This is a genomic window from Paraburkholderia sp. GAS32 (assembly GCF_050434225.1).
In the GTDB taxonomy this organism is placed as follows: Bacteria; Pseudomonadota; Gammaproteobacteria; order Burkholderiales; family Burkholderiaceae; genus Paraburkholderia; species Paraburkholderia madseniana.
Map to the genome: position 1 here is coordinate 115343 of NZ_JBNPVS010000006.1, position 114448 is coordinate 229790.

General features: G+C 61.5%; 113 protein-coding genes (1 of these 113 only partly in view). 50 read left to right on the forward strand and 63 right to left on the reverse strand.

Translation table 11 applies throughout. The features are described from left to right. The first annotated feature begins 79 nt into the window (after positions 1-79). Both P3T25_RS09680 and P3T25_RS09685 read left to right on the forward strand, forming a co-directional pair. The gene (locus tag P3T25_RS09680) at positions 80-703 is read left to right on the forward strand and encodes a trimeric intracellular cation channel family protein (protein WP_154563600.1); all 624 of its coding nucleotides are present in this window, start codon (positions 80-82) and stop codon (positions 701-703) included. Between the two features lie 120 nt (positions 704-823). Further along, positions 824-2572: a peptidoglycan D,D-transpeptidase FtsI family protein gene (locus tag P3T25_RS09685; protein WP_429357996.1), complete on the forward strand. Its 1749-nt coding sequence runs from the start codon at positions 824-826 to the stop codon at positions 2570-2572. 50 nt (positions 2573-2622) lie between these two features. Here the strand turns inward: P3T25_RS09685 and P3T25_RS09690 are convergent, their stop codons facing one another. Then, positions 2623-3738, reverse strand: coding sequence for a diguanylate cyclase (locus P3T25_RS09690; RefSeq protein WP_429357997.1), 1116 nt, complete (start codon positions 3736-3738; stop codon positions 2623-2625). 310 nt (positions 3739-4048) lie between these two features. On the opposite strand from P3T25_RS09690, the gene P3T25_RS09695 reads away from it, so the two are divergent. Then, positions 4049-4306 (forward strand): DUF2866 domain-containing protein, encoded by a 258-nt coding sequence (locus tag P3T25_RS09695; protein ID WP_093632986.1) that lies wholly within the window; start codon positions 4049-4051, stop codon positions 4304-4306. A 22-nt stretch (positions 4307-4328) separates the two neighbouring features. Here the strand turns inward: P3T25_RS09695 and P3T25_RS09700 are convergent, their stop codons facing one another. Then, positions 4329-4967: a glutathione binding-like protein gene (locus tag P3T25_RS09700; RefSeq protein WP_154563597.1), complete on the reverse strand. Its 639-nt coding sequence runs from the start codon at positions 4965-4967 to the stop codon at positions 4329-4331. Between the two features lie 65 nt (positions 4968-5032). On the opposite strand from P3T25_RS09700, the gene P3T25_RS09705 reads away from it, so the two are divergent. The 3 genes from P3T25_RS09705 (at position 5033) to P3T25_RS09715 (ending at position 6424) form a co-directional block, all read left to right on the forward strand. Further along, entirely contained in the window at positions 5033-5713 is a 681-nt protein-coding gene (locus P3T25_RS09705; RefSeq protein ID WP_429357998.1) for a TetR/AcrR family transcriptional regulator, read from the forward strand. Positions 5714-5781: 68 nt separating this feature from the next. Beyond that, on the forward strand, positions 5782-5940 hold the full coding sequence (locus tag P3T25_RS09710; RefSeq protein ID WP_154563593.1) for a hypothetical protein: 159 nt from the start codon (positions 5782-5784) through the stop codon (positions 5938-5940). Positions 5941-6055: 115 nt separating this feature from the next. After that, the gene (locus P3T25_RS09715; RefSeq protein ID WP_429357999.1) at positions 6056-6424 is read left to right on the forward strand and encodes a hypothetical protein; all 369 of its coding nucleotides are present in this window, start codon (positions 6056-6058) and stop codon (positions 6422-6424) included. A gap of 71 nt (positions 6425-6495) precedes the next feature. Here P3T25_RS09715 and P3T25_RS09720 read toward each other — a convergent pair whose 3' ends face one another. Then, entirely contained in the window at positions 6496-7122 is a 627-nt protein-coding gene (locus tag P3T25_RS09720) for a LysE family translocator (RefSeq protein ID WP_429358000.1), read from the reverse strand. Positions 7123-7287: 165 nt separating this feature from the next. On the opposite strand from P3T25_RS09720, the gene P3T25_RS09725 reads away from it, so the two are divergent. From P3T25_RS09725 to P3T25_RS09740, 4 genes are all read left to right on the forward strand, one after another. Further along, positions 7288-7872: an IMPACT family protein gene (locus tag P3T25_RS09725; protein ID WP_429358001.1), complete on the forward strand. Its 585-nt coding sequence runs from the start codon at positions 7288-7290 to the stop codon at positions 7870-7872. A 267-nt stretch (positions 7873-8139) separates the two neighbouring features. Beyond that, positions 8140-8679, forward strand: a complete 540-nt coding sequence (locus tag P3T25_RS09730; RefSeq protein ID WP_168435827.1) for a hypothetical protein — start codon at positions 8140-8142, stop codon at positions 8677-8679. A gap of 153 nt (positions 8680-8832) precedes the next feature. Next, positions 8833-9453: a LysE family translocator gene (locus tag P3T25_RS09735; protein ID WP_154563583.1), complete on the forward strand. Its 621-nt coding sequence runs from the start codon at positions 8833-8835 to the stop codon at positions 9451-9453. 266 nt (positions 9454-9719) lie between these two features. Then, complete coding sequence (locus P3T25_RS09740) at positions 9720-10697, forward strand: 2-dehydropantoate 2-reductase (protein WP_154563581.1); 978 nt, start codon at positions 9720-9722, stop codon at positions 10695-10697. 89 nt (positions 10698-10786) lie between these two features. Here the strand turns inward: P3T25_RS09740 and P3T25_RS09745 are convergent, their stop codons facing one another. The 3 genes from P3T25_RS09745 to oxlT are packed head-to-tail and all read right to left on the reverse strand — an operon-like array spanning position 10787 to position 14579. Further along, the gene (locus P3T25_RS09745; RefSeq protein WP_429358047.1) at positions 10787-12238 is read right to left on the reverse strand and encodes an aldehyde dehydrogenase family protein; all 1452 of its coding nucleotides are present in this window, start codon (positions 12236-12238) and stop codon (positions 10787-10789) included. Beyond that, on the reverse strand, positions 12207-13208 hold the full coding sequence (locus P3T25_RS09750) for a LysR family transcriptional regulator (protein ID WP_429358002.1): 1002 nt from the start codon (positions 13206-13208) through the stop codon (positions 12207-12209). Before P3T25_RS09750 ends, P3T25_RS09745 begins: the two co-directional genes overlap by 32 nt. 30 nt (positions 13209-13238) lie before the next feature. Beyond that, positions 13239-14579: an oxalate/formate MFS antiporter gene (oxlT, locus tag P3T25_RS09755; protein WP_408516391.1), complete on the reverse strand. Its 1341-nt coding sequence runs from the start codon at positions 14577-14579 to the stop codon at positions 13239-13241. A 385-nt stretch (positions 14580-14964) separates the two neighbouring features. On the opposite strand from oxlT, the gene P3T25_RS09760 reads away from it, so the two are divergent. Together P3T25_RS09760 and P3T25_RS09765 are read left to right on the forward strand one after the other, a co-directional pair. After that, positions 14965-15912 carry a LysR family transcriptional regulator gene (locus P3T25_RS09760; RefSeq protein WP_154563573.1) on the forward strand — a complete coding sequence of 316 codons (948 nt, stop codon included), beginning with the start codon at positions 14965-14967 and terminating at the stop codon, positions 15910-15912. Positions 15913-16008: 96 nt separating this feature from the next. Then, positions 16009-16314: a hypothetical protein gene (locus tag P3T25_RS09765; protein ID WP_429358003.1), complete on the forward strand. Its 306-nt coding sequence runs from the start codon at positions 16009-16011 to the stop codon at positions 16312-16314. A 59-nt stretch (positions 16315-16373) separates the two neighbouring features. Here the strand turns inward: P3T25_RS09765 and P3T25_RS09770 are convergent, their stop codons facing one another. The 5 genes from P3T25_RS09770 to P3T25_RS09790 form a co-directional block, all read right to left on the reverse strand. Further along, complete coding sequence (locus P3T25_RS09770; RefSeq protein ID WP_429358004.1) at positions 16374-17021, reverse strand: NAD(P)(+) transhydrogenase (Re/Si-specific) subunit beta; 648 nt, start codon at positions 17019-17021, stop codon at positions 16374-16376. Beyond that, the gene (locus P3T25_RS09775; RefSeq protein WP_429358005.1) at positions 17018-17803 is read right to left on the reverse strand and encodes a fumarylacetoacetate hydrolase family protein; all 786 of its coding nucleotides are present in this window, start codon (positions 17801-17803) and stop codon (positions 17018-17020) included. The genes P3T25_RS09770 and P3T25_RS09775 overlap by 4 nt, the downstream gene beginning before the upstream one ends. 18 nt (positions 17804-17821) lie before the next feature. Further along, positions 17822-19069 carry a formyl-CoA transferase gene (gene frc / locus P3T25_RS09780; RefSeq protein WP_154563565.1) on the reverse strand — a complete coding sequence of 416 codons (1248 nt, stop codon included), beginning with the start codon at positions 19067-19069 and terminating at the stop codon, positions 17822-17824. Positions 19070-19510: 441 nt separating this feature from the next. Continuing rightward, positions 19511-20230 (reverse strand): GntR family transcriptional regulator, encoded by a 720-nt coding sequence (locus P3T25_RS09785; protein ID WP_154563562.1) that lies wholly within the window; start codon positions 20228-20230, stop codon positions 19511-19513. Further along, positions 20208-20444, reverse strand: a complete 237-nt coding sequence (locus tag P3T25_RS09790; protein ID WP_154563560.1) for a hypothetical protein — start codon at positions 20442-20444, stop codon at positions 20208-20210. The genes P3T25_RS09785 and P3T25_RS09790 overlap by 23 nt, the downstream gene beginning before the upstream one ends. A gap of 367 nt (positions 20445-20811) precedes the next feature. Between P3T25_RS09790 and shiA the strand changes: the two genes are divergently transcribed. The 3 genes from shiA to P3T25_RS09805 all read left to right on the forward strand — a co-directional run bounded on the left by shiA (position 20812) and on the right by P3T25_RS09805 (position 24144). Further along, positions 20812-22140 carry a shikimate transporter gene (gene shiA, locus P3T25_RS09795; RefSeq protein WP_429358006.1) on the forward strand — a complete coding sequence of 443 codons (1329 nt, stop codon included), beginning with the start codon at positions 20812-20814 and terminating at the stop codon, positions 22138-22140. A gap of 461 nt (positions 22141-22601) precedes the next feature. After that, positions 22602-24005, forward strand: a complete 1404-nt coding sequence (locus P3T25_RS09800) for an L-lactate MFS transporter (protein WP_429358007.1) — start codon at positions 22602-22604, stop codon at positions 24003-24005. A 10-nt stretch (positions 24006-24015) separates the two neighbouring features. Next, a complete protein-coding gene (locus tag P3T25_RS09805) occupies positions 24016-24144 on the forward strand; it encodes an MFS transporter small subunit (RefSeq protein WP_093633004.1) in 129 nt (42 codons plus the stop codon). A 129-nt stretch (positions 24145-24273) separates the two neighbouring features. On the opposite strand, the gene P3T25_RS09810 is transcribed toward P3T25_RS09805, so the two are convergent. Continuing rightward, on the reverse strand, positions 24274-24699 hold the full coding sequence (locus P3T25_RS09810) for a DUF3830 family protein (RefSeq protein WP_154563554.1): 426 nt from the start codon (positions 24697-24699) through the stop codon (positions 24274-24276). A gap of 606 nt (positions 24700-25305) precedes the next feature. Further along, positions 25306-26217 (reverse strand): helix-turn-helix domain-containing protein, encoded by a 912-nt coding sequence (locus tag P3T25_RS09815; RefSeq protein WP_154563552.1) that lies wholly within the window; start codon positions 26215-26217, stop codon positions 25306-25308. Between the two features lie 184 nt (positions 26218-26401). Between P3T25_RS09815 and P3T25_RS09820 the strand changes: the two genes are divergently transcribed. After that, complete coding sequence (locus P3T25_RS09820) at positions 26402-27403, forward strand: helix-turn-helix transcriptional regulator (RefSeq protein WP_154563549.1); 1002 nt, start codon at positions 26402-26404, stop codon at positions 27401-27403. A gap of 72 nt (positions 27404-27475) precedes the next feature. Here the strand turns inward: P3T25_RS09820 and P3T25_RS09825 are convergent, their stop codons facing one another. The 4 genes from P3T25_RS09825 to P3T25_RS09840 all read right to left on the reverse strand — a co-directional run bounded on the left by P3T25_RS09825 (position 27476) and on the right by P3T25_RS09840 (position 32137). Beyond that, positions 27476-28237, reverse strand: coding sequence for an ABC transporter permease (locus P3T25_RS09825; RefSeq protein ID WP_093633049.1), 762 nt, complete (start codon positions 28235-28237; stop codon positions 27476-27478). Further along, positions 28234-29160: an ABC transporter ATP-binding protein gene (locus tag P3T25_RS09830; protein WP_154563547.1), complete on the reverse strand. Its 927-nt coding sequence runs from the start codon at positions 29158-29160 to the stop codon at positions 28234-28236. Before P3T25_RS09830 ends, P3T25_RS09825 begins: the two co-directional genes overlap by 4 nt. A 191-nt stretch (positions 29161-29351) precedes the next feature. Further along, entirely contained in the window at positions 29352-31034 is a 1683-nt protein-coding gene (locus P3T25_RS09835; protein ID WP_429358008.1) for a tannase/feruloyl esterase family alpha/beta hydrolase, read from the reverse strand. Beyond that, entirely contained in the window at positions 31031-32137 is a 1107-nt protein-coding gene (locus tag P3T25_RS09840) for an OpgC domain-containing protein (RefSeq protein WP_429358009.1), read from the reverse strand. The genes P3T25_RS09835 and P3T25_RS09840 overlap by 4 nt, the downstream gene beginning before the upstream one ends. 398 nt (positions 32138-32535) lie before the next feature. Between P3T25_RS09840 and P3T25_RS09845 the strand changes: the two genes are divergently transcribed. From P3T25_RS09845 to P3T25_RS09855, 3 genes are all read left to right on the forward strand, one after another. Then, positions 32536-33720 carry an acyltransferase family protein gene (locus P3T25_RS09845; protein ID WP_429358010.1) on the forward strand — a complete coding sequence of 395 codons (1185 nt, stop codon included), beginning with the start codon at positions 32536-32538 and terminating at the stop codon, positions 33718-33720. A 191-nt stretch (positions 33721-33911) separates the two neighbouring features. Then, on the forward strand, positions 33912-34706 hold the full coding sequence (locus tag P3T25_RS09850; protein WP_171926452.1) for a sulfite exporter TauE/SafE family protein: 795 nt from the start codon (positions 33912-33914) through the stop codon (positions 34704-34706). Positions 34707-34782: 76 nt separating this feature from the next. Further along, a complete protein-coding gene (locus P3T25_RS09855) occupies positions 34783-34956 on the forward strand; it encodes a hypothetical protein (RefSeq protein WP_154566859.1) in 174 nt (57 codons plus the stop codon). Positions 34957-34996: 40 nt separating this feature from the next. On the opposite strand, the gene P3T25_RS09860 is transcribed toward P3T25_RS09855, so the two are convergent. After that, positions 34997-36901 carry an AAA family ATPase gene (locus tag P3T25_RS09860; RefSeq protein WP_429358011.1) on the reverse strand — a complete coding sequence of 635 codons (1905 nt, stop codon included), beginning with the start codon at positions 36899-36901 and terminating at the stop codon, positions 34997-34999. 576 nt (positions 36902-37477) lie between these two features. Beyond that, positions 37478-37762, reverse strand: coding sequence for a hypothetical protein (locus P3T25_RS09865; RefSeq protein WP_154566857.1), 285 nt, complete (start codon positions 37760-37762; stop codon positions 37478-37480). A gap of 291 nt (positions 37763-38053) precedes the next feature. Between P3T25_RS09865 and P3T25_RS09870 the strand changes: the two genes are divergently transcribed. Then, on the forward strand, positions 38054-39109 hold the full coding sequence (locus P3T25_RS09870) for an AraC family transcriptional regulator (protein WP_266238779.1): 1056 nt from the start codon (positions 38054-38056) through the stop codon (positions 39107-39109). On the opposite strand, the gene P3T25_RS09875 is transcribed toward P3T25_RS09870, so the two are convergent. Further along, positions 39106-40416: an MFS transporter gene (locus P3T25_RS09875; protein ID WP_408516385.1), complete on the reverse strand. Its 1311-nt coding sequence runs from the start codon at positions 40414-40416 to the stop codon at positions 39106-39108. The two genes, P3T25_RS09870 and P3T25_RS09875, sit on opposite strands and share 4 nt — an antisense overlap. A 261-nt stretch (positions 40417-40677) precedes the next feature. On the opposite strand from P3T25_RS09875, the gene P3T25_RS09880 reads away from it, so the two are divergent. Next, positions 40678-41301: an ABC transporter ATP-binding protein gene (locus P3T25_RS09880; RefSeq protein WP_154566854.1), complete on the forward strand. Its 624-nt coding sequence runs from the start codon at positions 40678-40680 to the stop codon at positions 41299-41301. A gap of 48 nt (positions 41302-41349) precedes the next feature. Here P3T25_RS09880 and P3T25_RS09885 read toward each other — a convergent pair whose 3' ends face one another. The 5 genes from P3T25_RS09885 to P3T25_RS09905 all read right to left on the reverse strand — a co-directional run bounded on the left by P3T25_RS09885 (position 41350) and on the right by P3T25_RS09905 (position 47750). Beyond that, complete coding sequence (locus P3T25_RS09885; protein WP_429358012.1) at positions 41350-42390, reverse strand: fimbrial protein; 1041 nt, start codon at positions 42388-42390, stop codon at positions 41350-41352. Continuing rightward, positions 42387-45023 (reverse strand): fimbria/pilus outer membrane usher protein, encoded by a 2637-nt coding sequence (locus P3T25_RS09890; protein ID WP_429358013.1) that lies wholly within the window; start codon positions 45021-45023, stop codon positions 42387-42389. Before P3T25_RS09890 ends, P3T25_RS09885 begins: the two co-directional genes overlap by 4 nt. A gap of 2 nt (positions 45024-45025) precedes the next feature. Further along, positions 45026-45784 (reverse strand): fimbrial biogenesis chaperone, encoded by a 759-nt coding sequence (locus tag P3T25_RS09895; protein WP_233465177.1) that lies wholly within the window; start codon positions 45782-45784, stop codon positions 45026-45028. A gap of 107 nt (positions 45785-45891) precedes the next feature. Further along, positions 45892-46440 carry a fimbrial protein gene (locus P3T25_RS09900; protein ID WP_154566850.1) on the reverse strand — a complete coding sequence of 183 codons (549 nt, stop codon included), beginning with the start codon at positions 46438-46440 and terminating at the stop codon, positions 45892-45894. A 902-nt stretch (positions 46441-47342) separates the two neighbouring features. After that, positions 47343-47750 carry a hypothetical protein gene (locus P3T25_RS09905; RefSeq protein WP_429358014.1) on the reverse strand — a complete coding sequence of 136 codons (408 nt, stop codon included), beginning with the start codon at positions 47748-47750 and terminating at the stop codon, positions 47343-47345. A 79-nt stretch (positions 47751-47829) separates the two neighbouring features. Here P3T25_RS09905 and P3T25_RS09910 point away from each other — a divergent pair, with 79 nt between their 5' ends. Both P3T25_RS09910 and P3T25_RS09915 read left to right on the forward strand, forming a co-directional pair. Next, a complete protein-coding gene (locus tag P3T25_RS09910) occupies positions 47830-49431 on the forward strand; it encodes a hypothetical protein (RefSeq protein WP_429358048.1) in 1602 nt (533 codons plus the stop codon). Positions 49432-49433: 2 nt separating this feature from the next. Further along, positions 49434-49571: a hypothetical protein gene (locus P3T25_RS09915; RefSeq protein ID WP_154567467.1), complete on the forward strand. Its 138-nt coding sequence runs from the start codon at positions 49434-49436 to the stop codon at positions 49569-49571. Position 49572: 1 nt separating this feature from the next. Here P3T25_RS09915 and P3T25_RS09920 read toward each other — a convergent pair whose 3' ends face one another. From P3T25_RS09920 to P3T25_RS09980, 13 genes are all read right to left on the reverse strand, one after another. After that, a complete protein-coding gene (locus tag P3T25_RS09920) occupies positions 49573-49989 on the reverse strand; it encodes a universal stress protein (RefSeq protein ID WP_175050308.1) in 417 nt (138 codons plus the stop codon). A 121-nt stretch (positions 49990-50110) separates the two neighbouring features. Beyond that, positions 50111-50422, reverse strand: coding sequence for a hypothetical protein (locus P3T25_RS09925; protein ID WP_429358015.1), 312 nt, complete (start codon positions 50420-50422; stop codon positions 50111-50113). A 228-nt stretch (positions 50423-50650) separates the two neighbouring features. After that, positions 50651-51349: a response regulator gene (locus tag P3T25_RS09930; RefSeq protein ID WP_154567464.1), complete on the reverse strand. Its 699-nt coding sequence runs from the start codon at positions 51347-51349 to the stop codon at positions 50651-50653. 8 nt (positions 51350-51357) lie between these two features. After that, entirely contained in the window at positions 51358-51939 is a 582-nt protein-coding gene (gene kdpC / locus P3T25_RS09935) for a potassium-transporting ATPase subunit KdpC (RefSeq protein ID WP_154567463.1), read from the reverse strand. Between the two features lie 18 nt (positions 51940-51957). Then, positions 51958-54021, reverse strand: a complete 2064-nt coding sequence (gene kdpB / locus P3T25_RS09940) for a potassium-transporting ATPase subunit KdpB (RefSeq protein ID WP_154567468.1) — start codon at positions 54019-54021, stop codon at positions 51958-51960. A gap of 85 nt (positions 54022-54106) precedes the next feature. Further along, on the reverse strand, positions 54107-55915 hold the full coding sequence (gene kdpA / locus P3T25_RS09945) for a potassium-transporting ATPase subunit KdpA (protein WP_171926459.1): 1809 nt from the start codon (positions 55913-55915) through the stop codon (positions 54107-54109). Further along, entirely contained in the window at positions 55912-56007 is a 96-nt protein-coding gene (kdpF, locus tag P3T25_RS09950; RefSeq protein ID WP_028193906.1) for a K(+)-transporting ATPase subunit F, read from the reverse strand. Before kdpF ends, kdpA begins: the two co-directional genes overlap by 4 nt. Then, positions 56004-56108 (reverse strand): potassium ABC transporter ATPase, encoded by a 105-nt coding sequence (locus P3T25_RS09955; RefSeq protein ID WP_216674217.1) that lies wholly within the window; start codon positions 56106-56108, stop codon positions 56004-56006. Before P3T25_RS09955 ends, kdpF begins: the two co-directional genes overlap by 4 nt. Positions 56109-56354: 246 nt before the next feature. Next, positions 56355-57356, reverse strand: a complete 1002-nt coding sequence (locus P3T25_RS09960; RefSeq protein ID WP_171926460.1) for a hypothetical protein — start codon at positions 57354-57356, stop codon at positions 56355-56357. A 181-nt stretch (positions 57357-57537) separates the two neighbouring features. Continuing rightward, entirely contained in the window at positions 57538-58833 is a 1296-nt protein-coding gene (locus tag P3T25_RS09965; protein WP_171926461.1) for a copper oxidase, read from the reverse strand. Between the two features lies 1 nt (position 58834). Continuing rightward, entirely contained in the window at positions 58835-60268 is a 1434-nt protein-coding gene (locus P3T25_RS09970) for a TolC family protein (protein WP_429358016.1), read from the reverse strand. Further along, positions 60265-60615 carry a hypothetical protein gene (locus P3T25_RS09975; protein WP_171926463.1) on the reverse strand — a complete coding sequence of 117 codons (351 nt, stop codon included), beginning with the start codon at positions 60613-60615 and terminating at the stop codon, positions 60265-60267. The genes P3T25_RS09970 and P3T25_RS09975 overlap by 4 nt, the downstream gene beginning before the upstream one ends. Before the next feature lie 93 nt (positions 60616-60708). Then, positions 60709-61266 (reverse strand): hypothetical protein, encoded by a 558-nt coding sequence (locus tag P3T25_RS09980; protein ID WP_429358017.1) that lies wholly within the window; start codon positions 61264-61266, stop codon positions 60709-60711. Positions 61267-61339: 73 nt separating this feature from the next. Between P3T25_RS09980 and P3T25_RS09985 the strand changes: the two genes are divergently transcribed. The 5 genes from P3T25_RS09985 to P3T25_RS10005 all read left to right on the forward strand — a co-directional run bounded on the left by P3T25_RS09985 (position 61340) and on the right by P3T25_RS10005 (position 65933). After that, positions 61340-61537, forward strand: coding sequence for a heavy-metal-associated domain-containing protein (locus tag P3T25_RS09985; protein ID WP_429358018.1), 198 nt, complete (start codon positions 61340-61342; stop codon positions 61535-61537). Positions 61538-61634: 97 nt separating this feature from the next. After that, entirely contained in the window at positions 61635-62033 is a 399-nt protein-coding gene (gene copM / locus P3T25_RS09990; RefSeq protein WP_154566398.1) for a CopM family metallochaperone, read from the forward strand. 357 nt (positions 62034-62390) lie between these two features. After that, positions 62391-63710, forward strand: a complete 1320-nt coding sequence (locus P3T25_RS09995; protein ID WP_429358019.1) for an MFS transporter — start codon at positions 62391-62393, stop codon at positions 63708-63710. 49 nt (positions 63711-63759) lie between these two features. Further along, positions 63760-64719: a dihydrodipicolinate synthase family protein gene (locus tag P3T25_RS10000; protein WP_171926465.1), complete on the forward strand. Its 960-nt coding sequence runs from the start codon at positions 63760-63762 to the stop codon at positions 64717-64719. 137 nt (positions 64720-64856) lie between these two features. Then, positions 64857-65933, forward strand: coding sequence for a LacI family DNA-binding transcriptional regulator (locus P3T25_RS10005; protein WP_171926466.1), 1077 nt, complete (start codon positions 64857-64859; stop codon positions 65931-65933). A 49-nt stretch (positions 65934-65982) separates the two neighbouring features. On the opposite strand, the gene P3T25_RS10010 is transcribed toward P3T25_RS10005, so the two are convergent. Beyond that, entirely contained in the window at positions 65983-67812 is a 1830-nt protein-coding gene (locus P3T25_RS10010) for an ABC transporter transmembrane domain-containing protein (protein WP_154566394.1), read from the reverse strand. A 148-nt stretch (positions 67813-67960) separates the two neighbouring features. On the opposite strand from P3T25_RS10010, the gene P3T25_RS10015 reads away from it, so the two are divergent. Continuing rightward, positions 67961-68164, forward strand: coding sequence for a hypothetical protein (locus tag P3T25_RS10015; protein WP_266256698.1), 204 nt, complete (start codon positions 67961-67963; stop codon positions 68162-68164). A gap of 168 nt (positions 68165-68332) precedes the next feature. Here P3T25_RS10015 and P3T25_RS10020 read toward each other — a convergent pair whose 3' ends face one another. Further along, the gene (locus P3T25_RS10020) at positions 68333-69193 is read right to left on the reverse strand and encodes a hypothetical protein (protein WP_429358020.1); all 861 of its coding nucleotides are present in this window, start codon (positions 69191-69193) and stop codon (positions 68333-68335) included. 379 nt (positions 69194-69572) lie between these two features. Here P3T25_RS10020 and P3T25_RS10025 point away from each other — a divergent pair, with 379 nt between their 5' ends. The 4 genes from P3T25_RS10025 to P3T25_RS10040 are packed head-to-tail and all read left to right on the forward strand — an operon-like array spanning position 69573 to position 74682. Further along, entirely contained in the window at positions 69573-69893 is a 321-nt protein-coding gene (locus tag P3T25_RS10025; RefSeq protein WP_429358021.1) for a hypothetical protein, read from the forward strand. Next, complete coding sequence (gene mdtN / locus P3T25_RS10030; protein ID WP_429358022.1) at positions 69890-70939, forward strand: multidrug transporter subunit MdtN; 1050 nt, start codon at positions 69890-69892, stop codon at positions 70937-70939. Before P3T25_RS10025 ends, mdtN begins: the two co-directional genes overlap by 4 nt. After that, positions 70920-73112, forward strand: a complete 2193-nt coding sequence (locus P3T25_RS10035; RefSeq protein ID WP_429358023.1) for an FUSC family protein — start codon at positions 70920-70922, stop codon at positions 73110-73112. Before mdtN ends, P3T25_RS10035 begins: the two co-directional genes overlap by 20 nt. Further along, a complete protein-coding gene (locus tag P3T25_RS10040) occupies positions 73099-74682 on the forward strand; it encodes a TolC family protein (protein ID WP_429358024.1) in 1584 nt (527 codons plus the stop codon). The genes P3T25_RS10035 and P3T25_RS10040 overlap by 14 nt, the downstream gene beginning before the upstream one ends. A 41-nt stretch (positions 74683-74723) precedes the next feature. On the opposite strand, the gene P3T25_RS10045 is transcribed toward P3T25_RS10040, so the two are convergent. Together P3T25_RS10045 and P3T25_RS10050 are read right to left on the reverse strand one after the other, a co-directional pair. Next, positions 74724-75797, reverse strand: coding sequence for an NAD(P)H-dependent flavin oxidoreductase (locus P3T25_RS10045; protein ID WP_171926472.1), 1074 nt, complete (start codon positions 75795-75797; stop codon positions 74724-74726). A gap of 29 nt (positions 75798-75826) precedes the next feature. Continuing rightward, positions 75827-76030, reverse strand: a complete 204-nt coding sequence (locus P3T25_RS10050; protein WP_171926473.1) for a tautomerase family protein — start codon at positions 76028-76030, stop codon at positions 75827-75829. A 183-nt stretch (positions 76031-76213) separates the two neighbouring features. Here P3T25_RS10050 and P3T25_RS10055 point away from each other — a divergent pair, with 183 nt between their 5' ends. The 3 genes from P3T25_RS10055 (at position 76214) to P3T25_RS10065 (ending at position 79590) form a co-directional block, all read left to right on the forward strand. Continuing rightward, entirely contained in the window at positions 76214-77188 is a 975-nt protein-coding gene (locus P3T25_RS10055; RefSeq protein ID WP_429358025.1) for a LysR family transcriptional regulator, read from the forward strand. 13 nt (positions 77189-77201) lie between these two features. After that, entirely contained in the window at positions 77202-78128 is a 927-nt protein-coding gene (locus tag P3T25_RS10060; RefSeq protein ID WP_266256706.1) for a LysR family transcriptional regulator, read from the forward strand. 196 nt (positions 78129-78324) lie between these two features. Beyond that, positions 78325-79590, forward strand: coding sequence for an MFS transporter (locus tag P3T25_RS10065; RefSeq protein WP_266256707.1), 1266 nt, complete (start codon positions 78325-78327; stop codon positions 79588-79590). Positions 79591-79789: 199 nt separating this feature from the next. Here P3T25_RS10065 and P3T25_RS10070 read toward each other — a convergent pair whose 3' ends face one another. Further along, positions 79790-80281 (reverse strand): DinB family protein, encoded by a 492-nt coding sequence (locus P3T25_RS10070; protein ID WP_429358026.1) that lies wholly within the window; start codon positions 80279-80281, stop codon positions 79790-79792. A 101-nt stretch (positions 80282-80382) separates the two neighbouring features. Further along, on the reverse strand, positions 80383-80760 hold the full coding sequence (locus tag P3T25_RS10075) for a hypothetical protein (protein WP_429358027.1): 378 nt from the start codon (positions 80758-80760) through the stop codon (positions 80383-80385). A gap of 383 nt (positions 80761-81143) precedes the next feature. Here P3T25_RS10075 and P3T25_RS10080 point away from each other — a divergent pair, with 383 nt between their 5' ends. Beyond that, positions 81144-83348, forward strand: coding sequence for an OsmC domain/YcaO domain-containing protein (locus tag P3T25_RS10080; protein ID WP_429358028.1), 2205 nt, complete (start codon positions 81144-81146; stop codon positions 83346-83348). 2 nt (positions 83349-83350) lie between these two features. On the opposite strand, the gene P3T25_RS10085 is transcribed toward P3T25_RS10080, so the two are convergent. The 8 genes from P3T25_RS10085 to P3T25_RS10120 form a co-directional block, all read right to left on the reverse strand. Then, positions 83351-83608, reverse strand: coding sequence for a hypothetical protein (locus tag P3T25_RS10085; protein ID WP_233468820.1), 258 nt, complete (start codon positions 83606-83608; stop codon positions 83351-83353). 29 nt (positions 83609-83637) lie between these two features. Beyond that, entirely contained in the window at positions 83638-84249 is a 612-nt protein-coding gene (locus P3T25_RS10090) for a MarR family winged helix-turn-helix transcriptional regulator (protein WP_171926449.1), read from the reverse strand. A gap of 108 nt (positions 84250-84357) precedes the next feature. Beyond that, positions 84358-85227 (reverse strand): alpha/beta hydrolase, encoded by an 870-nt coding sequence (locus P3T25_RS10095; protein WP_429358029.1) that lies wholly within the window; start codon positions 85225-85227, stop codon positions 84358-84360. An 84-nt stretch (positions 85228-85311) separates the two neighbouring features. Then, positions 85312-86136 carry an SDR family NAD(P)-dependent oxidoreductase gene (locus P3T25_RS10100; RefSeq protein WP_429358030.1) on the reverse strand — a complete coding sequence of 275 codons (825 nt, stop codon included), beginning with the start codon at positions 86134-86136 and terminating at the stop codon, positions 85312-85314. 10 nt (positions 86137-86146) lie between these two features. After that, positions 86147-87418: a Rieske 2Fe-2S domain-containing protein gene (locus P3T25_RS10105; protein WP_171926496.1), complete on the reverse strand. Its 1272-nt coding sequence runs from the start codon at positions 87416-87418 to the stop codon at positions 86147-86149. A 24-nt stretch (positions 87419-87442) separates the two neighbouring features. Further along, on the reverse strand, positions 87443-88744 hold the full coding sequence (locus P3T25_RS10110) for a Rieske 2Fe-2S domain-containing protein (RefSeq protein ID WP_171926497.1): 1302 nt from the start codon (positions 88742-88744) through the stop codon (positions 87443-87445). Positions 88745-88788: 44 nt separating this feature from the next. Next, positions 88789-89781, reverse strand: a complete 993-nt coding sequence (locus P3T25_RS10115; protein WP_429358031.1) for a PDR/VanB family oxidoreductase — start codon at positions 89779-89781, stop codon at positions 88789-88791. Between the two features lie 32 nt (positions 89782-89813). Further along, entirely contained in the window at positions 89814-90368 is a 555-nt protein-coding gene (locus P3T25_RS10120) for a bacteriohemerythrin (RefSeq protein WP_266238745.1), read from the reverse strand. Between the two features lie 276 nt (positions 90369-90644). Between P3T25_RS10120 and P3T25_RS10125 the strand changes: the two genes are divergently transcribed. After that, positions 90645-91796 (forward strand): porin, encoded by a 1152-nt coding sequence (locus tag P3T25_RS10125; RefSeq protein WP_429358049.1) that lies wholly within the window; start codon positions 90645-90647, stop codon positions 91794-91796. Between the two features lie 128 nt (positions 91797-91924). Here the strand turns inward: P3T25_RS10125 and P3T25_RS10130 are convergent, their stop codons facing one another. Further along, positions 91925-92605 (reverse strand): MarR family winged helix-turn-helix transcriptional regulator, encoded by a 681-nt coding sequence (locus tag P3T25_RS10130; protein ID WP_429358032.1) that lies wholly within the window; start codon positions 92603-92605, stop codon positions 91925-91927. A 505-nt stretch (positions 92606-93110) separates the two neighbouring features. On the opposite strand from P3T25_RS10130, the gene P3T25_RS10135 reads away from it, so the two are divergent. Beyond that, a complete protein-coding gene (locus tag P3T25_RS10135; protein WP_171926499.1) occupies positions 93111-94796 on the forward strand; it encodes a phospholipase C in 1686 nt (561 codons plus the stop codon). A 64-nt stretch (positions 94797-94860) separates the two neighbouring features. On the opposite strand, the gene P3T25_RS10140 is transcribed toward P3T25_RS10135, so the two are convergent. Next, positions 94861-95781 carry a LysR family transcriptional regulator gene (locus P3T25_RS10140; RefSeq protein ID WP_266238743.1) on the reverse strand — a complete coding sequence of 307 codons (921 nt, stop codon included), beginning with the start codon at positions 95779-95781 and terminating at the stop codon, positions 94861-94863. A gap of 130 nt (positions 95782-95911) precedes the next feature. On the opposite strand from P3T25_RS10140, the gene P3T25_RS10145 reads away from it, so the two are divergent. Continuing rightward, the gene (locus tag P3T25_RS10145) at positions 95912-96685 is read left to right on the forward strand and encodes an SDR family oxidoreductase (RefSeq protein ID WP_266238742.1); all 774 of its coding nucleotides are present in this window, start codon (positions 95912-95914) and stop codon (positions 96683-96685) included. Positions 96686-96755: 70 nt separating this feature from the next. Here the strand turns inward: P3T25_RS10145 and P3T25_RS10150 are convergent, their stop codons facing one another. Next, positions 96756-97280 carry a hypothetical protein gene (locus P3T25_RS10150; protein ID WP_266238741.1) on the reverse strand — a complete coding sequence of 175 codons (525 nt, stop codon included), beginning with the start codon at positions 97278-97280 and terminating at the stop codon, positions 96756-96758. A 152-nt stretch (positions 97281-97432) separates the two neighbouring features. After that, the gene (locus tag P3T25_RS10155) at positions 97433-98263 is read right to left on the reverse strand and encodes a class I SAM-dependent methyltransferase (protein ID WP_266238740.1); all 831 of its coding nucleotides are present in this window, start codon (positions 98261-98263) and stop codon (positions 97433-97435) included. Between the two features lie 131 nt (positions 98264-98394). On the opposite strand from P3T25_RS10155, the gene P3T25_RS10160 reads away from it, so the two are divergent. Next, entirely contained in the window at positions 98395-99351 is a 957-nt protein-coding gene (locus P3T25_RS10160) for a LysR family transcriptional regulator (protein ID WP_266238739.1), read from the forward strand. Positions 99352-99386: 35 nt separating this feature from the next. Here P3T25_RS10160 and P3T25_RS10165 read toward each other — a convergent pair whose 3' ends face one another. Then, on the reverse strand, positions 99387-100319 hold the full coding sequence (locus P3T25_RS10165; protein ID WP_168435676.1) for a LysR family transcriptional regulator: 933 nt from the start codon (positions 100317-100319) through the stop codon (positions 99387-99389). A 209-nt stretch (positions 100320-100528) separates the two neighbouring features. On the opposite strand from P3T25_RS10165, the gene P3T25_RS10170 reads away from it, so the two are divergent. Both P3T25_RS10170 and P3T25_RS10175 read left to right on the forward strand, forming a co-directional pair. Further along, a complete protein-coding gene (locus tag P3T25_RS10170) occupies positions 100529-101296 on the forward strand; it encodes an SDR family NAD(P)-dependent oxidoreductase (protein WP_154560240.1) in 768 nt (255 codons plus the stop codon). 39 nt (positions 101297-101335) lie between these two features. After that, the gene (locus P3T25_RS10175; RefSeq protein ID WP_233468822.1) at positions 101336-101953 is read left to right on the forward strand and encodes a glutathione S-transferase family protein; all 618 of its coding nucleotides are present in this window, start codon (positions 101336-101338) and stop codon (positions 101951-101953) included. A gap of 42 nt (positions 101954-101995) precedes the next feature. On the opposite strand, the gene P3T25_RS10180 is transcribed toward P3T25_RS10175, so the two are convergent. Then, a complete protein-coding gene (locus tag P3T25_RS10180) occupies positions 101996-102940 on the reverse strand; it encodes a LysR family transcriptional regulator (RefSeq protein ID WP_171926504.1) in 945 nt (314 codons plus the stop codon). 173 nt (positions 102941-103113) lie between these two features. Here P3T25_RS10180 and P3T25_RS10185 point away from each other — a divergent pair, with 173 nt between their 5' ends. Further along, positions 103114-104331: an FAD-dependent monooxygenase gene (locus tag P3T25_RS10185; RefSeq protein WP_266238738.1), complete on the forward strand. Its 1218-nt coding sequence runs from the start codon at positions 103114-103116 to the stop codon at positions 104329-104331. Between the two features lie 263 nt (positions 104332-104594). After that, complete coding sequence (locus P3T25_RS10190) at positions 104595-104879, forward strand: cupin domain-containing protein (protein WP_171926506.1); 285 nt, start codon at positions 104595-104597, stop codon at positions 104877-104879. Between the two features lie 72 nt (positions 104880-104951). Here P3T25_RS10190 and P3T25_RS10195 read toward each other — a convergent pair whose 3' ends face one another. Continuing rightward, complete coding sequence (locus P3T25_RS10195) at positions 104952-105491, reverse strand: GNAT family N-acetyltransferase (protein WP_266238737.1); 540 nt, start codon at positions 105489-105491, stop codon at positions 104952-104954. 163 nt (positions 105492-105654) lie between these two features. On the opposite strand from P3T25_RS10195, the gene P3T25_RS10200 reads away from it, so the two are divergent. The 5 genes from P3T25_RS10200 to P3T25_RS10220 all read left to right on the forward strand — a co-directional run bounded on the left by P3T25_RS10200 (position 105655) and on the right by P3T25_RS10220 (position 110886). Then, a complete protein-coding gene (locus tag P3T25_RS10200; RefSeq protein WP_171926507.1) occupies positions 105655-106944 on the forward strand; it encodes a M20/M25/M40 family metallo-hydrolase in 1290 nt (429 codons plus the stop codon). Positions 106945-107042: 98 nt separating this feature from the next. After that, positions 107043-108353: an MFS transporter gene (locus P3T25_RS10205; protein ID WP_266238736.1), complete on the forward strand. Its 1311-nt coding sequence runs from the start codon at positions 107043-107045 to the stop codon at positions 108351-108353. 105 nt (positions 108354-108458) lie between these two features. Then, positions 108459-109346 carry a LysR family transcriptional regulator gene (locus P3T25_RS10210; RefSeq protein ID WP_171926509.1) on the forward strand — a complete coding sequence of 296 codons (888 nt, stop codon included), beginning with the start codon at positions 108459-108461 and terminating at the stop codon, positions 109344-109346. A gap of 146 nt (positions 109347-109492) precedes the next feature. Then, the gene (locus tag P3T25_RS10215; protein WP_154560233.1) at positions 109493-110077 is read left to right on the forward strand and encodes a TetR/AcrR family transcriptional regulator; all 585 of its coding nucleotides are present in this window, start codon (positions 109493-109495) and stop codon (positions 110075-110077) included. Positions 110078-110139: 62 nt separating this feature from the next. After that, positions 110140-110886, forward strand: a complete 747-nt coding sequence (locus tag P3T25_RS10220; protein WP_154560232.1) for an SDR family oxidoreductase — start codon at positions 110140-110142, stop codon at positions 110884-110886. Between the two features lie 17 nt (positions 110887-110903). Here the strand turns inward: P3T25_RS10220 and P3T25_RS10225 are convergent, their stop codons facing one another. The 4 genes from P3T25_RS10225 to P3T25_RS10240 form a co-directional block, all read right to left on the reverse strand. Beyond that, entirely contained in the window at positions 110904-111335 is a 432-nt protein-coding gene (locus tag P3T25_RS10225; protein ID WP_154560231.1) for an SRPBCC family protein, read from the reverse strand. A gap of 41 nt (positions 111336-111376) precedes the next feature. Continuing rightward, positions 111377-112405 carry an aldo/keto reductase gene (locus P3T25_RS10230; protein ID WP_171926510.1) on the reverse strand — a complete coding sequence of 343 codons (1029 nt, stop codon included), beginning with the start codon at positions 112403-112405 and terminating at the stop codon, positions 111377-111379. 65 nt (positions 112406-112470) lie between these two features. Next, entirely contained in the window at positions 112471-113718 is a 1248-nt protein-coding gene (locus P3T25_RS10235) for an ABC transporter substrate-binding protein (RefSeq protein WP_154560229.1), read from the reverse strand. Between the two features lie 103 nt (positions 113719-113821). Beyond that, positions 113822-114448: the 3' portion of a DUF1479 domain-containing protein gene (locus P3T25_RS10240; protein WP_266238735.1), read on the reverse strand. The gene runs 618 nt beyond the window's last position; 627 of the gene's 1245 nt are visible here — the last part of the coding sequence; its start codon lies beyond the right edge, outside the window — the gene reads right to left on this strand; the stop codon is at positions 113822-113824.

A 114448-nucleotide genomic window follows, 5' to 3' on the forward strand; every position in this document is an offset into this window, starting at 1 on the left:
TTTTTCAACGCGCGCCTCGCGGCAAGCTCCCATGTGGGCCTCCCCTCTCGCGAGCGCCGTCCCACCAAGGCTCGCCGTCATGTTGCTCCACCTCCTCTACCTCGTTGCGATCGTCGCCGAAGCCATGTCCGGCGCATTGATGGGCATGCGCCGCGGCATGGACCGCTTCGGCCTGTGCCTCGTCGGCACCGTCACCGCGCTCGGCGGCGGCACAGTGCGCGACGTGCTGCTCGGTCACTATCCCCTTGCATGGATCTCGCATCCAGATTACGTTCTGATTACAATCGGGGCAGCGTCGGTTGCCGCGGCCAGCGCCAAATGGCTGCGCAACTGGCAACGGCTGTTCGTCACGGTCGACGCGATCGGCCTGATCGCGTTCACGGTTATCGGTTGCGACGTCGCAGCGACGCTGGACGTGAGCCCGGCGATCGTCGTGCTGGCCGGCGCGATTACCGGCGTGTGCGGCGGCATGCTGCGCGACCTGCTGTGCAACCAGATGCCGCTCGTGTTGCGTGAGGAGTTGTACGCCAGCATCGCGCTCGGCGCAGGCGCGCTGTACGTCGCACTACAAGCCTGCGACGTGGCGCCGGCGCAGGCTTCCATCGTGGTGCTGGCAGTCGGTTTCGCAGTGCGCATGCTGGCCGTGCGGTTTCGTTGGCAATTCAAGGTATTCACCGCCGCCGATTCCGGCGGCGCAGGCTAATCCCGCTGCACGCCACGCGCGTGTGGCTTTCGCTCGAGGAGCACGCTCGACAGTCACGCGCAACGGGCCACCGGCGTCGCCGGTTTCTCGCCTTCGCACTGCTGTTCGTTATCCGCACCCATGATCCAAAAGAAGAAATCGCAGTCGCACGATCCGTACGCGCCCGTCGCGAAGAACCAGTTGCTGGCCGCGCGCCTGCCCATGTGGCGTTCGAAACTTGTCGTCCTGCTGGTGTTCGGCGCGTTCGCGTCGCTGGCGGCGCGCGCGTTCTGGGTGCAGGTGGTCAATCAGGACTTCTACGTCGATCAGGGGCAAAAGCGCTATCAGCGCACGCTCGAACTCGACGCAACGCGTGGGCGAATCGTCGACCGTAATGGCTCGATGCTCGCCGTCAGCCTCGCGACCTACGAGATCTGGGCCTCGCCCAAGCTGCTCGACGAAGCCTCGTTCGCGCCGCTTTCGAAGCTGCTCGACCTGCCGCTGGCGGAACTGCGCCGGCGTCTGAACGGCGACAAAACCTTCGTGCTGCTCAAGCGCCAGGTGGATGCCGACACCGCCGATCATCTCAACAAACTGGGTCTCGCCGGCATCACGCAGATCGCGGATTCAAAGCGCTTTTATCCCGAAGGCGAATCGGCGGCGCACGTGGTCGGCTTCACGGATATCGAGGACAACGGCCAGGAAGGCGTCGAGCTCGCCGCCAACGAGCAACTGCTCGGCGTGCCGGGCCAGCGCGAAGTGATTCGCGACCGCCTGGGCCGGGTGGTGTCCGAGACCTGGCCGCTCGTGCCCGCGCAGAACGGCGACACCATCCACCTGACGATCGATCGGCGCATCCAGCAACTCGCCTATGCGCAACTGAAGGACGCCATCGCCAAACGTCACGCCGAGGCCGGCAGCGTGGTTGTGCTCGATGCGCGCAACGGCGAGATTCTCGCGCTCGCCAACTATCCGAGCTTCGATCCGAACGACCGCGCGCGGCTCACCGGGCGGCAACTGCGCAATCGCGCGGTCATCGACACCTTCGAGCCGGGCTCGACGATCAAGCCGGTCGTCGTCGCGCTGTCGATCGACGAGGGCAAGGTGCGGCCGCAAAGCATCATCGATACCGCGCCGGGGTGGTACAAGATCGGCCCGGCAGTGATTCACGACACGTCGAATCACGGCGCGATGACCGTCGCCGAAGCCGTGCAGAAGTCGAGCAATATCGCGCTCGCCAAGCTCGCCCTGAATCTGCCCGCTGAAAAGATCTGGAACAAGTATCAGGAGTACGGGCTTGGGTTGAGGCCCGAGCTGACCTTTCCGGGCGTCGCGTCGGGCAAGGTGCGTCCGTACAAACGCTGGCGTCCGATCGAACAGGCGACTATGGCGTATGGCTACGGCCTGTCCACTTCGCTACTGCAGATCGCGCAGGTCTATACCGCCTATGCCGGCGACGGCACCATGCATCACGTGAGTCTGTTGCGGACAGACAAAAACGCGGACGGGACCGCGAGCGCGAGTAGCGCGACGCAGGCCATGGATAAGGGCCATGCAGTCACAACGCCCGCCACCGCGCGCGCGATCCGTTCGATGCTTGAAATGGCCACCGGCGCTGGCGGCACAGGGCGCGCTGCGGCGGTGGAAGGCTACCGGATCGGCGGCAAAACCGGCACGGCGCGTAAGCAGGTCGGCGCGACTTACGCGAAAAACCGTTACCGCGCGCTGTTTGTCGGCATGGCGCCGATGAGCGACCCGCGGCTGATCGTCGCCGTGATGATCGACGACCCGGCCGGCAAGGCGTTCTATGGTGGGACGGTGGCCGGGCCGGTGTTCGGCGCGGTAACGGGTGGAGCGCTGCAATTGCTGGGGGTGCCGCCGGATGCGTGAGGAGAACCCGCTGCTCCGTGAAACGCGCCGCGCCGTTCCAGCCGCGACGGTTAGCGTGGCGCGTTATCGCTGCCCGCTTTCGCCAAGGCCTCGATGCGGTTACGGCCATTGCGTTTGGCCTGATACATCGCCCGATCGGCTTCTTCCATCATCGCGTGGCCGAGCGCGGGCGCGTCGGCTGGTGCACCCGTAATCGTGCGCGCCGCCACGCCGATCGACACGGTCAACGCGATGCGTTCGCCATGGTCGTCCTGCAAATCCAGCCTTTCGACAGCCAGCCGCACGCGCTCGGCGACCGTCAGCGCATCGGCCCGATCGCCTTGCAGCAGCGCGGTGAACTCTTCGCCGCCGTAGCGCGCCACGGTGTCGCCCAAGCGCACCTGCTGCCGCACGCACGCCGCCACTGCCGCCAGCGCGCGGTCGCCGGTCTGATGGCCGTAGGTGTCGTTGATCCGCTTGAAGCTGTCGATATCGATGAAAAGACACGCGACCGGCACGCCATACCGGACCGCGCGCATGATTTCCTCGCGCAGCCGTTCATCGAAGTAGCGGCGATTGGCGAGGCCGGTCAGCGAATCGGTCATACCGAGTTGCTTGAGCCGCTCACGATGCGCGACATTGTCGAGACTCGCCGTGACGATGCTCGCAAAGCGCTCCAGAATATCCGTAGCCATGCCTTCAGCGAAACGCGCCGGGTCGTCGCTGCACAGGCATAGATAGCCGCTGACGGTGTCGCCTGCGGCAAGGGGCAGCAAGATCGCGCTCGCCGGCGTGTCGGCGTCGCCGAAGAATGCGCGGCGCACCGTTTCATCCAGTTGGCCAAGCTTGCCCAGCCATGGCCGTCCCTCGTCGCACAAACCTTGGGCCGCAAGCCCTCCTTCGCGTGAAATTCTCAGATTGGTCTGGTCGAGCGCATCCAGAGCGCCCGGATCGAGCAGTTCGAGCAGCATCGGCGCGCGGTCGTCGAGCCACAATGTCACGCTCGCCAACGAGAACTCCTTCGGCAGATGGCTGAACAGCGTGTCGAGAAACGACGCGAAATCCTGCGCGCCGATCAACCTCAACTCGACGTTCTGGAAGCGGCGCAGCGTGCGCTCGTTGTGCTGCACGGTATCGACGAGCGAGCGCAGTCGGTCTGAAAGCGGCGTTTGAGCGAGATTCGTCACGTTATTGATGCGGGCCCGGAGGCGAAGCGGGGTCGGCGGCCCCAACCGCTGTAATAACGGCCAATTCCGCGAGGTCTTGAGGGTTGGATCGCCAGGTACGCAAATCAGCGCTTTAACGGGGCGATCAGGCAGAGGAATCAAGCGCGGGAATTTTGAGCGTGATCTTAAGTTTGGCTTAATTCTTACCTGTAACTATGGCATCCAACATCCCCTGTTGAGCCGCCAGAACATCGGCGGCGCTTTTTTTCTCAAGGGATGTCGCCGACGCGCCGATAGATGGACAGCATGCCTGCGAAGAAGGAGTCAAACGATGGTGGAAGACACGGTATTCGAGCATTTGCGCGCGATGCCCGGCAACGAATGGGTGCGCCAGATCCACTCGTGCAAGGTCTCGGATCCCTTGCAGCCCCCTTGGGGACGCTCGTACAGACTCGTCGAATGGACCATGAAGCACACCCCCGAATCGAGCCGCCGCGTGGTGCCGGCGGAAAGCACGCCACTCGAAATCGCACAGGCGGTTGTGTCGCACATTCCGGGGCGCCGCTTCTGCCAGCACGGCGACGATTAATCCCGTTGCCGGCAACCTGCCCTCAGTTTTTCGCGCTCTTCGCCATTTCTTCCTCAAACAGGGCGAATTCCTCCCCTGCGGCCTTTGCGACACTCGGCCGCTGCATCAACCGCTTGTAGTAAGCCGCCACCGCCGGCCATTGCGACAGATCGATGCCGCCATGCGACGCCCAGTTCAGCACGGTGACCAGATACGCGTCGCCCACGCTGAACGCGTCGAGCAGATACTCGCTTTGCGCCAGATGATCCTGCAGAACGCCTAGCCGCAACGCGGCCTTGTCGCGCGCATAGCGCTTCACATCTTCGGGCGCGCGCGCATCGAGCAGCGGCACGAACACCGCCTTGTGCAACTCCGTACTGATAAAACCCAGCCATTGCTGCAAGCGCGCGCGCTGTGCCGTGCCCGCGGCAGGCGCGAGCCGTGCGGCCGGAAAATGATCGGCCACATACGGCAGGATCGCCGTGTTTTCGGTCAACAGCCAGCCTTCGTCCGTACGCAGCACCGGCACCTGCCCGAGCGGACTGATCGGATAGAAGTCCGAGCCGTCCGACAACTGTTTCGACTTCGTGTCGACCTGAATGAACCCAGCCTGCGCCCCCGCCTCGTACAACGCGATTCGGGTGGCCAGTGAACAAGCGAGCGGCGAGAAGTACAGATCCATGGGGAATCCCCTGTCGTTGGTGTTTTTGTACTATATTGCATATAAATCACTTCCGCCATATTTTTATGCAGACCAGTACAAAAAAAGAGGTCCGCCCGCGCGGCCGTCCGCGTGCCTATGATTCCGACCAGGCGCTCGCCGATGCAAGAGACGTGTTCTGGCGCAGCGGCTATGCGGGCACCTCGCTGGATCAACTGAGCACCGCGACCGGTATGAACCGCCCGAGTCTGTACGGTGCATTCGGCGACAAACATGCGTTGTATCTGACCACGCTCGAACGTTATATCGAGGCCGGCCGGCTCGCGATGGTTCATGCACTCGACGAAGAACTGCCATTGCCGCAGGCCCTGCTGCGCGTTTATGACGGCGCGCTCGCGTGGTACTTGCCCGCCGACGGCGATCCGCTCGGCTGCTTCATGATCGGCACGGCCGCGGTCGAAGCGGTGGATGACGCCGAAGTCCGCGCAGCGCTTGCCGAAGGACTGCGCACCTACGACAAGGCCTTCGAGAAACGCTTCAAGCTGGCGCAGGCCGCAGGCGAACTGGCCGCCGATGCGCAACCGCCTCTTCTCGCAAAGATCGCATCGGCGATTTTGCACAGCCTCGCGTTACGCGCCCGCGCAGGCGATTCGCGCGCGTCGCTGCGGGCGACGGCGGTTGCAGGGGTGGCGTTGATATGTGGCAATGCGGGCGCGTTACCTGTGCCGGCAGCGGGCAAAACCACAGCGAAGGGACGTGGACGCTAGGCGGAAGGGGTTCGCTCGCGTCGTTCGGTTTCCGTTCAGATCACGGGCGGCCGAGGGTAGCCGGGCCTTTGCAATGCTTGACAGTCACGGCGAACGTTTATGCCTATGATGCGTTGATTCGCCCGACACGTCATGGTTTCGACATGAACTATCCGTACGACGTACTGACCGCTGCCTGTCTTTTCATCATCGTGATCTCCAGCTCCATCATGCTCGCGCTCACCTGAGCGAGCGTTGTAACGCCCCCTGCTGTAGGGGCTGCGAGCAGGTCAACGCGCGCTACGCGGTTCCGTAAAAAGACAGGATATACTGTACATATATACAGTACTTTTAGTCTGAACAATGCGCCTCCCTCCCTTCGAACCTCCCACGCTCGCCGAACTGCGCGCCTGGTGGCGCGCGCGCGACGAGCAGGCCATCCAGCGCCTCATCCTCGAGATTCAACGGCAGCGGCTCACGCTGCTGGAGTTGCGCAACCTGATCGACAGCGGCGTCCAGCAGGCGCGCGCCGCCGACCGCACGCTGGTCGAACGCGGCGAACCATTAATGACGTTACGCATACGGATCGCGCAGGAAGTGCTGCGCGTGGGTGATATCGACGATACGCGGCAGATGAGCCGCGCCGAACAGGAAAAGCTCGCCGTGCGCACCGAGGGCCAGATGGAATACGCGCGCGAAGGCCGCCTGAGGCGGCAGCGCCGGAATATCTAGTTCGAGTGTCGCAGCGTGTTTCCGCGCACTCGAACGAAAAACGGTGCGCGGCCCGGGTCAATGCCGCAGGGTCAGCGCGTTTGCGTGGCGACGCGCAGACCGAGCGAAATGAACAGCACGCCGATGATCTTGTTTTGCCAGCGGCCAAGCCATGTCAGGCGCTTGACGAGTTTGCCCAACGGACGAATCGTCAGCACGATCAGCGTTGTATAAAGCGCGCTCATGCCGACGAAGATCAGTCCGAGCGTCGTGAACTGCAGGAACGAAGAACCGTGCTCGGGACGAACGAACTGCGGCAGGAACGCGAGGAAAAACAGCGCGGTCTTGGGATTCAACACTTCGGCAGGGATCGCCTGAAAGAAGGCCTTGGAAGCGGACACCGGCGCGACTGCCGGCACATGCGCGCTCGCCTGCTGTTCGCGCAAGGCGCGAATGCCAAGATAGACGAGATAGGCGGCGCCGACGAATTTCACGGCATTGAAGGCGAGTGCCGACGTCATCAGCAAGGCCGACAGGCCAATCGATGCAGCTAACGTGTGGATGAAATCGCCAACGGCGATGCCCAGACCGGTGAGTATGCCGGCCTTGCGCCCACCATGCACCGTGCGGGTCAAAACCAGCAGCACGGCCGGACCGGGAATCAGAAAGAGCCCTAGTACAACGGCAACGAAGGTTCCTAGCGTAGAAAGATCAAGCATGTCGTCTCCTGGGTGGCGCGCCCGGTTCAGCGGACAGGCGCGCGTTCAGCGGACGATTGTAGATCGTTCGGCGATTCCCCGCCGACGATCCGTTACCATTGCGGGCACAGGGCCGCATACGCTCCAAATGCGGCCCGCATTTTTTCATCCACTGAAGTCTTTGCCTTGCCCACCTACACCTTGCCCGCGCCGCTCTCCGCGGAACTCGAGATTCGCAAGAGCCGTTTCATCGCGCACGCGATACCGGTCGCCGACCGCGACGCCGCGATGGCCGAGTTGCGGCGTCTGCGCGACGAGCATCCCGGCGCGACGCATGTCTGCTGGGCGCTGCTGGCAGGTGGCCAGTCAGGCATGTCCGACGACGGTGAGCCGTCCGGCACCGCGGGCCGGCCGATTCTCGAAGTGCTGCGGCATCATGATCTGGACGGCGTGCTGGCGGCCGTCGTGCGGTATTACGGCGGCGTGAAGCTGGGCGCCGGCGGGTTGGTGCGAGCGTATACCGACGCGATTGCCTCGGTTCTATTGGACGCGCCGCGGGTGGAGAGGGTTGCCCAGGTAACGCTGATCGTCGAAGTGGGCTATGCCGATGAAGCTAAGGTGCGCAGATGGATCGAGGCTGAAGGTTACGGACTTGTGGACAGTGCCTACGGGATGCTGGTGAAGATGACTGTCCGCCTGCCCGTCAATGCGGTAGATGATGCCCGGCTAGCTCTGGTGGATATGACCCAGGGGAAAGCTGGGTTTTTTTGATCACGTTGCCCTCCGAGCGGGGCTGCTTCAATCGCTCGAGAATTCCCGACCCTGATCCAGGTAATGACCCAACTAAGGACCCAACTAAGAAGATGCACGGGATCGGCTCGCTGTTACCATGCTGCTCTGTACCGGAATGACTCCACTTAAAAGGCAATTCCTCTGACCTCGACCGCCGCTTTTTCCAGCACAGCGCCCGAGTCGCCGCAACAGAGTCAGTCTCTGCGGCCGTCGCTCGGTCCCATGCGTCCGGCCCTGAGATCCGCTGTGCTCAAGGGTTGCGGCGTCGTCGCACTGCCGTTGATGCTGTCCGCCTGCTCCTGGTCGTGGTTCGGCCTGAATTGCGCACCGCGCGCAGCCGCCCATCCAACCGGCTGGCTCAGCGTCGCGCCCGCCAGCGATTTCGCCTACATGCCGGCTCGCAACGGCCAGGTTTCGCCGAACCGGATCGAAAACACGGCGATGACCGGCATCGTGCTAAAAAGCGATATCAACGAGGCCGTGCGCAACAGCATTGCCAGCAGCTTGCAGGTCGCGGGCTTTCATCTCACCGAAGACAGGAAGGTGCTGAGCGGCAGCATCGAGAAGTTCACGGTGGACGACGCGCGGTCGCCGGCGTTCTGGACGCTGAAAATGCGCTACATCGTGACCGATGCCGCGACCCAGAAGGTTGTGTTCTCAACCACCAAGACGGTCCGGCAGAAATCGCCTAAATTCACGAGCAATACCATCGCCATCGAAGACACGGTCAAGCTGAGCGTCGAAGCGTTGATCAGCGACCCAGGCTTCGTTAATTCGGTGAATTAAGCGGACGGACTGAATCGGCGCCATCCGCCGATTCGCTACAATCGGGAAATATCGAGGGAAACGCGAAAATCGCGCAGAATCGAAGCGCCGCTGGCGCCTGCCGCCTCGCGTGCCCGATTCGGCAACCCTGCCCCCTTCCCCGTGCGAGCCGTCATGTCTATCACCACCTGGCTGTTCTTCCTGCCCGCCTGCTTCGCGATCAACCTCGCGCCCGGCCCGAACAATCTTCTATCGATCAACGTTGCTGCGCGTCACGGCTTCATGACAGCTTTCGTCGGCGGCACCGGCCGGCTGGTCGCGTTCGCGTTGATGCTGGTGTTGGCTGCGACCGGCCTTGCCGTCGTGCTGCACGCATCCGAGTGGTTCTTTCTCGCGATTAAACTGGCCGGCGCCGCGTATCTGATCTGGCTTGCCATTCAGTTGTGGCGCAGCGACGCGCCCGCTATCGATACGATCCAGCAGGACGACGCGTCGCTCTGGCGGATTGCGCGGCAGGAGTGTCTCGTGGCCGCGGGCAATCCGAAGGCAATTCTGGTTTTCACCGCCTTTTTGCCGCAGTTCGTCGATATCGCCAAACCGATGCTGCCGCAGTTCGCGGTACTCGGCGCGAGCTTTCTGGTCCTCGAATGGGTGGCGATCGCGCTGTATTCGTGGGCCGGGATGCACCTTGGCAAGTGGCTCGTTCGCGCCAAGGTTCGCCGGTGGTTCAATCGCTGCTGCGGGACGTTTCTGGCGGCTATCGGCGTGAGCTTTCTGCTGGTTCGGCGGACATAAAGCGCTTGAACTCAAAGCTTGATATTCAGCTTTCCGAATTATCTGTCCAGCAACACCTCGGCTGTACGACGCCTTCTAGCTCCGTTGAAACCCGAGTGGCAGTCGGCCTGTTCCTGCAACCATAAACAATAGCTAATGCACGATCGCAGAAACTTTAACTGTCAGTAATCGTCCTGCACCCTTATGCTCGAAGAATGACCCGCCGCCTCGGCAGAACCATGCGCGGCATCGGACAAGCGACTTCTCATAGTCATAGGGGCGGCATCATGAAGATCTGTATCTTCGGAGCAGGAGCGATTGGCGGTTTGATGGGCGTGCAACTGGCGCGTGCCGGCGCGGATGTGAGTTTCGTCGCGCGCGGCGCGCATCTTGCTGCAATGCGCGAACACGGCGCGCGCCTGATCATGGACGGCGAGACGATCAGCACGCCGGTACGCTGCACGTCCGACCCGCGCGAACTCGGCGTGCAAGACTTCGTGATCATCACGCTGAAGGCGCACTCGCTGCCCGGCGTAGTCGACGCGATGCAGCCGCTCCTCGGCAAGCACACGGCCATCGTTACCGGCGTCAACGGCATTCCCTACTGGTACTTTTATCAGCACGGCGGAAAATTCGCCGGCACGCGCCTCGCCAGCATCGACCCGGACGGCAGCCAATGGACCAAACTCGGACCAGAACGCGCGATCGGCTGCGTGCTGTATCCCGCTGCGGAGATCGTCGAGCCGGGCGTCATCAAGCACGTGTACGGCAAGAAATTCCCGATCGGCGAGCCGAGCGGCGAACGCACGCCGCGCATTCAGCAGTTGCACGAGATCATGCAGGCAGCAGGATTCGACGCACCGATTCGCGACAATATCCGTGACGAAATCTGGCTTAAGCTGTGGGGCAACCTTTGCTTCAATCCGATCAGCGCATTGACCCACGCCACGCTCGACATCCTCACCAGCGACCCCGGCACGCGTGCGGTATCACGCACGATGATGCTGGAAGCCAAGCGCATTGCGGATCAGTTCGGCGTGCATTTTCGCGTGGATGTGGAAAAACGCATCGACGGTGCGGGTGCGGTCGGCGCGCATAAGACCTCGACGCTGGTCGATCTGGAGAATCGCCGTCCGATGGAGATCGATCCGCTACTGACGGTGGTGCAGGAAATGGGCCGTCTCGTTGCCGAGCCCACGCCGACTATCGACGTCGTGCTCGCCCTCATCAAGCTGCGCGAACGGATGGCATTGCAGGGCGACTGAGATTGAGCGCCAACGCACGCTGCAGCTAACCCCTCTCACAAGCTTCAGAAAAGGATCGAAAGCCACGCGTTCGATCCTTTTTTACATCGCTATTGATCGATCGCGAGCCACACTGCCTTGGGCTCGGTGAAGTTTTCAATCGCCACGTCGCCGTGCTCGCGGCCAAAGCCCGAATCGCCGGAGCCGCCCCAAGGCAAGCGCACATCGGTATAGCCGTAGGTGTTGATCCACACGGTGCCCGCCTTCAGGTCACGCGCGACCCGATGCACGCGACCGATATCCGCGCTCCATACGCCGGCCGCGAGGCTATACAACGTGCCGTTGGCGATACGAATCGCATCGGCTTCGTCATTGAAGCGAATCACGCTGGCCACCGGGCCGAAGATCTCCTCCTGCGAAATGCGCATTTCATGCTCGACGTTGGCGAACACCGTCGGCTCGACGAAGAAGCCGCGCTCGCCCACGCGCACGCCGCCGGTCACGAGCGATGCCCCCTCGGAGCGCCCTGTCTCGACATAGCCGAGCACGGTTTTCATCTGCGCCGCGGAGATAAGCGGCCCCATCGACGTTTCACGCGCCGCCGGATCGCCGACCTTGATCGCCTTCGCACGTGCGGCGAGACGCTCGACCACTTCGTCGTAGACGTCACGGTGAGCCAGAATGCGCGAGCCTGCCGAACATACCTGGCCGGTGTTGAAGAAAATCCCCGACGCCGCGGCTCGCACCGCATTGTCGAGATTCGCATCCGGGAAGATCAGGTTCGCCGACTTGCCGCCGAGCTCGAGCGTGACGCGCTTGAAGTTGCCGGCCGCGCCCTGCAGAATGCCGCGCCCCACGGAAGGCGAGCCCGTGAAGGTCACCTTGTCGATGCCGGGATGCGCCACCAGCGCATCGCCGACCACCCGCCCCTTGCCGGTGACGATGTTCAGTACTCCCGGCGGCACACCCGCCTCGAGCGCGAGTTCGCCGAGGCGCAACGCGGTCAGCGGCGTAATCTCCGCAGGCTTGACGATCAGCGTGCAACCGCATGCCAGCGCGGGCGCGATTTTCCACATGCCGATCATCAGCGGGAAATTCCACGGCACGATCGCGGCGACCACGCCGACCGGCTCGCGCAGCGTGTACGTCAAGGCATCGGGACGTACCGGCACCACCTGCCCATTGATCTTGTCGCACCAGCCTGCGTAGTATTCGAGCGTATCGATCGCCGCAGGAATATCCTGGCGCATCACCGCCGAGATGGGTTTGCCGGCGTCGAGGCTTTCGAGCGCCGCGAGTTCATCCAGATTCGCGCGCATCAGGCCGGCGAGACGCATCAGAATACGACCCCGTTCAGCTGCCCGTATCGCGTTCCACACTTTCAACGCGGCGCGCGCCGCGTGCACCGCGGTATCGACATCGGCTGCACTGCCTTGTGCAACCAGCGCAATCGGCTCTTCGGTCGCCGGGTTGATGTCGATGGAATATTCGCCGGTGCCAGGCGGCAAACGCTTGCCGTCGATCAGCAAATCATGGCGCCTGAGGTCGATTTCGGTTTCCATCATGAAGCTCCTTGCTTGGGATGTTGCGTGGGCTGACCGGCAGCGGATCGGCCGGCGCCGCGCCAGAGGCAGGCGAAGCCACACCGGCGAGCGCGGCAAACTGCGCCCAGGCCGCTGCGGCGTTGGGTCTGAGGGAGCGATTGCGGCGATGCACGAGCAGCGTCGTCAGATTTATCTCGGGAACCAGCGGCCTGCTCACCAGTGACGCGCCGGGCGCGGGCCAATGTCCATCGACGGGTAAAACGCCGACGCCAAGGCCCAATTCGACCATGCGCGACACTGCCGCAACATGGCCGAGTTCCTGCACGGGCCGTCGCTTCAGGCCGTGCGAATTGAAGGCAAGATCGAGCGCGGCGCGCACACCCGCGTCGGCATTCAACGTGACGAGCGCCCACTCGTGTAATGCATGCCATGCGACGCTGGCTTGCCGCGCGAGCGGATGCGCGGATGGCATCACCACATGCAGCGGCGTCGTGAACACCACTTGCGCGTGCAACTGATCGCCGGCCAGGGGTTCCGCCACGGAGACCACGCCGAAGTCCACCTCCCCCTGCTCGACGCTCGCGAGCACGCTGCTTTGCGATTGATCCTTGACGGACACGTTCAGCTCGGGAAACGCTGACGCGCAACGCGCCAGCCCCTGCGCCACCCAACTCGACGACAACACGGGATTGCTCGCCAGCACGACCACGCCAGTGTGTCCGTCGTAAGCGGCACGCTCCTCGCGCAGCGTCAATTCGATTTCGTCGAGCAGGCGGCCGATTCTGCGCTCGAGACTCGCGCCCGCATGAGTCAGTTCTACCTGCCGCGTGGTGCGGTCGAACAGCTTCAATTCAACGGCGTCTTCAAGTTCGCGCACGCAACGGCTCACCGCCGACTGCGTCAGATCGAACTCGCGCGCCGCGCGCGTAAAGCTCCGTTCCCGCGCGACGGCGACAAACACCTTGAGTTGCTGCAGCGAAACATTCATAACGTTACTGCCGGGTGTGGATGGGTCACCCTATTCCCCCGATTGCTCAGGCCAGTGGCTAAGCCGCGAGGCCTTGCTGCCGGCGACGGCCAGCACACCCTGGGGCTCGTTGTGCGCCTCGATCCAGCGCGAACGCATTGGCGCAAGAATGAACTTCGCCGAGATGCCCGCGACAATCGTGACGACGGCGGAAACGATAAACACGAGACTCCAGCCGCCTGTGGCCGACAGTACCGAAGCAATCGGCACGAGCAGCGAGGCCGTGCCCTTCGCGGTGTACAACGTGCCCGCATTGGCCGCCGCATACTTGCTGCCGAAGGTATCGGCGCAAATCGCCGGGAAGATCGAGAAAATTTCGCCCCAGAACAGGAAGATCAACGCGGCGAACGTCATGAACGCATACGGGTTGGTGCCGTACTGCATGAGGCCGAGCAATGCGAGGCCCTCGCCGATGAAGATCACGAACATCGTGTTCTCACGGCCGAGTTTGTCGGAGATGAAACCGCACAGCGGACGGGTGAAGCCGTTGCAGATATTGTCGATGGAAAGCGTGGCCGTGAGCAGTGGCAGGGTCATGCCGAAGATCGTCATAGGAATGCGTGCGAGCCCCCAGTCTTTGGCGATCGGACCGATTTGCGCGGTCGCCATCAGGCCGCCCGCCGCCACCGCGACAAACGACACGTAGATCACCCAGAACACCGGCGTCTTGATCATCTGCCCCGGCGTGTAATCGACCTTGGTGACCGCGAACTTCTTCTTCGGTGCGGCTTGCTGGCGCAAGTTTGGCTTCTTCAACAGCAGCGCGAGCAAAAGTATGCTGACGCCCTGCAGAATGCCGAAGAAAAAGAAGGTGTGCTCGTAGCCCGAGCGCGTGATCATGTTGGCGATCGGAATGACCGTGACGGCCGCGCCCGCGCCAAAACCTGCAGCAGTCAAACCGGCCGCAAGACCCCGGCGATCCGGAAACCACTTCAACGCGTTGCCGACACAGGTACCGTACACGCCGCCTGCGCCGATCCCGGCAATGACCGCCGACACATACAGCATCGGCAAGGTCGTCGCATACGAATTGATGACCCACGCGAGGCCGGCGCATACCGCACCGCCGGCAACCACGGGGCGCGGTCCGAACTTGTCGACCAGCCAGCCCTCCACCGGCACGAGCCACGTTTCTGTGAGGATGAAAATAGCGAACGCGAGCTGAATGGAAGCTTCACCCCAGTGATGCCGCGAATTCATCGGCGTGACGAACAACGTCCATGCGTATTGCAGATTGGCCACCAATGCCATGCACATCATGCCGATGACGAGCTGCCACCAGCGGTTCGCCCAGAATGCGCGAGTCGTGGTCTGTCGAGTGATATCGTCCATGAGCCTTGTCTCCGCTATTTATTGAGTGCGGCCGGCCGTCACGCCGCACTGTATGCGTCTCACCTTATGCTTATGACCCGAACAGCCTTGCCATTCGGGAATATTTAATATTTGCGTCTTTAATTCGAATTCTTTAAGGCCTGTTCCTGCCTGAATCATCGTTTTTCAGACGATTTCTTTATTCCGATCAATTAAGTATCGGCACTGCATCGACGTTGCGCCGCTTCCCCTGCCACGCCTCGAATCCAAGCGTTAACCCGAGTACTGTGCCGAGTGCCGCACCGTCAATTCCGCTCCTTATGCAGCCCCATGCTAGGGTCATTGCTGAATAACTAATAATTAAAGTTTGTTATTATGTCGATTCATATTTGCTTATACATCGGCCATGACGATGCGCAATGCGACTCTGCGGCAATTGAAGGTCTTTGAAACGGTAGCGCGCCACCTCAGCTTCTCGCGAGCCGCGGAAGAATTGCATCTGACGCAGCCCGCCGTCTCCACTCAGGTGCGGCAACTCGAGGAACACGCGGGGCTGCCGCTGTTCGAGCAGCTCGGCAAAAAAATCTATCTGACGCCGGCCGGCACCGAGATGCTTCACTACAGCCGCGCGATCATTCAGCAGTTCCACGAAGTCGACGAGGCGATGAGTCAGCTCAAGGGCGTCTCCGGCGGCAAGCTGAACGTCGCGGTGATCAGCGCCGGCGACTACTTTTTCCCGCGCCTGCTGGCCGAATTCACGCAGCGTTACGCGGGGGTCGTGCTCAATCTCGCCGTGCACAATCGCGCAGAACTGTTGCATCAACTCGCGACCAACCAGACCGATCTCGCGGTGATGGTGCGGCCGCCGCACGAAACCGACGCGACCAACGAACCGTTCGCGCCGCACCCTTATGTGATCGTGGCGGCGCCCACGCATCCGCTCGCGCACAAACGCAACATCAAGATGAGTCAGTTGGCGAGCGAGGCCTTCATCGTGCGCGAACGCGGCTCGGACACCTGGAATTCGATGGAAGAAGGCTTCGCCGGCCGTCTCTCCAATCTCAAGATCGCGATGGAGATCAAGAGCACCGAGACGATCAAACAGGCCGTGATCGCCGGCATGGGCATCGCGTTCCTGTCCGCGCATACGATCAGTCTCGAGTTGCAGCTCGGCCATCTGGTCGTGCTCGACGTCGAGAGCTTTCCTGTCATGCTCAACTGGTACGTCGTACATCGGAAGAACAAGCGCCTGCCACCGGTTGCAGTCGCCTTCAAACGCTTCCTGATGGAGGAAGGCGCGGGTCTCATCGAGAAGATCACGCGCGTGAAGGAATTGAGCGTCTATAAACAGTAGGCTATGGAAAGCCAATGAAACTTTAACTATTGCGGATTGATCAGTATTCCTATGCTGCAAGTGAGTTTCCTTACTTGTCAGCCCTGGAGGCCGATCATGAACCACGCTGCGGTTGAGTCTCACGCCAGCACACGTACTACACGCGCCACCGCGAACAATCCGGACGACGCCCATCTGAGCGCGTTCAACGCGGCCTTCAGCGACCTTGGCCTGCGGTTCCGCTGGGACCAGGCCACACTCGATGTGCTGAAGGAATTCAACAGCGAAGCGGCGCGCATCACCGCCTACATCGAGCGATTTCACGCGCATCTTCACAGCGCGTACGACGCCGAGTTTCTTGCCCAGATGATCCTGAGCAAGAAAGCCAGGTACTACAGCGAATTCGCGGCGACCGGCGAATAAGGGCTTCGGCAGGACGATTCCGCCGTTCGCTCTGCTCGCCGCCCGACGCGTCGGTGTATTCATCTTTGACGGCACATCGCGCGGTGGGTGGCGCGTTGGCGGACAGACCCGCGTTTTTGTACGCTCACCGTCCCAGTGTCATGCCAGCCGCGACGGTGCCGGTATGCTGCCGCGCGCACCATGCCGGGCGTTATCTCGCGCAGCGCCCACGCCTGCTCTTCGCCGCCATGCCATTCGATGCGCGCCAGCAACCCGCGCCGCTCCAGCGCAAATCCATCGCAACGTCCGGCAAACGCATGGCAGTGTGAATCGCGATCGTTCGTCGAGTACTCGCGGCTTGTCATCAGATGCGTACCGAGCGCAACGGCCAGCACACTCATCGCAAGCAGTGCAGCGAGCCCGAACGGCTGCGCCTGCTCCGTGACGAAGCCGTAGCCGAGCCAACCACACAGTAGAAGCGCCGAGACGTTGACGATGCCATGCCCCGGACGCGCGACTTTACTCAGGTCCAGCACGCCACGCAGTTTGCAGAATGCGATGGCGGAGGTGGCGAAGACCAGCGCACCGATGAAGACCGCGGCGCAGAGCTCGATACGCTCGACATTCGCCTGAGCCGCTGCCGACAGGTAGCACGCAAACCCGCCCACCATGACGGCGAGCCCCATGCCACTGCCAAGCAACGCAACGAGCCGCGGCCGTCGCGTCATAGCGCTATCTCACACACAGCGGTCAAGGTATTGCTCAATGTGCCGATCCCTTCGATTGAGACCGTCACGGTCGCGCCGTCCTTGATCGAGCCAACGCCGACCGACGTGCCGCACGCAATCACATCACCCGGTTCGAGCGTCAAGTCCTGTGAAATCAGACTCACCTGCTCGGCAGGCGAAAATACCATATCCGCAAGCGGATAGTTCTGCCGCTCCACTCCGTCGAGCATCGTGACGAGACGTGCCGCATGCCAGTCGAAACCGGAGACGATCGAGGGTCCGATACAGCAGAACGTATCGAAGCCCTTCGCGCGGCACCATTGCGGGAAGTGCGGGCTCTCATTCAGCAGATCGGCGGCGGTCACGTCGTTGACCAGCGTGTAGCCGAAGATCGATTCCGCAGCCTCTTCGATACTCGCGTCGCGGCAGCGCCGGCCAATCACGATGCCGAGTTCGCCTTCGTAGACGATCTTGCCCGCGTAACTGAGCGGCCGACGGATCGGTTCACCCGAACCGATCACCGACCCCGCCGGCTTCAACAGAAATAGCGGATGCACCGGCACAGGCTTGTCGAGCTTCGCCGCAAGCGCGTGAAAGTTATTCCACAACGCGACGATCTTGCCGGGCGCACAAGGCGCGAGCGGCGTGAGCGCACGTGTCGACAACACTGCGCCGGTCGGCACCGGTTGATCGAGACTTTCGTACTCATGCAGATAACCGCCTTCCACCCTGCCGAACACGACACCACCGTCGCTCGACATGAAACGCATCCACGTATCCATACATCGCTCCTTGAGTTCTCAAATCGCGCCGGCGGTCCGCAATGCGCTGATCTGTTCGGGCGAGTAGCCGAGTTCGGTCATCACCTCGTCGGTATGCTCGCCCAGCAGCGGCGAGCGCTTGACTTCGGTCGGGCTGTCCGACAGTTTGATAGGATTGCCAACCGTCAGATACTTGCCGCGGGTTGGATGATCCACTTCGACAATCGTGCCGGTCTTGCGCAGCGACGGCTCTTCGGCGATTTCCTTCATCGAGAGAATCGGCCCGCAGGGAATGTCGTATTTGTTGAGGATCTGCATGGCCTCGAACTTGGTCTTGGTCATGGTCCACCGCTCGATCTCGGCAAAGATATCCTTCAGATGCGGCAAGCGCGCGGCAGGCGTCGCGTAGTTCGGATCGGTGGCCCACTCTTCCTTGCCGATCACGTTGCAGATCTTCGCCCACACCGGCGCCTGCGTGATGAAGTAGATATACGCATTCGGATCCGTCTCCCAGCCCTTGCACTTCAGGATCCAGCCCGGTTGACCGCCGCCCGAAGCATTCCCCGCGCGCGGCACCGCTTCACCGAACGTTCCGTTCGGATATTGCGGATACTCCTTCATCGTGCCGGTGCGTTCGAGCCGCTGCTGGTCGCGCAGCTTCACGCGGCACAGATTGAGCACGCCGTCCTGCATCGCGGCGAGCACCTTCTGACCGCGCCCGGTTAGCGTACGCTGATACAGCGCCGTGACAATGCCGAGCGCCAGATGCAAACCCGTGCCGCTGTCGCCGATCTGCGCGCCGCTCACCACCGGCGGACCATCGTCGAAACCGGTGGTCGAGGCCGCGCCGCCCGCGCATTGCGCAACGTTCTCGTAGACCTTGCAGTCCTCGTAAGGACCCGGGCCGAAACCCTTCACCGAAGCCACGATCATGCGCGGGTTCAACTCCTGAATCCGCTCCCACGTGAAGCCCATCCGGTCCAGTGCGCCCGGTGCGAAATTTTCCACCAGCACGTCGCACTTCTGGATCAGCGCCTCGAGCACCAGCTTGCCTTCCGGGTTCTTGGTATCGATCGTGACCGAGCGCTTGTTGTGATTGAGCATCGTGAAGTACAAGCTGTCCACGTCGGGAATGTCCCGTAGTTGCTCGCGCGTGATGTCGCCGGCGCCGGCCCGCTCCACCTTGATCACGTCCGCGCCGAACCACGCGAGCAACTGCGTGCAGGTCGGGCCCGATTGCACATGTGTGAAATCGAGAATGCGCACGCCGTCGAGTGCTTTGCTCATGTCAAGTCTCCTGTCCTGATCAGTCAGTTGTGTGCAACGGTTATCGACCGACGCGCCCGCTTCGATAACGTCCGCTCGCGCGGATGTCTGGTTAGACTCGGTACATACGGTATGTGATATATCATATTCAATCAAGCGCGATCTCAAAATGCGACTGCTTCGGGATTTCTGCCCTGAACGCCTGCCTGGCTTGCGTTGCAGCGAGATAACGCCGCTCCGGCCCGCTCGATTCGAGGGAAAACACCGAGGTGTGCTGCTTGTCTCGATCGCCTTTGATATATCACATACCATATTTCAGAGACCGTCAAGCCGGGCTTAACCCCACTGCAAGGCGGTGACCAGGAAGGAAAGAAATGGAGCGGAAAAGCAAAAGGCCCGCTGTGACGTGATCACTGCGGGCCTTTTGCCATTCGTTGCGCCAATCAGGCGCCTAAGCCGCCATCAATCCAGAAAATCGCAATTCGCTTCGACGAACGTCGCCAGATCGAGCGAATGCTGGCGTGTAAGACGCTCGGCCAGTTCGGTATCGCGCTGCTCCAATGCCTCAATAATGCGCAGGTGGTCAACGATCGAACGCGACGCGCGGTCGCTTTGCGAAATGGTCATGCGGCGAATCGCCCGCACGTGGATGAAGATGTTCTTGATCGTGTCGAGAATGATCTGCGACTTCGACAGCTCGACGATCGCCTGATGGAACGCGATGTTGGCGTCGGAATACTCGGCGATGTGCTCGGCCGGCGTGGCGTCGCGGAAATTGTCGAACATGTGGCGCAGGCGGGCGATTTCCTCGTCTGTGGCGTGCAGCGTGGCAAGACGCGCCGCCATGCTTTCGAGCGCGGCCCACATCTGGATCATTTCGACGATCTCACGCTTGCTCTTGCGCACGATGTAGATGCCGCGCCGCGGCACCATGCGCAGAAAACCTTCCTGTTCGAGCAGCGTCATCGCCTCGCGCACCGGCGTGCGGCTCACGCCCAGCGATTCGCTCAACACGCGCTCGTCGAGGCGGATTTCTTCGTGAGTCCGGTAGATATCCGCGTCGGCAATGGCCTGGCGCAGCATGGCATACGCCTGATCGCGCAAGCTCACGCTCGCGCCGATCGGCTGCAACGACAACGTCAGGGGTGGGGCCACTGCTTCAGTTTGAAGTTCTGACGACATTCATCGCCTCTTGTTGAACATGCGCACGATACGGCACCACTGCGGGCGCCACTGCGGCCATTCTGCCATCCTGCTCGCCCAGGCCGACGAACCGGCCATGTTGCGCTGCAAGTTGCGCAACCGGCTGCGGGATCCAGCGGGTCAGCAGAACGGTGGCGGCAGAGCCCAAACCTACAAAACCAACGGCGAGCAGCGAGAGAGGAACGAATTCCATTTGTAACTCCGAATGATTGAGTGAATAGATGACTCAATCATATGCTGCAGCGCCGCAAAAATCAATATTCCGTATGTAGTATATCAGTGACTGTTGTTTTTAGGATTGCATGCTCAAGGTAGCACGGGCAACCCGCCGGCGGTTCCTCTGCTTGTCCAAACACACGAAGCTCGGTGTAAACGCGCAAAACGCGCGCTATGCGCGCAGTCGCGTTCGATGATCGCGCAATTTCACCCGAATGCGGATTGTGGGAACTCCTTCGCATCATTAACCTTCGGGGAATCCTGTGATGGGCCGCAGCGTCCCTGCCCTGCATCTGCCGCGCGCTTCCAGACAGCACCCGAGAATTCGAAGGAGACACCCTCATATGAGTACCACTATCCCGCGAGCGCCGAAAACGGCCATCACCGACAACCGCGTGGCGCGCAGCCAGGCACGTAAAGCGGCGCTCGGCAGCTTTGTCGGCGCCGTAGTCGACTGGTACGACTTTCTGCTGTATGGCATCGTCGCCGCGCTCGTTTTCAACGCCGAGTTCTTCCCCAAGGTCAGCCCGGCGATGGGCACGCTCGCCGCATTCGCGACCTTCGGCGTCGGCTTTCTGTTCCGGCCGCTCGGCGGTTTCGTGTTCGGCCACTACGGCGACCGGCTTGGACGCAAGCGCATGCTGGTCCTCACGGTGATGATGATGGGCCTCTCCACCGCGGCAATCGGTCTGCTGCCGGCTTTCTCCAGCATCGGCTGGTGGGCGCCGGTGCTGCTCGTCACGTTGCGCGCGATCCAGGGCTTCGCGGTCGGCGGCGAATGGGGCGGCGCCGCCTTGATGGCGGTCGAAAGCGCGCCGGAGAAGAAGAAGGCGTTCTACAGCAGCGGCGTGCAGGTCGGCTATGGCGTGGGTCTGGTGCTCTCGACCGGATTGGTCGCGATCATCAGCCGCTCGATGGACAACGCGTCGTTCCTGAGCTGGGGCTGGCGCCTGCCTTTCCTGTTCAGTGTGGTGCTGGTGCTGATCGCGCTGTGGATCCGCTCGAGCATGGAAGAATCGAAGGAGTTCGTCGAGAAGGTCGGCGAGCACGGTGAACGCAGCGTGCGGCTGCCGATCGTCGAGGCATTGTTGAAGCACCCCAAGGCTTTCCTGCTGATCATCGCGCTGCGCCTTGCCGAGTTGTTCACGATGTATATCGTGACCGCCTTCGCACTGAACTACTCGACGGCGAATCTGCATATGCCGCGCGCGTTCTTCCTCTCGATCGGTTTGCTGGTCGGCGCGGTGAGCTGCGTGACGATTCCGTGCTTCGCGTGGCTTGCGGACCGTTTCGGCCGCCGGCGCGTGTATATCATCGGCGCGCTGATCGGCATGTTCAGCGCGGTGCCGTTCTTCCTCGCGCTCGAAGCCCGCTCGACGGTGTGGATCGTGATCTTTGCGGTCATGCTCGCCAACGTCGCCCACGACATGGTCGTGAGCGTGCAGCAGCCGATGTTCACCGAACTGTTCGGCACCGAGTACCGCTATAGCGGCGCGGGCGTCGGTTATCAGGTGGCGAGCGTGGTCGGCGGCGGCTTCACGCCGTTTATCGCAGTGGCGCTGGTCAGCTTTGCCGGCGGCTCCTGGCATCCGGTGGCGGCGTATCTGGCGATCGGCTGTCTGATCTCGGTACTGGTGGCGGCGAAGATGCAGACGGGGCGCACGGTCGCCTGATTCCTGCCGATAAGGATTGCGACGGGCCGGCGTGGCGAAAGTGCCGCGGCCGGCCCGTTGGTTTTTGAATGAATGCTGGATTTCTCGCGGGTGGTGGAACCTCACCCGCTTCACGCCCCCTCGCTCACCTCCCCCAGCACTCCGCTTTTTGCCGATTCCACAGGCTGATTACCCTGCGTTCGGTAGTCCGTTCCTCGCGTTCGTGCCGCATTGCCGCATTTCTGAAAATTACGGTCTTATTTCATCAGGCTAATGCATTATGCATTTACATCTCATATTGCAAACGCCAGATTCGCGCCCTATCGTTCGACGGAACACTTTTTGTCTGAATTTGGCGACCGTCATATGAAATGAAAATACATATATCAAGGCCACATGAATCTGCAATTTTTACGCCGCGCCGCTAAAGCATTGCGCATTAAACGCCGATAACAAAGCATTCGTCACACCGGAGACCGACCATGAGCAGTATCACTGAGCCGAGCGGGAATTCAGGCTCTGCCCCATTCTTTTCCAAACAGGCCACCATCGCGAAGCCGGGGTTTTCGCGCTGGATGGTTCCGCCCGCAGCGCTCGCCGTTCACCTTTGTATCGGTCAGGCGTACGCCTTCTCCGTGTTCAACGGCCCGCTGACCAAAGTCATCGGCATTACGCAATCCGCCGCTGACGACTGGTCGCTGACCTCGCTCGGCTGGATCTTTTCGCTCGCGATCGTGTTCCTGGGTTTGTCGGCGGCATTTGCCGGCAAGTGGCTCGAACATGTCGGCCCGCGCCGCACGATGTTTACCGCCGCGTGCTGCTTCGGCGGCGGTTTCCTCGTCTCCGCGCTTGGCGTGCATCTGCACCAGATCGCACTGCTCTATCTCGGCTACGGCGTGATCGGCGGGATCGGACTCGGGCTCGGATATGTGTCGCCGGTGTCGACGTTGATCCGCTGGTTCCCGGACCGTCGCGGCATGGCGACCGGCATGGCGATCATGGGCTTCGGCGGCGGCGCGATGATTGCCGCGCCGTTGTCGGTAGCATTGATGAACCATTTCCGCAGCGCGACCAGCATCGGTGTGGCCGAGACCTTCGTCGTGCTCGGCATTGCGTACTTCATCTCGATGTCGATCGGCGCACTCGCGATTCGCGTGCCGCCGGCGGACTGGAAGCCGGCCGGCTGGACGCCGCCCGCGACCAGCCAGAAGAAGATGATTTCGCGTAACCACGTGCACATCGATCAGGCGTTGAAGACGCCGCAGTTCTATCTGATCTGGCTGGTGCTGTTCCTGAACGTGACGGCCGGCATCGGCATTCTCGGCCAGGCGTCGGTGATGATTCAGGAGAGCTTCAAGGACACCGTGACGGCCGCTGCGGCGGCTGGTTTCGTCGGTCTGCTCTCGCTGTTCAACATGGGCGGCCGTTTCGTGTGGGCCTCGGCTTCGGACTGGATCGGCCGCAAGAACACCTACTTCATCTTCTTTGCGCTCGGCGCCGTGCTGTACTACCTCGTGCCCGGCTTCGCGGCTTCCGGCCAGATCGCCCTGTTCGTGCTCGCGTACTGCGTGATCCTGTCGATGTACGGCGGCGGCTTCGCCACGGTGCCCGCGTATCTCGCGGACATGTTCGGCACGGCGTTCGTCGGTGGCATTCACGGCCGTCTGCTGACTGCCTGGGCCGCGGCGGGTGTCGCCGGTCCGGTGCTGGTGAATTACATCCGTGCCTATCAAGTGGCGCACGGCGTGGCCAAGGCGGATGCCTACACAATGACGATCCACATCATGGTTGTGCTGCTGGTGATCGGTTTCGTCTGCAACCTGCTGGTCAAGCGTGTCGACGACAAGCATCACATGACTGACGCACAACTCGCCAAAGGCGCCTAAGGAGACTCGCATGTCGACCGTTCAAGCCGTTCATCCGACCAACAAGGTCAAGCTCGCCGTCTTCTGGCTGTATGTGACACTGCCGCTGGCATGGGGCGTGTTCAATACGCTCTCGCAAGCGATGAAGCTGTTCAAGTAAGTGTTGAACGGCACCCCGCACGATGCAATGTGCGAGGTGCCAGCAAAGCTTTTCGACGCGCGCGCAAGTTGCGCGCGTTCTCCTACCCTCCGCCTCCGGCTACTGCGGGTACCCCGCACCGCCGCCGCTTCAGATCTTCTCGAACAGCACGTCTTGCGCACCTTCCCACAACACCTTGGTGCCGAGTTCGCGCAGCTTTTCCTTGCCTTCGACGATGGTCAGGAAGTGATTGCCCGCGAGCTGACCCAGCTTGCTTGCGAAGCAGCACGAGCCATACGCAAGAATGATCTCCGTTTCGCTGTAGCCGCCCGGATAGAACAGGATGTCGCCCACCGACGGATGGCTTGTGTGATTTTCGAAGCCGACTGCCACGCCGTCGTTTTCGAGCTTGAAGTCGCCGAGCGGCACCCAGCAGCCCTCGCCGCTCCAGCGCACGTGAATGATCTTCTGACGGTACGGCAGAAGCTTCAGAAAGGCGGCCACCGTTTGCGGCGCGTCGGGATGCGTTTCGGCGGTAAAGACATGGCCGCAGGAGGTGATTCGGAGTCGGGTCATCGCTAGATATCCGGTGTGAAGGGTTGAGTGGAGAGGTCGGTCAGACGCCGGCTCGGGCCAAGCCGTCGGCACAACATTCTGTCGGCCGGTGCAAGGCTTCGACAGATACAGTTGCCGTACAACTGGTCAGGCCAGTTAGTCCGGTGGCAGCGACGGCCACACATCGCGCAGGCTGCCGCGCGCTCATTGCGCCCCACCGTCGGCGACCACAAACCAGCAGGCACAATGGTTGCACGCGGTTCTTTCCTTCACCGCGCATGGAACCCGACGGCTTCGAAATTGGCCGGAACAGCACCGAGGTGCATCCATGCCAGGTCCATCCTCAATCGCGCCACGAAACTTCGTAGTTTGCAAGCCGCGCAATGCGCAGCAAACTGCGAAAAGTGCGTGATTGCCGTTTTCGGCGCTTCATCAAACCTTGCCCTCGACAACCCACCGCGACCGGCCTCGATACACGGTGCCACGCGGCGACTAGGCGTTCCCGCGCTACACAGCAGCATAGCGTGTCGCGACCGACGAATCCCGCGTGCCGTCAACCGTCGGCATGCCGCTCGGGCATCGCATCGTGGCGAGCCGCCCGCACGATCCAGCCGCGCAACCTGACGCTCAGCCGCGCAGCCGGTAGGCAAGCGGCGTTACGCCGTAGCCACGCTTGAACTGCACGGAGAAATGACTGGCATTCTCGAAACCAACCGCAAGCGCGATTTGCAACACCGGCTGATCGGTGGCGCGCAGCAGCCTCGCGGCTTCCTCGAGACGCAAGCGCGTGACGAACTGATGGGGTGTTTCACCGGTCTCGCGACGGAACACACGCGCAAAGTGAAAGCTGCTTAACCCGGCCTGCGCGGCCAGTTCGCTGATGGCCAGATCGGCGGCAAGATTGGCGCGAATGTAATCGGTTACACGGCGGATGCGGCGTGGCACCAGCCGCTCGGGATGCGGCGGCAGGCCGGCCTCGGCATCACGGCCGCGCGAGTAATGTTGCAACAGATGAGCGGCGAGCGCGTGGGCCAGCGCATCGACATACAGCCGCGAGTCGGCGGGATCGCCCGCGGCGCGATGCAATGCGCCAAGCATCTCGGCGATCAGTGGATCGTGAAACTGCATTGCGTCGCCCAGCGACAGCTCGCGTGAACCGTCCAGCTCCATCTGGTCGGCGACGCTGTCGATCAGGCTGCGCTCCAGGTGCAAATGAACGGTCGACAGCGGCTCATCGCTGATCGAACGCCAGCGCCACGAGATCGGCACGGGCGGCACGAACCAGACGGCGCCCACACGCAGGTCGGCGCTCTCCCAGCGTCCGTCGAGGTTGCGCTCGAGGTGTTCGGCGCCGCTGCCGAGCGTCATCAGCGTGACGTCCTGCAGGCCGGGCGCCTCCAGCAGTTCCTGCTCGTCGGGTTCGAGATACGAGCGCAGCACCAGGTGCCGCCATGGGCGATCCACGCTCGACACCAGTTTCTGGCCCGCCATATAGCGGTCGTAGGCAAGCGTCGTTGTCAGCTTTGGAATTTTTGCCATCACGTCACTTTCTGGGAGGTCATATATGCACATGAGCAAACCCTGCCACACCCGAGTCGCCGGTTAGAGGTCAGCGCAAGATCTCAAAAATGATAGCAAGGAACCGGCTACCGTAATATTTGGAAATAGTTAATCATCCAGGTTGTCGTCTTTCACGCGTTTCGAACGCCGGAGCTACCGTTTCATGGAACACGAATGCGATACGTTGCCGCATTGGCTGACCGGTTCGCCGCAAGGCGAAGCCAGCCACGTGTCGGCGGCATACAACTCAGCGGTTACCGCACAACCGGCTTACCCGGCCGGCACGCGGCAACTCGAGAAAACAGCCCACGCGGCTGAAGCATCCAGGACATCAACCCGCATGGCGTCAGGCATATCGCCCACCGGCTTCCTGACGCTCTTCACCGAAGAGGAGATCGGCACACCCTCGCCCGCCGCACGACGTGCAGCGCCCGTCATCAGTCCGCTGGTGCGTTTTGGCAGTGCGCAGGACCGCATCGAATTCGTGCGGCGGCGCATCAAACAACTCGGCTTCGACTCGTTCAGCTATTCGGCCACGCGCACCACCGCGCATCACAAGTCGATGTTCGTGCTGACCAGCTACGAGTCGCAGACATGGCTCACGCGCTATTTCCGCGAGCGTTATTTCGAGCTCGATCCGCGCGTCGCGCTGGCGTCGCCGACCGGCATGCCGTTCCTCTGGAACACCGCCGACATGCGCGCCGATCTGCCGCGCGCGCAGATGCGCAGCGAGCGGCTCGGCGGGCTGATCGACATGCTGGAGGCCAACGGCCGCAAAAGCGGGATTCTCACGCAGATGCCGCTGCCCGAGCCGGAGCTGAGTGCGAGCTTGTGCTTCAACTCGGAGATCGGCAACCCGCGCTGGATGACGGAATCGATCGTGGCCGAAACGCTGATGTTCGCGCACACGATCCATGAATTCATCTGGACGCACGCGAAAAGCGTGATCGGGATCGCACCCGAGCAGCAGCAGCGCGTCGCGTTGAGCGAATTGCAGCATGCAGTACTGAAGGCGGTTGTGCAGGGACAGCGCGACAAGGAAATCGCCTACTTCCTCGGGCTGTCGCCGCATAACGTCGACTACCACTTGCGGCGTTTGCGGCAGTTGTTCAACGTGCGCAATCGCGTGCAGCTGATCAATGTGGCGCAGGGGTATGTGACTTAAGAGAGGGATGAAAGAGCACCGCGGCCGGCGCGCATGTCGAGCCGGCCGCATGCGCTTGAGTCGTGAGCGCTGTCAGCTCTTGAGCCGGTACCCGGTCTTGAAGATCCAGGCAACGATCACGAGAAACACCGCCAGAAACAACGCGGTCATCCCGAGGCTGACACCGACATCCACATCGGCGAGACCATAGAAGCTCCAGCGAAAACCGCTGACCAGATAAACGATCGGATTGAACAGCGTCACGACCTTCCAGAACGGCGGCAACATATTGACCGCATAGAAACTGCCGCCGAGGAACGTCAGCGGCGTAATGATCAGGAGCGGCACGAGTTGCAGCTTCTCGAAGCTATCCGCCCAGATGCCGATAATGAAACCGAGCAGACTGAACGTCACCGCAGTCAACACCAGAAACAGAATCATCCAGAACGGATGCTGCACCTGCAGCGGCACGAACAGGCCGGCAGTAGCCAGAATGATCAAGCCGAGCAGAATCGATTTGGTGGCCGCCGCGCCCACATAGCTCACCACGATCTCGAGATACGACACCGGCGCCGACAGCAACTCGTAGATCGTGCCGGTAAAGCGCGGAAAGTAAATCCCGAACGACGCATTCGAAATGCTTTGCGACAGCAGCGAAAGCATGATCAGACCCGGCACGATGAACGCGCCGTAACTGATGCCATCCACTTCCTTGATACGCGATCCGATGGCCGCGCCGAACACGACGAAGTAAAGCGACGTCGAAATGACTGGCGCGATGATGCTCTGCATCAGCGTGCGCCAGGTGCGCGCCATCTCGAACTTATAGATCGCGCGAATTGCGTAGATGTTCATGAGTTACCTCGGAGCAGACTGACGAAGATGTCTTCGAGCGAACTTTGCGTCGTATGCAGATCCTTGAAGCGGATGCCGGCATCGTCGAGCGCTTTGAGCAGCGCGATGATGTCGGTACGCCCGCCGTCGCCCTCATACGTGTAGATCAACTCATTGCCACCTTTGGCGACATCCAGCCCATATCCGGCCAGCGCCGACGGCACCTCGTCGAGCGAACTTTCCAGTTGCAGCGTCAACTGCTTCTTGCCGAGTTTGCGCATCAACTCCGTCTTCTCTTCCACCAGCATGATCTCGCCCGCATTGATCACGCCGATGCGGTCAGCCATTTCCTCGGCTTCGTCGATGTAGTGCGTGGTGAGAATGATCGTCACACCGCTTGCAGTGAGCGAGCGCACCAGCTTCCACATATCGCGGCGCAACTCGACATCGACACCGGCCGTGGGTTCGTCGAGAAACAGCACGCGCGGTTCGTGCGAGAGCGCCTTCGCAATCAGCACGCGGCGCTTCATGCCGCCCGACAGCGTAATGATCTTGTTATCGCGTTTTTCCCACAGCGACAGATCGCGCAGGATCTTTTCGATGTAAGCGGGATTTTTCGGCTTGCCGAACAGCCCGCGGCTGAACGAGACGGTCGCCCAGACGGTTTCGAACGAGTCGGTGGTGAGCTCCTGCGGCACGAGGCCGATCAGCGAGCGCGCGCCGCGATAGTCCGTCGCGATGTCGCGGCCGTCCACCATCACGCTGCCAACGCTCGCATTGACAATGCCGCAAATGATGCTGATGAGGGTAGTTTTGCCCGCTCCATTGGGCCCAAGCAAGGCGAAGATTTCTCCGCGATTGATCGCCAGATTGATGTTTTTTAGTGCATGAAAACCCGTGGCATAGGTTTTCGACAGATTCGTGACCGAGACGATAGGCTGCATGGATTCGACGATGGCAGACACCGGTATTGGATTAAAAGGGGGCGGGACGAATACGCCGCCGCACCCGCAATGTAATTGAAAGTGGGAAAGCGTGCAGCGCAACCGCGAGATTTCGGAGGAACGGATACCGCCGGCGAGCGTGTCAGCCTTTCAGGGCCGGCCGGGGTTCTTGTCCGACAGGCCGCACCCCGTCACGGTTCGGCGCACGCGAAACTGCTGGCGAGATTCACATTGCCCTTGCCGCTATAGCGGGGAAACAGCGGGTAACGGCACAACGGACGCGAGCGCCCGTTGGTCGCGGCCGCGATATCCGTAGCGGTCAACGTTTCGGGCGATACGCCACGCGTCACCCAATTGTCGAGCGCACCCAGCAGATCCACCGAGGGGATGAACACCCCGCTGCCGTGCTGGAAACCCGGCACCATGTAGAGCCGCATGAACGCATCGACCTGGTCGATGCCGAATCGATCGATCAGCGCTTCGTAATAGGCGATCGTCTGGTTCGGGCTGATGACTTCGTCGGCAAGGCCTTGCAGTGTGATGAGCTTGCCGCCCCGCGCAATGTAGCGGGCCAGGTCGGGGTTCATCGCACCGATCGTCTGTGAGAGCGCGATGAGCTGGCCGCGATATTTGCCGGGATGAAGCGGGTCGAACCTGAGCGAGTCGAACTCCGCATCATGGGCCACGAAGTAGCGGATGTAGCCGTCGCCCTGCGCGAACAGGTAGCCGTTGGCGAAGAAGGTCGGCACGGGCAAGCGCCCGGCTTGATGCCCGAGGCCGAGCATGCCGGTCAGATGCGTGCCCTGAAAGACGTTGTAGCCGCGATAGCCGTTAACATTCCACGCCAGCTTGTAGGGCAACGACAGACCGTCGCGCATCACCAGCAAGGTGGAGAGTTGCGCGTCGGTGAGGCACTCGTCATGCGAGGGGGTTCGTCCGGCGCAGCGCAACGAGGCGATGATTTCCGCTTCGTGTTCCTTGCACCCTTCGACGTCGCTGACGATGCCGTCCGCCGCGCCATCGAGCCGGTCGCAGACCGCGAGCGTGCGTTGATACACGTGCTCGAGCAATAGCGGTGGAATGAAACCGCCGGGCGTCGCGTATTCCGCTTGACCGAGCTTCACGCCCATCAAACGCACGCCGGAAAAATTGAGCGCGGGCGAATTGGCGATCACGCCGTCGTAGTCGTCGGGATAGCGCTGCATCACCGTGTAGCCTTCGCGGCCGCCCGTCGAACCGCCGGCGAAATACATCCGTTGCGGCGGCCGGCCGTAAGCGCGTGCAATCAGCGCGAGCGCGGCGTCGTGCGTTTTCTTCAGATGCGCGTAGCCGAAATTCGTCACCGCTTCATCCACGAGGCCGAAGACCGCGAGCGACGAATCGCCCACGTGCCCCGAGTCGTCGCCGAAGGTTGCATAGCCTTGAGCGAGCGGTGCGCGATCCGGCGAGAACGGCATCACGCCCGTACCGCTCACCACCACGCCGTTATACCCCCCGCCGCCGATCTGCAGCGCGCGGCCGTTCCAGCGGCGCGGCAGATTCAGGTCGAAGCGGATATCAGGCGTGCTGGCCTTGAGCGCCTTGATGCGCCCGGTGATGCGGCAATATTCGCCACCTTGCTGATTGCCGGGTGCCGTGGCCGCGACCATCGCCGCACTTTCGATCTGCACGCCGGCCGTGGGCAAAGCGATCAGTTCCGGAGGCAACACCGCGCCCGCGAATTCCGAGCAACGTATGGCGAGCGGCGCGTCCTTGGGCGCGGCGAATGCCTGTGAGGCGTTCGTCAGCCATAGCACTGCGCCGGCCACCGTGACGGCCGTGCGTGAACGCCCCTTAGAAAGCCCATGACGGACATGGCGCACCCGCGCCCTCATCCGTAACCCGCGCCGTTGACAGCGGCGCGCGAGCGCGGCCCTTTCCAGTCGTTCCAGCCGCGCGCGATCATCAGCACCGCGCCGATGGCGACCAGATCGCCGCCGAGTCCGACCAGCGTGCCGCGAAAACCGTGGAACGTATGCGGCGTTGCCGTATCGACGATCAACGACACCAGCGTGCCGGCGACAAAACACACGAGCCCGGTACGGCCGACCGTCACCACGGCCGGCAACCGCTGTGCGAGCCACGCGATGCTGCCCGTGCGCACGAACTGCGCGGCGAGCCAGGCGATGACGAGAAAGTTGATCACGCGTTCCACGGAAAGGTTCTGTTTATTCACGCCGGGCAGCGGCTGCGTCAGCACAAAGAGTTTAACAATGGCGAACGCCAGCACCGCGACCACCGCGGCACGTGTAAACCAGTGCGCCGTGCGGGTGGCGTGAAAGCGCTCGCTGACGGGTTGCACCCGGCACAGAATGCCGAGCACGAACATCAGTTGCCATGCAAACGGATTAAAAGCCCAGTCGGCCACGTCGTCAATGCTGAATAGCGCGGCCAGCGGCCGGGCAAGCGCCCAAATCGTCACGCTCAGGCCCAGCACCGCGAGCGACGACCGGCGCGCCAACGGCACCATGAATGGCACGAATAGCGCAAAGATCACGTACATGGGCAGCACGCTCGACAAATACGGCTGACGCCGCAGCACGGCAATATCGAACGCTTCGCGCAGCGGTTGAACCGCGAACGGCTGCCAGCCGGTCAGGTCGACCATCGGCTGGTTCAGATGCAATACCGCGAGGACGGCGCCGGACAGCAGCGTCAATACGGCCGTCAACAGATAGGCGCGATAAATCTCCCAGCAGCGCCTGACGAAACGCATCTTCGCCGCACCTTCGCCACGGCCCGCGAGTACCGCTGTAAACGCTGCCGCCGACGCATAGCCGCCAAGGAACACAAACACTTCCGCCGAGTCACACAGGGCATAGGTGTGCAACATCAGATGCGACAGCGCGCTACCGGGAATGTGGTCCAGCACGATGACGATCAACACGACGCCGCGGAAGAAATCCACTTCGATCGAGCGTCCGCGGCGGGTGTCCATTCTGGTTCTCGCAAGATGGCGCGTGCGTGCAATGCGCCGTGAAAAGCGGTCATACACAGGGAGTTCCATGTAGGAACTCCATGAGAATAAAACGTTCCCACCGATACCGTGCGCCACGTCGACACACGCTGACAACCTCCCTCTAAATACGTTCGGAGTGCCAGCAATCTGAAAATCAGATGTCGGCATGCAGTAATACTGAGTCGTCACGCTCCGGTTGGTGGAAACTCTTGCAGCAAGTTTTGCGGCTTTCAAACCATCCAGCACGAGCACGATCGGTAAAGGTCACTGAAAAAAATCAGCGATTACGGCGCGCGATTTTTTTCGCTTTTTTTCATCGTAGTCTCGCCCTGAACGGCAGCGCCTTGCGCACCGCCTTCGCATTGGAAGATAACCACATGAACAACAGGATTGCAGGCTTCGACGGATTGCGCGCGATTGCAGTCCTGATGGTCTTTTTTCAGCACCGTTTTTTCGGCGACATCGGCGAAATTGGCCATCTTGGCGTGTGGATCTTCTTCGCGCTGAGCGGCTTTCTGATCATCGGCATTCTGTCCGCGCAACGCGCTCGCATCGAAACAAACGGCAGCCGGTTCGGTGTGGAATTGAAGCGCTTTCTGTTTCGCCGCACGTTGCGCATTTTTCCGATTTACTACCTGATGCTGGTGGTGATGTGCGTGCTAATGGCGCTCGGGATGGCGAGCCCGGAGCTCGCGAGTGGCATGCCGTTTCATTTCGCCTATCTGTCGAACTTCTGGATCGGCTCGGTGCTGCATTACTGGCCGGGGCGTTACTCGCATCTCTGGAGTCTCGCGATCGAGGAGCAGTTCTATCTTGTGTTTGCGCCGTTATTGCTGCTGGTTGCGGCGCGGCGGCATCGCGCGGTGTGCCTCGCAATCGTCGCGGTTGGACTGGTTTCGCTACTGGCGATGCGTGCCGCACAGTGGCAGGACATTACGATCTATACGCATCCGCTGACCAACTTCTGGCTACTGGCCTTGGGCGGGATTGGCGGCTTGATGATCGCCGGGAAAGAGAGCCGTTCGCGCATCGTGCTCGGGCATGGCATGACGCTGTTCGTGTTGAGCGTTTGCCTGGTGGGCTTTTGTGCGACTGAGCCTATGTGGAGTCAGTTGGACAGTTCGCTTGCCTTCACGACGGTCAGCGCCTTGTATGGCCTCTGTATCGCGGCACTGGTGTGTTCAATTGCGTGCTGCCGCAACGCCGCCGTGATCGGCCTGCTCGAAACCGGCTGGCTGATGAACTTTGGGCGCATCAGCTACGGCTTTTATCTCTATCACAATCTGATTCCGGACCTGACCCGCAACCATCACGCCACGGCGTTCTTCGGCGGTGCTGTGCCGCTGTGGGCGCATGTTGCCGGAATTGTCGCGTCGTTCCTGATTTCGCTGGCGATGGCCGTGTTGTCCTGGCGCCTGATCGAAGCACCCATTCTTCGCTTGAAAACACGGCGTGCGCCGTTGGACACCACGACACCAACTACTACGCAAACACCGGCCTCTTTTGCTGCCCGCAACGGGCATGCGTTGAGAGAAAAAAGCACCGCTTCAGATGCCGCCTGAAGGACTCATTCATTACGTTCTGCTTTCATGCGACATGAGTAAGGGCGCGGTATCATGCGGCCTCACTTAGCCGGCTGCTTCGACCCTTGCGCGACGCGCAGGCACTGAACAGGCCGAACGATAAAAACAAGCCACTACCCGCGCGAACTCCGGTCCACCTGGTCCGCGCGGTGGGCTCGCGGACTTCAACGATGTTTCATTTCAGTTTCGCCAACGGCGTGCTTGGCGCGAGCCTGCAGACGCTCAGCCTTTACGCGCTGCTCGGCATTGTTGCGGCGCTATTGCTGGGCGGAATGGTCAAGGGCGTGGTGAGTATCGGCGTGCCGCTGGTAGCGATGCCGATTCTCAGCCAGTTCATGCCGATCAAGGAGGCCGTTCTACTACTGTCGATGCCGATCATTCTCGGCAATATTCCACAGGCACTGGAAGGCGGCGACATGCTGCCGACGGTCCGGCGCATTGCCGCGCCCTTGATCGGTACGGTGATCGGCAACATCGTCGGCGTGAGCGTACTGATTTCGCTTGCGCCCCATCGCGCGCAGGCTGCTGCTGGCGTATTACTGATCGTTGCTGCGCTGCTCCTGTTGCTTTCGCCGCGGCTCACGCTGTCGCCGAGATGGGCGAAACCGGCGGGCTTCGTACTGGGATTCGGGGCGGCGGTGATGGAGAGCATCGCTTCGGTGCCGGGGCCTTTGCTGGCGATGTATCTGATCGCCACGGGCGCCACGGGAAAAGTCTTTACGAAGCAGATCGCAATTATTCTGGTGGTGTCGATCATCACGCTGGTTGCCACGTTTAGCGGCGGTGCGCATGCCAGCTGGAGCGATCTGGTCATTTCGGTGTGCGCGAGTGTGCCGGTGATCGCGGGAATACTGTTGGTACGGCCGCTTAGAGACAGATTGCCGCCGGGGGCGTTTCGCGTTCTGGTTCTGGTGTTCGTTCTGGCAGCCGCTGCGCAAATGGTCTGGAAATCCGGGGTTTTGTAGGGGTGTGGGCTGTGCGGGCCAGCCGTGGAACGCGCATTGCTGCTCATTGCTCATAGCAATCCACCGGAGAGCCATCGTGGCCAACATGCCCAATCCCCCGAACGAGCACGAAAACAAGCCGGATGAAGACCCCGGCAGCCCGCCTACCGAGGTCTCCAAGCCTATTGGCGACGCCATCCCTACCCCGGTCGAACCGGGTCTCGATCAGCCTCTGCCGCAAAAGGGCGACACGCCACCACCTAAGAAATGACGTTCCCGCTCTCGTGGCGGCAAAACGGAACAAGCGCGGATCAAGCGGCAGCCGGCTCGTGGACGATCTTCAGCGCGCTCTTGTGCTCCTTGATCAGCCGGTAAACCGCTTCGCCCGGAACCGTCTCCCGCTCGAGCAGTTCGTCGGCAATGGCTCGCAGAACGGGCTCATAAGCGTGCAGCAGCCCATAGCACAACTCGTTCAACTCCTTGAGCAGCACGTTGGCGTGCTCGATGGCGCTCTTCATTTGCAGGCCCGCGTACTGCGACGGCAGCGCCGCGAGACTGAACAGATCGCCATCGCGGTTGAAGCCGAACTTCGACACCATGTCGAGGCTGATGCGCGACGCTTCCTGCAGATCCGACGCGGCGCCGCTCGACGCTTCGGAGAACGTGAGAATTTCGGCGTTGCGACCGCCGAGCAGGACCTGAATCTCGTTGCGGATCTCGGTCTCGCGGTACAGGTGCTTGTCTTGCGCCTTGGTGATGAGCGCCACACCCAATGCGCCGCCACGCGGCAAGATCGTGACCTCTTCCAGCACACCGGTGCCGAGCAGCGCGGCGACGAGACCGTGTCCCGCTTCGTGCACCGCGATACGCGTACGCTCGTCCTCGCTCAGTGCCCGCTCTGCCCCGCTCACGTCGCCGATGCGCGCAATCTTGATCGCTTCCATGAAATGCTTCGCGGCGATTTCCGTCTCGCCGGCTTTGCGCGCGACCAGTCCCGCCTGATTCACGACCATCGCGACCGTTGCCGGAGAGAGGCCAGTGGTCAGGCGAGCGAGTTGGTCGTAGTCGATGTCTGCAGCCTTCGACTTCAGTTTCTCCGCATAGAAACGGAAAATTTTCGCGCGGTCTTCGCGGTCGGGCAAACGGATCTGCACCGTGCGATCGAAACGGCCCGGCCGGCGCAACGCCTCGTCCAGATTGTCGGGATGGTTCGTGGCCGCGACGATGATGACGCCTTCATTCGAAGCGAAGCCATCCATTTCCGCCAGCAACTGGTTGATGATGCGATTGCTCTCGGCTTCGACGGGACCGCCGCCGGTATCCGTGCGCTTCGCGAGGCCGTCGGCTTCGTCGATGAAGATGACCGTGGGGGCATTCTTGCGCGCGAGTTCGAACAGGTGTTTGACCTTCTGGATACCGACACCGTAGTACTTCGCACTGAAGTAGCTGCCAGTGATCGAAATGAAGTTCGCGCCGCATTCGCCGGCGAGCGCCTGGGCGAGTCGCGTCTTGCCAACGCCAGGGCCGCCGACCATCAGAATGCCGCACGGTGCACGCACGCCCATCGACGTGAACTGCTTCGGATCGGACAGATAGCCGCGGATGTCTGCGAGCGCCGCCTTCGCTTCACACGCGCCGATCACGTCGTCGAAACGCAGCGTAGGTGCCTTGCTGAGAAGCGACGCGCCGCCTCTCATCTCGCGGCGCATGAACCACACCATGCCGCCGATCAGCAACAGCGGCAACAGCAAACTGATCGCGTCGCGCACCTGATTGAACACCGGCACCCAGCGCGACGCGCCGGTGCGAATGTCGGCGTCGGGCAGCCAGACGAGCTGGTAGGACGCGGCCTGGCCAGCTTTGGGTTCACCGAGCAGCAGTGCGTGCGAGAACGTCGCGTTATGGTCGGTGACGAAGTATTTCGCGCCGTCGCGCTTCGACACGAGAATCGCGTTGGGGCTCACGCCGATCGCGGCCACGTTGACGTCGTGAATATCACGCAGCATTTGTGATGCGTCTTTCTCTTCATGCGTCCATGCCGAGGGATCGTGACGCATCTGATTCGCGATGCCGGTAAGCGCCGGGGTTGTCTGCGCGTCGCGCTGCTGGTAAAGCCCGCCGCTCAGTGCGAGCAATGCCGCGATGAATACAGCACTGACCCCAATGGCGATCTTGCGTGCGCGTCTTTTTCCAAACGAGTTCTTTCCCGGCTTCATGAGTCACTTCCAAAAACGGGCCAAAGGGGGCCCCAATACGGGTCAAATACAGGTGGTATCGGTGGGTAGTCCGGCGATTCGTATCGTCGAATTTGGGGGAGCGATCGCGCCTTGAAAGCGACGACCTGTTGTTCCGGCGCACAGTTTATCAGCGCTATATTCACTGCGTATTCTGCATACCTGAAAGTAACCGCGCCCTATTAAAAAGCGATCAATGTCGCAGTAAATCGCGGAATATTAAAGGTGCCCATCCAGACAGGCTGGCGGCTATATAGGCAGGTGTTGGGTTTGACGCAGGGGTGAGCCGAGCGAGCGCCCGGCGAGGACGACACTTTCGTGGCGATCCCCAGCCGGTTGCTCGGCCAAGTCCGGAGGTCTCTGTTAAAACACCCCCAAACGTCCGATGGGCAAGACACCCAACGGTTTCACAACTGAGCGGCGAACCTCTGTGGGCCCGTCCGCCTCATTACCGCACTCTCAGGTCCTTCTTTTTTATTGCCGGTACCTTGTGGCACCGATCTTCTCTCCTGCAACTACCCCCGATCCTCGCAACCTTTCCCTTCTGCAAATCCGGACTCAGGCAGCGGTGCGCCGCCTCAGCTTCGTCTGCGCTTCACTCCCGAGACGGTCGAGAAGCTTGATGACACGTTTGCGCTGGCTGGCAATCAACTCGTGAGTCTCTTCCAGCGCGCGAATGCGCTTTTCCCAGTACTCATGGTCTAGCGGGACCAGCACGCCAACCGCGTCGCCGCGTGTGACGTACTGAACCATGTTCTCAAGATGCTCCAGTTGGCTATCCACCAGACTGGACGGACGCCGCCCGCCGCGCTGGGCGGTCGGTTGCCTGTTCGTGCCGCTCATCTTTCGATACCCCGTAAATTGGCCGCCTGCAAAGCCTGGGCCTCGCACCCATTGCGCCGCAAATGCCAATCGGCGCGCTTTCTGCGTGCTTTGCGTTTTCCAGCGCGGGGCCTGTTATAAACGGATTGGCGGCGCCGTCGATGAAACCGATCTGCATCTAATCATCCGACGATACCGCAGGTTTTTTGTTAGGCTTTACCATCCGTCTCAATATTCGACGACGGCGTGTTAAATATCTGGTTACCGCGGCTACTCGCCAGAACCACACGCCTCGTTCGCAGCAACCGATCCATGAACCAGCGCACCTTACCGCCGCACCTGGCTGCTGCCGCCGCAGCCGAATCGCGCTCCGCCATTTCTACGAGCAGCTTCAGCACGCACGCGCTCACAGCCGACGAACAATTTCTGGCCTGGCGCCAGCGCGTGGGACATGTGGTGGACGTGCCACCGTCGAAGGAGCAGGTCGCCAAAGGATTTCGCGGTGAGATCGATCTTTATGCGGTCGGCGGTATGGTGTTTACGGACTGCAGCACGGACGCGATGTTGCTGGAACGATCGGTCGCGCGGGTTTCCACGGACTCGCGGCGCGATTACGCCTTTCAACTGTTCGTGGAAGGCGAGGTCGGCCACGTGACGGGCATGCGCAAGAAACGCAGCGAGCAGGGCTCGGTGCAGGGTATCGTCGCGTTCGACCTGAATCAGCCGTTTCGGGCCGAGCGGCCCGAATGCCGGCTTCTGAGCCTGTTCGTACCCGCTGCGATCGTGGATGAGGAACTGCGCGACGCCACAGCGATTCACGGCCGCGTCGTCCAGCAGGGTGCGCCGCTGACCGGTCTCGCGCTGGACCATCTGACGGCAGTCGCCCGGGAAATCCCTACGCTCGACCCGGCCAGCGCGGCGGAGGCATTACATGCCGGCGCCCAACTGCTGATCGCCGCCTTCCGCAAGGAGACGCGACTGACCGGCGCGAGCCGGGCGGCGATGCAGGCAGCCGTGATGGGACAGGTGCGGCGCTACGTCGAAGCCAACCTGCACCAGGGCGACCTCACACCGACCAGCGTGGTTCAGGCGTTACAACTGAAACGCGCCACCATCTATCGCTGGTTCGAGCACGACGGCGGGCTCGGCGCCTACATCCGCAATCGCCGCTTGCGGGAAGCGGCGGACGAACTGGTTCGTTTCCCCCATCTTCAGGTGACGGAAATCGCCTATGGACTCGGCTTTCAGAGCGCGTCCGATTTCACTCGCGCGTTTCGCCGTGCCTTCGACATGAGCCCGCAGGACATGCGGGCGCGCGCCTTGGACCTGCAGCACCGCGGCGCAAAGGAGCGCTGGGGGAGCGTTTAAGCCGGCGGCTGCGAAGCACCGGCAAGGCGCGCATCCGGCGCCTCTGCCTCGGGAAATGCCCTTAACGCAGCAAGCGTAAGCAGGGTCGCGGCCATCAGATACCACGCTGGAACCATCGGATCGCCAGTCCGGCTGATCAGCCACGTCACGAGGAACGGCGAAAATCCGCCGAACAGGACGACGCCGAAACTGTAAATCATCGCAAGTCCCGCCGCGCGCCGATGCGCCGGAAACGCCTCCATCATCAGCACGGAACTCGGGCCGGCATTGTTGACCGCAAGCGCGACGTACCCCGTGATGATGACGAGCGCGGCGACGTCGCCCACGCCGTGGGTCAGCGCCCAGAATGCCGGCCACGCAGCCGCCAGCGACGCTACGAGTGCCGCGTACTGCAACGTCTTGCGGCTCACGAAACGGTCGGCCGCGCGCGCCACGAGCGGCGTCACCACCATGATCACGAGGCCCGACAGGCAGGCGGTCAAGAGGCTGATTGCCGCCGGCCGATGCAGCGTGTGAACCAGGTAGGCCGGCATATAGAAAACGGTGAGGTAGATGCCCACCGACGGCGCCGCCATCATCAGAAGGCCGCAGACGAAGGGACGCGGATATTCCGTGACCATGCGCCTCGGACTGAGCCGCGTACGCGGCAGCGGCGCGGCTACCGGCATGCGGCGACGCAGGTACCAGCCGACCGGTCCGATCAGCCCGCCCAGCACGAACGGAATGCGCCATCCCCAGTCATGCATGGCGGCCGGCGACAGCAGCGCCGTCGTGCACGCCCCGACCAGCGCGGCGGCGAAGGCGGCCGCGCCCTGGCTCGCGCCGCGCCAGCTCACCATGAAACACCGGTGCCGGTAGGCAACCGATTCCATCAGCGAAGCCGACGCCGGCCCGATCTCACCTCCAGCGGCGAGCCCCTGCATCAGGCGCGCGAGCACCATCAATACCGCCGCGGCCGGACCGATCGACGCATAGCCCGGCAGGCACGCGATCAGCCACGTGCCAAGGGTCATCAGCGTGAGCGATACCGTGAGGCCGGCTTTGCGGCCACGGCTATCGGCAATGTGGCCGATCATGATCGCGCCGAGCGGGCGCATCACGAAGCCCGCGCCGAAGGTGGCGAGCGAGAGCAGCAGCGACGACGCGGGATTGCTCGATGGAAAGAACAGGTTACCGATGATGACTGCGGAAAAGCTGTAGACGGTGAAGTCGTACGCCACGAAGCCGTTGCCGATAACAATTGCCGTGACGATACGCCTGAGTTCGGCGCGGGACGGTTGGGCCGCTTTGCGGGCAGCAGTTTGCATGGATTGCGGTCGACGTGGGAAGCGTCGAGGTGTTCAGGAGGTGGACAGAATGGCGGCGAAGCCTTTTTTAACGGCGCAAAAAGACGCAACTTTACACTGCGCGCGCAGATGTCCCTTCGCTTACCTCGTCAGCGGGTGGTGTCATTGTCGGATGCAGCGAAAGCATCTGACCGCACTGCTACACTTGCGAACCGCTAACTTCCCGAAGAATCCTCGCTGCCGTCGTCAGGCACATTCTTCGGCTGACACACTCCGCACGTCATGCTTCGATTCGAAAACCTCAGCAAACGCTATAGCGAACGCATCATCTTTCAGGGGCTGCATTGCGACACGGCTGCAGGATGCGTGGCGCTCAACGATGAATCCGGCAGCGGCAAGTCGACGCTGCTGGGCATCCTCGCCGGCACGATCGAGCCCGACGCCGGCGAAGTGTGGCTCGGCGGCCATTCGCTGCGCACCGCGCCGCGCGAGGCCAAATCCGTACTCACGTACGTGCCCGAAGACTGCATGACGTATCCGGAGCAGACCGGTCGTGAGTATCTGGCGCGTGTGGCGTCGGAGAGAAAGACAACGGTCGACAGTCACACGCTCGATCTGGCCCATCGCTTCGGACTCGATCCGCATCTCGACAAGCGCTTCGAGCAAATGTCGTTTGGCACGCGCAAGAAATTCTTCCTGACCGGGGCCGTAATCGGCGAGACCAAAGTCGTGATCGCGGATGAACCGGTCGGCGGACTCGACGCCTCGGCGCGCGGGGTTCTGGTCGATCTGTTTAAAACGCTGGCCGAAACCCGCACGGTCTTTTTCTCGAGCTACGACACGGCTTTTACGCAAGCATGCGAGGCGAGAACCGTCGGTTTTGCGGACCTGGGTATGCGCGGCTAGAAAGTTTCCGCACGTTGTTGGCGAGTTAACGCGCCGCACCTTCAAGCCTCACTGATAGCTCATCGTGAAGGTGGCAAGCCCCTTCACCGTACCCGGCCCTACCGCGCCGGTGGAGATGTACTGCGCGGTCAACGGAATGCGAGTCGTGCTCGACGATGCACCGACCAGCCATTGGTTCCGATTGCCCGCCACCGCCGAATCCGGCCCGTAGCTGACTGCCGTTCCACCGCTATTAAGCACGCGTAACGCGACACCCGTCGCGGTCGACCCGCTCGCCAGCGTCAGATTGCTGGTCGTATTGCCCGGAGTGGTCGCGTCGGTCAACGTCACATAGACATTCGCGCCGGCCTGACACGATAGTCCGATGCTGAGGTTCGTGTTGCCGACTGTCGTTCCGACGGGGCTCAATGCGCTGGCATTGACGGTAGGCAGCGTGACACTCACCGAAGGCGTGGTCACCGTGCACGTCGTCGCGACGATCGAGGTGTTGTTGACCGAGATCGTCACGAGAGCCGGCGACGTTATATTCACGGGAATATTGTGGCTGACCAGCGTGAGCACCTGCGGGATGTTCACCGCGCCACCCGTCGTCACTTGTGCGGCCGTTTTGACCAGTTGGTAGGTGAACGTAAAGCTGCCCTGGAACGCCGCCGTCGTCGTGATCGGTGCGCCGAAATCGCCCCACTTGCCGACTGCCAGTGAGGACAAAGTCGTGTTGCCGTAGGTCACGTCCACGACCTTGATGCCGATGCCCGCGATACCGGTGTTCCACACGCCCGTTACCGCGCTGCTCGTCAGTTGCGGATAGTACTGGATATACCAGCCGTTGTTGTACGGCGGCACCGTACCGGGATTCGATGGGCAGTTAACAGAAACGGTCGACGACTGCACCGGCCCAATTGCCGTGCCGACCGGCGTGTCGCGCGGCACGGTGAGCGTGCCGAAGCTGATCGCCGCCGAGCCGGTAATCGTGCATTGCAGCGCTGCGTGAGCGGGTACGCTGGCGATCAGGCCGGCACAACCCGCAGCGACTAGCATCAGGATGCCGAAGCATTTCCGTGCGGCTCTGAATGGGAGAGACTTCTTCATTGCGTATTTCCTCCAGCAGACGAGCCCGCCGCTGCCTGGTTCGTCATGCCGCCCGCCGCACCACACACGGCATCGATATGCGCATACGCGCCGCGATCTTCGCCCTTCGGCGGCAAGTGATAACCGAAGGCACACTGCTCATCGGCCGCATCGCCCCACTTCACGGTGAGCGCACCCTCATCGGCCACGCCGCGCACGAAGATGCGGCTGTTCTGGCCGATCGCGCCAACACCCTGCCCCTTCGCGTCGTACACCGTCGCGCCGAATGGCAACGGTGCGCCATTCGGTAAGCGAGCCGAGATCACCGCCGCTCTGCCGGTCACCGTGCCGAAGTGAATCATCACCACCGAGTTGGCACGCGGCGCCACCTGCTGGCTGGTCGACTTGAATTCGACGTCGAGCGGGATTCCCTTCGGATCGATTTCGACCGTGTTCAGGCTGTACGGCGTCAGATACGGAATCACTGCATAACCGAAGTTGTCGATGCGCACGCCGGACGAATTGGTGATGCGGGCACCCTTCGCGTCTTTCGCCTCGACCACACCGATCGTGTCGCCCAGGTCGTTCGCGAAGGTCACGCCGCCCGGATGCGCAACGATCGCGCCGGTCACGCCGGCCGACACTTGCGAGAAGCCGGAGCCGCCGCTTGCGCTCGCCGCCAGCGTCGCGTACGGGCTGCGGTACTGGCCGTTCACGCCGCCTGCACTCGAGCCCGGTGCATGGTTCGCCGTCACGCCATAGGTAAATTCGTTGTCCACGCCGGCGGAGCCGTTCAGCATCGCCTGCTCGGACGACCCGCTCTGACTGTTGTGCGTGAAGCTGGTCGACAGGGTCGGCGCATGCTGGCCCGTGCCGAGCGGAATCGAGACGCTTGCGAAGATCTGGTTGTTCATCTGGCCGGTCAGGCCGTCGCGCTGCCTCGACAGCGATACGTTGTAGCTGAAGTTGGTGCCGAGCGCGCGCAGCACGTTGTTGTAACCGATCTGGAATTGCGTGGTGGTGCCGCTGCGATTCCAGTAGTCGAGCGTCGAGCCGACCACGTAGGCATTGCCCCAGCCGTTGCCGAAGCTCTGGTTCATCGTCAGTTGGACCTGATTGCGTTGGCGATCCACCGAGCTCGGGTCCTGCCCCGCGGCAACCGCGCTGCGCGCCAGCATGGCGTCGCGCAATGCCCAGAAACCGCTCGACGAATAGCGATAAGCGGCGACGGTGAAGTTCGTGTTGGTGGCCGGCACCAGCTTGCTGTAGCTGATTCGCACGCTCTGGCCGGTGGTGTTGGTCACGCCGCGAATGTTGGCGCGGGCCTCGGTTACGTCTAACGCAACCGCACCCAACGGCGTGTTGACCGCCGCGCCGAGCAGCCCGGCGAGATAGCCTTCCGCAACGATCGCCCCCGCGTAGCCGGTGATGACGTTGTTGAAACCGTGCTGCACCGTCCCCTGAAGGAGGTTGTCGTGCTGATTGACCTGCGCATCGCGAAGCTGGCCCGCAGCGACATTGAAACGGGTGATGCCCGGACGCAGCAATTGCGCGACCGACGCATACGGCACGGAGAAACTGTGCTGACTGCCGTCGGCTTCCGTGACCGTGACGAGCAGGTTGCCGCCGTAACCGGTGGCGTACAGATCGTTGATTTCGAATGAGCCCGGTGCGACGGTTGTCTCGTACAGCTTGTTGCCGTTCTGCGTGACGCTCACGCGCGCATTGGTCATCGCCACGCCGCGAATCAGCGGTGCATAGCCGCGCAGCGAGTCGGGCAACATGCGGTCGTCGCTCGCGAGTTCGACGCCGCGAATGCCGATGCTGTCGAACACGGCGCCATCGGTAAAGGCGTCACCGAGCGTCAACTGGCTACGGATCGACGGCAGATCGTGCTGCACGTAGGTCGCGATGTTCTGATACGTGCGCGGTCCGTTCGATTGCCACGTCAGCGCGGAATTCTGGCGAAAGTGCCAACTGCCGACGTTGACGCCGCTATTCAGGCCGAGATAGGTCTGCGTATTTGACAACCCCGCGGAGCCCGAACCCGTCACGCGAAACGAATTCAGGTTGTAGCCCAAGGTGGCCGAGGTCACGCCTTCGTCCCAGAACTCGGGGCTCACATAGCCTTGCGGATTGCGCAGCAGCGCTGCCTGCGGGATGCTCAGGTCGAGCCGCAGATCGGACAGGTCGAAGGATTGCGACGCACCGTCGACGAGATCGGCGACGTTCGCGCATTCGCCCGCCTGGGCTTTCGCGAGTTCGCCACGGCCCTTGTCCGACAGTGCCGAAAAATCCAGGCCGAGGCGCTCGATCAGCGCCTTGCTGAAACACGGCACGGCGTTCCCCGCGCCTTCCCGAGCCACGAAACGCAACGTGTCGTGGCCGACCCAGTTTCCGTTCACGTAGAGATCGACCGTGTACTCGCCGGGCTGCACCGGATTGCCACGCTCGAAACGCGACACGTCGACGCTTTGGCCTTTCGGTTTCATCAGAAATTCGCTGTTGAACTGCACGTCGGCAAGCATCGTGGAGTCGGCGAACGCGGGCGTCGCGCCCCATGCGGCCAGCGCGCCGAGCATCATGGCATGGCTGCGCCTGAGCGCGAACCAGTTTCCGGCTCGCGGCCGCGAAGAATATTCCCGGGTGCGCATGATTACTTGCGGGTCCCGTCACGCAGCGTTTTGCCGGTGACGCCGGCGCCGTAGTCGTTGATAAATGTGTAGTCGACTTGCGCCGGCACGTCGGCGAGCGGTGCAACGTTGCCAATGTCGAAGTCCGCGCTCGCGCCCGGGTCGACCATGCCGCCCTTGTCACTGGTCCAGTTCGTCGTGCCCTCATTGGCGACGATCTTGCTGAACGTCACGTGATAGGGCGTCGGGTTGGTCGCCTCGAGCGCGTAGGCGCCGTAGTCCTTGCGCACAAATTTCCAACTGACTTTCGCGGCCGCTTCGTCCGCATTTCCCGGCAGCCCCGCAGGACGGAAAAACAACTTGATGCGCGAACGGAACGCGAGTTGCAGCGAATTCGGATCGTCCGCTGTGGTGCTGGCGGCTGCGCGCGGCGGCACTTCAAGCACGTTGAGCCAGAACAGGGACTCCTTGTCTTGCGGCAAGGGCTCCTGCGTATAGATCAGGCGCAGGCTCTGCCCTTTCTTCGGATCGAGGCGAAAAAGCGGCGGCGACAGGGTGAACGGCACCTTCGATTCGTCCGGCATCGCGTTCGGATTGCCCGTGTCGAGCCACACCTGAACCAGCGCCGGTGCGTCACCTTCGTTACTGAGCTTGACGGTTACTTCACGCTCTTTTGCCTGATAGATCACGCGCGTGCCGCTGATCACGACACCCGCATGCGCGCTGCTCACCAACCATGACAATGCGAAAACCGTCATCGCCCTTGATAATTTCTTTCGCATTGCCATTTCGTTATCCTGATTGCGTGGCGAACTCGTGGTTCGCTCTGATCTCCTCGACAGCCGGCGCCTCTTGCGGGCGCCGGCCACCGCCCCGTAGCGTCCTGCTTTTACTGGTAGACGATCGAGTACATGACGGTCGTATTGACGGTACCCGCCGTCGACGCGCCATTGGTTGCCACGTATTGCGCGAAGTACTTGAGCGTGGCGGCACCGCTCGCCAGCGCAACGGCCTTCGAGTTCTGCGACGCCTGAGCCGCACCCAGCGTGATCACGCTGCTGTCTCCGTTGAGCAGGCCGATTTCGACATTGGTCGCCGTGCCCGAGGCGTTGATCAGTTGCCCCGTGGTCGTATCGACCGTGGCGCCCGGTTCGAAATAAGTCGACACGTTGCCCGAGTTCGGCGTGCAGTTCGACAGTGCGATGTTGAACGGCGTGCGGCCCGCGGTCGTGCCCGCAGTGGCGAGCGCCGAGGTCGAGACGGTCGGCAGCGTGACGGTGAAGTTCTTGCCGCCGCCGTTACCGCTGATCGTGCAGGTCTGGCTGGTGATCTGGCCGGTGAATGTGATGGTGCCGTCGGCTGCCTGCGAAACGGCCGGCATGGCGGCTGCTGCAGCAATTGCCGCCGTAGCGAGAACGCCTGAGCGCGTGAATTTCATGGTTATCCCCATTGATGAGTAATGCGTCGTATTGAAAGACCGTGTGTGTGGCGGGTTCAGCAATGGCGTTGCGCTCAAACCGACCGCGCCGGGGGCAATTATCGGGACGATGCCAAAAAGGGACAGTCAAGCAGCGTCAAGCTGGACGGGAGAAGTTTGAAGCAGTGTCAAAACGAACGCTTTCTGGAAGTAAGAGCTACTTGCGCGGCCGCTTCTGCTCCTGAAAAGCACGCCTACCCTACCGGCTTTATTCATACGAATGATGCTTAATCGAGCAAAATCTACGTTTAAAACGTGGGTGCAAGTCGATTTTGCTGGAAAGAGCTTCCTGTTGTCCGTTACCGGATAGTCAAATCGACTTAACTAAAGCTCGTTGTCTTCGCTCCCCAGCAGTGATCACGCCTCGGACTGCCTCGACGCATTCAATTGACGCGCGGGCATCACCGACGACATCTATTCGCGGAGTCCGAAATGAAACGCGCGCTTCTGATGCTTGCGCCGGTCGGCGGGATGCTGGTTGGCGCGGCCCACGCGCAAAGCTCATTGACGATCAGCGGAACAACGTACACGTACTGTGCGGCCGAGGGACAATTCTGTTCGTTCACCGGCACGGCGAACGTCGTTTACGGCACCACGTCGCCTACGCTTCAATACGATATCAATGGCCCGTTCACGGGCGGCGTGCAGTGCTCGACGGGCGCGGTGTCGAGTACGGATCCCGCATTCGGGTATGGGAAGAGTTGCTGGTACAAAAGCACTTCGGCGCCCACACCGACTCCGACTCCTACCCCTACTCCGACTCCAACGCCCACCCCTTCTCCGACTCCGAGTCCCTCTAGTGCGTGGACGCAGTGTGCCGTCGAGAACGCGCGCTGTTCGTTCAGCGGCAAGATGACCGTACTCTATGGCGCGAGCACGACTGCCAATAACGTGAGCAAAGTTTTCACCAATGGTGTGACTTGCAGCAATACGGCTTTTGGTACCGACCCGGCGTATGGAGTTTCGAAGTTCTGCTGGATTCCGAAGACACCTGCACCTGCGCCGACACCGACACCGACACCGACACCGACTCCGACTCCGACACCAACGCCGACGCCAACGCCAACGCCAACGCCGACACCAACGCCGACTCCGACACCGACACCGACTCCAACACCAACTCCGACGCCAACACCGACTCCAACACCAACACCTACGCCTACGCCTACGCCGACACCAGCATCCGCCATCGCCTGCGCAGCACCGACGTCAGCAGCCGGAGGCACCGCCAACGGCCTGATCGTCACCGACACGCCAAGCAGCGACGGCACACGCCTCTTCAATCAAGGCAGCGCCTTCCAGGTGTCGTTCGTCACCGCGGCGACATCGGCGGACACCGTCGTCTGGTCGATGCAGGATCAGTTGGGCAATATCAAGGGCAGCGGTTCGTTTGCCGTTGCGAGCGGGACGCGGACCAGTACGCTGTCGTGCCGGAGCAGCGCGGCGGGTTACTTCGCGATCACGGCGACGCTGTCGCACTCAGGCGGCACGCTGCCACAATTCGGCACGCGTCCAACCGGCATCGCCACCTTCGGCATCTTGCCGAACCTGTCCAGCACGATACCGGCAGTCAGCTATGCGCATCAGGAGCAGCACCGCTTCGGCATGCAGGGCTTCAACGACAATGGCCCGATGCTCGCAGCGCTCGGCATCTCCCAAACGATCGACGACCGGGAGCTGTCCACCATGGAACCCAATGCGGCGAATACGTGGACGCCTTCCTTATCGGATCTCGATCCGTTCTATACGAACGGCAAGATCATGCGGCTCATCAGACTGGACGGTATTCCCGCATGGGCGAGTCCAACCGGCGCCTTTCAGGACGACACCAACGCACCGTCCAACGAAAGCTACTACCAGAGCTACATGGCGCGCGTGGGCACCGACAGCGCTGCGATCCGTCAGCAGTATTTTTCCAATCAGCAATACAACTATTACCAGGTGACGTGGGAGCCCCAATGGGCCGATTCGACCGCCAATTTCGTCGCGATGTATGCGGCCGCCTATAAAGGCTTGCATTCGACTGATCCGAACGCGGTTGTGATGGGCACAACCAACGTCTTTCCCGCCAACTGCTCGACGGAATGTACGCAGGGGTATCTCGCCACCTACGCATCGCTAGGGCTCGGCAATTACATCGACGGTGTGACGACGCACGGCTACTACAACGCCGGCACATTCGCCGCGCATCCGCCGGAACAATACGATACCGATCCGAATCCTGCGAATGTCGCGAACGCCCTCGATCAGCAGATGAGGTCGTTGCGTTCGCAGATGCAGATGGTCAAGCCGAACATGCGCCTGTGGATGACCGAGCTCGGCATCACCTACGACTCCGGCGCCGCTTACGGGCCGAGCTATCCGCCGGCCAACCAGTTGTACGGGCAGGCCGCAGTCGCATTGCGCTCGCATCTGATCATTCTCGGCGAAGGTGCACAGGTCACCTACTTCTTCTACGGCGCGGACTATCCTGCTGACGTGGGCATCGGCACGTTCTTCGATCTCGCCGATCCGCAGGGGCAATATGGCGCGACGAATCTGAGTCCCAAACCAGAAGCGCTCGCGTTCGCCGCGCTGACGCGTGTCCTGGACGGCACGCAAACGCTCGGACGCCTCAACAGTCTTCCTTCGATGGTGTATGGCTACGCATTCCAGCAGCTCAACTCGGGTGCGGTGATCGCGGCGCTGTGGACGCACAACAATTCGAACTGGCCGACGTCGTCGGGTACCTACAGTTCGACCTATAGCACCACCTATGCGTTGACCGTGAACTCGACCGGCACGAGCGGCAGCGTAAGCGTCATTGACATGATGGGCAATGTAAGCTCGGTGAGCTACACGAACGGCATCGCGAATCTCACGCTGACCGAGTCGCCGATTTACGTTGTGCTGGCGAACGCGAATGCGATCCAGGGCAAGTACACGGCACCCGTGGGCTATACCGGACAATAATCATGCTTTGGAGAAATCACGCCCACCTTCCTTTCGATATCCTGACGCGGTGGCTTCACAATCACACACCGCTGGAAATCCAGACACGTCTGCACCAGCATGGCAAACAGATGGTGCTGCTGCCGATGAACGTGGGATGAGTCAGTGAACCATCGTTACCGGAGTAACCGTGCGCCTTGACAGCGACGCGAACATGGCCAGTCTTCTAAAAAAGCCCATGTGGCTCGCGTCGATCACCATGACGTCGGGCTGGGTCGTTGCCGCATAGTCGGCGATCGCTTTCGTGCGGTGGCCGAATACCCGCTTCCAGTGGTACGGCACACCGGCTTCTTCGAGAATCGTGCGGGCATCGATCAGCGCCTTGAGCATGGCATGTTTTTCCATCCGCACCAGTGAGCTTCGGGTATGGAAGGCTGCAGCGCGCCCCTGATCGACAGGCTCGAGTACTTCCAGCAATTCGACTTCGGTTACACCGCGCTCCAGAAACATGAACGCCGCATAGCGCGCGGCTTCTATCGCACCGCCGTGGTCGAGAACAGGAATCAGCATGCGTATCATCGAGAACTCCTGGCGGGTACTTTGTACTTTGAGCTTAGCGAAAGCGGCATTAACATCGTGTAAAAAACTGCTGTTTTTGGAGCATGCGCGCACGCAAATTACACGGCGACGGAAGGCATCCTCATGATGCCTGTATCGCAGCCGGATTCAGCTCGATATGCAAGATCACCAGCCACCGCTTCGGACAATCCTCGGCAATTTGCAGTTCCTGTTTCCTGTCACCGCCCGTCTTCACGAAACCTTTCTCACGCGCGAAGCCGAAGGCGCGCCGCGCATCGGATTGCAGCCACAGCGTCAACAGTCCGCATGTCACGCAGCTGAACAGCCAGATCGTTTCATGAGGCAGCGTAGCATCGAGTTGCTGAGCGACGTAGGTAAAAATAGTCGTGAGAACCTGATTGGTGACAAAGGCAATGGCGACGACCTTGCACATTCCCCTGAATATCATCGCGGGTCTTGAAGGCGTCATGGCAGGTCAAAACCCGGTGCGGAAAACACGCGAGCCTCCACGGTCACGTTGCCCTTTGTTTGTTCGAATGCCATACACACTCCAGCAAAAACCAGATTTTCCCTGCGGCGAAACGCCAGACTTGAACTATACGAACGACACCGTAAAGGCCGAGAATCGATTGCCGCCGGCGATATAAAAATCCTGTGAAAATCACCGCACGCCGACCAGCCGGTAGCCCACGCCGGCCTCGGTGACGATGTGTTCGGGGTGTGCCGGATCGCGCTCGAGCTTGTGGCGCAGATGCCCCATGTAGATGCGCAGGTAGTGGTGGTTGTCGGTCTGCAGGGGACCCCATACCTCGCCGAGCAACTGCTCATGCGTCAATACACGCCCAGGATGGCGCACCAGCGCGGAGAGCAGGCGATATTCGGTGGGGCTGAGATGGACGACCCGGCTGCCGCGCACGACCCTGCGCTCGCCGAGATCGATTGTGACGAGGCCGAACTGAACCTGAGGCACGCCGACCCTGTCGCCGTTGGTCTGCCTGCGCAAATGCGCTCTGATCCGCGCGCCAAGTTCGGGCAAGCCGAATGGTTTGGTGAGGTAATCGTCGGCGCCGGCGTCGAGCGCCGCAACCTTGTCTTCTTCGCGGCTTCGCGCCGACAGGACGATCACCGGCATCGCGGACCAGCCGCGCAACTCGCGGATCACCTCGATGCCGTCCATGTCCGGCAAACTCAGATCGATGATGACGAGATCCGCCAGCCGCGTCGCAGCCTGCGCCAGGCCTTGTGCGCCGGTCTGTGCGTCGAAGACGCTCATGCCGGCCGCTTCGAGGCTAGTACGAATGAAGCGGCGGATGGCTTTGTCCGCGTCGATCACAACGACTGTTACGGTGGGATCGCTCATCCGCAGGCTCAATGCATCGGCTTGAGGTCATCCAAAGCCAGGTTGAGCTTCAGCACATTCACGCGGGCCTCGCCGAAAATGCCGAACTGCCGCCCCGACGTATTGCGCGCAACAAGATTGGTCACCTGATCGACCGGCAAGCCGCGGGCCTGCGCCACGCGCGCCACCTGATAGGCGGCAGCGGCCGGACTGATTTCCGGGTCGAGGCCGCTACCCGACGACGTCACGAGATCCACCGGCACCGGTTGCGACATATCGTTACCTGCCGCCTTCAACGCATCGAGACGGCCTTTGATTTCGTCAGCGAGCGCGGGATTGGTCGGGCCAAGGTTCGAACCACCCGAGTTCTGCGCGTTGTACGGCTGGGGCGTGGTGGCCGACAGGCGTCCCCAGAAATAGTACGGCGCGTCGAACTGCTGGCCGATCAGCGCGGAGCCGGCCACTTTGCCATCCTTCTCGAGCATGCTGCCGTTCGCCTGAGCCGCGAAGGCTGCATGACCGATTGCGGTCACAACGATCGGATAGATCACCCCGGTGATCACCGTCATCAGGATGAACAGAACAAGTACCGGGCGAATCAGCGTTTTCATGATCTTCACTCTATTAGGTCAGACCCAGCCGAACACGTTCAGCACCATATCGATCAGCTTGATGAACGGGAACGGCAGCAGAATGCCGCCCAGCCCGTAGATCAGCAGATTGCGGCGCAGCAGCGACGCCGCGCCGAGCGGCCGGTACTTCACGCCCTTGAGTGCCAGCGGAATCAGCGCAACGATGATCAGCGCATTGAAAATCACCGCGGAGAGAATGGCCGATGAAGGCGAGCTCAGATGCATCACGTCGAGCACACGTAATTGCGGATAGGTTGTCGCAAACGCCGCCGGGATGATCGCGAAGTATTTGGCGACGTCGTTCGCAATCGAGAACGTGGTGAGCGAGCCGCGCGTCATCAGCATCTGCTTGCCGATCTCGACGATCTCGATCAGCTTGGTCGGATTCGAATCGAGGTCGACCATGTTGCCGGCTTCCTTCGCAGCCTGCGTGCCGGTATTCATCGCCACCGCCACGTCCGCTTGCGCGAGCGCCGGGGCGTCGTTGGTGCCGTCGCCGGTCATTGCCACGAGCCGGCCCTCGGCCTGGTGCGAGCGGATCGTGGCGAGCTTGGCCTCCGGCGTCACCTCGGCGAGGAAGTCGTCCACGCCGGCTTCGGCAGCGATCGCCGCCGCGGTCAGGCGGTTATCGCCCGTCACCATGATGGTCTTGATGCCCATCTTGCGCAGTTCGGCGAAGCGTTCCTTGATACCGCCCTTGACGATGTCCTTCAACTCGATCACGCCCATGCAGCGTGCGCCGCTCTCGCCGCGTACTTGCTGCGCGACCACCAGCGGCGTGCTGCCGCGCCGTGCGATTTCCGTCACCGCCGCCGTCAACTCCGCGGGGAAACGACCGCCGTGCGCCTCGACATAGTGTTTGATCGCATCGGAAGCGCCCTTGCGAATCTCACGGTCGGGCAGATCGACACCGCTCATGCGCGACTGTGCGCTAAAGGCGAGGAAGGTCGCCTGCAGCGCGTGCATATCGCGCTCGCGGATATTGAAGCGCTGCTTCGCCAGCACGACGATGCTGCGCCCTTCCGGTGTTTCGTCCGCAAGTGAAGACAACTGCGCGGCGTCGGCGAGCTGTTCCTCCGTGACGCCCGGCGCCGGCGTGAAAGCCGAAGCCTGGCGATTGCCGAGCGTGATCGTGCCGGTCTTGTCGAGTAGCAACACGTCGACGTCGCCTGCGGCTTCAACAGCGCGGCCCGAGGTGGCAATCACGTTCGCCTGCATCATCCGGCTCATGCCCGCTACGCCGATCGCTGAAAGCAGACCGCCGATGGTGGTCGGAATCAGGCACACCAGCAGCGCGACCAGCGCGGTAATCGTGACGACATGCCCGGCTTTCGCGGCTTCGACCGAGAACATCGAGAACGGCAGCAGCGTCGCGGTTGCGAACAGCAGCACGAGCGTCAGCGCGACCAGCAGGATCGTCAGGGCGATCTCATTCGGCGTCTTTTGACGCTTCGCGCCTTCCACCATCGCGATCATCCGGTCGAGGAAGGCCTCGCCCGGATTCACGCTGACCCGCACGACGATCCAGTCCGACAGCACACGCGTGCCGCCCGTCACCGACGAAAAATCGCCGCCCGATTCGCGGATCACCGGCGCGGATTCGCCCGTGATCGCCGACTCGTCGACCGACGCGACACCTTCGATCACCTCGCCGTCCGCCGGAATCACGTCGCCGGTTTCGACCAGCACGACGTCGCCCTTGCGCAGATCGGTGGCCGTCGTGATGCGGATCGGCGCCTTGGGATGCGCTTCCTGCAGCAGCTTCGCCATCACGTCACGCTTCGCGCCGCGCAGCGAAGCCGCTTGCGCCTTCGAGCGGCCCTCAGCGAGCGCCTCCGCGAAGTTGGCGAACAGCACGGTAAACCACAGCCAGAGCGCGATCGCGAGAATGAATCCGGCGGGTGCTTCGGCCTGGCCCGCAAGCGCCGCAATCCACAAAATGGTCGTCAGAATGCTGCCGATGTATACGCAGAACATCACCGGGTTACGCAACTGATGGCGTGGCGCGAGCTTCCTGAACGAATCGACGAGCGCCGGCCGGGCAATCGACGGGTCGAACATCGAGCGCGCGGCGTTGCGCGCCTGACCGATGTTGCCCGGCTGATGAACCGGCGGTTGGAGTCCGTTAGTCATGCTGTCCTCTCAGTCAATGTCCCGCGACCATGATCAGATGTTCGACGACCGGGCCGAGCGCCAGTGCCGGCACGTACGTCAGCGCGCCGACCAGCACCACGGTGCCGAGCAGCAGCACGACGAACAGCGGACCGTGCGTCGGCAGCGTGCCGGCGGTCGCGGAGATGCGTTTCTTTGCGGCTAGCGATCCGGCGATTGCCAGCACCGGCACAATCGACCCGAAGCGGCCGAACCACATGGCGATGGCCAGCGTGCTGTTGTAGAAGGGCGTATTGACCGAGAGGCCCGCGAAAGCGCTGCCGTTGTTATTGGCGGCCGAGCTGTACGCGTAGAGAATCTCGGAGAATCCGTGCGGCCCGGGATTGGAGACACCCGCCACGCCGGCCGCCGTCAGCACGCCGATCGACGCACCGACCAGCACGAGCAGCGGCGTGAGCAGCACGGCGATCGACACCATCTTCATCTCGTACGACTCGATCTTCTTGCCGATGTATTCCGGTGTTCGCCCGATCATCAGGCCGGCCACGAACACCGCGAGCAAGGCGAACACGAGCATGCCGTACAGGCCCGAGCCCACGCCGCCGAAGATCACCTCGCCGAGTTCGATCAGCAGGAGCGGAACGAAGCCGCCCATCGGCGTCAACGAATCGTGCGTGTTGAGAACGGCGCCACACGATGCGGCGGTGGTCGCCACGGTGAAGATGCCGGACTGCGCGATGCCGAAGCGGGTTTCCTTGCCTTCCATGTTGCCGCCGGTTTGCGCGGCCGACGCCGTTTGATCGACATGCAGCGACGCATACAGCGGATTGCCGTTCTGCTCAGACGAAATCTCGCCCCAACAGGCGACCGCGAACGCGATCGTCATCGCGGCAAGCACCGCATAGCCCTGGCGCTTGTCGCCGACCATCCGGCCGAACACCAGGCACAACGCAGCAGGGATAACGAGCATCGCTATCATCTGAACGAAGTTGGCGAACGGCGTCGGATTCTCGTACGGATGCGCGGAATTGGCGTTGAAAAAACCGCCGCCGTTGGTGCCGAGCATCTTGATCGCTTCCTGCGACGCAACCGGCCCCATGGCGATAGTCTGCTTGTCGGCCTTGTTGTCCACCATCACCGGGTTGCCCTTGGCGTCCTTGACGGGGTTGCCCTGGGCATCGGTCTTCGGCGTCTGATACGTCGTCACCTGCAACGTCGGCACGTTTTCGTACGACTTGAAGTTCTGAATCACGCCCTGACTGATGAAGACAAGCGCGATGACCGTTGCGAGCGGCGCGAGGATATACAGCGTGATACGCGTGAGATCGACCCAGAAATTGCCGATCGTCGCCGCCGTATGGCGTGCGAAACCCCGAATCAGCGCGATCACGACGGCAATGCCGGTGGCGGCCGAGAAGAAGTTTTGCACCGTCAGCGCGGCCATCTGCGTCAGATAGCTGACGGTCGATTCCGGCGTGTAGTCCTGCCAGTTCGTGTTGGTCACGAAGCTGATTGCCGTGTTGAAGGCGGCGTCGGGCGTCATCGGTCCGAAGCCCTGCGGATTAGCGGGCAACCATTGCTGTAAACGCAGGAATCCATACACTGCGAGCACGCCGAGCGTGTTGAACGCCAGCACAGCCAGCGCGTAGTGCTTCCACGACATTTCCGCGCTGGGGTCGACCCCGGCGAGCTTGTAGAACGCGGTTTCGATCGGCCGCCCTATCCGGCGCACGATGACCGAAGAACCGTCCACCACGCCGGTCATGTAACGGCCAAGCGGGATGGCAAGCGCGATCAGCACGACGATGAACAGGCCGGGCTGAAACAGGTTGTTGAAGTTCATTCGAGAGCCTCCGCGCGTAGCAAGGCATACACGAGGTAAGCGAACAGAATCAGCGTCGAGGCCGCCGCGAGCCAGGTCATCCAGGTGGTCATGGACGGCCTCCGGGCGCACGGCGAAGCTTGTCGCAGCCAATCACGAAGGCCGCGACGAGGCCACTGAATACAATGATGGCGATGAGGTAAAGCAGATCCATGATCGGGTCTCCCACAGGGAACGCCTGCACCGTGAAATTTAGGAAAATCCGCGTAAACGCAGCGTCAATACTTCGCGGAGTTTCGTAAAAACGATGGACGTGGTGCGGGAGACCGCCGCGCTAGCGCAGCGGTATGGTCTTGCTGGGAGACTTTCGGGCAAGCACTTCGACCTGCAGTTTGAGGGAGACTTTCAGGCTTTCGCACTGCTGTTTGAAAGCGGCCGCCGCGTAAGCGGCTTAAAAGGCTTAAGCCGCCTTGGCCGCCTTACTCGTTTGAACCGCTTGCGCCGCTTGAGCGGCTTCGCGCGCAGTCTGTTCGATCCAGAGCTGGCTATCGGGAAACCAGAATGCGTCCGGGCGCGGAGGCGAGACGAGCTTCACCGGAAGGGAGGGATTGAATATCTTCGACCATGCGGACAGATAAGACGGCGTCTTCACGAGGAACCCGCAATTGGCCAGAAGCAGGCAGGACACCAGCGCCTCGCGGCCGATTTCGAGTCCCGGATAGCCGCTGAAGTGAACGGGCGTGCTGCCACAGGCGAGATGCTTTGCCGGCGCGACCCTGACCGGCTTGCTGAATGGCCAGGCGACAAAAAAATCGATAAACGCCCGTTCGTCGCTTGAAACCAAAATATTGGTCAAGTGCGGGTTTTCCGCGAGCGTGGCTTCCACATGGCGGCAAAAGCTTCCCCATGAAACCGGGACGGCTTCCTGCGCCTTGTCGGTCCCTCTGAAATGCGCGCCAAGGGTCGACGCGCCGAGCCCAAGCTTCTGGCAGATCGCGTCGACTTCTTCGCAGATAGACGCGGCCGGACGATAGTGCGCGAAGAAGAGCTCGCTTGCACTGCTGAGTCGAAGCCGGGATTCATAGCGCTGACGAAAGCCCAGTTGAACCAGGTCGCGCACTGTCGACGTTCTGACCTTATGGGTGATCGCGGCGCCGGAGGCGGTGTGGACGGACTCGAAGAAGGCCGAGAACCAGTCCAGTTTCCCTTCGGCGTCGCCATACAGCCCGCCGCGTGCGCTGATGCACGGGGTGAGGCATTTCTCGTCGCAATACATCAGAATAAACAGGACCATCTGCATCACGGAGAAAAAACCGGAGTTCTCCCGAATCTCGATGGAAAAGATGCCCCTGTTCAAACGCTGTGTAGCATGAAGTGAAATCCGGCGCGGCATGGCCACGGAATGCTTGAATCCCTCGCTGCGTCGGATCTGTTTCGCCCGATCGACCACCTTTCTCAACATGCCTGACTCCTAATTAATTAGGTATTTTTAAAAATGGCACGGACCTGTTTTCTGCGAAGGCAGGGACGGCTCAGCATAACACCTCAAAAAATTTGATCACGTAAAGTTTGGCTCATCTTGGTGAGCTAGCGTACAAAGGATCGGTAAGGTTTTCCCTGGATGGGCACGCCGCACTGCCGGCTCAACCCTCCGGCACCTCGCCGGTGTACTCATAGGCCACCGTCCCCCTGGGATGCCTGAACCACCCCGGATCGCGGTAGTCGTTGCGTCCCAACCCCTCCCGCACTTTCACGACGGTGAACATGCCGCCCATCTCCAGCGCGCCGAACGGCCCCGTGCCGGTCATCATCGGCAGCGTGTTGTCGGGCAGCGGCATTTCCATCCCGCCCATCGAACCACCCGTGCTGCCCATCGCCATGTAATCGGGCACCAGCTTGTTGATGCGTTGCGCGAGGTCTTTCTGCGGCACACCGATCAGGTTCGGTACCTGATGGCCCATCGCGTTCATGGTGTGGTGTGACTTGTGGCAATGAAACGCCCAGTCGCCCGGACGGTTCGCCGTGAACTCGATGGCGCGCATCTGGCCGACTGCGACGTCCGCGGTCACCTCGGGCCAGCGGGCGGAAGGCGGAATCCATCCGCCGTCCGTCCCCACCACTTCGAAATGGTAGCCGTGCAGATGGATCGGGTGATTGGTCATCGTCAGATTGCCGACGCGAATGCGCACGCGGTCGCCGGCGCGTACCGGCAAGGAATCGATGCCAGGAAAGACACGCGCATTCCATGTCCACATGTTGAAGTTGGTCATCTCGTTCACGCGCGGCGTGAAACTGCCCGGGTCGATGTCGTATGCGGACATGATGAACACGAAGTCGCGATCCACCTGCATGACGCCCGGGTCTTTCGGATGAACAATGAATGTGCCCATCATGCCCATTGCCATCTGCACCATCTCGTCGGCGTGCGGGTGATACATGAAGGTGCCGTGTTTCTCCAGTTGAAACTCGTAGACAAAGGTCTTGCCCGGTGGAATGTGTGGCTGCGTGAGACCGCCGACGCCATCCATGCCGCACGGCAGGAGCATGCCGTGCCAGTGAACCGTGGTGTGCTCCGGCAGCTTGTTGGTCACGAAGATGCGCACCTTGTCGCCTTCAACGGCCTCGATGGTCGGCCCTGGCGCCTGGCCGTTATAGCCCCACAGGTTCGCGCTCATGCCCGGCGCCAGTTCGCGCACCACCGGCTCGGCGATCAGATGAAACTCCTTCCAGCCGTTCTTCATACGCCACGGCAGCGACCAGCCGTTCAACGTCGCGACGGATGCATACGGCCGGCCGTTCGGCGGCGCGTGCGGCGCCTGCATCGTGGCCCCGTCCATCGTGGGCGCCTCAGGCAATGACGCGGCGCCGGCCTTGCTGACGAGTGCCGCACCCAACAACGCGGCTCCAGAGCCGCCCAGAAAATTTCGACGAGACACCATGTCATTGACCTTCAGAATCTGTGGATGACGCTTGCGGCGTCATGGATGTAAATGGCGCTGCGGCCATCGCGAGAGGCGGCAGACGGCCGCCGAGCGCCTGTTGCAGGTCGGTTTCCGCGAGCCAGTAGTCTTTGAGCGCGTCGATATAGCTGTTCACCGCGCCGATCTGGTCGCGCGAATCGGCGAGCAGTTCGAACACGCTCGCGAGCATGCCGTTATAGCGAAGCAGCAGTTCGTCCGAGATCGTCTTGCGGATCGGCACGACTTCGTCGCGATAGTGCTTCGCAACGTCGTAGTCGGTCACATAGGCCGAATACGATTCTCGAACTTCCGAGCGCGCATTGATCGCGGTTTCGGCGACGCGGTTCGCCGACTGCAGATAGATCGCTTTGGCGCGCGCCACTTTCGAAGCGCCCCAGTCGAAAATCGGAATCTCGACGCTGATCTCGTAGCCCTGCTCGCGGCCGTCGGAGGTCGTGAAATTGTTCTGATAGCCGACGTCCAATGCATTGATGAATCGCGTTGCCTGGCTTAGGCCCAATGAGCTTGCAACGCTCTGCGTTTGCAGTTTCGCTGCCTGGATGTCCAGGCGGTTCTGCATCGCGAAGTGCTCGAGGTCCTGCAATTCGGGCCTCGTTGCAGGCAGGTCAGGCAGACGCTCAGGAAGGTCGTACTGCGCTTGCGAACCCCATAGGCCCATCGTGCGGGTGAGCTTTTCCCGCGCGGCTACCGACTGCTGCCGCGCTTTCGCCAGTTGCGCCACGGCTTCCGCGTAGAAGGCCTGCTCACGCGCATAGTCGAGCTTGCTGAAGTTGCCGGCTTGCTGCATGCGCAATGCGAGTTCGGCGCCGGCTTCCGCCGAATCCTTCACCTGCTCCGCGTAGCCGGCGGACTGCTTCGCCGCGACCGCGCCGATATAGGCGCGTCGAGCATCGGCGGCGACTCTGAGCATGGCGTCCGCCGCAAGCAGCCGGGTCTGCTCGAAACGGCGACTCTCGATGCGTGTCGACAACGGCAGCGTCAGCATGTTCAACAAGCCGAGCGTGAACGTACGGCTGATGCTCAGATCGTTGCCGCCGTGCGTGCGGCTGAATGTGAAGCCGGGATTCGGCAGCCGTCCCGCCTGCACCAGGTCCGCCTCGGCAATGCCGAGTTCGCTATACGAGGCCTGCAATCCGCGGTTATTCAACAGAGCGATCTGGATCGCGTCGTCCATGCCGAGTGGTCGGGATAGCAGTTCCTGTGTGCGTTTGGCGACAGCGTTTCGATCTTCGTCCGTCCTGACTAGCACGGCGTCTTTGCCGAGCCGCTGCGATGCTGTTGTTGAAACGGTGTCGAAGCCGCCGTCCTTCGAAAAGGTCGTGCAGCCGGCGAGGAACGCCAATGCGGTAGTGGCGGCAATGAGTCGGCCAGTGAGAAAGAGATGCTGCTTCATTCTGCCGGCCCCTCTTGATGGGAACCGTGGCTGCTGTGACTAGAGCCTTGGTTGGAGCCGGCGTTGGAGCCGTGGCCGGAGCTGTGGTTGGCATCGGCATCGCCTGAATGCATTTGACCGTGGTCCATCTCGGGCTTGCCCGATCGACTCGCCACCGCACGATTGAGCGCTTGCCAGGTGGGCGCTTTCTGTTCCAGGTATGGCCGATAGTCCGCGAAGGCGGACGGCACATTGACCGCCGGAACTGATGCCGCGGCATCCGCCGGATCAGGAAGTGGTGATATGGCGTGCACGAGCGCCGGCAATACTGCCGTCGCGCCTAGCAGCGCCGCAATAAACGTTCGCATTGATTTTCTCGTCGTATGCCACCCGGACAGCCGACGTGCAACGTGCGGCCATCAAGGCGAAATTGAACATCGCAGCATCACGCTGCGAAGGAACTAGACGAGAGAGATTCGGGGAGGTCGTTCGATGCCGTCAGTCAGAAATGACGCGACACGAACAGAGGGAGCAAGAGGCACAGCGAAGTGGACGGCGTCGGCGGATATCGCCGCAACCGGAGCGACCGGCAAGCCGCCGCCAAAACAGCACGACGCGCAGGTCGAGCAGGCGTGCGCATGATGCGCGCCGCCAGGGTGACTGTCGTTCTGCGAATGGGCACTGGCGATGTCATTGGCGCTATCGGCCATCATCGCAGCATGGTCATGTTGGTGAGTCGCCTCGCCAGCATTCTCATGGAGCATGGACACCCCTTCTCCACCAACATGCGACGAGTCGCATTTCATGGAGACGGCCGCGAACGACTGAACCGGAAGGCTCAGCGCGAGCAGCACGACGAGGAAGAGTTTGCGCCAGTAAGACATGGGAACGGAGTCTAGCACGCTGTTTGAGAAGCCAAGAAGATAAGAGGATAGGAAGGCGGTAAGGCTCGGACCGCAACAGTCCGCGGCGGCTTTTTGCGTCGACAGGGCTACGGTTGGCGGCAGTATCAACAACATGGACGTATATGCTTGACCTTCCCCCCATGGGAAGGTCCAACCTTAAGTTGTGATTTCTCATCGGAGGCAAGAAATGGAACTCCAAATCCCGGACATGTCATGCGGCGGATGCGCCAATGCCATTACTCGTGCAGTGACTGGCCTCGACCCGGAGGCGAAGCTCGACGTCGATGTCGCCATTAAAATCGTGAAGGTCGCATCGACATTGCCGCCGGAACGCGTCATCGAGGCAATCGAAGCGGCAGGGTTTCATCCTTCGCTCAAGCGTTAAAGAGATCGCATCAAGCTGTGTCTATCGATTAAGCTGAGCACCCTGGTCGCGGCATCATGGTCGCCTGATATCACTTTTTCCCAACGGAACATCCAATATGAAAAACCTTCGCGCACTCCGTGCCCTTTGCCTTTTCAGCAGCGTTGCGTTTGCTGTCGCCGCGGCGCCCGTCTACGCCCAGCAGGGCGCGTCGATGCCCGGCATGAACATGTCCGGTTCAGCGGACGCCGGGTCGAGCGCATCGACGCAAGCGTTCAAGGACGCTGACGAGAAAATGATGCAGGCCATGGATGCGCCTGCCTACACGGGCGATGCCGACAAGGACTTCGTCGCCCACATGATTCCGCATCATCAAGGCGCGGTCGAAATGGCGCAGGTGGAACTGAAATACGGCAAAGATCCCGAGTTGAAGCGCCTCGCCCGAAACATCATCAAGGCGCAACACGATGAGATCGCGTTCATGCAGCGCTGGCAGGCAAAGCACGGCGTGAAGTGACAACGGGCAACATCACCGCTTTAACGCTTTAACGCTTTAACACCGCGCTTGACTTCGCGGTGGCGCCTGCGTCGCCATCAACGCCGGAATCCAGCCGCGAATGACTGGTGTTTACCCGCCAAACCCACTCTGACACTTGCCACTTCGTCGGAATGTGGCTCAAAATGTAAGCGCTATCATTTTAAACGAACAGCTTTAACCGGCTGAAATGACCGCCTGACACACGGTCAACACGCCAACATGTAAGCGCTAACATAGCGCGAAGAATTGCAATTGGAGAACCCCGATCTCCCGGCGACCTGACATCGCATCAGCGCGCCCCGCCCCAAACAAACACATGAACCGGAGACAACCAGCATGAGCGCCACCCCGAATCTCGAGCAGGCCCCACCGAAAATCCGCCGCGCCCAGATCGTGGCGCTCACGCTGCTGATGGTGAGCGGCATCGTCAACTATCTGGACCGCGGAACGCTCGCGGTCGCCAATCCGCTGATCCGTCATGACCTGGGCCTCTCACTCGGTCAGATGGGCCTGCTGCTGTCCGCGTTCTCCTGGAGCTATGCGTTGTTCCAGTTGCCGGTGGGCGGCCTCGTCGACCGGATCGGACCGCGCAAGCTGCTCGGCATCGGCCTGATCGTCTGGTCAATCGCGCAGGCCGCCGGCGGATTCGTCTCGACTTTCGGCTGGTTCGTCCTTGCGCGAATCGTGCTGGGCATCGGCGAGGCGCCGCAGTTTCCGTCGGCAGCGCGTGTCGTCAGCAACTGGTTTCCGTTGCGTGCGCGTGGCAAGCCGACCGGCATCTTCAATTCGGCGTCCCCGCTCGGCACGGCGCTCGCACCACTTTGCCTGTCGATCATCGTGGTTCAGTTCCATTGGCGCTGGGCCTTCATCGTGACAGGCGTGCTGGGCCTGGTCGTCGCTGTCGTATGGCTCGCGGTGTATCGCGATCCGGCCAAGGCCACGATGAGCGAAGCGGAGCGACACTATCTCGAAGGCGACGAAGCGGACCGCAAGCCGGCCCCCGCAGTCACGTTCGCCGACTGGCGTTCGCTGTTTTCTCACGGAACCACGTGGGGCATGCTGATCGGCTTCTTCGGCTCGGTCTACCTGAACTGGGTGTACCTCACTTGGTTGCCTGGCTACCTGACGATGGAGCGGCACATGAGCCTGATGCATACGGGCATTGCTGCGTCGATACCGTTCTTCTGCGGCTTTCTGGGTTCGCTCACAGCCGGCTGGTTCTCCGATCTCATCACGAGCGGCAGCACGAACCCGGTCACCAGCCGCCGCAACGCGGTGGTGATCGCGATGCTCGGCATGGTCGCGTTCACCATTCCGGCGGCGCTCGTCGAGAGCAACACGATCGCGATCGTGTGCATCTCGGTGGTGATCTTTCTGGCTAATGCCGCCTCCGCCAGTTCATGGGCGCTTGCCACCGCCGCCGCGCCGCCGAATCGCGTCGGCTCGCTCGGCGCAATCCAGAACTTCGGCGGCTTTCTGGGCGGCGCCCTCGCACCGATCCTGACCGGCTACATCGCGCAGACCTGGTCGTTCGTCCCTGCTTTGCTGACGGCCGCCGGCATCGCGTTTGCCGGCGCGATGAGCTACCTCCTGCTGGTGCGCAAACCGATCGACGACCAGCCCGTCTCCACCGAAACCCTGCGAGCGCCCGCCTGAAGGCGGACGCCGCGCCCATTCATCGAATCCTTCCCCGGAGATCAACAACATGACCACCGCCAAGCACGCCACGACTTCAGTCGAAGGCATCGTCCCCGTGATGCTCACGCCGTTCGACGATTCCGGCGCCATCGACTACGCCGGACTCGAACGCCTGATCGAGTGGTACATCGCGCACGGGTCCGACGCGCTGTTCGCTGTCGCCCAGTCGAGTGAAATGCAGTTTCTGACGCTCGCCGAGCGTGGCGCGCTAGGACGCTTCGTCGTCGAGAAGGTCGCGGGCCGCATTCCCGTCGTGGTCTCGGGCCACATCAGCGACGACGCCGATGCCCAGGCCGAAGAGCTGAACGTCGCGGCGGCCACAGGCGCGCAAGGCGTCGTGCTCGTGACGAACCGGCTCGATCCGAATCGCCAGGGAACGGAGGCCTTCGCGGCGAATCTCAAGCGGCTCCTCACGCGTATTCCGTCGGACATGCCGCTCGGTTTGTACGAATGCCCGGCGCCCTACCGCCGGCTGCTGTCCGACGATGAATTGAAGTTCTGCATCGATACCGGCCGCTTCATCATGTTGAAGGACGTGAGTTGCGATCTCGCGACCGTCAAGCGGCGCGTCGCGCTTGCACAGGGCTCGCCGCTGAAGATTCTGAACGCCAACGCGGCCATCGCGTGGGACGCCATGAAGGCCGGTTCCGCAGGCTTCAACGGCGTATTCACGAACTTCCACCCGGATCTGTACAACTGGCTGCGCAATGACGCGGCACAGGACTCGGCGCTCGCGGAGGAGCTCGCGACGTTTCTCGTGCTCGCCGCCGTATCCGAAGCGCTCGGTTACCCCGCGCTTGCGAAGATCTATCACCAGCGCATCGGCACGTTCGGTTCGATTCGCTGCCGCGCGATCGACTACGACGTGCGCGAACGCTTCTGGGCGCTCGACGCGGTGCTCGACAAGATCGTCGCCGGCACCGAGCATTTCCGTTCGCGCATCGCCGCGCTTGGTCAACGCGGCTAGGTTCATAGGCATCAGCCTTCAGGGACGCCCGGTGACCGGAACGCGAACCCCCACCGCCATGCCTGCTCGCGCTTCGCGCGCGCACGCGGCGGTAAGATGTCGGGCGTTCTCCGATTCACTCTTCGTTTTCTGATCCGATGCCTGACTCCCCCGACTCTCCGGCCACCGTCCGAACTCCGACGAACCGTGCCCGCCGCAACACGGGCCGCACTGTGCTTTCCGATGTCGCCAAACTTGCGGGCGTATCGACGGCGACCGTATCGCGGGTCTACAACGAGCCGGACAAGGTCTCGGCGAACGTACGCGAGCGTGTCGAACATGCCGCGCTCACGCTCAACTGGTTTCCCAACGCAGCGGGCCGCGCGCTCGCGTCCACGCGCAGTCACATTGCCGGCATCATCATTCCAACGCTGGATGACCAGGTGTTCGCTTCGCAGGTGAGCGCCATGCAGGCTGCGTTCGCGGCACGCGGCATCACACTCGTGCTCGGTTGCTCGAACTACGATCCGGCGCAGGCGCTCGTGCAAGTACGCGCCATGCTCGCACGCGGTGTCGAGGCGATGGCCGTCGTCGGCGAGGCTCATCCGCCCGAACTATTCGAGGCGTTGCGGAGCTATCGCGTGCCTTATGCGGTCACGTATGCGTATCGCAAGGACAGCCCACATATCTGCGTCGGCTTCGACAATCACGCGGCCTACACGGAGATCACGGAACATCTGATCGGCCTCGGGCATCGCTCGTTCGCGGTCTGCATCCAGCCGACGCGCGACAACGATCGCGTGCAGGCGCGCGTGGCGGGCATCCGCTCGACACTCGAACGCCACGGCCTCGCGGTGCGGCCTGAGCACATGCTCGAAGGCAAATCAACGATCGAATTCGGCCGACGCTGCCTGCGCTCGATCTGGCAAGCGCCGTGCGAGCGCCCGACCGCGATCATCTGCGGCAACGATCACATCGCGCTTGGCGTCCTGCGTGAGGCGGAGGAACTGGGTATCGCGATTCCCGGCGAATTGTCGGTGACGGGCTTCGACGATCTCGAGATCGCGAAAGAGCTACGCCCCGCGCTGACGACGATGCGAGTCGACACGTACGAGATCGGGCGCCTTACCGCGCAGTATCTGCTCGATGTGCTCGACGGCAAGCGCCCGCAGCACGGACACGAAGTGCATGCCCTATTCCAGCTCAGGCAATCGACCGGGCCGAGCGCACGATAGCTGCGCGGCGCTTTTCTCTGAATGAACAGGGTTGCGTATGGTTGGCTTGTCACACCGAGTCAATCGGATCGCTCACCGCGCCTCGCTGCACCGCATGCCCCAACTGCTCGCCGAACTGCAAGGCGGCAAGCTGGGCATAGAGCGGTGAACTCAGAAGAAGCTCTGCGTGACGGCCCTGCGCGACGATGCGGCCTTGTTCCAGTACGACAATGCGATCGGCCTGTTGTACAGTCGCAAGACGGTGCGCGATAACCAGTGTGGTGCGGTTCTGCGCGGCATTGTCCAACGCCTTTTGCACCAGCCGTTCGCTGGCTGCATCGAGCGCGCTGGTCGCTTCGTCCAGCAGAAGAATGGGCGGATTCTTCAGGATCGCGCGAGCGATCGCAATGCGCTGGCGCTGTCCGCCAGACAGTCGCACACCACGCTCGCCGAGAAAGGTGTCGTAGCCCTGCGGCAGTTCGTCGATAAAGCCGGCCGCGGCCGCCATCTCGGCAGCCCGTTGTACTTGAGCGAGCGTGGCATCCGGTGCGCCGTAGCGAATGTTGTCGAGCACGCTGCCAGAAAAGATCACCGATTCCTGCAGCACCACGCCGATTTCCTTGCGCAATTCGACGAGCGGCACATCACGCGTCGGGACGCCGTTGATCAGAATGCTGCCGGACTGCGGATCGTAGAAACGCAGCAGCAATTGGAACAGCGTGGTCTTACCCGCGCCGGACGGCCCGACCAAGGCGACATGTTCGCCCGGACGGACATCGAGCGAAAGTGCGGAAAGCGCCGCAATGCCAGGGCGCGACGGATACGAGAAGCCGACGTTGTCGAAGCGGATGCCCTCGCCTCGCGCAGGCAACGCGACCGTGGTTTCAGCCTGCACCACCGGCGAGCGCGCCGCCAACAGTTGCAGCAAACGTTCGGTGGCGCCAGCAGCGCGCTGCAGATCGCCCCACACTTCAGCAACTGCTCCCACGGCACCCGCCGTGAACACCGCGTAGAGAATGAACTGAGACAGCTGGCCCGCTGTCATCCGCCCGGCCAGCACCGCCTGCGCGCCGAGCCACAGCACGAACACGATGGCGCTGAACACCAGCACGATCACCACGGCGGTCAACCAGGCACGCGCACGAATGCGCGTGAGCGCTGTATCAAAGGCCGCCTCCACCGCGCCAGCAAAGCGCCGCACCTCAAAGGGTTCCTGCGTATACGACTGCACGGTCGGCATGGCATTGAGCACCTCGCCGGCCAACGCGCTCGTGTTCGCGATCTTGTCCTGGCTCGCACGTGAGAGCCGCCGCACGCGCCGGCCGAAGATCACGATAGGCGCGACCACCACGACCAGCGTCGCGATGATGTATCCGGACAGCACCGGACTCGTCACCGCCAGCATCGCCACGCCACCGGTCAACAGGAAGAAGTTGCGCAATCCCAGCGACAGGCTGGTGCCCACCACCGTCTGGATCAAGGTGGTGTCGGCGGTGAGTCGTGACAGCACCTCGCCGGTCTGCGTGGTCTCGAAGAACTGCGGACTCATCCCCAGCACGTGGTCGTAGACGGCCCGCCGCAAGTCGGCCGTGACCCGCTCGCCCAGCCACGACACGAGGTAGAAGCGCAGCGCCGTGGCGGCGGCCAGTACTAGCGAAACGACGAATAGCGCGAAGAAATAGCGATCGATGTGCGCCCGATCGCCCCCCGCGAAGCCACGATCGATCAGGTATTTGAACGCCACCGGCAACACCAGCGTGGCGCCTGCCGACGTCACCAACGCGAGGAACGCGAGCGCCCAGCGGCCCGCATAGGGGCGCAGGAAGGGAAACAGGGCAAACAAAGGGCCGATACGTCGTGAAGGTGATGCAGGCGGCGAAGACGGGTCAGCGTCTGGCATGGAGATTCCCTGATGAATCGAAGGTCACCCCGATTGTGCCAGTCCTGCGGATTCGAAGGCGGGTCACGTAAAAGCCTCTTTCACGTGCTTGCCGCGACTATCCATCTGTATCAAGATCAAGCCGACTCATCCGGACCAGGCTATTCCCATGAAAGACGACTCTGACTCCGACTCCGATCCCGACAAACTGAAAGGCCCCGGTGGTTTGACGCTGCGCCAGATCCACGAACAGGTGCAGAAGAGCGTCGAGCGCGACCGCGAAGAGCTGGCATCGCGCAACGCTATCGCTCCGCAACGCAGCAGGTGGCAACGTTGGGTACGTTACGTGTGGGGCCGCAGCGGGCGTCGCTAGGCGGCGAAGATAACCGCGCAAACCCAATGCGCGGCTATACCCTAGACGATGGAAACCGGCTCCGCGCTCTGCTTCGCCTCAGAAAGCAGCCAGGCCCGGAAACCTGCATTGCAAAAGTAGTGCGCGAGGACCACAGCGCGCCAGTGCGCGCCGCGGCCCTCAACCGGCTTACTGCTTCGTCACTTGACCGTAGCCGATCACCGAGTTATCGGCTGCCTTGATCAGATAGACGACCGTCCGCTTGTACAACGTCGTGCTGCCGGAAACAGGCAGGAACGTGATCGCGGCGTTACCGGAGTAGGTCACGCCCGAACGCAGCGTGCAGGTGCTCGTCGTGCCGCTCAAGGTCATCGTGTAAAGGTTCTTGCTCGAGCCCGGCGTGGTCAACGCCAGCGTGCCCGATACACCGCAGCCGAGAATCGAACCGGTGAAGCCGCCCGCATCGTCGACCGTCAGCGTCGTCGAACTTTGCGCCCACGTACCTGCGACGCTCGACTGGGTGACCGCGAGCGCATTCGCCGGGTCATACTTCAGCGTCAGATTCACGGTGTTGCCGTTGGCCACGTAGCTGCCATTCAAGACCTGGTTCGCGGTGAAGGTCCCGCTTCCCGATGTTGCCGTGTAGCGAATGCCGCCCAAAGAAGTCTCGAAGCCGGTGATCAAGGTCCAGTTCGGCGCAGCGGGGGCGATCGTCCCGAAGAACGTCGACGTGACGACCGAGAACAGGCCGTTAATGTAAGAGAGGTTGCCGGTCGGGTCTACGAAGGCCGTCATGTTGGCCGTGCCCGATTGGGTCCAGATGCCTTCGGAACCGTTGCCTGCGGCAGCCGTCGAACCAGCCTGCGGGGCGGTCAGGCTCGGCAGTGCCTCACCCGTCAAGGCCGGCGCCGACGCAGCCGCGGGTGCGCTTGCCGGTGTGCTGGCCGATTGGGCGGTCGGCGTGCTGCTGCCGCCACCTCCACCCCCGCCACACGCAGCGAGCACAAGTGAACCCAACATTGAAACGAGTAGAGTTGATTTTGTTTTCATTTTCATTTTATTAGTTCTGGGTGCGGACTCTCAATGCCGCACAGTGATTGATTAGATCTCGATATACCCTGCGCAAAATCGCGCAACCCTGTAAACGGCAGTAAGAGAAAAGTCTTTAACGTTTACTGGATAATCGCCCTTCCTTTGCTGGGGCATGAAAGACGGCATTTTTGACGATTAAGAGAAACAGATACGATGCCGAATATGCGCATCGCATGACATACTCATCTTCAAATCAAAATGTCCGTATCGACATCGACGATCCGGAATAGATGAACGCGTGCGATAGCAGAAAACATCGAAACGAAACTGCCGCGCTGGTAAAGTGCCGGTGATTTCGTTGCTTCCACCATGGATTCACTCACTTCGCGACGCCGCAATGCCGTTCAAGCCAAATCAAAGAAGCGCCTGCGACCCGATCGTGCTCCGCACGCGGCGCCTTCCGGTCGCCGCTGCCCTGAGCCTGTCCTTGCAGGGGTGCACGCTGCGCGGTGCGCCGTCGTATGAAATCTTCGGCGCCTACTTCCCGCTCTGGCTGTTGAGCGCGGTAGTCGGACTCATCGGCGCGCTCGTCGCCCATCGGATCTTCGTGTCCACGGGGTGGGCGCAGATCGTTCCGTTTCAGCTCTCCGTCTGCGTGGCTATCGGTTTGACGGTCGGCGTGCTCTGCTGGCTTTCGGGAACAGGACAGCTCTTATGAAAATCGCCGGCAAGCGCCAAGCCTCCATCAAGGGCCGCGTGATCGCGGGCGTGATCGTCGTACTCGGCCTCGCGGCGGCCTGGTACGGCTATGACTGGACCACCCGGTTTCCATCAACGGACGACGCGACGATCGATGCCGACGTCGTACACGTCGCTTCGCCGGTCGGCGGCCGGATCATCAGGCTGCCGGTGGAAGAAAACCAGCGGGTCGCGAAGGGCGACGTGCTCTTCGAGATCGATCCTGTGCCTTACCGGCTCGCGGTCGCGCAAGCCGAGGCCGACCTCGAACTGGCCCGCGCGACGCTCGACACGCGACGCAGGACGATTGTCGGCGAGCGCGCCACGGCGGTTATCGCCGGCGATCAGACGGGCAAAGCGGCACACAACTACGAACTGGCATCCCGCACCGTGGAGCGGCTTACGCCGCTCGTGGCGAAGGGCTATGTCCCGGTTCAGCAACTGGATCAGGCGCAGGTCGCCCAGCATGACGCGGCGTTATCGCTGAAGCAGGCGCAGGAGCAGAAGCAGGCCACCGCGCAGACGATCGGCGACGAAGCAGGCGCCGTCGCCTCGGTGCATGCGCGTGAGGCCGCCCTCGCGCTTGCGCAGCGCGGCCTCGACGACACCGTCGTGCGTGCGCCGCAGAATGGCTTCGTCACGGGGCTATCGGTACTGGCGGGCGAGACGATCGCGCCGCATCAATCGATCTTCACGCTCGTCCACGCGGACGAATGGTTCGCCGTCGCCAACTTCCGCGAAGGCGCGCTCGCGCGGATCGAGCCAGGCGATTGTGCGACCGTCTATTCGATGATCGACCGCAGCCAGGCGATCCACGGCAAAGTGGTCGGCATCGGCGCGGGCGTGGCCGATTCCGACCGTATCAACCTGCCGCGCACCTTGCCGATCGTGCAGCAGTCCGTCAACTGGGTGCGGGTCGCCCAGCGTTTCCCCGTGCGGGTGCGGCTGGACGAGCCGGCCGCCCGGCTGGTGCGGATCGGTGCGAGCGCGATAGTCGAGGTCCGGCATGGCGCAGCCTGCCGGTGATCTTGCCCGACCGGGCCCCGCCGACATCCTGAAGCTGCTCGCGCCCTATCCCGGGCGCGCGGCGATGGCGGCGCGCATCGCGCTGATCTGCGCGCTGACGGCGTTCGTGACGAGCGCGTACGGCACGCCGGAAGCCGCGATCTCCGCCTATGTCGTGTTCTTCCTGAGCCGGCCCGACCGGGTGCTGAGCGTGATGCTGAGCTCGGCGCTGCTGGTGCTGGTCACGTTGATGATCGGATTGGTCACGGTGGTGGCCATGTTCGCGCTCGACGATCCCATGTGGCGGGTTGCGTGCATCACGGGGCTATCGTTCGGTCTGCTGTTCGTGACCTCGGCGAGCAAGCTGCGGCCGGTGGGCGCGATCCTCGCGATGATCGTCGGCTTTGCGCTCGACGAACTCGGCAGCGTACCGTTCGGCGAAGTGGCGACGCGCGCCCTGCTCTACGTCTGGCTGATGGTCGCGATTCCGGTCGGCATCTCGATCGGCGTCAACCTGTTGATCGCGCCGTCGCCGCGGAAGCTGGCCGGCCGCGCGCTGGCGAAGCGTCTGCGACTCGCGGCGCAGAGCCTGGTCGAACCCGAGGCGACGGCCGACGAACTCAGCGCATGCCTGCGCGAGGGCGACGCGGAAATCGGCACGTGGCTCGAGCTCTCGGTCGTCGACGGGTCGTCGGTGCGTGACGATGTCGGGCCGCTGCGGCAGGCCGTGTCGTCGACTCTGACGATTCTGGTCGCGGCCGATCTCGCGGTGCGCGAACCGTCGGGACGGCTGCCGGCATCGTTCGCTGCGCCTATCGCCGAGGCGCTGGAGAACATGGCGCGGATGCTTGAGGCAGGCGGCTATCCAGTCGACATCGAACTCAAGCTGCCCAGCGGGGCCGAACTGACGCCGCTCGCGCGGCTTGTCGTCGAGGATCTGCACGAGGCGATCACCCGCTTCGCTGTGGTCGAGGCGCAAGCTGATGTCGCAGGCGCAGGCAAAACTGAAACCGATGGGCGGACCGATGCGCGGGCCGAAGCGCAAACTAGTGTCGAAAGCGCGGGCAAAATCGAAACCGAAGCCCAACCCCAAGCGCAAATCAAAGCCGAACCCGCGCCACCCGCCGGCAAGCGCGGCGGATTCTTTCTTCCGGATGCATTCACCAACCCCGAACACGTCCGCTACGCGCTGAAAACCACGGTGGCGGCGATGTTCTGCTATCTGCTCTATTCGCAGATCAACTGGCCCGGTATCCACACCTGCTTCATCACGGTCTACATGGTGTCGCTCGGCACCACCGCTGAGACTGTCGAGAAGATGACGCTGCGGATCGCCGGATGTCTGGTGGGCGCGCTCCTCGGTATCGCGGCGATCGTGTTCGTCACACCCGTGCTGACATCCGTCGCCGGGTTGATGACGCTCGTGCTGGTCGGTGCATGGCTGTCGGCGTGGATCGCTTTCGGTTCGCCACGGATGGCGTATGCCGGCTTCCAGATCGCCCTGGTGTTTTTCATGTGCGTGTTGCAGGGCGCGGCGCCTGGCTACGATCTGACGGTCGCGCGGGATCGCACGATCGGAATTCTGATCGGCAACGTTGTCGTCTATCTGGTTTTCACCCGCGTGTGGCCGGTCACTGTGGCCGCGCGCATCGACGCCGGCCTCGTCGCGCTGCGGCAGCAATGGGAGCGATTGGCGGCGCTGCCGGATGCCGTCACGCGCCGGGCGCAGGCCGCGAGCGCCATGGCTCAGTGCGGCGCGCTGGAACAGGACATCGCGCTGATGCACTACGAGCCATCGTGGGTTCGTCCCGAAGCGCAGTGGATCGCCGAGCGCCGCAGCGCGCTGGCGAAGCTCGATGCGCTGGAAGGGCCGATGTTCCTGCTCGCCGAACGTCGACCGGGCGATGCCGCGATTGAAGGCTGGCTTAAGCGGGCCATGGACGGGCTTCCGGTGCCGTCGGATGAAACCGGCGCTGCGGCTGCTACGTCTGCTGCGGTCGCGAGAGCCCCGGCTTTGCCTTCCGCGCGGAAACCAGCTTCGCCGGTCGCCCCAAATGCAGCTTTACCGGAAGCAGCAGCCAACGACGACACACGCACCGCTTTGCTACGCCTCGGCGATGCACGCCTCACTCAACTCGAACACGCTGCGTCGGACGACGCAGCGAAGGGACTCGCGACCCATGCGCCGGCTTAACCCTTCATTCGCACTGGCGATCCTGGCCGCAGCGGGTTTGGCCGGATGCGCCACGTCATCGCTGGACATGGCGCCGGACAGTCCCGATCGTCCGTGGCAACCGCAGACGGACGCGACGGGCGCCATCGTGCCTGGGCCGGCGTCGGCTTCGACTGCTTCCGCTGCTTCGGCTAATTCGGCGACCTCGACCACCTCCACACGTAGCTACCAACTCCCCGCCAATCCCGCACTCGCCGCCGTGCCACCTCCACCGGCACTCGAGCAGACGCATGCATACGACCTACCCGAACTGATCGATCTGGCGGAGTCGGCGAATCCCCTAACGCGCATCGCCTGGAACGACGCCCGCAACGTAGCACTCGCGGCCGGCATCGCGAAGAGCGCGTACCTTCCGCAACTGTCGGTCGCGGCGATGGGGCAATACGCCGGTTTTCATAATTCGGAGACGTCCGTGCTCGGCGATTCATCGTCGAGCGCAACGGGGCACGGCATGACTTCGGTGGTCGCGCTGCAATGGCTGCTGTTCGATTTCGGCGGACGCGCCGCGCGCGTCGAGGCCGCGTCGCAGGCCTCGGTGATGGCGAACATCGCCTTCACTGCCGTTCACCAACAGGTGATCTTCGACGTCAGCGTCGCGTTCTACGCGTACCAGGCCGCGCGCGCCCGCATCGTCACGACACAACAGGGCCTCGACAACGCCGACGCGATCCTCGCCGCCGCGCAGTCGCGCTACAAACATGGCGTCGGCACCGTCATCGAAGTCGCGCAGGCCAATCAGAATCGCGCGCAGGCCAGGCTCGCACTCGTCCAGGCGCAAGGTGCCGAAAGCAACAGCTATCTCGCGCTGATCGCCGCGATGGGGATTTCTCCGCTGTCGAAGCCCAGAATCGCGGAGATGCCGGCGCACACGCTCCCGGCGATCACGAACGATTCGATCGACCGGATCGTGTCGTCCGCCATCGCTCGCCGCCCGGACGTGTTGAGCGCCTATGCGGCCGAGCGGGTCAATCTGGCGAAAGTGAAGGCGGCCGAGTCGGACTTCATGCCGAAGGTGTTCCTCTCGGCGAACGGCGCGTACAACACCGGCAGTTCGTCGATTTCGGCGGTCCCGGCCATCGGCCAGCAACTGCCGACGGTGAACCTGAGCGGCGGTCGCTACGGCGGTAGTGTGATCGTCGGCGTGACGATTCCGCTGTATGACGGCGGCCTGAGATCGGCCGTGCTCGCACAGGCGCGCAACGATGCCGACAGCGCGTCGACCCGTCTTACACGAAGCCGCGAAGAAGCGGTTCGGCAAATCGTCGCCGCGCAGAATACGCTGCAGACGAGTCTCGCCGCACAGGCTGCGTCCAAAGAGTTGCTTGCTGCCGCGCAAACGACGTATGACGCCGCGTTCGACGCATATCGGCACGGCGTCGGCTCGGTCACCGACGCGTTGCTCGCGCAGAATCAATTGCTGGCAGCGAAGAACGCGGACGCGGATAGCTACAGCAGTTCCTTATCCGCAGCGGCGGCGCTTGCGCTGGCGACTGGCTCGGTTGACTCGATTCCGATGCGGGACAATTGGTGAGCGCGTAGTTGTGGACGCGAGTGCTGATTGAACGCGCGGCGTCACCCATTCGTTTGCGCTTCACGGGTCTCGCGAACTAGCGTCTCAACCAGTTCCGCCGCCGGCATCGCCCGCGAAAGCCGCACGGCCTGCCCTGCCCATTGAGCCGCATACTCAGCGCTTCCCTGCGCCTTCGCGGCCGCATGCAACGCCTTGCCGGCATCATAGGCAATCGGATAGTCAGGCAGCGCGGGTCGCGCTGGATCATCGCCCAACTCACTGAACCGGTTTTTGATGCCGCGCGCCGCCCTTCCGGAAATCGCGCTAATGAACGTCGTGCGGCTATCGGGACTCAGCAGGGCGGCACGATACGCGGCATCGGCGGCAGATTCGGGCGATGCCACGAATGCCGTGCCGAGTTGCGCAGCCTGTGCGCCCAGCGCCAACGCAGCCGCGATGCCCGCGCCGTCCATGATGCCGCCGGCCGCAATCACCGGCAGCGGAATCTCACGAACAATCAGCCGCACGAGCGCCATGGTGCCGAGCAGTTCGTCCGGTGCCGACGGGTCGAAGTTGCCCCGATGACCGCCTGCCTCGGTGCCCTGCGCGACGATGCCGTCCAGGCCGGCCGCCTGGATCTGAGCGGCTTCATCGAGGTTGGTGGCACTCGCCACCAGCATGATCCCGGCTTCGCGCAACGCCGCGATTTTCGTGGCCGACGGCAATCCGAAGTGAAAGCTGACCATCGCCGGACGCTCGTCGAGCAACATCTCGAACATCGCGTCGTCTTCGACAAAACTCGTGTAGATCTCGCGCAGCGCCGTGGGCGGTTTCGCACCGAAGCGCGCGAAGTGCGGCGCCAGATACTCGAGCCAACGCGACTCCCGAACGGGGTCGGCAACGGCCGGGGCATGAGTAAACACATTGACGTTAAACGGCTTGCTGCTCAACGCACGAAATTCGTGGATCGCCGCCCGCGCGCTCTGCGCGTTCATCGCGCCGACACCGAGCGACCCCAGTGCGCCCGCATTCGATACCGCCGCCGCTAGCGCCGGCGTGCCCACGCCCGCCATCGGCGCCTGGATGATCGGCAAGGCGACGCCCAACCGGGCGAGCAGATTCGGAGAGTCCTTCATGTCCTCAGCCCCTTGAAATCGCGACGCGCTCAGCGCTGCCGTGCGCGTATGTCTGTGATCGATTCGCCGCCCCAGCCCCAATTGTCCGTATCGATTTCCTCGATCACGACAAAAGTGGCCGCGGGGTCCTTGTGCAACACGCGCACCATAAGATCGGTGGCGCCCTTGATCAACTCGTTCTTCTGTTCACGCGTGACACCTTCGCGCGTCACCTCAATCTTGATGTACGGCATGATGCACTCCTTTCAGTTGCCCCAGGTTCGACGGGGTGTACTACCAGCGACAGACAGTCGTTCCGCCATCCACAGGCACCGCAGGGCGTCCCGCTTTCTGTCCGGCTCCCATGTAACTCACTATACTTATGCCACTCGCGTCGATAAATACGCCCATGTCGAATTCATTTGATACGCCAAGTAATGAATAACCCGCGGATCGTCGAACGAACCAGTAAGCGCCAATTCGACGACTTGATGCTCGGCAGCATCGAGTTGTTCTGTCTCGCGGCGGAACTGGAGAGCTTTACGGACGCCGCCACCGCGGCCGGCGTCACGCCTGCGGCGGTGAGCCGCTCGGTGTCGCGGCTCGAGGAGCGCCTGGAGGTGCGGCTCTTCGTCAGAACCACGCGCCGTATCCGGCTGACCGACGCGGGCAGGACGTACTACGAGCGTTGCCGCGAGGCGCTCGGACAACTCCTCGACGCCGAGCGCGAAGCGACCGGCCAGCAGTCTGCCGCCGCCGGCATGTTGCGCATCAGCATGCCGACCCCCTATGCGCACTATCGCGTGCTGCCCATCCTGCCGGCGTTCCGCGAGCAACATCCGCAGGTGCGGGTCGACGTGCACATCAGCAATCGCAATATCGACTTCGCCGAAGAAGGCTTCGATCTGGCGATTCGCGGCAGCGCGCCGGGCGAATCGAATCTGATTGCCCGTAAGCTCGAAGACGCGGAACTGGTCGTGGTGGCCAGTCCCGCTTATCTGTCGCGAGCCGGAACGCCCACGTCGGTCGACGACCTCGCGCGCCACGAATGCATCCAGTTCGACCTGCCGAGCAGTGGCCGCAAAATTCCCTGGCTCTTCAAAAGCGGAGAACAGGTGCAGGAGCATTTCACCGGCGGCGGTTATTCGAGCGCGGGCGACGTACTCGGTGGCGTGACGTTGGCGCGCTGCGGCGCGGGACTGTTCCAGACGTATCGTTTCGTGATTGAGCGGGACCTGGCGACTGGCGGTCTGGTGGAAGTGTTGCCGGCGTTCGGCGGCGCCTCGCGGCCGTTCGTGCTGCTCTACCCTCACAAGCGCCATGTGTCCTTGCGGGTGCGACGCTTCGTCGATTTTCTCGTCGAGACGCTCGGTTCCGCCCGGCGCGACGACACCACCTCGCCCCTCCCCTGAAGGCTGACCGGCGATGGATCGAATCGATGCGATGAAGGTATTCGTCTGCGCCCTCGACGAGGGCAGCCTTGCCGCGGCGGGCCGGCGCCTCGGTCGCTCGCCCGCCGCCGTGAGCCGGGCCATTGCGTTTCTCGAAGCGCACGTCGGCATGGCGCTACTGCATCGCACCACGCGCACGATCAAGCTGAGCGAAGCCGGCGAGCGTTACGCCGCCTCGTGCCGGCGAATCCTGACCGACCTCGAAGAAGCCGATCTGATGATTGCCGGCGAACGCGCGGCGCCGCGCGGCACGCTGACGCTGACCGCGCCCGTGGCCGCCGGTCAGGACTTTCTGCGTCCGCTGCTCGACGAGTTTGTGGACCAGTATCCGGAAGTCACCGCGCGGCTTTACCTGCTCGACCGCCCCGCCAACCTGATCGACGAAGGGATCGACGTCGCGCTGCGCATTGCTCACCTGGCCGATTCGACGCTAATCGCGATGCCGGTTGGCGAAGTACGCCGCGTGGTGGTTGCCGCACCGCGCTATCTCGCCAAACACCCGCGCCTCAAGGAACCCGCCGATCTCGCCCAGCACCGGATTATTTCGATGACGCATTTCGGCGTCGATTCGTGGAGCTTTCCGTCGTCGAACAATTCCGCCGCGCCGCAGACGGTGCACTTCACGCCACGACTGATCGTCAACAGCGTGCAAGGCGCGGTGGCCTCCGCCGTCGACGGGCACGGCGTCACGCGGCTTTTTTCGTATCACGTCGCCGAACAGGTCCGCGAAGCGTCGTTGAAGATCGCGCTCACCGGCTACGAGCAGGCGCCGCTCCCTGTTCATCTGATCACGCCGCAAGGCCGTCTCGCGGTGCCGAAAGTCCGGGCCTTCGTCGACTTCGCGGTACCGCGTCTGCGCGCCCATTTCAGCGCGCTCAAAGCGATCACCGACGCGGATTGAACCGCCGCGCGGAAGAATAGCTGCCGCGCTGCGGCGATTCTCTCGCCGCGTGTTTGTTCGTAAACTGCTTGCCATGGGTAACAGCTGCGGCCAAACCTGGCTGCAACGCCAAACGCATGGAGCAGGCAATGGACTCGGAACGGAACGTGGCGCTCATCGCCGGTGCGCAGTTGCACGCCGGATCACGGGGGGCGTTATGAATCAGTCAGCCAATGTGGCGGCCCTCGGGGCCGGGCCCGCGAACGCCGTCAGCTACGCCGCACGAAACACACTCTACTGGCGCCGCAACCTGTTCATTTGCGTGTTCGGCTCGTTTACCACGCTCGTCAGTTTGAGCATGCTGCTGCCGTTTCTGCCGCTCTACGTGCAGCAACTCGGCGTGACGTCGCAGGCCGCGATCGTGCAGTGGTCGGGCGTGGCGTTCGGCGCGACCTTTCTCGGCACGGCCGTCACGGCGCCGCTCTGGGGGCGTCTGGCCGATCGCTACGGGCGCAAGCCGATGCTCGTAAGGGCGGCAGTCGGCATGGCGATTGTGATGTCCCTGATCGGCATGGCGCACAACGTGACCGAACTGGTGGTGCTGCGACTGCTGGCCGGATTGATTGGTGGCTATGCCTCGGCGTCGATTGTGATGATCGGCACCCAAGCGCCGCGCGAACGTGCGGGATGGGCGCTCGGCATCCTGTCGACCGGTTCGCTGGCCGGCAGTCTCGTGGGTCCGCTGGTCGGTGGTGTGCTGCCCTCGTTGATCAGCATTCGCAGTACGTTCTTTGCCGGCGGCGCGATGATCGCCGTTGCCGCGCTGCTGACGATCCTGTTCGTACGCGAAGATTTTCACCCGGACTCCGACGCCAAAGCACGCGCCTCAACCCACGCCACGGCGCCGAAGCTGGCCAACCGTACCGTGATGGTCACGCTGCTGCTTACCGCGATGATGGTGCTGCTCGCCAACATGTCGATCGAGCCGATCATCACCGTCTATATCGCGCACCTCAATGTGCCGACCGACCATCTGGCCCGCACCGCCGGTATTGTGATGGCGTGCTCGGCGTTCGGCAGCATGCTGACCGCGGCGCGGCTTGGCGCACTGGCGGATCGGATCGGCAGTTGGAACGTGATTATCGGTTGCCTCGTGTTGACCGGGCTCGTGATGGTGCCGCAAGCATTCGTCACGCACTGGTGGCAACTGGCGGCCCTGCGCGGGTTGATGGGCATGACGCTGGCCGGTCTGCTGCCGTCGATCGCGAAACTGGTCCGGCACACGGCCACTGAAAGTCAGTCGGGAACGATGCTCGGGTATCTTCAGTCGGCGCAATTCGCCGGTCAGGTTGTCGGACCGCTGATCGGTGGCGTGATCGGCGTCCATCTCGGTCTGCACGCTGTGTTCTTTGTCACGGGTTCGTTGTTGATTGCCTGCGCTGTGCTCGGTCAAGCCGTGCGGAATCGGCCGACGCACGCATGAGGGCCTCCTGCGTGTTTTTCCGCGTCGAAACAATGCCGCCGCAGGGTACGCGCGCTACCGGACTACAACGCCGGCGGTCTCGACGACTGGGACGGATGCTGTGTTGCTTGGGGCGATTGTTTCAGGCGTCGAACGGGGACGCCTTAGGGCTTTTGAACGCCTTGGGTATGCGACTTCGTAGCGCAGCGGTATTCGTCGCTTATTGCCCGATATCAACTGCCTCTGAAAAGGGCTCTCTGCCGCGAAGCCGGCGTGAGGGCTCCGTTGTGTGCAGATGCACGGCGTAGGTGTCCCAAGGCAATTTAATGCCCTGCTCCGATCCGTTGGAAACCTGAACCAGAATTCGCCCTACCTCACCACGGTGATAACCGCCATGGGTCACGACGTGGGTCAGCATCTCTTCACGCGTCATATACCCGTTGTCCCCATCGGTGAACGCGAAGGGTACAGATTCGGACAGCATGGCCGGCGCGACCGTCCCTACATAGTCGAGGTACCAGTGATCCGTAGCCGTGAGGCCAGCGCGCAGTTCCGGGAGCGTTGGGGTGTCGGGTGTATTGTCCGACGCGAAGTGATGACTTTCACCAATGAGATGCGCCGCGAAGATCCTGTTCACTACCAGACAATGATTCATGAGCCGGGTAGCAAGATGAAGTTCCGCCGGATGATGCTCGGCGCTCAATCCATTCATTGCGTCCAGTCAAAGGGGCATCGACGCGCCGCCACGCTTGGCAGCAACGCGTCAATGGTCTCTTCAGCGCGTCTATGCGACTTGCCGTCGCTCCTGGCGAATCAGTTCGGCTCGACAACCAGTCGCTGGGCGGTTTTTGCTCTTGCGCTTGTCGTGTCTTTGGCGGGCTTTTGTTTGCGCTGGCTGACCTTCGTTATCGTAGGCTGCGCTTTGGCTTGAGCTTCGGCTGCGATCTGTGCGGACTCTTCAAGAAGACGCGTCGCACGGTTTGCGGTGATGCGGCTTTGAGCGACACCCTTCGCATCCAGCGCGATCACCTGGAACAGCTCGCGGTCGCAAGCGAGATCCTGCTGATACTGCTCGCCAGTGTGGACGAGTAATTCAAGCAACGTGTTCTGGCGTCGGCGTTCCTCGATCGTGATGGCAGGATTCCTACATATTGTGGCCGCAAAAGTGACAAGCGTTTCCAGTTGACTCAATTGCCGGCTGCAGAGATCGAATGCCTGCAAAGCAAGCTTTTCGTACTGGAGTGCGTCGACAGGTGGACGTGAAGCGGGTTGGTACCGAAGCGGTCCTTCGACCTCGAATGAAGCGGACGTTCATTCTGCAGCGCTGACCGGCGTCGAGATCGCGTGGTTTTGCCGCTCGCGTTGCCACGGCGTTGCCGGTCGCAGATATTCGATGGGCAGCGACGACAACGGAACTCAGCCTGTGCGCACGATAGTCGCACAGGCTGGTTGTCTATCAAGTGGGAGTAGAATCCCCGCCAGGAAACATCATTCGCTAGTCGATTGACTATTAAAGCCCTGTTTTTTTACAGGGTTTTGTATTTTGTCTTGAGCACCATTTTTGGAATTTCCCCATGGAAATTAAAGTCAACTTTCTCGATAAGCTACGCCTTGAAGCCAAGTTTGATGACTTCACGGTAGTGGCCGACCAGCCTATCCGTTATAAGGGCGATGGCTCGGCGCCTGGTCCTTTCGATTATTTTCTGGCCTCATCGGCCCTGTGTGCAGCTTACTTTGTGAAGTTGTACTGCGTAACTCGCAATATTCCTACCGAAAATATCCGCCTGTCACAGAATAATATTGTTGATCCGGAAAACCGGTACCAACAGATTTTCAAGATTCAGGTTGAGTTGCCGGCGGACATCTCCGACAAAGACCGCCAGGGTATTTTGCGTTCCATCGACCGTTGTACGGTCAAAAAAGTGGTGCAAGCCGGACCCGAGTTTGTAATTGAAGAGGTAGAGAACCTGGATGCCGATGCTCAGTCCTTGCTGACGTTGAAGCCGGCTTCTGACGCCAGCACCTATATTACGGGCAAGGATCTGCCGTTGGAGCAAACCATCGCCAATATGTCGGGCATTTTGGCGGGCTTGGGCATGAAGATTGAAATCGCTTCGTGGCGCAATATCGTTCCCAATGTGTGGTCGCTGCATATCCGCGATGCACACTCGCCGATGTGTTTTACCAATGGCAAGGGAGCGACCAAAGAAAGCGCGTTGGCGTCCGCGTTGGGAGAGTTTATTGAGCGCCTGAATTGCAACCATTTCTATGGCGGTGCGTTTTGGGGCGAAGACATCGCCAACTCGGAGTTCGTACATTACCCGAACGAGCGCTGGTTCAAGCCCGGCCGTAAGGATGCGCTGCCGGCTGAGATTCTGGATGCGTACTGCCTGGAGATTTACAACCCGGATGGGGAGTTGCGTGGCTCGCATCTGATCGACACTAACTCCGGCAATGTGGAGCGCGGTATCTGTTCGCTGCCGTTCGTGCGGCAGTCGGACGGCGAAGTGGTGTACTTTCCGTCCAACCTGATCGAAAACCTATTCCTCAGCAATGGCATGAGTGCCGGTAATACGCTGGCCGAAGCGCAGGTGCAATGTCTGTCCGAAATTTTCGAACGGGCGGTAAAGCGCGAAATTCTGGAAGGTGAATTCGCATTACCTGATGTGCCGCACGAAGTGCTGGCGAAGTACCCTGGCATTCTGGCCGGGATAAAGGGATTGGAAGAGCAGGGCTTTCCGGTGCTGGTGAAGGATGCGTCGCTGGGTGGGACTTACCCGGTGATGTGCGTCACCTTGATGAACCCGCGAACAGGCGGTGTCTTTGCCTCGTTCGGCGCGCACCCAAGCTTCGAGGTAGCGCTGGAACGCAGTCTCACGGAATTGCTGCAGGGGCGTAGTTTTGAAGGCCTGAACGATTTACCTCAGCCCACCTTTGTCAGTAACGCTGTGACGGAACCAAATAACTTTGTTGAGCACTTCATCGATTCCAGCGGTGTGGTGTCGTGGCGCTTTTTCAGCGCCAAAGCGAATTTCGAGTTTGTTGAATGGGATTTTTCCGGCCAGGGTGAAAACTCCAATGCCGAGGAAGTGGCAACCTTGTTCGGCATTCTCGAAGACATGGGCAAAGAGGCGTACATGGCGGTGTATGACCAGCTGGGTGCTGTTGCCTGCCGGATTCTGGTGCCCGATTATTCGGAAGTTTACCCGGTAGAGGATTTGATCTGGGATAACACAAACAAGGCGCTGTTGTTCCGCGCCGATATTTTGAACGTGCATCGCCTGGACGATGCCGGCCTGGCTGCTCTGCTTGAGCGGTTGGAGAACAGTGAGTTGGACGAGCACTCCGATATTGCCACTTTGATCGGCATCGAATTTGACGAGAATACGGATTGGGGCCAGCTAACAGTTCTCGAGTTGAAGCTGCTGATTCATCTCGCCTTGCGGCAATTCGAGGCTGCGCAAGAGTTGGTGGGAGCGTTCCTGCAGTACAACGACAACACGGTCGAGCGCGGATTGTTTTACCAGGCCTTGAATGTGGTGCTGGAGGTGCTGCTCGATGACGATCTGGAACTGGACGACTACGCCCTCAACTTCCGTCGGATGTTTGGCAATGCCCGGATGGACGCGGTAATGGGGTCGGTGGACGGCAGCGTGCGCTTCTTCGGGTTATCGCCAACGAGTATGAAACTGGAGGGGCTCGATAGGCACCACCGCCTGATCGACAGCTACAAAAAATTGCATAAGGCGCGGGCCAATGTGGCGGCTACCGCCAGTTAGGGTTACGAGTCATGGCTGGATGCGATGATGCCTTTCATCTCCCGTAGCGCTTTGCTCAATGCATCACGATGTAAATGGGGAGTCTTTTGACGGGCTGGGGACGGAAAGACGTAGCGACCCTTACCGGTAATTGACTGCGATTCGTTCAGCACAGCGATCGCCTGCTTTGGCAATGGCACGATGTGATCGTGCCATATTTTCATCCGTTCGGCTGCACGCTTGCGCGCGATGGCGCGGCGAGCGTTGCGCGCCTCTGACACGGGGCTTCAACAACGCATTGCCGGATTCTTCAAGATTTGGGAGGCACCAATTCTTCTAATAAGGCCAATGTCCGCAGACAGAACTCGTTGCCCGCGGCGCGTTCCGCATCCGAAAAGTGGGCGATCGCAGGCGCGATCGACGACTCTTCCGCAAGCGTGACAATCGCCTTTTCAACGATGTCGAGGCCCTTCCTGGTCAAATGGACGATGAAACCGCCGTTGTGACTCGGGTCTGCCTGACGTCCTACCATGCCGAGTTTCACGAGACGGTCGATCTTTTTGGTCACTGCACCGGAGGTGACGAGTAGTGCGCGATACAAGTCGGTCGGGCGCTTTGCGTACGGGTGACCGCCGCGACGTAGTGCCAGCAGCACACGCATGTCGGACCCGCTAATATCGCCCAGGCCCTGGCACATTTTGTCGAACGCCTGTTCCACGAGTGTGCCGAGCCGCATGAAATAGATCGCGAGCAGGAAGTTGGAAAGATTGAGTTCGCTGTGCTCACTTTGCCATTGCCGCGTAATGAACTCAACGTGGCTGTTACGAGGGACATTCGATGGCCCGGAAGCGTTCGAGTGCTCCGCTACTGCCTGCTTGCGGGATGGGGGAGGCGCGGGTCGCTTTGCGGCGGCGATGCTCATCTCGATGACTTCCTTGGCTAAAGGGCGCAGGCTAAAAGGATCCGATTACGAACTGAAGGGCGCAGCGCCTGCACACAGTGACGTGCTCGAGGCGCCGCGCTTGCATGGCTATGCCGCTTGTACCGCGTGGCGCAACGCGTCGGCTATCTGGCGCTGAGCCAGGGTCGCCGCGTCGACTTGACCGCGCATACTGTAGAACGTATGTAGCATGCCGAGGTAGCGCACGCACGTCGTCGGAACACCCGCTTCGGCCAATTTCCGTGCGTAAGCTTCGCCATCGTCGCGCAAGCCGTCACACTCGGCGGTGATAACGATGGCCGGCGGCAGCCCCGCATGATCGTCGGCGAGGAACGGCGAGAGCTTCCAGGTTGTCGGTGTCACACCATGATCCAGAGCGTACGTGCGAAATGCGTGCTCGACATCGACCTTGCGCTGCACGAAGCCTTCGGCGTAGGTGGATAGCGAGGTCCCCTGCTGCCGGGCATCTGTCGCCGGATAGACGAGTGCCTGGGCGAGAATGCGAGGTTTGGCATGCTCCCGCGCCAGCAGGCATACCGCTGCTGCGAGATTGCCGCCGGCCGACTCGCCGAACACGGTCAAACGCTCGGACGGAAGCCCCAGCTTGTGCCCGTATTCGGCGACCCAGCAGGTCGCGGCCCATACATCGTCCAACGCCGCAGGAAACGGATGCTCTGGCGCGAGGCGATAGTCGACGCTGACCACCGCCAGTCCGGAGTCGTTGGCCAGATGGCGGCATACCGCGTCGAAACTGTCGCGATTGCCCATCAGCCATCCGCCGCCGTGAAAGGCCATCGTGACCCCTGTGGCGTCTTTCGGATGGTAGATGCGTACAGGGATGCCGGCGTCGAGACCCGGAACTATGAAATCGACAACCTTGTCGATATGAGGGCCGGGCTCACGTGCTGCGGTGCGTGCGGCCATGCCCACGCGCGCCTCTTCGGGGCTCACCTCCGCCATACCAGGTTTTGCTGCGGCGTTTGCAGCGATAGCCCGAAGCGACGGGTGGATGTGGTTTTGAGGAGAAGAAGACATCGCTGGTTTTCAGGGAGTCGGGGTTGATGAGGGAGCGAACGTAATGGAGGGAATGGCGGCAACGACGCCAAGGCCGCCATCGACAGCGATGATTTCACCGGCCATATGAGCGCTCAGGTCGGACGCAAGGAACAACAGGTGACCCGCGATTTCTGCCGGCGTGGCAGCCCGTCCAAGCGGAATCGCGTTACCGACTCTCGTCCAGGTCGCTTCGTCCAGACGCTGATTCAGTCTCGGCGTACGGACGAAGCCCGGAGACACTGCATTGATGCGCACATTGTGGGGGGCATACTCGGCACCCGCGCAGCGTACGAGGTGATGCAATGCCGCCTTCGCGGATGCGTAGGCAACCTCGTTCGGCACCGCGAGTTCGCCGGCGAGCGAGCCAACGAACGCAAAGGTGCCGCCACCATCGGCCTTCATCATTTCGCCGCCAATCTGAATCGCGAGATAGGCATGGCGGACGACGATATCGAATTGCTGGTCCCACGACGCATCGTCGACGGCAGCGAGCGGCTTGAGTCCCGCCACGCCGATGATATCGACGACGCCATGCACGCGGCCGAAGTGCTGGCGCGCCGTGTCGAACACCCGTTGCATATCTTCGCGAGATGTTGCATCCGCCGTGCACGGTATGCCGTCCACGGCCTCTGCAATTTTCCGTGCCAGCGTCTCGTCACGGTCGACGCAGAGTACGCGAGCACCGGCCTGCGCCAGTGCATGAACGGTTTGTTCGCCGATACCCTGCCCCGCGCCAAGCACCACAAAACCGCGACCGTCAAGTCGCAGCAGGGACAGGTAGTCCGGAACATCTTGATGGGTATTATCGGTCACGTGAGTATCCTTATTCGGCTGTCACGATGTTGCGATGCGACGGAATCAGCTCTTGCCAGGCTGTACCGTCCACGAGTTCCCGATCGCAGGCGCTCACGCCACGGAGGTCGAGACCGAGCGCGGGTGGTTGCTGGTTCTCCGCCACACGCTTGACGGCATCGAGAAGCACACGGCGTACGCGCACGACGGCCTGGTCGGCGGGCACCAGATGTTCGCGCGAGCGATCGTAGAGGGGGCCCTGAGACAGCCCGATCGCTGCATCTTCTACCTCGACGCCGCGCAAGCCTGTCCAGTTTTCCTTCATCAGTTCGCGGTTCTGGTCGAACATATCCGCCACGCTTGCCGTGAACTGGCAACTCTTGCGGTCATAGTATCGCGGGTCATTCAGTCCTAGCAGCTCGATGATCTTCTCTTCAGTCACCGGTGCGTCGCCGTGCACGATGATGTAGGTGCTCGTGTGCGTGTCGTCTTGAGGGACCTCGAGGACGGTGAACTGAAACGCGGGAGCAGGAATGATGCGGCCGTAGGGGACAATGAATGGCACCACGCGTGCGTTCTGGACTTTCGGATCATTTGTCTTGCGCAGCGCAACGTAGTGGAAACCGAAGGTTGTCTCTTCGATCTTGAGAGCCGGTTCCAGATCATTGGACGCAAGCGCAGCGGGATTGACTACGTCGGAGTTCGGCGTGAACTCGTCGTCCTTCCAGCCGGGGCGCGCCATATTGGTGTGCAGAACGCCGACGTGCGAGCTGTCCTCTCCACCTTCCACCAGTTGCAGATAGTTGCAGTGGACGTTGACGCGCAGCACGACGCGGTGTTTCGGGTCCGCATCCATGAACGCGTAGCGAGAAAACGCCGGCTGCAACTCGCGCGGGCCGACATATGCCCAGACGACGCCGCCTTCCTCGTGCACTGGAAAGGCGGGTGCCTTCATCCGTGTCGCGTACTTCGGATCGGCGTGGTTCGGCGTTTCCAGTACGGCACCAGAGACGCTGAACTTCCAGCCGTGATACAGGCAGCGGATACCGCCTTCTTCCACGCGGCCGAGCGCGAGCGACGCGCCGCGATGCATGCACAGCTCTTCCAGAAAACCTACCTTGCCCTCGGTGTCGCGGAAGGCGACATAATCCTCGCCGAGAAGGCGGACTCGCAGCGGCGCGCAGTCCGGATGTGGCAGTTGGACCGAGGCGCACACGGGGTGCCAGTAGCGTCGCATCAAGGCGCCGCCCGGCGTGCCCGGGCCGACACGGCAGAGAGTCTCGTTGTCTTTGTGGCTCAACATATAAAGCTCCTTAATTGACTTTCGTTATTGGCTGCGCTCTGCGCGCGCGCCATGAGACGAAACGATCCGATGGTGGGGAACAAGAGTGCGCCAGTCTTCGCCAGCACCGATTTCACCGGACACGCCAATTGCACTGCCCGCGTCCGCTCGTAGCGCGGGTATTTCCTGCTTGTCACGGGCCGCCCGGGCGTAGGACAGCAAGCAGCGCTGAAGACGGCTGATCGCGAGGTCGGCGGTGGAGAGCATCTCCTGCGACCGGTCGCGAATCGCACCGCTCGACACGCTGCACGCGGCGTCTTCCTGCGTGATGCCGTCAAACCCCGTGAAGTGGCCGTTGCGCTGCTGCGCGCGGTCCTGGCGGTAGCCATTGGCAACCGACATGGCAGTCGGAGAGTCGCAGGTGTCGATCGTCATGCCGTATTTGCGCAGCGTCGAGTCGTCCAGGCCCACGAACGTGAGTTGCTCATTGCGCAACGGTTCTTCGCCAATGCGTTTTTCGGCATCCCACCACACGTGGTACAGGAAACAGCGCTCGTCGCTGATCGGAACGATCGCAAGCCAGACATCTCCGTTCGCGTTGGCGATGAAGCAAGGCGCGATGAACGAGGTGACGCGTGCGATACGCTGACCCTGGCTTTCGCGGATGGCTACGTAGTGGAAGCCGAAGTCCGTCTCGTCTGCCTCGATTTTGGGAGCCGCGTCGAACTGCATATGCGAAGTCTTCTTCGCGTAGTCGAGATCGGAGTCGTTAGTCCTCGCCAGTGCGGAACTATGCAGAACGGTCAGATGCGACGAATCGACGAGACCTTCCATCACCTGCACGTAATTGGCGTTGATGACCGCGCGGGCGTTGATGCGGTGCACGTCCGGCTGATCCATGAAGGCCCAATGCGGGAACGGCGGCTCTTCATCCTTCGGACCCAGATAGCCCCAGACAATGCCGCCCACTTCGCGCACCGGGTAGGTTCGGCCCTTGATCCGTTGCTTGAATTTCGGGTCCTCGACATTAGGCGTTTCAAGGACAGTTCCATCCACCGCGAATTTCCAGCCATGGTAGATGCAGCGCAGGCCGTCGCCATCCGCGCGGGCTAATTGCATCGATGCGCCGCGGTGCAGGCAACCCTCTGCAAAGAGGCCGGGCTGGCCTTGCTGGTCGCGCCACACGACAAACCGCTCACCCAGCAGTTCAATGGTCTGCGGATCGCCATTCGCCTCCGGCATATCCGACGACTGGATCACGGGCAACCAGAAGCGGCGCATCGCATCACCCATGGCGGTACCGGCGCCAACACGGCACATCAATTCGTTATCTTGCTTGTTCAACATGTCGATCCCTCGCTACGATGTTTGGCAGTGGGTGACTGATGGCCTCAAAGATCGAGCACCAGCCGGGAAGTCTTCGCGCGCGAGCAGCACGGCATGAAGGTGTCGCTCCGCGCCCGTTCGTCGTCCGTCAAATAAAGGTCCCGGTGGTCAGGTTCACCGGCCAGCACCTTGGTCATGCAGGTGCCGCAGACACCTTGCTCGCAGGACAGCGGCAGGTTGAAGCCGGCGTCGAGCAGAGCTTGTGCGGCACTTTGATCCGCGTGAACCTCGATGACCTGGCCACTGCTGCCAATCTCGATCTCGAACCGCTCGTCGCCCGACGAATCGATGGGTGCCGCAGCGAAATATTCGCGGTGCAGATGTGCCTCGTCCCAACCGAGTTCGCGCGCGGTCTGCAGAATGTGATCCATGAAGCCGGTGGGCCCACACACATACAGGTGCTTGTCCGATGAAGGCGTGCCTATCGCGGAGCGGGCATCGAGCTGCTGATCAGGGGCACCGTCGTCGACGTGCATGTGTACCTGCGACTCCTCGTCGAATTGCGCCTGCTGCAGGCGTTCGATAAGGGCCATGCGCGATAGCGTGCGACCGCAGTAGTGCATTTCGAATGGGCGGTGTTCGCGCGCCAGTTGCTGTGCCATGCAAAAGATCGGCGTGATGCCGATACCACCCGCGAACAGGATCGACCGGTCTTTTTGATCGTCATGCAAAGCAAAGTGGTTGCGCGGGGCGCTGATCGTGAGCGTGTCGCCGGCTTGCACGTTATCGAGAAGCTTGACGGAACCACCGCGGGATTGGGGATCACGCAGCACGCCGATCCGGTAGCGCGGGGATTCGCCCGGCAAGTCATACAAGGAGTACTGACGCACGGGGCCGCCAGGCACATGCAGATCGATGTGCGCACCGGCTTCGAAGGCCGGCAGGTCGCCGTTCGACAATGGCGAGAGATCAAAGCCGGAAATGTCGTCGGCCAGCCATGTCCTGGCGATGACTTTGACCTGCAGCAACGTGTCCAAAGGGGATGATTGGTTGTTCATGACAGATACTTGAGTAAAGTGAGGACAGCGTGTCAGGCGGCAACCTGAAGTCGACGCCGGATGACTATTGGCGAGGCGCCCAGCCGTCGCTGAATCAGCCAGCGCGCCAGACCCTGGTCCATCACACGCACGTGCTCCGGAAACCAGTCCACCAGCGCGCGGGCAAAGGAACGAACAACGTCGGTACGTCCCTCGGCCAACATAGCCCGTACCTCGTCGAGCGAGTGCAGCACGTTAGCGTGCTCATCGATATGACAGCCCGCTGAGCCGTAGGCCGTCTCGCGCATCGAGGCGTCCTCTTCGTCAAAGTGGCGACGCGCATGGTCGGCAAATGCTTCGAGTGCGCTCCCGAGATTTTCGTCTTCCGTTGTCAGCAGCGTATGTACGCACGCCACAAACTCGTGGTGAGTCTCGTCCATCGTCTGATGGCCGAGTGCGTAGTCGTCGCTCCAGGCAAAGCGAGGACGGGCACGGTCCTCTTCGCGGACATGTTCCGTTGCCCCGGTCATTGTTGAGCCAACCGTGGGGTTCGGTGATGGCGCGACACCATGATCGTGAGTTGTCTGCCGGTCTTCCAAATCGTTCATTTTTCAACGTACTCCTGCGAAGTTGATCGCACTGGCCAATTACATCTTCCGTGGAAGATGATGTTTTACTCATCAAATGTCGAGATAGGGAAAACGCCAATAAGACAAAATATCCTATAAAAAACAGACATTTTGTGACGAAGTAAACTTCTCATATGCGATCAAGATGGGCCTGGTTCGATGGGGTGCGGGTATCTCCCAACGTCAAATAATTTGACAAGGAAGACGATCAAAAATTATCTTCCGTGGAAGCAATTAACCAGGGGGAGACAGATGATGAGTTCAGGGTTGAAGCGGGTGGGATGTGGTTTTTCGCGACATCAGGTGGCTTGCTGGGGACTCTCGTTTCTTGCCGTATGCGCGCCGGCGGTAACCCAGGCGCAGAGTTCTGTCACCTTGTATGGGATTATCGATACCGGCATTGAGTATGTGACAAATGTCGGTCCCCAAAAGTCCAGTGTGGTACGTATGCCGACGCTCACGGGATCGATACCCTCGAGATGGGGTCTCCGCGGTAAAGAGGATCTGGGTGGCGGCCTTAGCGCGGTTTTTGTCCTGGAGTCGGGCTTCGCCCCGTCGACTGGCGCACTGAATCAAGGTGGCCGCCTGTTCGGCCGGCAGGCATATGTCGGGCTTTCTGGGCGTTGGGGGACGTTAACCGCGGGCCGGCAATACTCCCAGATCTATTGGGCCATGCCGGGTGACACGATGGGGCCGAATGTCTATGCAGCCGGAGATCTGGACCCATACCTGGCTCAACCGCGACTCGACAACGCTGTCGCCTATACCTTCACAAGATCAGGGCTGACCGTGGGCGCCACGTATTCGTTCGGGCGTGACGCGGTAGATCCCGTGCCGGCCGGCGGATGCGCTGGGCAGTCGCCGACGGACTGGCGGGCCTGCAAGTCGATGTCTGCCATGGTGAAATATGAAGCGGCGACTTGGGGTGTGGCGACGGCCTTTGACCGCAACTACGGTGGTGGCGGGGTCGGCTCGCCCCTGCCCAAGACTGCGCAAACCGATACACGTGCCGTTATCGACGGGTACGTGAAATTTGGTACCTCGACTATCGGTGCGGGATTCCTGCATCGAATCAATCACGGGGTGCAGACGCCGACCCTTTCCGATGCCGTCAGCAACTACTGGTGGCTTGGCGGGACCTATTTCCCCCTTCCGCAAATTGCTCTGGATGCCCAGTTCGGACACATATCAGTGAACGGTGGCAGTTCCGCGGGAGCCTCCGTGATCGCAGCGCGTGCGACGTACCTGTTGTCCAAGCGCTCTTCTGTCTATGTTACTGCGGGTCGCGTGTTCAATCAGCGCAACGGAGCGTACACGATTGATGGCGGTGTGATCCCACCGGCATCTAACCCATTGCCCGGTGTAAATCAAACGGGTGCGATGGTGGGTATTCGCCACCAGTTCTAGAAGCTTAGTGGACGCTTGAAGTCACCGCGCTGTTGTCGGCCATTCACGCCCGACAACAGCAGTGACCTGCTACTCGAGGGCGTTGAATCAGATGTTGGTGCTGGACGTTTGATCCGTCAACAGTGCAACTATCGACTATTGCGGGATGGCTGTCGCGCCGCTTTTGTTCGAGACTTCGGCGCAATCTTCTCGGTGTCTTCGATCGCGGGAGCGTTCAATTCTTCTAACAGGGCCAACGTGCGCAGACAGAACTCTGTACCGCTTGCCCGCTCGGCTTCCGTAAAGTGCGCCATCGCAGGTGCGATGGAAGACTCTTCCGCCAGTTTCACGATGGCTTTTTCGACAACGTCCAGGCCCTTCCTGGTCAGATGAACGATCGACCCACCGCCGTGACTGGGATCGGACTGGCGTTCGACCAGGCCAAGGCTCTCCAGCCGATCAATCTTCTTGGTTATTGCGCCCGAGGTAACGAGTAGCGAGCGATACAGATCGGTCGGTCGCTTTGCATACGGGTGGCCGCTGCGACGCAGCGCCAGCAGGACACGCATGTCTGACCCGCTGACACCCCAAAGTTCTTGCGTCATCTTGTCAAACGCAAGTTCGACAAGCGTGCCGAGGCGCATAAAATAAATCGCGAGCAAGAAGTTCGAAAGATCCAGATTTCTGTATTCCCGCTGCCACTGCAAGGTGATGAAATCGACATGGCTGCTACCCGGAGAATGTGGGTGCACGGCAGGCTCCGCCTGGATCGAGACAGACTTCTTGCGGGTTCGAGCGGACATGGCTCGTTTCGTGGCGGTTTGGCTCATCTAGAAGGCTTCCTGGGAAGGTCATACAATTTCAACCGATTGTAACAAGGGTTGCGAAGCTTGTACGTTAAGGCCTCGCGGCGTGGCGTTGGTCGCCTGAGGCGCAAGCGCCTGCCTCGACGAAATCGAAATGACGGATCCGTAAATAGGCAGGAGGAAACGGCGATTAGTGCGCCACAAGGAGCGGTCTTCCCAGACTCACCGCTTTTAGGCGACGTTCGGGCACAGCATCTGACAATGCCTCCGCCCGAAGGCCGATCAATCACTAACCTCCTCCCAGCCACGATCGAGTTGGCTCCCCGATACGCAGATCGCGAATCGAAACAACATGAAAGCTTCCTGACGCCAATCATTCATACGTGCGTGATTGAATGGTTAGCGCTTGTTGTAATGCAACCTCCGCGTGGCCCCCTGTTGTCGGATCGGATCAGCGTTGTCAAGCAGGTTGGATAAGCCGTCCCGGGCGCCGCGGTTATCTTTGCGTAACACTACTGGGAGCCACACAATGCTTTGGCGTCGGATTGCCCTTTTTTCGCTCACGGCTGTTGCGCTTGCAACGACGGCTGCATGGAGCGCCAGCGACGACCACGACGGGGACCAGCATGACTCCCGGCGGGATGAAGTCCATACAGCCACACCCATTAAGCATCTGGTAGTGATCTATGGCGAGAACGTATCGTTCGATCACTACTTCGCGACCTACCCGCATGCGGCAAATCCGCCTGGAGAACCTGCGTTTGCAGCGCAAGCCGGCACGCCAGAGGTGAACGGCTTATCGGGCACGTTGTTGACGGCCAACCCGAACTTTATGAACTCCGCCAATGGCACGGGCGCGGCCAATCCGTTCCGTCTCGATCGCACGCAGGCGGCCACAGCCGACCAGAACCATGCGTATACGGCTGAGCAGCAGGCATACGATAACGGCAAGGCAGACCTCTTTCCGAAATACACGGGCCGCGGCACCAGCGGCGGCGCCGGCGCGTTCGGCACGGCCGGCCAGGTGATGGGTTACTACGACGGCAATACGGTCACGGCGCTCTGGAACTATGCGCAGAACTTCGCGATGAGCGATAACGCCTATACATCGACATATGGTCCGTCAACGCCGGGTGCGCTCGAAGTCGTCTCAGGACAGACCAACGGCATGAAAGTCGTCCTGACGTCGAAGCAGCCCTCGACGGCCGGCTCGTATTACGTCAACGACGGCCAAGGCGGATTCACGATGATCAACGACGTCGATCCTGCCTACGACCTGTGCTCGAGTACCACCGATACCGCGCAGATGACCGGTAAGAACATCGGCGACCTGCTCAACGCGCGCAACATTACGTGGGGCGGCTTCATGGGCGGCTTCAATCTGTCGACCACGAACAGCAACGGAACGACAGGATGCACACGCAGCACAACGTCACAAGTGGTCGGTGCCGCCACGGCCGACTACATTCCGCACCACAACTGGTTCCAGTACTACGCGTCGACGTCAAACCCGCAGCATTTGCGTCCCAGTTCGGTGTCGGCCATCGGGCATACCTACGGGGCACATCGCTCGACCGTCGATCCCGCGAATCACCAGTACGATATCGACGATTTCTATAGTGCTGTTCAAGCTGGCAATTTCCCTGCGGTGAGCTTCCTGAAGGCGCCTGCCTATGAGGACGGTCACGCCGGGTACTCGGACCCGCTTGACGAGCAGGCGTTCGTTACGAAGGTCGTCAACTTCCTGCAACAGCAACCGGATTGGCGTGACACGGCCGTTATCGTGGCATGGGATGACTCCGACGGCTGGTACGACCACGCATACGCGCTGCCGACGAGCGCTTCGTTCGACTCGGTCGCGGATCAGTTGACCGGCTCAGGTATTTGCGGCTCAGGCACCGGACCCGACGGGTTGAATGGCAAACCGGTGAACGGCCGGTGCGGTCCCGGTACCCGCATCCCGTTTGTTGTGATTTCGCCATGGGCGAAACAGAACTACGTCGACCATACGCCGATCGATCAGTCGTCAGTAGTGCGTTTCATCGAAGACAACTGGCTTGATGGCAACCGGATCGGAGGCGGCTCGTTCGACGCGAAGGCGGGCAGTATCACGGGTATGTTCGATTTCAACCGCCGCCACGATGAGCACCGGGAGACCAGGCTCTACCTCGATCCGACCTCTGGCTTGCCCGTCAAGACGCCTCCATCCATCTGACACGTAACGCTTGTCCTTGCGACGATGAATGTCTTGCGCCGCAGCCCGTTATCGCCGGGCTGCTTCATTTTCTTCCGCCTGAATCGCCAACGAGTTGCCCTTTCAGCAGCGCCTCGAGCCAGTCGGCGAACACCTGAACCCTGCGCGATAAATGCTGCCGGTGCGGATAGAGCAAGGTCATCGGCATCGGCGCAGCCCGGTATTCGGGCATCACCTCGATGAGTTCGCCGGCGCGCAGATGCTGCTGCACATCGTACGCAGGAATCTGGATCAAGCCGAGTCCCGCAAGGCAGCACGCGATATACGCCTCGGCGCTGTTGACGCTCACGCGGCCTTGCGTTGTCAACGTCCTCACGGTTTCGCCATCGAGCCACTCCCAGGGCGCGATACGGCCGCTCGATGGCGACGCATAGTGGACGGCCTGGTGGGTTGTCAGATCGCCGGGCGTGCGAGGCGTGCCGCGCTGGGACAAATAGCGTGGGCTCGCAACATTGATCAACGGCAGATTGCCGATGGGCCGCGCGATCGTGCCGGAATCGTGCAGCTTGCCCACGCGAAGCGCGCAATCGACGCGCTCTTCGACAAGGTCGATCGCGCGATCGGTCAGGCCCAGCTCGATATCGATTTTCGGAAACGCGACGAGGAATTCCGGCAGCGCGGGTGCGACGATCAGCCGGCCGATACGGCCCGGCACGTCGACGCGCAACACGCCGCTCGGTCCTACCGATGTCTGCCGGAACAGGTTCTCAGTCTCCTCGACATCGGCGATCAGACGCAGGCAGCGTTCATAGAGCGCGGCGCCGTCCTGGGTCGGCGACACCTTACGCGTGGTCCGATGCAGCAGCCGGGCGCCGATCCGCCCTTCCAGCTCCTGGATCGCCGCGGATACCGACGAGCGAGGCAGGCCGAGCGTGTCCGCCGCACGCGTGAAATTCGCGCATTCGACAACACGCGCGAACACGCGAAACAGGTCAATACGATCCACGGTCCTTTTCCACTGTTCGCCTTTTCTGACCAGTGATGTCAGAAACAGTAGGTTTAAATGATTTTCCTGGAATATATCATCCAGCAGGATGAGAGGCTGCATCGGGCGGCTTCGGTACTGGGGATGGACCATGGCAAACCACAGCATCAAAGGCAAAACCGTCGTCATTGCGGGCGGGGCGAAAAATCTCGGTGGACTGATTGCACGGGATCTCGCCGCACAGGGCGCCAAGGCAGTGGCGATCCACTACAACAGCGCGAGTTCGAAGGCCGCAGCAGACGAGACGCTTGCCGCGATCGAGGCGGCAGGTGCCAAGGCGGTCGCTTTCCAGGCCGATCTGAGTTCGGCCGGCGCGATCGAGAAGCTGTTCTCGGATGTTGTCGCCGCCGTCGGCCGCCCTGATATTGCGATCAATACGGTAGGCAAGGTGTTGAAGAAGCCGTTCGTGGACATCACCGAGGCTGAGTACGATGAAATGACGGCGGTAAATTCAAAGTCCGCGTTCTTCTTCCTCAAGGAAGCAGGCAAGCACGTCAATGACAACGGGAAGATCGTTACGCTCGTCACGTCGCTGCTTGGCGCGTTCACACCGTTTTACGCTGCCTATGCGGGCACCAAGGCGCCGGTCGAGCATTTCACGCGCGCGGCGGCCAAGGAATTCGGCGCGCGCGGCATCTCGGTGACAGCCATCGGACCCGGACCCATGGACACGCCGTTCTTCTACCCCGCCGAAGGCGCGGACGCGGTGGCTTACCACAAGACCGCCGCCGCACTTTCACCGTTCTCCACGACTGGTTTGACCGATCCAGGGGATGTGGTGCCCTTCATCCGCCATCTGGTCAGCGACGGGTGGTGGATTACGGGGCAGACCATTCTGATCAACGGTGGCTATACGACCAAGTAAGCGACCAAGTAAGCGACCAAATAAGCGACCAAGTAAGCGACCAAATAAGCGACCAAGTAAGGGGCCAAGTTCATGACTTACGGAAAGACCAATAGCTCAGAGCCGCCTTAGGCCGGGAGCGCAGCAGCAGATAGAAGGCGGCAACGTGCGTAATCATCAGCAGAGGCACGTAGATGATCGGAATCGCGTACGTAGTGCGAAAAAACTCTCCTGCACGCGCAGGAAGATCGGCCTGGATAGCGTGGACGTAGTCGACGATGAGGTCGGTCGTTCCCACGAGATTGAAGGCCACGACAAACGACCAGAAGAGCGGGCGTCTTCCTGATGCGAGTAGCGCCAGCATCGCCAGAACGCCCGTTGCGAAGTCACCATATGCGGCGAACGCGGCGAAGCTGGCAGGCAGGTCGGGACTGACGACGCCCGGCAGAATGAAGACCAGCCCGAAGAAACGGAAGCTGTGCAAGGTGGCGATGGCGCGTTGCGCGTCGAATGGATCCATCGACTTGAGCCTGGGCCAGATGTATACGCGAAAGCAGAGCAGCCAGGCGACATAGCCCAGTACAAGCTGCGATTGGAAGATAAGTTCCGGTGACATGTTGCCTCCAGTCAGGTGTTGTCGGGCGCGTTGAAGGATAGGAAGGAGATCAGCCGGCGCGTCGTCGGATCAACTGGCGCAGTGAGAGCACGTGCAGCAGAATCGAGCCTGGCACCAAGGGGTGGCGGCCATCAGCGGTTCTCCAGGTGAATTCAGGGCTTCGTGGATGCGGCCTCGAACACCGCGGTGAGAATGCCGAGTCGGCCTTCCAGGAGATTTCGCGCCAGGTTGCTGAAAAGCTCTGCGAAGTCCGGCCCCATCACCACGCCGAGATTTGGCGAGGGCAGCGGCCCTGACGCGCGCTGCTGGGTAAACCAGGCCTTTGCGGTCTCGGTGTCGTCTTGCCATGCCAGCGTGCGGAAACCTGCTTGTTCGATCGCTTCGCGCGTTGCATCGGCCGTCAGGAGAAAGCTTGCTGTCGGCGTTCGCGCCCAGGGAACGGGGTAGTACGGTTCGCTGCCGTTTGCGACGACGTCGAACGTCGCAAACCTGCCGCATGGCTTCAGCACGCGTTCGATCTCGCGGTAAAGACGTGCGCGCTCGGAGATGTTCATCGCCACGTGCTGCAGCAATACGGCGTCGAAACGGCTGCCTTCGAAGGGAAGTTCCAGCGCGCTGGCGGTATGGAACGAAACCTGTTCGCTCTGCCCTGTGCGCCGGGTGAGATAGCGTGCGGCATCCACGAACGGTTCGCTGAGGTCGATGCCCGTCACCCGGCAGCCATAGGTTGCCGCCAGAAAACGGGCCGGCCCGCCAATGCCCGAACCGACGTCCAGCACCGACATATCGGCGGTGATCCCGGCCAATTTGGCAAGCTCGGTGGTGGCAGCAAGCCCACGTGTGTGAAACTGGTCGAGGGCGCCCAGTTGCTGCGGTGTGAGCCGCTGATCTTCCGGCCCAAAGACCGTGAGCGCCATCTTCAGCCGCTCGGTCAGGCCGGTCGCGCGATAGTGATCTCGCACGCCATCAAGTGCATCAGTCATTGCGGAGTTCCTCCACGGTCTTGGCGGATTGTTCAGGGCTTGCGAGTCGACATCGGCATGACCCCTCGTCTGCAGGTGTAGGTGTACCATGGCCTCTCGCGAGCGACTATTCATCACAATGTTGACGGGCTATGAAGCAGAACTTCACAGTCAGGCAAGGCGCGCTCGATGGCGTGGAGGTGTTCCTGAGCGTCGCCCAGCATCGCAGTTTTCGCCGGGCAGCCGCGGAACTCGGAGTGACACCGTCCGCCGTCAGCCAGACGGTGCGTGTACTTGAAGCGCGAATTGGCGCAGCGCTCTTCATACGCACCACGCGTAGCGTCGGCCTCACCGAAGCTGGCGAACGGTTTCTTTCGCACGCAAAGCCTGCTTTCGACGAGCTTGTCGCCGCGAGTGAGGTGGCGCGCGGACTTGGCCAACGGCCCACCGGATTGTTGCGTCTTTCAGTGCCGCGCGCGGTGGTGCCGATCCTGCTGGAACCACTCATTGCATCCTTCTGCCAGGCTTATCCCGAGGTCGAAGTGGAGATCGCCACCAGCAAGGAGCTGATCGATCTTGCAGCGGAAGGGTTCGACGCCGGAATCCGGCTCGGTCAGTTCGTCGACGCCGACATGGTCGCGGTACCGTTGACGCCGCCGTTTCGTCTCATCGTCGTGGGCAGCCCTGCTTACTTCGCAGGGCGCACCCGCCCCATGCACACGGACGATCTGCGCCAACACGCATGCTTGCGGTGGCGACGATCCAGCGGCGCGCTTGCGCTATGGTCATTCAACGACAACGGCCACGCGATCGAGATCGCCGTATCCGGCCCGCTCATCGCCAACGATTTTTCCACCATGCTTGGTGCGGCGGTCGAAGGTATGGGCCTTGCCCAGTTGCCTGAGCCGATGGCCGCTGAAGGGTTGAGGACGGGAAAACTGGTGCACGTGCTGGAGCCGTTCGCGCCGGTGATACCGGGCGTGTTTCTCTACTATCCAGGCCGCCGGCAGATGACGCCGAAGTTGCGCGCATTCATTGATCATGTGAAGAGCCGCCCGGCGGGCCAAGGCAACGTGACGTCAGCTCCTGGTCTTCCATCGTCGACATAGCTACGGCGACACATCCCTTCAACGCGTGACATCCGTTACGTCTTCGCGACGCGCTTGCCCTTGGCGGTCGCTTCGTTGTTCGCAAACAGTTCGGTGAGCCAATCGATGAACACGCGAGCTTTCGTGCTCAGGTGCCGATTGGGTTGATAGGCAACAAAAACGGGAACGGGATCCGATACCCAGTCGCTCAGGACCGCTTCGAGTGCGCCGCTTTGCAGGTGTGTTGTGGCGGAAAACGTCAACGCATGGACGACGCCGAGACCCGCCAGGCCAATGGTCAGACACGCCATGATGTCGTTGGCGGTCAGTCCGCGCCGGTTCTGTACTTCCACGCGTTCACGATCTTTCGTCACCACAATCGGAAACGGTCGATTGGTTCGCGAGGCAATGGTTCGGATGACGACGTGACCATGCTCAAGGTCCGAAGGATGCGAAGGCCGTCCGTGCCTGTCCCAGTACGCTGGTGTCGCACACAGGATTTGTTTAACGGCGCCGATCTGTCGCGCGACGAGTGACTGATCGAAGATTTCCCCCGCGCGCACGACGCAATCGACGTTTTCCGCTATGAGGTCGACCGGACGATCGCTGATCCCGAACTCGATCTCGATGTCCGGATAACGCTCGACGAACGCCGGCAACGCGGGAAGTATCACCGACAGAGCCAATGGCACGGGCAGATCGACGCGCAAGCGTCCTCGCGGGTTGGTCTTCGCGCGCGACATCGTGCCCTCGAGCTCCGCGAGATCGCTCATCAACTGTAGCGCGCGCTCGTAGTACGCGGCGCCGTCCGCTGTCGTCGAGACCTTGCGCGTCGTGCGGTTGAGCAGCTTTGTGCCCAGTTCGGCTTCGAGTGACGCGATCAGACGGCTGACGGCCGTCTTCGGCAAATCGAGGACCTGCGCAGCCTTGGTGAAGGTGCCGCTTTCGACCACTCGAATAAACGCCTGCATGGCGTGAAACTTGTCCACGGTCTGACTCCTCGCTGTCCCAACCCAACCTGCCTGATTGTTTCACTGTAGAAACAATGTGGAATCGTAGCAGCGATTTATCCGCCTGCACGTTCTCGGTATCGTTCACCCATCGCCACACGAACTTCAACGGCGCGTCGAACGGCCCAAGCGGTCTTCGCCCTGCTTTCGCAGCTACGCCGAAGTTCATCTTGAACAGGGAAATATCCATGTCTATCACCAAAGAAACGCATGTCTCGGACCGCCCGAAAGCGGTGGTTATCGGAGTCGGGCCGGAGCAAGGTCTCGGCGCGGGCCTGTCTCGCCGATTCGCCGCAGAGGGGCGTCACGTCATCATCGCGGGGCGCACCGAAGCGAAGATCGAACGGGTACGCGAGAGCATTGTCGAGGCGGGCGGCTCCGCGAGCACGGTCGTCATGGACGTGACGAACGAAGCGGATGTGATCCGGTTGTTCGACATCGCGATGCAGGCAGACGAGCGTGGCGGCAGTGCCGACCTCATTGCCTACAACGCAGGTAACAACCAGCCTCTGGATCTGCGAACGATGGAAGCGGACGTCTTCGAATCGTTCTGGCGGCTCAACTGTTTTGGCGGGTTTCTCGTGGGTCGCGAGGCCGCACGGCGCTTTGTGCCCCTCGGCCGAGGGTCGATTCTTTTCAGCGGAGCGACGGGCGCGCTTCGAGGCTTGCCAAACTTCGCCCACTTCGCGTCGAGCAAGGCCGGCTTGCGCATGCTAGCTCAAAGCATGGCGCGCGAATTCGGCCCGCTCGGGTTGCACGTCGCCCATGTCGTGATCGACGGTGGCATCGACGGAGAACGGGTGCATACGCGCTTCGCCGAGCATGTCGAACGGAAGGGCCTCGACGGACTGCTCGATATCGACGCCATCGCCGATGCATTCTGGTCGCTTCACCGCCAGCACCGTTCCGCGTGGACGCACGAACTCGATCTGCGCCCCTTCAAAGAAGCGTTCTAAACGATCACGAACCTCAACACAGTCAATTTCGAAGAGTCAATGATGAAACTTATCGGCCCATGGTTTTCCGGCTATACCCGCCGGGTCGGCATCACACTAAAGCTGCTCGGCATGCCGTTCGAGCATCTGCCCTATCACGCCTATGAGCAGCAGGATCTTATCCGTCCGTACAGCCCGATGGTGAAGGTGCCGGCGCTTGCGCTTGACGACGGCACGATTCTCTACGACAGCACAGGCATCATCGAATATCTGCACGAAGAAGTCGGAGCAGAACGCGCCTTGCTCGCGCCCTCCGGCGTGAATCGGCGCGACGCTTTGCAGTTCATCGGTATCGCATCCGCGATCTACGGAAAGCTCAGCGATATGTATGACGAGTCGATCCGTCCCCCCGAGCATCAGATCGCCACGATCGTCGCATCGCTGCGCGAGCAGGCGTTGGCGGGATTTCAAATGCTCGAATCGAGAGCCAGTAACGGCTGGCTGGTGGGCGATGCGCTGTCTCAAGCCGATGTGATGGTCGTGATTACCTGGCAATCCGCATCATTGGCGTTTATGCCCGATGTCGTTCATCCGGCTGCTTTTCCCAAGCTTGCCCGATTGACCGAGCGCGCGATGGAAATAGACGCGTTCTCCAGTACGCTACCTTTCAAGGGATAGGGATAGGGATAGGGACAGCGCGCGCGGCTTCGGCCGCGCGTGCTATTTCTTTTGCTGCTCCCGTGCTTTGCGGACAGGCGTTGCCGTGTCCGCAAACAGATCGATCACGACCCCGCGCAGCCAGCGATTGCCTTCGTCCTGCTGGACTCGCGTGTGCCAAAGCAGATGGATCGGTGCGGCGGGCAGCGTCATGGGCAGCGCGCGCAGGCTGAGCGAGAAAGGGGTTGCCAGTTGAAGGGCAAGCCGCTCCGGCACCGTGGCGATCAGATCGGTGCGTTGCAGGATGTAGCCCACGCTCATGAAGTGCGGCACCGTCAGTCGCACCTGACGCTGTACGCCGCGCCGTTTCAGCCATTCGTCCACCTGCCCGTGGCCGGTGCCGGCCGCCACGACTACAAGATGCTCAGCCTCGCGCCATGCAGAGAGCGTGAGCGGCGCGTCCTCGAGCGGATGGCCGCGCCTGAACAGGCACACATAGCGCTGATCAAACAGGCGGCGCTGATAGAAACCACCCTTGAGTTGCGGCAGCAAGCCAATGGCCAGATCGACGCGGCCGTCGGCCATCTCGTTGCTGAGATTGACGCTTGTATCGCGCACGGTATTGAGTGCGACGCCCGGCGCGACGCGCGACAGTCGTTCGAGCAGCGCGGGCAGAAAAACAACTTCGCCGATATCGGTCATGCCGATCGTCATGGTGCGCATCGCGCGCAGCGGATCGAAGCCCGTCACCGGATTGAGTGCGGCGTGCAGCGTGGCGAGCGCCTGCGAGACCGGTTCCGCCAGACGCAGCGCGAACGGCGTGGGCACCACGCCGCCCGGCCCGCGCACGAACAAGGGATCGCCAAGCCGGCGACGCAGCTTGGCGAGCGCGTTGCTGACGCCGGGCTGGCTCATGTTCATCTGCTCGGCGACGGTCGCCACGCGCCGTTCCTGCATCAGCCGCTGGAAGAGCAGCAGCAGATTGAGGTCGATTTCGCTCAGTTCCATAACTCACGCATATCCGGGTCTCATTCAATCCAGTGATGAAGCAGATTCATTTCATCTTATTGAGGAATGAAGGTCTAGTGCTGAAAATACTGACACGGCACGCGCATTCGCCATGGCGCCCGGAAATGCGATGGCGGCCCACACCCATAAATCTGGATATCGGAGACACAGTCATGAAGCAGACGGATCTAAAGATTGCGATCGTCGGCGCCGGCGTCGGCGGCCTTACGCTTGCGCTCGCGCTGCGCGAGCACGGAATCGATGCGCAACTCTACGAGCAAACCGAAGAGCTGCGCGAAGTGGGCGCGGCCGTCGCGCTCTCGGCCAACGCGACGCGCTTCTACGAGCGCATGGGACTGCGCGCGGACTTCGAGAAGGTGTGCGCGGAGGTGCCGGGCCTCGTCTATCGCGACGGACGCAGCGGCGAGGTCATCGGTCACCATCGCGGCACGCCCAGTTCTCGCGAGCTGTTCGGCGGCTCGTACTGGGGCATTCATCGTGCCGATCTGCAGGCCGTACTGTCCAGAGCCGTCGGCCTTGAGCGCATCAAGCTCAGCCATCGGCTGGTCGATCTCGTGCAGCACCCGGATCGCGTGAGTCTGGCGTTCGATAACGGTCAGCGCATCGACGCCGACCTCGTAATCGGCGCCGACGGGGCGCGCTCGATCACGCGGCGCTGGATGCTCGGCTATGACGACGCCCTGTATTCGGGCTGCTCGGGCTTTCGCGGCGTGGTGCCGGCCGAACGCATGGATCTGCTGCCCGATCCCGAGACCATCCAGTTCTGGGTCGGACCCGGCGGCCATCTGCTGCACTATCCCATCGGCGACAAAGGCGACCAGAATTTCCTGCTGGTCGAACGTCATCCATCGCCGTGGCCGTTACGCGACTGGGTCATGCCCGCCAGCGAGGGCGAACAACTCCGCCTCTTCAAGGACTGGCACCCGGCCGTCGTGCAGATGATCACAGCTGTGCCAATCAGTCAGCGCTGGGGATTGTTCCACCGTCCCCCGCTCGGCCGCTGGAGCAAAGGCCGCGTGACGCTGATCGGCGATGCCGCGCATGCGCTTGTGCCGCATCACGGCCAGGGCGCCAATCAGTCGATTGAAGATGCGGTGGTGCTGGCCGCTCAATTGGCCGCGGCGGGTCCAGGCAATTGGCGCGAGGCGCAGGAAGCCTACGAGCGCCTGCGCCGGGGCCGCACGCGCAAGGTGCAGTACGCGTCGATCACCACAGCAGACGTGCTGCATTTGCCCGACGGGCCGGCCGCGCAGGCCCGCAACGCCCGCCTCGGCGCGCGCGACAGCGTGCTGAATCACCTGGACTGGATTCACGATTTCGATGCGCTGACGGAAGAACCGAGTGAGCGGCAGGGTGGTACCTGGCTTTGAGCTAGGCCTGCTTTACGGTTGATAGCGCTCGGAGAAGCCGCCCCTCTCGTATCGCATAGGTGAATGCAACTGTGTTGGTAAGAGCGAAGGCACTGTACATTTCAAACGGAAGGCTTCAGCTTCAGAATGGTTAAGAGATGTATTGAGCCCGGAAGCATGTTGGCGCACGGTGGAGTCGCCATTAACAGGCGATAGCGCGCCTATCGATGCGGCGTGACGGCTATCCGACGAACCTCGTATCCCACTTCACTGAGAAAACTCTCATGGATCGTCCGCAGGCAGTTCCAACGCAGCAGGTATTGAATGAACGCGTGATTGTCACCGAGTGGCGATTTGCGCCCGGTGCTGAGACCGGCTGGCATGTTCATGGACATGACTATGTCGTGGTACCGCAAACGGATGGTCAACTTCTCCTCGAGACATCACAAGGCAACCGGGAATCGCAGCTGCGCGCAGGGCACAGTTACGCGGGGTTGAAGGGAGTGGAGCACAACGTCGTCAACGCGACCGACCACGAGGTGGTATTTATCGAGGTGGAGATTCGCTGAGGCGTCTCTTGACGAAAGACACAGACGAATAGCCACTTGTGGTCGAACTCAGCCGGATGACGAGCGGCTCAATCAGGCCAAGTGCTTAACCATGAACACCCGCTTTAAACCTTTCTCCTCGGCCCGGTGCGTCTCCGTATAGCCGATGCGAGAGTAAAGCGCGATATTTTCCGTCATGCTCTCGTGCGTGTAGAGCCTGATGACGCGACAGCCGGCCACTCTGGCCGAGCGTTCAGCGAATTCCAGCAGGCTGCGGCCTAGTCCCGTTCCCTTGGCAGCAGGTGCTACGGCCACGTTGTCCAGTAGCATCGCGTCCTGCTCCGGGATGAGCACAACAATGCCCTGTATGGCGCCTTCCAGCTCGACAACGTAGACTCTGCCCTCGCCGATCAAGACTTCATAGTCGTCCAGCATCGGTCCCGGTGGCCGCCCGATACGAGGGATATAAGGCGAGTAGGCCTGTCTAACGATTTCCTCAATAGCTTGGAGGTCGGCAAGAACGGCGAGGCGGGGATCGGGATGCATTGTCATGTTTCGCAAGTATTCGGCAGAAAGCGTGGTCGTGAATATGGTAGCTCTTTCATAAGGCAACGCTCCGGCTTTGACCAGCAAGCCGCAACGCATCGACAGCCATGCCCTCCCATCGCCAATTAACTTTTACTTATACCCCCACGTTTTTGGCTGATTAGACGCGAACAATTCGGCTACCGACTATCGGATCAATGGCGCGGCCTGCCCTCCGGCTTGCAGCGCGCTAATCCAATGGAGGTCAGAAATGGTAGCCGATGCCCTGGTCTCGGGCGATGCCGAGATTACCCGTTTGCGTAGCACCCTCGCGGACGCCGCGTCCCGATCCAGCCACCAGATCGTCGATCTCGCACGCGCCCTGGTAGCCGTTCCCAGCGCCTACCCGCCCGGCAATACTCACGCGGTCGTCGACCGGATCGAGGCAATGTTCGAAGGCTCCGGCGCGGAAGTCGAGCGATTCGGTACGCTCCCGCATGTCATGAACCTCGTGGTGCGCGTGCGTGGTGCGCGCCCTGGGCGTCGGCTGGTTTTCAACGGCCACCTCGACACCTTCCCGCTCGTGAATGCCCATCAATGGTCGGCCGATCCGAACGGTCAGGAACGCGACGGAAAGCTTTACGGACTGGGCGTGTCAGACATGAAGGGCGGGGTCGCCGCCATCGTGTTCGCCTTGCGTCAGCTCGCCGCTGTGCGCGACTCGTTCGCGGGCGAAGTCGTCGCCACCTTCGCTGGCGATGAAGAAAGCATGGGCACGGAAGGGACAGGCTATCTGTTGAATCATGTGCCGCACGCAGCCGGCGACGCGATGATCAGCGCCGACACCGGCTCGCCCAACGTGCTGCGTTTCGGCGAGAAAGGCATGATCTGGCTGCGTCTCGATGCAAGCGGCAAGTCGGCACACGCGGCCCATGTGCATAAGGGCGATAGCGCAATCGAGAAAATTCTCGACGCTATCCACGAACTCAAATCGGTGCGCGACTACCCGGTGAACGCGCCGGGCGAAGTCCTCGCCGCCATCGCCCGTTCGAGCGAAACATCTGAACTTATCTCCGGCGCGGGAGAGAGCGACGTTCTGCGCCAGGTCACCATCACATTCGGTACGGTCAGCGGTGGACGTCTGTCGAATCTGATCGCGGACCACGCCACCGCTACCGCCGACATCCGCTTGCCGGTCGGCGTTTCAGTCGCGGAGATCGAAAGCCGCATCAAGGAAATCGTTGTGCGCCATCCCGGCGTCTCGCTGGAGATCACGCGACGCTACGAACCGAGTTGGACCGCGCCCGATCACGAGATCATTCAAACACTCAGCCGCCATTGCGCGGCGAAGCTCGGCACACAACCGGTGGTCAACATGCGTGTCGGCGCCTCCGATGCGCGCCTTTACCGGCAGCACGGCGTACCCACCGTGGTCTGCGGCTTGACGTCCTACAACATGGGCTCGTCCGACGAGCACGTGTACGTAGACGAATTGCGCGCGCTCGGTGAAATCTTCGTGCTCACTGCTTTCGACTATCTGAGCGCACCAGCCGGCCTCTAAACCGGCCGCGCCTGTCACGAACTTCATTGCCCTCGTCGTCGGAACGCGCCGCAGATGCAGCGCTGCCCTACGCTCCTCGCATCGGAAAAGGAAATGTCATGTCCACCGATAAAGTTCCAAGTCCTGAGCAACGCAGAAAATTTCGCCGTATCCTGGCCTCCGCGCTGGTGGGCAACATGCTCGAGTTTTTCGACCTGTTCGTCTACGGCTTTCTGGCTGTCATAATCGCCAAAGCTTTCTTCCCGACGGGCGACGCCTACACGTCGATGCTCGCCGCTGCCGCAACCTTCGGCGTCAGCTATTTCATCCGGCCGCTCGGCGCGATGGTTATCGGCGCATACAGCGACAGGCGTGGCCGCAAGGCGGGCATGATGCTCACCATCTGGCTGATGGGCATCGGCACGCTCGTGATCGCCTGCGCCCCCACCTACGCGACATTCGGCGTTGTCGGTACCTTGATCCTCGTGCTCGGCAAAGTCCTGCAGGGCTTCTCCGCGGGTGGCGAATTCGGCTCGACCGTCTCCTTCGTCACGGAGCACGCACCGAAGGGAATGAAGGGGTACTTTGCGAGTTATCAGGTGGTCGGGATTGGCCTCGCCACGGGCCTCGCGAGTATCGTCGGGCTCGGTGCGAACAAGCTGATGACGCCGGACACGCTGGCATCGTGGGGCTGGCGCGTGCCGTTTCTGATCGGCCTCGCGATCGTGCCGTTCGGCTACTGGATTCGCCGGCGTGTCGACGAAACACCCGAATTCAAGGTATCCAGTCACGAACGCAATCCGATCCGCGATACGTTCGCGACGGCCAAAGCACGGATCGCCGCGGCTATCGGCCTGTATTCACTCGCCGCTTCGACGAACTATCTGTTGGGCGTATTCATTCCGCTGTACGCGCAGAAGGTGTTGGGAATGAGCCCTGTCGATTCGATGTGGGGTGCGATTGGCTATTCGGCCGCACAGATCGTATTGCCACCGGTCTTCGGCGCACTGTCAGATCGTATCGGCCGGCTTGCGCTCATCACGACGGGCACGCTGCTTACCATTGTCCTGACGATTCCTGCATTTCACCTGATGGTCGCGTCCCCCACAGTCGGCGTCTATGTTTTCTGCGTCACTGGACTGACATCGTGCGTGATGGTGTTCCAGGGTGCGATGCCCGCGTTCGTCGCGGAGCTGTTCCCGGTTAGCACGCGTACCACCAGCATCGCGGTTGTCCATAACCTGACTTTCGCCGTGTTCGGCGGTTTATCGTTGATGATCTGCACGTGGATTGCAAACGAGACCGGTAGCAAGTTCGTGCCTGCGTATTACGTCATGGTCACTGCCGTCATCGCGCTAGTCTGCATTCTCTACTTTCGCAAGCGGACCTCCCCTGCTTCTACTCGTGAGAACGTGCTGAAAAACGCCTGACGGCCCAGGTTCTCCGCGTTCCATTTTTTGATTCGCCGGATCGCACGCCCGTCGAGCTTTAGAATCTGTTGAATCCGACGAAGGCCGACATCCGGCGGGCATCCAATGAGACTCAGGCACATCGAAGTAGTGAACGCGATCCGCGTGACCGGAACGCTCAAGGCCGCGGCCGCGCTCCTGTCGCTCACCCAGCCGGCGATCACGCAAACGCTGCAGAGCGCCGAGCGCCAGTTGGGCTATCCGCTGTTCGAACGGGTGCGCGGCAAGCTCATTCCGACCCGGGAGGCGCAAACGCTGTTCCCCGAGATCATGCGGCTCGATGAGCAGTTGCAGGCGGTTCAACGGCTCGCCGAAAACCTGCGCGGCGGGACGGACGGATCGTCGATCCGCATTCTGGCCGCCCCAGCCATGGCGCAGACTGTCGTGGTGGACGCAGCACTCGCATTCAAGGCCTTGCATCCAGGCGTCAAGCTGTCCATTCGCGCGGATTACTCGGCAACCGCAGTCGCCAACATCGCGCTGATGGAAGCCGATATCGGCCTGCTGTATCACAGCGTGTCGCATCCTGCCATCAAGGAGATCGAACTGGCGTCGAGCCGGCTCGTTTGCGTGGGTCACCCGGACGTCCTCGACAAGGCGCCTTTCATGGAGATCAGTGCGCTCGAAGGCCGCGAGATCATTGGACCTGATCCGGCCGATCCACTCGGGCGGCTATTGGCGAAACGACTCGAAGAACTCTCGGTCACAGTCCGCTCAAGCATCACCGCGCAGTCGTATCACTCCCTCGTGTCGCTCGCCGCGCGGTCGAAAGTCGTGACCATCGTCGACGAGATCGCGGCACTTTCCGCACGCGCTCAAGGGCTGAATGTCGTGCCGCTTGCACCGGAAATCGCGATTCCGGTCGTTGCGAGCGTGGCCATTAACGGCGAGCGGTCTGCGCTGGTCGAACAGTTTATGCAAGTGTGCAGGAATACGTTTCGCGCACTCGGATGAAAACGTACGCTGAATGCGGGCGTTCAGATCCCCAGTCACGGAGAATACCGCGCATCGAAGAAGGCCTACTGCACCGTCTCCGGCGTCTGCAGCAGTAGCAAAACTTCGTTATTGACATATCAGTCCAGAATACATATCCTCGAGCCATGGTTAGACCTAGAGAGTTCGATCGCGACGAGGCACTGGATCACGCAACACGCGTGTTCTGGGCGAAAGGCTACGCCTCGACTTCAACCGAAGACCTGCTCGCGGCCATGAATATCGGGCGCCAGAGTCTCTACAACGCGTTCGGTGACAAACGAAAGCTCTACCTTGAAGCGCTGGAGCGATATCAACGGGAAAGCAATGCGGGTCACCTGGAGCGCCTGAAAAGCAGCGCATCGCCACTAGCCGGTATTGAGGCGCTTCTGCTTGGCCTCATTGCCGAAGATGACGGCATACGTGCACTCGGGTGCATGGGTGTCAACGCGGTCAGTGAATTCGGGTCTGCGGATCCGGAGCTTGTGATGCTACGGAGCAAAGTAGGTCCAAGGCTTTTCAGATGCCTGGTCGAACGCATACGTGAGGGACAGGCATGCGGAGAAGTCGACCCCACCATCGAGGCCCGCGAAGCCGCCGCCTTTTTGCAGATGACAATGCAAGGTATTCAGCTCGCCGCCCGTGCAGGTAGCGATGCCAGGAGTCTGCGCGCACAGGCCAGATTTGCAATCAACCGTTTCAGACCGCGCTAGGCAGTGAAAGCCTGACGTGGTTGCTGTTCGCCCAATTATGGACTGATCTGTCAACAACGGAGATGCTAGTGAACGAGAACTACGGACTTACCGGAAAGGTTGCCATTGTCTTTGGCGGCTCGCGCGGTATTGGCGCGGCTGCAGCGAGACGTCTGGCAAGAGAGGGCGCCGATGTAGCGATCACCTACGTTTCGGCGCCGGAGCGAGCGGAGGAAACGGTTGGGGCAATTGAGGCTACCGGACAGTCTGGCCTTGCAATCAAGGCTGACAGCGCGGATCCGGCAGCGATCAAGGCAGCTGTCGCGCAGACCGTGGATCACTTCGGAAAACTGGATATTGCGGTTGTCAACGCCGGCATCTTGAAGCTTGGTGACATTGCGACGGTGAGCGTGGAAGATCTTGACCGCATGCTGGATATCAACGTGCGTGGTGTCTTTCTTGCCATCCAGGCCGCTGCTGCGCGTCTCTCTGACGGCGGCCGGATCATTACGATCGGCAGCAACACAGCGGTGCGTAGCGGACATCCGGGCTCGAGCGTTTACTCAATGACGAAGGCCGCGGTTGCCGTCATGGTTAAAGGTATTGCCGTTGACCTGGCCAGCCGGGGCATCACAGTCAACAACATTCAACCCGGGCCAACTGTAACGGACATGACGGCCGATCATATCGAGGCGATCAAGCCGCTCATTCCGCTTAAGCGCGCCGGCGATCCGGATGAGATTGCCGGTCTGGTTGCCTACCTCGCCCGCAAGGAGTCGGGTTACATGACCGGCTCCAGCCTCACCATCGACGGTGGTATGGCGCTATAACCGTCTGGCGCCCTGTTCTATTTCGTTGCCCGATTTTCCGCCTGAGCGACCAGCGCCGACAAGACTTCAGGAAAATCGGAAGAAACGTCAGCGCAAATGTCGTGCGCATTCTCCCCGACTACGTTGATCTTGTAGGTGATGCGATTGCCCCCACCAGGTAGCGGTTCGATTTCATGGACCACGCGAACCACAACGTCGCCAAGCATCGTTTCGTCTGTGAACAGATGCTGCCCATCGACTTCGACGAGTTGCGACTTGATGATCTCCTGGTCAGGAAGCGTCATGGTTAGCCATGAGCCCACAGCGAAAGGACCATCAATGGAACAGGCGTGGACACCCGTATTCCAATTCTTCCAACCGGAAACGGCCTCGAAGAACTCCCAGATCACTCCTGCCGATGCGGTGGTCTCCTGGCTATAGGAGGCAGTGGCGTGCGTACTGTCGGTCATGTGAGATCCTCTAGTAAGAGCACAGATAATATGCGAGCTTGCTAAAGGATATCAACAGGAGAAGTCGGCGCATCCTGCCGGATCAGTTCCCGGCGCTTCAGCTCGGCCCAGAACGCCGGTGGAATTTCAGCCCGGAAGGTTTGCAGGTTGTCTTCCAGTTGTGCAACCGTACGCACGCCGGGGATGTTGGTCGGGATCGCGGGATGGGCGAGAACGAATTGCAGCGCCGCCGCTTTGAGCGGTACCGAGTATTCCTGACATACCTGCTCGATCTTGCGCACGCGTTCAAGAATGGGCTCCGGCGCGGGCGAATAGTTGTATTTCGCGCCTGGCACCGCACCCGTCGCGAGAATGCCGCTGTTGTAGCCGCCACCGAGAATGACCGACACCTGCTGCTCTTCGCACAGCGGCAGGAAACCGTCCAGCGCGTCCTGCTCGAGCAGCGTGTAGCGACCGGCCAGCAGCAGGCAGTCGAAATCCTGCCGGCGAATGGCTTCGTGTGCGACCTGCCATTCGTTGACGCCGAGCCCCACCGCTTTCACGATCCCTTCGTCACGGAGTTTCAGCAGTGCTTTCGCCGCACCAGCCATCGCCGCCTCGAACATCTCGGGCTGACGCTCGCCGTGCGTAAAGACGTCGATGTCGTGAATCAGCGCAATATCGATGTGCTCCAGCGCCAGACGCTGCAGACTGTCTTCGATGGAACGCATCGTGCCGTCGTAGCTGTAGTCGAAAACGGTTTCGAAAGGCAACCCGTCGACCCATGGTTCAAAGTTGATCTCGGCGCGTTTGCGCGGCTTCAGCAGACGCCCCACCTTGGTGGACAGCACAAACTGGTCGCGCGGATACCAGCGCAGCCCTTGCCCGCAGCGCGCTTCGCTCAACCCGTGCCCGTACATCGGCGCGGTGTCGAAGTAGCGCACGCCCGCGTCCCACGCTGCCTTGATCAAGGCAGCCGAATCCTCTTCACTGATCGGCCTGAAGATGTTGCCGATCGGCGCGGCGCCGAAACCCATCACGGTCGTCTCGAGCCCTGAACGCGGCCATTTACGTTTTGCTACCGGATTCATTTTTATCTCCTTTGTCGATGGGAGTGAAGCCATTCGTTCCAGACTGACTGACACGCAACGCCCGTCTACTTGATCTTCGCTGCAGCCGCAAGCTTGCGCACCCCCTCTTTCGGGTCCTCGTTCGAGTTCATGAAATTCGTGACGACGTCGGTAATCGCGCCAGCAGTAACCGGCGACTGAAGATTGCCGAAGGCCAACGAAGGCAGGAACGCGCCAGATTTAATCGTGGCCTGCTCGTCGGCGAATGATTTCCTGGCGCAGCTATCGAACTTGTCCATGGGAACGTCCAGCCGAACAGGAATTGAACCCTTGTAGAGACTGAACTGCTGCTGGAAATCGACGGACATGATCGTCTTGGCAAGCGCAAGCTGCCCGGGCGACGCCTGCTTCTTACCGTTCTGCTGAAAGAACGCGAACGAATCCACGGTGTACGTGTAGGCATTCGACGTCCCCGGCGCGGCCGCGCAAATATAGTCGGCGTCTGGCTTCTTGTTCGCATTGGCGAATTCGCCCTTCGCCCAGTCGCCCATGAACTGCATGCCGCCCGAGCCGGAAATGACCATTGCCGTCGCGAGATTCCAGTCACGGCCGTGGTAGCCCTTATCGAAGTAACTCCGGATCTTCTGGACGACCTCGAACACCTGCACCATCTGCGGCGAAGTCAGCGTTTTCTGGTCAAGGTCAACAAGGGCTTTCCGGTAGAAATCCGGACCTTGGGAAAGCACGGCCGTCTCCCAGATGGTCATGTCTTGCCAGGGCTGGCCACCATGCGCGACAGGTGTGATGCCCGCTGCACGAAATTTGTCGGCGAGCGCGAAGAATTCCGGCCACGTAGTGGGCGCCGTGCCCCCGACTTTTTCGAGGTCGGCTTTGTTGATCCACAACCAATTGATTCGGTGTACCGAGAACGGCGCAGCCACATAGTGACCGCCTGCCTTCATGGAGCTATCTATCTGCGACGGCGAATGCGCTTTCCAATCGGTAGCGGACTGATCGACATTGACCAACATGTCCTGATCGGCCCAATCCTGAATCAGAGGCCCCTTGATCTGCGCGGCCGATGGTGCGTTGCCCGAGATGACCTGGGTCTTCAGCGCCGTCATGGCCGCCGCGCCCGCGCCTCCCGCTATGGCGAAGTCCTTCCACTCATAGCCCTGTTTGGTCATATCGTCCTTCAGCACCCGGATCGCTTTCGATTCGCCACCAGAGGTCCACCAGTGCAGTACCGAAAGCTGTTCGGCGGCCAAACCAGCATGAGTTCCAGCCATGAGCAGCGTAATACCCGTCGCAACCGACGTGAGTGATCGTTTCATTGCAGTCTCCGAAGTTTTCGTTATTTGATCGAGCGGCGCGTTCGAGGCCAGGTCGAACGCGCATGCGTGCCCGTTTTCATACGTGTCAAACGTCTTTACCGATCTACAGGTCAAACCCAAGTTGCGCCTTGCCGAGCGGTGTCAGATCGTCGGCAGTGGCGCGTCCGCTGAAATCCACTTCGAAATGGTCAGCAGGAAAATCGGGCGGGCTTTCACCCTTGAGGAAGCTCGACAACTGGCGCTTCAGATAAGCGTCGTTTTTGGCGCACGCGGGCGCCGAGGCGATGTACATCACGTTGCTGTAACCCGCACCCCTGTGCTCGTCCTCGACTGCATGGATGACATCGCTGTGCCAAAACACAGTGTCACCCGCTTCCATTTTGGGAATCGACGACAGTGCCTCGAACAATGGCGCATGAAATTCCGGCTTGATCGACAGCGCCCGTCCGGGCATTGCACCGCACAGGTCGTCCTCTGCGACATCGTCCTGAAGCGCGCGTAGCAGGATGTACACCATCGAATTGGCGATGGGCACGAGTTGCAGCGTGCCGTCGCCCGGGCCTTGCGGCGTCAAGGCAGTCCAGCCCTGGAACGTACGAAACATCGAACATACGGCCGGCGATGCGATTTCCTGCACGTCAGGTCGGAAAGCCGCGTCGAACGCGTCGTAGTCGCGCCAGTTCCCGGCAAACACGTGGCGGTACACCTTCCGAAAATTGCTTTCGATCCA

Coding starts and splice junctions, on each gene's coding strand:
- P3T25_RS10125 (WP_429358049.1), top strand. CDS start 90,645: ATGAGTTCAGGGTTGAAGCGGGTGGGATGTGGTTTTTCGCGACATCAG.
- P3T25_RS10110 (WP_171926497.1), bottom strand. CDS start 88,744: ATGTTGAACAAGCAAGATAACGAATTGATGTGCCGTGTTGGCGCCGGT.
- P3T25_RS09745 (WP_429358047.1), bottom strand. CDS start 12,238: ATGGAAACCGAAATCGACCTCAGGCGCCATGATTTGCTGATCGACGGC.
- P3T25_RS10000 (WP_171926465.1), top strand. CDS start 63,760: ATGACCACCGCCAAGCACGCCACGACTTCAGTCGAAGGCATCGTCCCC.
- P3T25_RS09680 (WP_154563600.1), top strand. CDS start 80: ATGTTGCTCCACCTCCTCTACCTCGTTGCGATCGTCGCCGAAGCCATG.
- mdtN (WP_429358022.1), top strand. CDS start 69,890: ATGAAAATCGCCGGCAAGCGCCAAGCCTCCATCAAGGGCCGCGTGATC.
- P3T25_RS09890 (WP_429358013.1), bottom strand. CDS start 45,023: ATGCGCACCCGGGAATATTCTTCGCGGCCGCGAGCCGGAAACTGGTTC.
- P3T25_RS10205 (WP_266238736.1), top strand. CDS start 107,043: ATGTCCACCGATAAAGTTCCAAGTCCTGAGCAACGCAGAAAATTTCGC.
- P3T25_RS10200 (WP_171926507.1), top strand. CDS start 105,655: ATGGTAGCCGATGCCCTGGTCTCGGGCGATGCCGAGATTACCCGTTTG.
- P3T25_RS10090 (WP_171926449.1), bottom strand. CDS start 84,249: ATGAGCATCGCCGCCGCAAAGCGACCCGCGCCTCCCCCATCCCGCAAG.
- P3T25_RS10145 (WP_266238742.1), top strand. CDS start 95,912: ATGGCAAACCACAGCATCAAAGGCAAAACCGTCGTCATTGCGGGCGGG.
- P3T25_RS10015 (WP_266256698.1), top strand. CDS start 67,961: ATGAAAGACGACTCTGACTCCGACTCCGATCCCGACAAACTGAAAGGC.
- P3T25_RS10025 (WP_429358021.1), top strand. CDS start 69,573: ATGCCGTTCAAGCCAAATCAAAGAAGCGCCTGCGACCCGATCGTGCTC.
- P3T25_RS09870 (WP_266238779.1), top strand. CDS start 38,054: ATGAACCAGCGCACCTTACCGCCGCACCTGGCTGCTGCCGCCGCAGCC.
- P3T25_RS10120 (WP_266238745.1), bottom strand. CDS start 90,368: ATGAACGATTTGGAAGACCGGCAGACAACTCACGATCATGGTGTCGCG.
- P3T25_RS09880 (WP_154566854.1), top strand. CDS start 40,678: ATGCTTCGATTCGAAAACCTCAGCAAACGCTATAGCGAACGCATCATC.
- P3T25_RS10065 (WP_266256707.1), top strand. CDS start 78,325: ATGAATCAGTCAGCCAATGTGGCGGCCCTCGGGGCCGGGCCCGCGAAC.
- frc (WP_154563565.1), bottom strand. CDS start 19,069: ATGAGCAAAGCACTCGACGGCGTGCGCATTCTCGATTTCACACATGTG.
- P3T25_RS09965 (WP_171926461.1), bottom strand. CDS start 58,833: ATGGTGTCTCGTCGAAATTTTCTGGGCGGCTCTGGAGCCGCGTTGTTG.
- P3T25_RS10175 (WP_233468822.1), top strand. CDS start 101,336: ATGATGAAACTTATCGGCCCATGGTTTTCCGGCTATACCCGCCGGGTC.
- P3T25_RS10135 (WP_171926499.1), top strand. CDS start 93,111: ATGCTTTGGCGTCGGATTGCCCTTTTTTCGCTCACGGCTGTTGCGCTT.
- P3T25_RS10040 (WP_429358024.1), top strand. CDS start 73,099: ATGCGCCGGCTTAACCCTTCATTCGCACTGGCGATCCTGGCCGCAGCG.
- P3T25_RS10095 (WP_429358029.1), bottom strand. CDS start 85,227: ATGGCGGAGGTGAGCCCCGAAGAGGCGCGCGTGGGCATGGCCGCACGC.
- P3T25_RS09910 (WP_429358048.1), top strand. CDS start 47,830: ATGCAGGATCAGTTGGGCAATATCAAGGGCAGCGGTTCGTTTGCCGTT.
- P3T25_RS10055 (WP_429358025.1), top strand. CDS start 76,214: ATGAATAACCCGCGGATCGTCGAACGAACCAGTAAGCGCCAATTCGAC.
- P3T25_RS09695 (WP_093632986.1), top strand. CDS start 4,049: ATGGTGGAAGACACGGTATTCGAGCATTTGCGCGCGATGCCCGGCAAC.
- P3T25_RS09845 (WP_429358010.1), top strand. CDS start 32,536: ATGAACAACAGGATTGCAGGCTTCGACGGATTGCGCGCGATTGCAGTC.
- P3T25_RS09740 (WP_154563581.1), top strand. CDS start 9,720: ATGAAGATCTGTATCTTCGGAGCAGGAGCGATTGGCGGTTTGATGGGC.
- kdpF (WP_028193906.1), bottom strand. CDS start 56,007: ATGACCACCTGGATGACCTGGCTCGCGGCGGCCTCGACGCTGATTCTG.
- P3T25_RS09735 (WP_154563583.1), top strand. CDS start 8,833: ATGTCTATCACCACCTGGCTGTTCTTCCTGCCCGCCTGCTTCGCGATC.
- P3T25_RS10225 (WP_154560231.1), bottom strand. CDS start 111,335: ATGACCGACAGTACGCACGCCACTGCCTCCTATAGCCAGGAGACCACC.
- shiA (WP_429358006.1), top strand. CDS start 20,812: ATGAGTACCACTATCCCGCGAGCGCCGAAAACGGCCATCACCGACAAC.
- P3T25_RS10215 (WP_154560233.1), top strand. CDS start 109,493: ATGGTTAGACCTAGAGAGTTCGATCGCGACGAGGCACTGGATCACGCA.
- P3T25_RS10150 (WP_266238741.1), bottom strand. CDS start 97,280: ATGTCACCGGAACTTATCTTCCAATCGCAGCTTGTACTGGGCTATGTC.
- P3T25_RS10190 (WP_171926506.1), top strand. CDS start 104,595: ATGGATCGTCCGCAGGCAGTTCCAACGCAGCAGGTATTGAATGAACGC.
- P3T25_RS09885 (WP_429358012.1), bottom strand. CDS start 42,390: ATGAAGAAGTCTCTCCCATTCAGAGCCGCACGGAAATGCTTCGGCATC.
- P3T25_RS10180 (WP_171926504.1), bottom strand. CDS start 102,940: ATGGAACTGAGCGAAATCGACCTCAATCTGCTGCTGCTCTTCCAGCGG.
- P3T25_RS10060 (WP_266256706.1), top strand. CDS start 77,202: ATGGATCGAATCGATGCGATGAAGGTATTCGTCTGCGCCCTCGACGAG.
- P3T25_RS10130 (WP_429358032.1), bottom strand. CDS start 92,605: ATGAGCCAAACCGCCACGAAACGAGCCATGTCCGCTCGAACCCGCAAG.
- P3T25_RS09765 (WP_429358003.1), top strand. CDS start 16,009: ATGAACCACGCTGCGGTTGAGTCTCACGCCAGCACACGTACTACACGC.
- P3T25_RS10235 (WP_154560229.1), bottom strand. CDS start 113,718: ATGAAACGATCACTCACGTCGGTTGCGACGGGTATTACGCTGCTCATG.
- P3T25_RS09715 (WP_429357999.1), top strand. CDS start 6,056: ATGCGCCTCCCTCCCTTCGAACCTCCCACGCTCGCCGAACTGCGCGCC.
- P3T25_RS09955 (WP_216674217.1), bottom strand. CDS start 56,108: ATGGATCTGCTTTACCTCATCGCCATCATTGTATTCAGTGGCCTCGTC.
- P3T25_RS10020 (WP_429358020.1), bottom strand. CDS start 69,193: ATGAAAACAAAATCAACTCTACTCGTTTCAATGTTGGGTTCACTTGTG.
- P3T25_RS10080 (WP_429358028.1), top strand. CDS start 81,144: ATGGAAATTAAAGTCAACTTTCTCGATAAGCTACGCCTTGAAGCCAAG.
- P3T25_RS09815 (WP_154563552.1), bottom strand. CDS start 26,217: ATGGCAAAAATTCCAAAGCTGACAACGACGCTTGCCTACGACCGCTAT.
- P3T25_RS09805 (WP_093633004.1), top strand. CDS start 24,016: ATGTCGACCGTTCAAGCCGTTCATCCGACCAACAAGGTCAAGCTCGCC.
- P3T25_RS09825 (WP_093633049.1), bottom strand. CDS start 28,237: ATGAACATCTACGCAATTCGCGCGATCTATAAGTTCGAGATGGCGCGC.
- P3T25_RS10170 (WP_154560240.1), top strand. CDS start 100,529: ATGTCTATCACCAAAGAAACGCATGTCTCGGACCGCCCGAAAGCGGTG.
- kdpC (WP_154567463.1), bottom strand. CDS start 51,939: ATGAAAACGCTGATTCGCCCGGTACTTGTTCTGTTCATCCTGATGACG.
- P3T25_RS09925 (WP_429358015.1), bottom strand. CDS start 50,422: ATGTGCAAGGTCGTCGCCATTGCCTTTGTCACCAATCAGGTTCTCACG.
- P3T25_RS09860 (WP_429358011.1), bottom strand. CDS start 36,901: ATGAAGCCGGGAAAGAACTCGTTTGGAAAAAGACGCGCACGCAAGATC.
- P3T25_RS10010 (WP_154566394.1), bottom strand. CDS start 67,812: ATGCCAGACGCTGACCCGTCTTCGCCGCCTGCATCACCTTCACGACGT.
- P3T25_RS09810 (WP_154563554.1), bottom strand. CDS start 24,699: ATGACCCGACTCCGAATCACCTCCTGCGGCCATGTCTTTACCGCCGAA.
- P3T25_RS09700 (WP_154563597.1), bottom strand. CDS start 4,967: ATGGATCTGTACTTCTCGCCGCTCGCTTGTTCACTGGCCACCCGAATC.
- P3T25_RS09835 (WP_429358008.1), bottom strand. CDS start 31,034: ATGAGGGCGCGGGTGCGCCATGTCCGTCATGGGCTTTCTAAGGGGCGT.
- kdpB (WP_154567468.1), bottom strand. CDS start 54,021: ATGTTCGACCCGTCGATTGCCCGGCCGGCGCTCGTCGATTCGTTCAGG.
- P3T25_RS09790 (WP_154563560.1), bottom strand. CDS start 20,444: ATGGAATTCGTTCCTCTCTCGCTGCTCGCCGTTGGTTTTGTAGGTTTG.
- kdpA (WP_171926459.1), bottom strand. CDS start 55,915: ATGAACTTCAACAACCTGTTTCAGCCCGGCCTGTTCATCGTCGTGCTG.
- P3T25_RS09985 (WP_429358018.1), top strand. CDS start 61,340: ATGGAACTCCAAATCCCGGACATGTCATGCGGCGGATGCGCCAATGCC.
- P3T25_RS09960 (WP_171926460.1), bottom strand. CDS start 57,356: ATGTTGAGAAAGGTGGTCGATCGGGCGAAACAGATCCGACGCAGCGAG.
- oxlT (WP_408516391.1), bottom strand. CDS start 14,579: ATGGACGATATCACTCGACAGACCACGACTCGCGCATTCTGGGCGAAC.
- P3T25_RS09895 (WP_233465177.1), bottom strand. CDS start 45,784: ATGCGAAAGAAATTATCAAGGGCGATGACGGTTTTCGCATTGTCATGG.
- P3T25_RS09980 (WP_429358017.1), bottom strand. CDS start 61,266: ATGTTGTTGATACTGCCGCCAACCGTAGCCCTGTCGACGCAAAAAGCC.
- P3T25_RS10230 (WP_171926510.1), bottom strand. CDS start 112,405: ATGAATCCGGTAGCAAAACGTAAATGGCCGCGTTCAGGGCTCGAGACG.
- P3T25_RS10155 (WP_266238740.1), bottom strand. CDS start 98,263: ATGACTGATGCACTTGATGGCGTGCGAGATCACTATCGCGCGACCGGC.
- P3T25_RS09770 (WP_429358004.1), bottom strand. CDS start 17,021: ATGACGCGACGGCCGCGGCTCGTTGCGTTGCTTGGCAGTGGCATGGGG.
- P3T25_RS10005 (WP_171926466.1), top strand. CDS start 64,857: ATGCCTGACTCCCCCGACTCTCCGGCCACCGTCCGAACTCCGACGAAC.
- P3T25_RS09840 (WP_429358009.1), bottom strand. CDS start 32,137: ATGGACACCCGCCGCGGACGCTCGATCGAAGTGGATTTCTTCCGCGGC.
- P3T25_RS10105 (WP_171926496.1), bottom strand. CDS start 87,418: ATGTTGAGCCACAAAGACAACGAGACTCTCTGCCGTGTCGGCCCGGGC.
- P3T25_RS09900 (WP_154566850.1), bottom strand. CDS start 46,440: ATGAAATTCACGCGCTCAGGCGTTCTCGCTACGGCGGCAATTGCTGCA.
- P3T25_RS10035 (WP_429358023.1), top strand. CDS start 70,920: ATGGCGCAGCCTGCCGGTGATCTTGCCCGACCGGGCCCCGCCGACATC.
- P3T25_RS09970 (WP_429358016.1), bottom strand. CDS start 60,268: ATGAAGCAGCATCTCTTTCTCACTGGCCGACTCATTGCCGCCACTACC.
- P3T25_RS09720 (WP_429358000.1), bottom strand. CDS start 7,122: ATGCTTGATCTTTCTACGCTAGGAACCTTCGTTGCCGTTGTACTAGGG.
- P3T25_RS09800 (WP_429358007.1), top strand. CDS start 22,602: ATGAGCAGTATCACTGAGCCGAGCGGGAATTCAGGCTCTGCCCCATTC.
- P3T25_RS10220 (WP_154560232.1), top strand. CDS start 110,140: ATGCTAGTGAACGAGAACTACGGACTTACCGGAAAGGTTGCCATTGTC.
- P3T25_RS10115 (WP_429358031.1), bottom strand. CDS start 89,781: ATGAACAACCAATCATCCCCTTTGGACACGTTGCTGCAGGTCAAAGTC.
- P3T25_RS09920 (WP_175050308.1), bottom strand. CDS start 49,989: ATGATACGCATGCTGATTCCTGTTCTCGACCACGGCGGTGCGATAGAA.
- P3T25_RS09830 (WP_154563547.1), bottom strand. CDS start 29,160: ATGCAGCCTATCGTCTCGGTCACGAATCTGTCGAAAACCTATGCCACG.
- P3T25_RS09915 (WP_154567467.1), top strand. CDS start 49,434: ATGCTTTGGAGAAATCACGCCCACCTTCCTTTCGATATCCTGACGCGG.
- P3T25_RS09820 (WP_154563549.1), top strand. CDS start 26,402: ATGGAACACGAATGCGATACGTTGCCGCATTGGCTGACCGGTTCGCCG.
- P3T25_RS09975 (WP_171926463.1), bottom strand. CDS start 60,615: ATGCGAACGTTTATTGCGGCGCTGCTAGGCGCGACGGCAGTATTGCCG.
- P3T25_RS10070 (WP_429358026.1), bottom strand. CDS start 80,281: ATGAATGGATTGAGCGCCGAGCATCATCCGGCGGAACTTCATCTTGCT.
- P3T25_RS10050 (WP_171926473.1), bottom strand. CDS start 76,030: ATGCCGTACATCAAGATTGAGGTGACGCGCGAAGGTGTCACGCGTGAA.
- P3T25_RS09995 (WP_429358019.1), top strand. CDS start 62,391: ATGAGCGCCACCCCGAATCTCGAGCAGGCCCCACCGAAAATCCGCCGC.
- P3T25_RS10210 (WP_171926509.1), top strand. CDS start 108,459: ATGAGACTCAGGCACATCGAAGTAGTGAACGCGATCCGCGTGACCGGA.
- P3T25_RS09850 (WP_171926452.1), top strand. CDS start 33,912: ATGTTTCATTTCAGTTTCGCCAACGGCGTGCTTGGCGCGAGCCTGCAG.
- P3T25_RS10185 (WP_266238738.1), top strand. CDS start 103,114: ATGAAGCAGACGGATCTAAAGATTGCGATCGTCGGCGCCGGCGTCGGC.
- P3T25_RS10160 (WP_266238739.1), top strand. CDS start 98,395: ATGAAGCAGAACTTCACAGTCAGGCAAGGCGCGCTCGATGGCGTGGAG.
- P3T25_RS09705 (WP_429357998.1), top strand. CDS start 5,033: ATGCAGACCAGTACAAAAAAAGAGGTCCGCCCGCGCGGCCGTCCGCGT.
- P3T25_RS09775 (WP_429358005.1), bottom strand. CDS start 17,803: ATGGATACGTGGATGCGTTTCATGTCGAGCGACGGTGGTGTCGTGTTC.
- P3T25_RS09685 (WP_429357996.1), top strand. CDS start 824: ATGATCCAAAAGAAGAAATCGCAGTCGCACGATCCGTACGCGCCCGTC.
- P3T25_RS09760 (WP_154563573.1), top strand. CDS start 14,965: ATGACGATGCGCAATGCGACTCTGCGGCAATTGAAGGTCTTTGAAACG.
- P3T25_RS09750 (WP_429358002.1), bottom strand. CDS start 13,208: ATGAATGTTTCGCTGCAGCAACTCAAGGTGTTTGTCGCCGTCGCGCGG.
- copM (WP_154566398.1), top strand. CDS start 61,635: ATGAAAAACCTTCGCGCACTCCGTGCCCTTTGCCTTTTCAGCAGCGTT.
- P3T25_RS09865 (WP_154566857.1), bottom strand. CDS start 37,762: ATGAGCGGCACGAACAGGCAACCGACCGCCCAGCGCGGCGGGCGGCGT.
- P3T25_RS09785 (WP_154563562.1), bottom strand. CDS start 20,230: ATGTCGTCAGAACTTCAAACTGAAGCAGTGGCCCCACCCCTGACGTTG.
- P3T25_RS09930 (WP_154567464.1), bottom strand. CDS start 51,349: ATGAGCGATCCCACCGTAACAGTCGTTGTGATCGACGCGGACAAAGCC.
- P3T25_RS09875 (WP_408516385.1), bottom strand. CDS start 40,416: ATGCAAACTGCTGCCCGCAAAGCGGCCCAACCGTCCCGCGCCGAACTC.
- P3T25_RS10045 (WP_171926472.1), bottom strand. CDS start 75,797: ATGAAGGACTCTCCGAATCTGCTCGCCCGGTTGGGCGTCGCCTTGCCG.